General features: G+C 75.4%; 74 protein-coding genes and 3 tRNA genes. 35 read left to right on the forward strand and 42 right to left on the reverse strand.

Going from position 1 to position 91,509, the window contains the following annotated elements:
- The first annotated feature begins 8 nt into the window (after positions 1-8).
- Positions 9-1,160: a DUF418 domain-containing protein gene (locus ABZ249_RS23950; protein ID WP_355266808.1), complete on the forward strand. Its 1,152-nt coding sequence runs from the start codon at positions 9-11 to the stop codon at positions 1,158-1,160.
- Positions 1,161-1,253: 93 nt separating this feature from the next.
- Here the strand turns inward: ABZ249_RS23950 and ABZ249_RS23955 are convergent, their stop codons facing one another.
- From ABZ249_RS23955 to ABZ249_RS23970, 4 genes are read right to left on the reverse strand one after another with little or no spacing between them, the layout of a single operon-like run.
- On the reverse strand, positions 1,254-2,015 hold the full coding sequence (locus ABZ249_RS23955; RefSeq protein WP_355266811.1) for an ABC transporter permease: 762 nt from the start codon (positions 2,013-2,015) through the stop codon (positions 1,254-1,256).
- Between the two features lie 10 nt (positions 2,016-2,025).
- Positions 2,026-2,838: an ATP-binding cassette domain-containing protein gene (locus tag ABZ249_RS23960; protein WP_220560595.1), complete on the reverse strand. Its 813-nt coding sequence runs from the start codon at positions 2,836-2,838 to the stop codon at positions 2,026-2,028.
- Positions 2,838-3,224: a DUF1048 domain-containing protein gene (locus tag ABZ249_RS23965; protein WP_355266815.1), complete on the reverse strand. Its 387-nt coding sequence runs from the start codon at positions 3,222-3,224 to the stop codon at positions 2,838-2,840. Before ABZ249_RS23965 ends, ABZ249_RS23960 begins: the two co-directional genes overlap by 1 nt.
- 2 nt (positions 3,225-3,226) lie before the next feature.
- Positions 3,227-3,556, reverse strand: coding sequence for a PadR family transcriptional regulator (locus ABZ249_RS23970; RefSeq protein WP_355266818.1), 330 nt, complete (start codon positions 3,554-3,556; stop codon positions 3,227-3,229).
- A 199-nt stretch (positions 3,557-3,755) separates the two neighbouring features.
- Between ABZ249_RS23970 and ABZ249_RS23975 the strand changes: the two genes are divergently transcribed.
- From ABZ249_RS23975 to ABZ249_RS24025, 11 genes are all read left to right on the forward strand, one after another.
- Positions 3,756-5,039, forward strand: a complete 1,284-nt coding sequence (locus ABZ249_RS23975) for a hemolysin family protein (RefSeq protein WP_355267011.1) — start codon at positions 3,756-3,758, stop codon at positions 5,037-5,039.
- A gap of 344 nt (positions 5,040-5,383) precedes the next feature.
- Positions 5,384-6,397, forward strand: coding sequence for a ParB/RepB/Spo0J family partition protein (locus ABZ249_RS23980; RefSeq protein ID WP_355266821.1), 1,014 nt, complete (start codon positions 5,384-5,386; stop codon positions 6,395-6,397).
- Positions 6,394-7,488: a thiopeptide maturation pyridine synthase gene (locus ABZ249_RS23985; RefSeq protein ID WP_355266824.1), complete on the forward strand. Its 1,095-nt coding sequence runs from the start codon at positions 6,394-6,396 to the stop codon at positions 7,486-7,488. Before ABZ249_RS23980 ends, ABZ249_RS23985 begins: the two co-directional genes overlap by 4 nt.
- Positions 7,485-8,849, forward strand: coding sequence for a SagB family peptide dehydrogenase (locus tag ABZ249_RS23990; RefSeq protein ID WP_355266827.1), 1,365 nt, complete (start codon positions 7,485-7,487; stop codon positions 8,847-8,849). The genes ABZ249_RS23985 and ABZ249_RS23990 overlap by 4 nt, the downstream gene beginning before the upstream one ends.
- Positions 8,846-10,711, forward strand: coding sequence for a hypothetical protein (locus ABZ249_RS23995; RefSeq protein ID WP_355266830.1), 1,866 nt, complete (start codon positions 8,846-8,848; stop codon positions 10,709-10,711). The genes ABZ249_RS23990 and ABZ249_RS23995 overlap by 4 nt, the downstream gene beginning before the upstream one ends.
- Positions 10,708-12,627, forward strand: coding sequence for a TOMM precursor leader peptide-binding protein (locus tag ABZ249_RS24000; protein ID WP_355266833.1), 1,920 nt, complete (start codon positions 10,708-10,710; stop codon positions 12,625-12,627). The genes ABZ249_RS23995 and ABZ249_RS24000 overlap by 4 nt, the downstream gene beginning before the upstream one ends.
- Positions 12,628-12,642: 15 nt before the next feature.
- Entirely contained in the window at positions 12,643-14,382 is a 1,740-nt protein-coding gene (locus ABZ249_RS24005) for an ABC transporter ATP-binding protein (protein WP_355266836.1), read from the forward strand.
- Between the two features lie 168 nt (positions 14,383-14,550).
- On the forward strand, positions 14,551-14,793 hold the full coding sequence (locus tag ABZ249_RS24010) for a thiomuracin/GE37468 family thiazolyl RiPP peptide (RefSeq protein WP_220560607.1): 243 nt from the start codon (positions 14,551-14,553) through the stop codon (positions 14,791-14,793).
- A gap of 40 nt (positions 14,794-14,833) precedes the next feature.
- Entirely contained in the window at positions 14,834-17,533 is a 2,700-nt protein-coding gene (locus ABZ249_RS24015; protein WP_355266840.1) for a lantibiotic dehydratase, read from the forward strand.
- Positions 17,530-18,492, forward strand: a complete 963-nt coding sequence (locus ABZ249_RS24020) for a lantibiotic dehydratase C-terminal domain-containing protein (RefSeq protein ID WP_355266843.1) — start codon at positions 17,530-17,532, stop codon at positions 18,490-18,492. Before ABZ249_RS24015 ends, ABZ249_RS24020 begins: the two co-directional genes overlap by 4 nt.
- 159 nt (positions 18,493-18,651) lie before the next feature.
- Entirely contained in the window at positions 18,652-19,440 is a 789-nt protein-coding gene (locus ABZ249_RS24025) for a fumarylacetoacetate hydrolase family protein (protein ID WP_355266846.1), read from the forward strand.
- Positions 19,441-19,539: 99 nt separating this feature from the next.
- Here ABZ249_RS24025 and ABZ249_RS24030 read toward each other — a convergent pair whose 3' ends face one another.
- Positions 19,540-20,208, reverse strand: coding sequence for a TetR/AcrR family transcriptional regulator (locus ABZ249_RS24030; protein ID WP_355266849.1), 669 nt, complete (start codon positions 20,206-20,208; stop codon positions 19,540-19,542).
- Between the two features lie 106 nt (positions 20,209-20,314).
- Here ABZ249_RS24030 and ABZ249_RS24035 point away from each other — a divergent pair, with 106 nt between their 5' ends.
- The gene (locus ABZ249_RS24035; RefSeq protein ID WP_355266852.1) at positions 20,315-20,773 is read left to right on the forward strand and encodes a nitroreductase/quinone reductase family protein; all 459 of its coding nucleotides are present in this window, start codon (positions 20,315-20,317) and stop codon (positions 20,771-20,773) included.
- A gap of 79 nt (positions 20,774-20,852) precedes the next feature.
- On the opposite strand, the gene ABZ249_RS24040 is transcribed toward ABZ249_RS24035, so the two are convergent.
- The 6 genes from ABZ249_RS24040 to ABZ249_RS24065 all read right to left on the reverse strand — a co-directional run bounded on the left by ABZ249_RS24040 (position 20,853) and on the right by ABZ249_RS24065 (position 26,163).
- On the reverse strand, positions 20,853-22,019 hold the full coding sequence (locus ABZ249_RS24040; RefSeq protein ID WP_355266855.1) for a thiolase family protein: 1,167 nt from the start codon (positions 22,017-22,019) through the stop codon (positions 20,853-20,855).
- Between the two features lie 375 nt (positions 22,020-22,394).
- On the reverse strand, positions 22,395-23,402 hold the full coding sequence (locus tag ABZ249_RS24045; RefSeq protein ID WP_355266858.1) for a phosphatidylinositol-specific phospholipase C: 1,008 nt from the start codon (positions 23,400-23,402) through the stop codon (positions 22,395-22,397).
- 172 nt (positions 23,403-23,574) lie between these two features.
- Positions 23,575-25,884, reverse strand: a complete 2,310-nt coding sequence (locus ABZ249_RS24050; RefSeq protein ID WP_355266861.1) for a transcriptional regulator — start codon at positions 25,882-25,884, stop codon at positions 23,575-23,577.
- Position 25,885: 1 nt separating this feature from the next.
- Positions 25,886-25,958 (reverse strand) — tRNA-Glu (locus ABZ249_RS24055).
- A 40-nt stretch (positions 25,959-25,998) separates the two neighbouring features.
- A tRNA-Ser gene (locus ABZ249_RS24060) sits at positions 25,999-26,071 on the reverse strand.
- Between the two features lie 19 nt (positions 26,072-26,090).
- A tRNA-Met gene (locus ABZ249_RS24065) sits at positions 26,091-26,163 on the reverse strand.
- A 222-nt stretch (positions 26,164-26,385) separates the two neighbouring features.
- Between ABZ249_RS24065 and ABZ249_RS24070 the strand changes: the two genes are divergently transcribed.
- Positions 26,386-28,227, forward strand: coding sequence for a BTAD domain-containing putative transcriptional regulator (locus tag ABZ249_RS24070; RefSeq protein ID WP_355266864.1), 1,842 nt, complete (start codon positions 26,386-26,388; stop codon positions 28,225-28,227).
- 125 nt (positions 28,228-28,352) lie between these two features.
- On the opposite strand, the gene ABZ249_RS24075 is transcribed toward ABZ249_RS24070, so the two are convergent.
- The 7 genes from ABZ249_RS24075 to ABZ249_RS24105 all read right to left on the reverse strand — a co-directional run bounded on the left by ABZ249_RS24075 (position 28,353) and on the right by ABZ249_RS24105 (position 33,338).
- Positions 28,353-28,823: a S26 family signal peptidase gene (locus ABZ249_RS24075; RefSeq protein WP_355266867.1), complete on the reverse strand. Its 471-nt coding sequence runs from the start codon at positions 28,821-28,823 to the stop codon at positions 28,353-28,355.
- Entirely contained in the window at positions 28,820-30,745 is a 1,926-nt protein-coding gene (locus ABZ249_RS24080; protein ID WP_355266870.1) for an ABC transporter ATP-binding protein, read from the reverse strand. Before ABZ249_RS24080 ends, ABZ249_RS24075 begins: the two co-directional genes overlap by 4 nt.
- Positions 30,735-31,283: a TlpA disulfide reductase family protein gene (locus tag ABZ249_RS24085; RefSeq protein WP_355266873.1), complete on the reverse strand. Its 549-nt coding sequence runs from the start codon at positions 31,281-31,283 to the stop codon at positions 30,735-30,737. The genes ABZ249_RS24080 and ABZ249_RS24085 overlap by 11 nt, the downstream gene beginning before the upstream one ends.
- The gene (locus ABZ249_RS24090; protein WP_355266876.1) at positions 31,280-31,855 is read right to left on the reverse strand and encodes a MauE/DoxX family redox-associated membrane protein; all 576 of its coding nucleotides are present in this window, start codon (positions 31,853-31,855) and stop codon (positions 31,280-31,282) included. Before ABZ249_RS24090 ends, ABZ249_RS24085 begins: the two co-directional genes overlap by 4 nt.
- A gap of 15 nt (positions 31,856-31,870) precedes the next feature.
- Complete coding sequence (locus ABZ249_RS24095; RefSeq protein WP_220560623.1) at positions 31,871-32,056, reverse strand: hypothetical protein; 186 nt, start codon at positions 32,054-32,056, stop codon at positions 31,871-31,873.
- Positions 32,057-32,238: 182 nt separating this feature from the next.
- Positions 32,239-32,433: a hypothetical protein gene (locus tag ABZ249_RS24100; protein WP_355266879.1), complete on the reverse strand. Its 195-nt coding sequence runs from the start codon at positions 32,431-32,433 to the stop codon at positions 32,239-32,241.
- A 152-nt stretch (positions 32,434-32,585) separates the two neighbouring features.
- Positions 32,586-33,338 (reverse strand): hypothetical protein, encoded by a 753-nt coding sequence (locus ABZ249_RS24105; protein WP_355266882.1) that lies wholly within the window; start codon positions 33,336-33,338, stop codon positions 32,586-32,588.
- A gap of 228 nt (positions 33,339-33,566) precedes the next feature.
- Here ABZ249_RS24105 and ABZ249_RS24110 point away from each other — a divergent pair, with 228 nt between their 5' ends.
- Positions 33,567-34,421: a Ran-binding zinc finger domain-containing protein gene (locus ABZ249_RS24110; RefSeq protein ID WP_355266885.1), complete on the forward strand. Its 855-nt coding sequence runs from the start codon at positions 33,567-33,569 to the stop codon at positions 34,419-34,421.
- Positions 34,422-34,672: 251 nt separating this feature from the next.
- Here the strand turns inward: ABZ249_RS24110 and ABZ249_RS24115 are convergent, their stop codons facing one another.
- Positions 34,673-35,446, reverse strand: coding sequence for a nucleotidyltransferase domain-containing protein (locus tag ABZ249_RS24115; RefSeq protein ID WP_355266888.1), 774 nt, complete (start codon positions 35,444-35,446; stop codon positions 34,673-34,675).
- A 230-nt stretch (positions 35,447-35,676) separates the two neighbouring features.
- Between ABZ249_RS24115 and ABZ249_RS24120 the strand changes: the two genes are divergently transcribed.
- On the forward strand, positions 35,677-36,477 hold the full coding sequence (locus ABZ249_RS24120) for an SAM-dependent methyltransferase (protein WP_355266891.1): 801 nt from the start codon (positions 35,677-35,679) through the stop codon (positions 36,475-36,477).
- A gap of 147 nt (positions 36,478-36,624) precedes the next feature.
- Positions 36,625-37,089 carry an SRPBCC family protein gene (locus ABZ249_RS24125; RefSeq protein ID WP_355266894.1) on the forward strand — a complete coding sequence of 155 codons (465 nt, stop codon included), beginning with the start codon at positions 36,625-36,627 and terminating at the stop codon, positions 37,087-37,089.
- A 28-nt stretch (positions 37,090-37,117) separates the two neighbouring features.
- On the opposite strand, the gene ABZ249_RS24130 is transcribed toward ABZ249_RS24125, so the two are convergent.
- Complete coding sequence (locus tag ABZ249_RS24130; RefSeq protein ID WP_355266897.1) at positions 37,118-38,038, reverse strand: AraC family transcriptional regulator; 921 nt, start codon at positions 38,036-38,038, stop codon at positions 37,118-37,120.
- Between the two features lie 177 nt (positions 38,039-38,215).
- Between ABZ249_RS24130 and ABZ249_RS24135 the strand changes: the two genes are divergently transcribed.
- Both ABZ249_RS24135 and ABZ249_RS24140 read left to right on the forward strand, forming a co-directional pair.
- The gene (locus ABZ249_RS24135) at positions 38,216-39,673 is read left to right on the forward strand and encodes an aldehyde dehydrogenase family protein (protein WP_355266900.1); all 1,458 of its coding nucleotides are present in this window, start codon (positions 38,216-38,218) and stop codon (positions 39,671-39,673) included.
- Positions 39,674-39,766: 93 nt separating this feature from the next.
- Positions 39,767-41,710 carry a primary-amine oxidase gene (locus ABZ249_RS24140; RefSeq protein ID WP_355266903.1) on the forward strand — a complete coding sequence of 648 codons (1,944 nt, stop codon included), beginning with the start codon at positions 39,767-39,769 and terminating at the stop codon, positions 41,708-41,710.
- A gap of 13 nt (positions 41,711-41,723) precedes the next feature.
- On the opposite strand, the gene ABZ249_RS24145 is transcribed toward ABZ249_RS24140, so the two are convergent.
- On the reverse strand, positions 41,724-42,134 hold the full coding sequence (locus ABZ249_RS24145) for an arsenate reductase ArsC (RefSeq protein ID WP_355266906.1): 411 nt from the start codon (positions 42,132-42,134) through the stop codon (positions 41,724-41,726).
- A 93-nt stretch (positions 42,135-42,227) separates the two neighbouring features.
- Here ABZ249_RS24145 and ABZ249_RS24150 point away from each other — a divergent pair, with 93 nt between their 5' ends.
- The 3 genes from ABZ249_RS24150 to ABZ249_RS24160 are packed head-to-tail and all read left to right on the forward strand — an operon-like array spanning position 42,228 to position 44,655.
- Complete coding sequence (locus ABZ249_RS24150) at positions 42,228-42,539, forward strand: metalloregulator ArsR/SmtB family transcription factor (protein WP_220560635.1); 312 nt, start codon at positions 42,228-42,230, stop codon at positions 42,537-42,539.
- Positions 42,539-43,618 (forward strand): ACR3 family arsenite efflux transporter, encoded by a 1,080-nt coding sequence (arsB, locus tag ABZ249_RS24155; protein ID WP_220560636.1) that lies wholly within the window; start codon positions 42,539-42,541, stop codon positions 43,616-43,618. The genes ABZ249_RS24150 and arsB overlap by 1 nt, the downstream gene beginning before the upstream one ends.
- A complete protein-coding gene (locus ABZ249_RS24160; protein WP_355266910.1) occupies positions 43,615-44,655 on the forward strand; it encodes an ArsO family NAD(P)H-dependent flavin-containing monooxygenase in 1,041 nt (346 codons plus the stop codon). Before arsB ends, ABZ249_RS24160 begins: the two co-directional genes overlap by 4 nt.
- Before the next feature lie 28 nt (positions 44,656-44,683).
- On the opposite strand, the gene ABZ249_RS24165 is transcribed toward ABZ249_RS24160, so the two are convergent.
- Both ABZ249_RS24165 and ABZ249_RS24170 read right to left on the reverse strand, forming a co-directional pair.
- Entirely contained in the window at positions 44,684-45,754 is a 1,071-nt protein-coding gene (locus ABZ249_RS24165) for an NAD(P)-binding domain-containing protein (protein WP_355266913.1), read from the reverse strand.
- On the reverse strand, positions 45,751-47,214 hold the full coding sequence (locus tag ABZ249_RS24170; RefSeq protein WP_355266916.1) for an FAD-dependent oxidoreductase: 1,464 nt from the start codon (positions 47,212-47,214) through the stop codon (positions 45,751-45,753). Before ABZ249_RS24170 ends, ABZ249_RS24165 begins: the two co-directional genes overlap by 4 nt.
- A 93-nt stretch (positions 47,215-47,307) precedes the next feature.
- On the opposite strand from ABZ249_RS24170, the gene ABZ249_RS24175 reads away from it, so the two are divergent.
- Positions 47,308-48,165, forward strand: a complete 858-nt coding sequence (locus tag ABZ249_RS24175) for a metalloregulator ArsR/SmtB family transcription factor (RefSeq protein WP_355266919.1) — start codon at positions 47,308-47,310, stop codon at positions 48,163-48,165.
- Positions 48,166-48,180: 15 nt separating this feature from the next.
- On the opposite strand, the gene ABZ249_RS24180 is transcribed toward ABZ249_RS24175, so the two are convergent.
- Positions 48,181-49,332: a helix-turn-helix domain-containing protein gene (locus ABZ249_RS24180; RefSeq protein WP_355266922.1), complete on the reverse strand. Its 1,152-nt coding sequence runs from the start codon at positions 49,330-49,332 to the stop codon at positions 48,181-48,183.
- Between the two features lie 215 nt (positions 49,333-49,547).
- Here ABZ249_RS24180 and ABZ249_RS24185 point away from each other — a divergent pair, with 215 nt between their 5' ends.
- Positions 49,548-50,834: a M20 family metallo-hydrolase gene (locus ABZ249_RS24185; protein ID WP_355266925.1), complete on the forward strand. Its 1,287-nt coding sequence runs from the start codon at positions 49,548-49,550 to the stop codon at positions 50,832-50,834.
- A 266-nt stretch (positions 50,835-51,100) separates the two neighbouring features.
- On the opposite strand, the gene ABZ249_RS24190 is transcribed toward ABZ249_RS24185, so the two are convergent.
- Both ABZ249_RS24190 and ABZ249_RS24195 read right to left on the reverse strand, forming a co-directional pair.
- The gene (locus ABZ249_RS24190; RefSeq protein WP_355266928.1) at positions 51,101-52,435 is read right to left on the reverse strand and encodes an MFS transporter; all 1,335 of its coding nucleotides are present in this window, start codon (positions 52,433-52,435) and stop codon (positions 51,101-51,103) included.
- Positions 52,436-52,506: 71 nt separating this feature from the next.
- Positions 52,507-54,165, reverse strand: coding sequence for an amidohydrolase (locus ABZ249_RS24195; protein WP_355266931.1), 1,659 nt, complete (start codon positions 54,163-54,165; stop codon positions 52,507-52,509).
- 271 nt (positions 54,166-54,436) lie between these two features.
- Between ABZ249_RS24195 and ABZ249_RS24200 the strand changes: the two genes are divergently transcribed.
- Entirely contained in the window at positions 54,437-55,768 is a 1,332-nt protein-coding gene (locus tag ABZ249_RS24200; protein WP_355266934.1) for an SLC13 family permease, read from the forward strand.
- A 71-nt stretch (positions 55,769-55,839) separates the two neighbouring features.
- Here ABZ249_RS24200 and ABZ249_RS24205 read toward each other — a convergent pair whose 3' ends face one another.
- Complete coding sequence (locus tag ABZ249_RS24205; protein ID WP_260697219.1) at positions 55,840-56,547, reverse strand: FCD domain-containing protein; 708 nt, start codon at positions 56,545-56,547, stop codon at positions 55,840-55,842.
- Positions 56,548-56,794: 247 nt separating this feature from the next.
- Between ABZ249_RS24205 and ABZ249_RS24210 the strand changes: the two genes are divergently transcribed.
- Together ABZ249_RS24210 and ABZ249_RS24215 are read left to right on the forward strand one after the other, a co-directional pair.
- The gene (locus ABZ249_RS24210) at positions 56,795-58,285 is read left to right on the forward strand and encodes a carboxyl transferase domain-containing protein (protein WP_355266938.1); all 1,491 of its coding nucleotides are present in this window, start codon (positions 56,795-56,797) and stop codon (positions 58,283-58,285) included.
- 46 nt (positions 58,286-58,331) lie between these two features.
- Positions 58,332-59,537 carry a CoA transferase gene (locus ABZ249_RS24215; RefSeq protein ID WP_355266941.1) on the forward strand — a complete coding sequence of 402 codons (1,206 nt, stop codon included), beginning with the start codon at positions 58,332-58,334 and terminating at the stop codon, positions 59,535-59,537.
- A 45-nt stretch (positions 59,538-59,582) separates the two neighbouring features.
- Here ABZ249_RS24215 and ABZ249_RS24220 read toward each other — a convergent pair whose 3' ends face one another.
- The 8 genes from ABZ249_RS24220 to ABZ249_RS24255 form a co-directional block, all read right to left on the reverse strand.
- Positions 59,583-60,986 (reverse strand): lyase family protein, encoded by a 1,404-nt coding sequence (locus ABZ249_RS24220; RefSeq protein ID WP_355266944.1) that lies wholly within the window; start codon positions 60,984-60,986, stop codon positions 59,583-59,585.
- Positions 60,983-62,971, reverse strand: coding sequence for an FAD/NAD(P)-binding protein (locus ABZ249_RS24225; RefSeq protein ID WP_355266947.1), 1,989 nt, complete (start codon positions 62,969-62,971; stop codon positions 60,983-60,985). Before ABZ249_RS24225 ends, ABZ249_RS24220 begins: the two co-directional genes overlap by 4 nt.
- 83 nt (positions 62,972-63,054) lie before the next feature.
- Positions 63,055-64,626, reverse strand: coding sequence for a class I adenylate-forming enzyme family protein (locus tag ABZ249_RS24230; RefSeq protein WP_355266950.1), 1,572 nt, complete (start codon positions 64,624-64,626; stop codon positions 63,055-63,057).
- A gap of 28 nt (positions 64,627-64,654) precedes the next feature.
- Positions 64,655-65,203: an SRPBCC family protein gene (locus ABZ249_RS24235; RefSeq protein WP_355266953.1), complete on the reverse strand. Its 549-nt coding sequence runs from the start codon at positions 65,201-65,203 to the stop codon at positions 64,655-64,657.
- 55 nt (positions 65,204-65,258) lie between these two features.
- Entirely contained in the window at positions 65,259-66,254 is a 996-nt protein-coding gene (locus ABZ249_RS24240; RefSeq protein ID WP_355266956.1) for a zinc-binding dehydrogenase, read from the reverse strand.
- A 55-nt stretch (positions 66,255-66,309) separates the two neighbouring features.
- Positions 66,310-67,668 carry an FAD-dependent oxidoreductase gene (locus tag ABZ249_RS24245; RefSeq protein WP_355266959.1) on the reverse strand — a complete coding sequence of 453 codons (1,359 nt, stop codon included), beginning with the start codon at positions 67,666-67,668 and terminating at the stop codon, positions 66,310-66,312.
- A 222-nt stretch (positions 67,669-67,890) separates the two neighbouring features.
- A complete protein-coding gene (locus tag ABZ249_RS24250; RefSeq protein ID WP_220560655.1) occupies positions 67,891-68,688 on the reverse strand; it encodes a phytanoyl-CoA dioxygenase family protein in 798 nt (265 codons plus the stop codon).
- A gap of 44 nt (positions 68,689-68,732) precedes the next feature.
- Positions 68,733-69,959: a cytochrome P450 gene (locus ABZ249_RS24255; RefSeq protein ID WP_355266963.1), complete on the reverse strand. Its 1,227-nt coding sequence runs from the start codon at positions 69,957-69,959 to the stop codon at positions 68,733-68,735.
- 368 nt (positions 69,960-70,327) lie between these two features.
- Here ABZ249_RS24255 and ABZ249_RS24260 point away from each other — a divergent pair, with 368 nt between their 5' ends.
- Complete coding sequence (locus ABZ249_RS24260) at positions 70,328-70,984, forward strand: NAD(P)H-dependent oxidoreductase (RefSeq protein WP_220560657.1); 657 nt, start codon at positions 70,328-70,330, stop codon at positions 70,982-70,984.
- Positions 70,984-72,621 carry an MFS transporter gene (locus ABZ249_RS24265; protein WP_355266966.1) on the forward strand — a complete coding sequence of 546 codons (1,638 nt, stop codon included), beginning with the start codon at positions 70,984-70,986 and terminating at the stop codon, positions 72,619-72,621. The genes ABZ249_RS24260 and ABZ249_RS24265 overlap by 1 nt, the downstream gene beginning before the upstream one ends.
- 71 nt (positions 72,622-72,692) lie before the next feature.
- Here the strand turns inward: ABZ249_RS24265 and ABZ249_RS24270 are convergent, their stop codons facing one another.
- Together ABZ249_RS24270 and ABZ249_RS24275 are read right to left on the reverse strand one after the other, a co-directional pair.
- Positions 72,693-73,796 (reverse strand): nucleotide disphospho-sugar-binding domain-containing protein, encoded by a 1,104-nt coding sequence (locus ABZ249_RS24270; protein WP_355266969.1) that lies wholly within the window; start codon positions 73,794-73,796, stop codon positions 72,693-72,695.
- A 116-nt stretch (positions 73,797-73,912) separates the two neighbouring features.
- Positions 73,913-75,313 carry an alpha-L-fucosidase gene (locus ABZ249_RS24275; RefSeq protein ID WP_355266972.1) on the reverse strand — a complete coding sequence of 467 codons (1,401 nt, stop codon included), beginning with the start codon at positions 75,311-75,313 and terminating at the stop codon, positions 73,913-73,915.
- 204 nt (positions 75,314-75,517) lie between these two features.
- Here ABZ249_RS24275 and ABZ249_RS24280 point away from each other — a divergent pair, with 204 nt between their 5' ends.
- The 3 genes from ABZ249_RS24280 to ABZ249_RS24290 all read left to right on the forward strand — a co-directional run bounded on the left by ABZ249_RS24280 (position 75,518) and on the right by ABZ249_RS24290 (position 81,222).
- Positions 75,518-78,772: a BTAD domain-containing putative transcriptional regulator gene (locus ABZ249_RS24280; RefSeq protein WP_355266975.1), complete on the forward strand. Its 3,255-nt coding sequence runs from the start codon at positions 75,518-75,520 to the stop codon at positions 78,770-78,772.
- A gap of 117 nt (positions 78,773-78,889) precedes the next feature.
- Positions 78,890-79,816, forward strand: a complete 927-nt coding sequence (gene rfbA / locus ABZ249_RS24285) for a glucose-1-phosphate thymidylyltransferase RfbA (RefSeq protein ID WP_355266978.1) — start codon at positions 78,890-78,892, stop codon at positions 79,814-79,816.
- Positions 79,813-81,222 (forward strand): NDP-hexose 2,3-dehydratase family protein, encoded by a 1,410-nt coding sequence (locus ABZ249_RS24290; RefSeq protein ID WP_355266981.1) that lies wholly within the window; start codon positions 79,813-79,815, stop codon positions 81,220-81,222. Before rfbA ends, ABZ249_RS24290 begins: the two co-directional genes overlap by 4 nt.
- Positions 81,223-81,249: 27 nt before the next feature.
- On the opposite strand, the gene ABZ249_RS24295 is transcribed toward ABZ249_RS24290, so the two are convergent.
- From ABZ249_RS24295 to ABZ249_RS24315, 5 genes are all read right to left on the reverse strand, one after another.
- The gene (locus ABZ249_RS24295) at positions 81,250-83,136 is read right to left on the reverse strand and encodes an anthranilate synthase family protein (RefSeq protein ID WP_355266984.1); all 1,887 of its coding nucleotides are present in this window, start codon (positions 83,134-83,136) and stop codon (positions 81,250-81,252) included.
- Positions 83,133-83,804, reverse strand: coding sequence for an isochorismatase family protein (locus ABZ249_RS24300; protein ID WP_355266987.1), 672 nt, complete (start codon positions 83,802-83,804; stop codon positions 83,133-83,135). Before ABZ249_RS24300 ends, ABZ249_RS24295 begins: the two co-directional genes overlap by 4 nt.
- Before the next feature lie 67 nt (positions 83,805-83,871).
- Positions 83,872-84,654 (reverse strand): 2,3-dihydro-2,3-dihydroxybenzoate dehydrogenase, encoded by a 783-nt coding sequence (locus ABZ249_RS24305; RefSeq protein ID WP_220560667.1) that lies wholly within the window; start codon positions 84,652-84,654, stop codon positions 83,872-83,874.
- A 25-nt stretch (positions 84,655-84,679) separates the two neighbouring features.
- A complete protein-coding gene (locus tag ABZ249_RS24310; RefSeq protein ID WP_355266990.1) occupies positions 84,680-85,855 on the reverse strand; it encodes a 3-deoxy-7-phosphoheptulonate synthase in 1,176 nt (391 codons plus the stop codon).
- Between the two features lie 59 nt (positions 85,856-85,914).
- Positions 85,915-87,054, reverse strand: coding sequence for a transposase (locus ABZ249_RS24315; RefSeq protein ID WP_355266993.1), 1,140 nt, complete (start codon positions 87,052-87,054; stop codon positions 85,915-85,917).
- A gap of 430 nt (positions 87,055-87,484) precedes the next feature.
- Here ABZ249_RS24315 and ispH point away from each other — a divergent pair, with 430 nt between their 5' ends.
- From ispH to ABZ249_RS24330, 3 genes are read left to right on the forward strand one after another with little or no spacing between them, the layout of a single operon-like run.
- The gene (ispH, locus tag ABZ249_RS24320) at positions 87,485-88,435 is read left to right on the forward strand and encodes a 4-hydroxy-3-methylbut-2-enyl diphosphate reductase (RefSeq protein ID WP_355266996.1); all 951 of its coding nucleotides are present in this window, start codon (positions 87,485-87,487) and stop codon (positions 88,433-88,435) included.
- A gap of 28 nt (positions 88,436-88,463) precedes the next feature.
- Positions 88,464-89,510, forward strand: a complete 1,047-nt coding sequence (locus ABZ249_RS24325; protein ID WP_355266999.1) for a polyprenyl synthetase family protein — start codon at positions 88,464-88,466, stop codon at positions 89,508-89,510.
- A gap of 49 nt (positions 89,511-89,559) precedes the next feature.
- Positions 89,560-91,416: a 1-deoxy-D-xylulose-5-phosphate synthase gene (locus ABZ249_RS24330; RefSeq protein ID WP_355267002.1), complete on the forward strand. Its 1,857-nt coding sequence runs from the start codon at positions 89,560-89,562 to the stop codon at positions 91,414-91,416.
- The last annotated feature ends 93 nt before the right edge of the window (positions 91,417-91,509 follow it).

Below are 91,509 nucleotides of genomic sequence, written 5' to 3' on the forward strand. Positions count from 1 at the left end.
ACACCGACATGCCCCCCGGCCGACCCGGGACGGAGGTCCCCGCCGGGACCCGCTCCCCGGCCCCCGACCTGGCCCGCGGCGTCATGCTCCTGGCCATCGCCGTCGCGCACGTCCCCGCCCTCCTCGCGCACTGGGGCACGGGAGCCCCCGACCGGGCGGCCCTGTTCGCGGGGACGCTGCTGGCCGAGGACCAGGCCCGCCTGATGTTCGTGCTCCTCTTCGGCTACGGCGTGGGCCAGATCCTGCGCCGCGAGACCGGGCGGGGCGCGGACTGGCCGGACGTCCGGTCCCTGCTGCGCCGCCGCGGCCTGGTGCTGCTGCTCATCGGCTTCGTCCACACCCTGCTGCTCCCGCTCGACATCGTCGCCGTCTACGGTGCCGCCCTGCTCCTGGCGGCCCCCCTGGCCCGGGCGCGCACCGCCACCCTGGCGTGGGTCGGGGCGGTGGCCCTCGTTCCGGGCGTCCTGCTGGTCTCGGCCCCGGCCGTGGCCCTCGCGCAGGCGGGCGTCCCGCCCACGATCGCCCACCTCATGGCCGACGGCCCGGTCGCGCACGTGGCCGCCAACCTCCAGTGGACGTGGCCGCTGGAGACGCTGGTCTCGGTGGTGTCGGTGCTCCCCGCCATGGTCCTGGGCATCGGGGCCTCCCGCCTGCGCGTCCTGGAGGAACCGGCCCGCCACCGGACCCTGCTGGTCCGTGCCGCCGTACTGCTGACGGCGGTCTCCCTGGCCGGGCGGCTGCCCCACACGCTGGTGGTCACCGGGGTCTGGCCCGTCGACGCGTCCGCGCCCCTGCACGCCTTCTCCGCGCTGCACGTCCTGGCGGGGCACGCGGGCGGCGTCGCGGCGGCGGCGCTGGTCGGCCTGTGGGCCCTGCGGCCGATGGACGGCCCGTTCGCCACGGCCGTCATCGCCCTGGGCCGCCGGTCGCTGACCTTCTACCTGTTCCAGTCGGTGGTGTTCGTGGCGCTCTTCTACCCGTTCACGCTGGGCCTGGCCGACGACCTCGGCGCCGCCGCGGGGCTGGGCGTCTCCGCCGCGCTCTGGGCGGTGTCCCTGCTCCTGGCCGAGTGGATGCGCCGCACCGGCCGCCGGGGCCCGGCCGAGACCCTCCTGCGCCGCCTCACCGCGCGCCCCTGGCGCCTTCCCGCCGCGAGGTGACCCGCGCCGCCGCGTCGTCCGTCCGGGCGACGGGTGCCTGAGACGCGGACGGGCGGCGGCCCCCGGGTGGGGGCCGCCGCCGGGGGGCGGTGGTCAGGAGGTCTTCCTGCGGTAGGTGGCCATCGCGAAGGCGTAGGCGACGACGAGGATGCCCGTGCACCAGGCCAGGGCGGTCCAGGCGTCGTCACCGGCCGGCCGCCCGGACAGCAGGTCGCGGATGGTGTTGACGATGGAGGTCACCGGCTGGTGCTCGGCGAACCAGCGCACCGGGCCGGGCATGGTCTCGGTGGGGACGAACGCCGAGCTCAGGAACGGGAGGAAGATGAGCGGGTAGGAGAACGCGCTCGCGCCCTCCACGGAGGTCGCCGTCAGGCCCGGGACCACGGCTATCCAGGTCAGCGCGAGCGTGAACAGCAGCAGGATCCCGGCGACGGCCAGCCAGGCCGCCGGTCCGGCGTCCGAGCGGAAGCCCATGAGCAGGGCCACGCCCACGACCACCGCCAGCGAGATGACGTTGGCGACGAGCGAGGTCAGCACGTGCGCCCACAGCACGCCCGACCGGGCGATGGGCATGGACTGGAACCGCTCGAAGATCCCGCCCTGCATGTCCGTGAAGAGCCGGAACGCCGTGTAGGCGATGCCCGAGGCGATCGTGATGAGCAGGATGCCCGGCAGCATGTAGTTCACGTACGGGCCCGAGCCGACGTCGATGGCGCCGCCGAACACGTACACGAACATCAGCATCATGGCGATGGGCATGACCGCGGTCGTGATGATCGTGTCCGGGCTGCGGGTGACGTGGCGCATGGTGCGCCCGGTCAGGGCGGCGGTGTCGCCGAGGAAGTGTGTCGCCATGGTCCGTTCCCTACTTCTTCTCGCTCGGTGCGGTCCGGCGGTCCCCGCCGTTCCCGCCGGAGCCGCCGGTGACCGCGAAGAAGATCTCCTCCAGGGTCGGCTGCTTCTCGACGTACTCGATCTCGGAGGGCGGCAGCAGCTTCTTGAGCTCCTCCAGGGTGCCGTTCACGATGATCCGCCCCTGGTGCAGGATCGCGATCCGGTCGGCCAGCTGCTCGGCCTCCTCCAGGTACTGCGTGGTGAGCAGCACCGTCGTGCCGCTGTCGGCGAGGCCCTTGACGGCCTCCCAGACCTCGACGCGCGCCTGCGGGTCGAGCCCGGTCGTCGGCTCGTCCAGGAAGACGACCGGCGGGTTCCCGATGAGGCTCATCGCGATGTCCAGGCGCCGGCGCATCCCGCCGGAGTAGGTCGACACCCGCCGCCCGCCCGCCTCGGTGAGGGAGAAGCGGGCGAGCAGGTCGTCGGCGATCGCGCCGGGGTCGCCGAGGTGGCGCAGCCGGGCGACGAGCACGAGGTTCTCCCGCCCGCTGAGGATCTCGTCCACCGCCGCGAACTGGCCGGTGAGGCTGATGGACTCCCGTACCCGCGCGGGCTGCGCGGCGACGTCGAAGCCGTTGACGGCGGCCGTCCCGCCGTCGGCCCTGAGCAGGGTGGACAGGATCCTCACGAGCGTGGTCTTGCCCGCCCCGTTGGAGCCGAGCAGTGCGAAGATGCCGCCGCGCTCCACGTCGAAGTCCACCCCGCGCAGCACCTTCAGGTCCTTGTAGGACTTCTCCAGGCCCCGCAGGCGGATCGCCGGTACCGGCCGTGTCTTCGTCTCCATCAGAGGGATTCCCCGTCCTTTTCGCCGTCTTCTCCGGCCGCGCGGTCGATGGCCTCGACCAGCCGGTCCCGTTCCTTTTTGATCCACCGGCCCTCGGAGTAATTCGCCAGGAACGCCTCGGCGAATTCGACGGGGTCCTCCCCGACGACCTGGCGGACCGGCGTCCCGTTCGCCGCGCTCTGCTCGAACAGGTCGATGAGGTCGTCCAGCATCGTCTGGAGGATGTCCCCCCTGGTGATGGCCCCGAAGTACATCAGGTACCGGTCGAGCGCCTCGACGGCCGTGCGGTGGTTCTCGGGCAGTTCCCTGACGCGTGCCTTGTACCGCTTGTAGCGCTTCTTGTCCTCGAACGATCCCGTGACCTTCTCGATCCATTCAGCCGCCATGGCTACCGGCCCCCTTCTCGGAGCTGTTCGATCTTTTCCGCGAGGAAGCCCCAGTTCCCCCAGAACTCTTCGAGGTATTCCCGCCCTCGGGAACCGAGCGAGTACACCTTGCGCGGCGGGCCCTTCCCGGACGGGACCCGCCGCGCGTCGACGAGGCCGCGCTGCTCGAACCTGACGAGCAGGGCGTAGACGGTGCCCTCGGCGATGTCGGTGAAGCCCTGGTCCCGCAGCCACGCCGTGATCTCGTAGCCGTGCGCGGGCCGGCCGGACAGGGCCGCGAGGACGATGCCCTCCAGGGTCCCCTTGAGCATCTCCGTCGCCTGCCTTCCCATGGGTGCCTCCCTTCACTACTCGTTGCCGCTGAGTACCACTGCATAGTAGTACTGACTACCGGTACATAGCAACACCGAATACCGGGCGGGATGCGGCGTGTGCGTCCGGACGCCGGGAGGCCGCCGTGTGAAAGGGTGAGTCGGCACGGAAACGGCCCCAGGGCCACCACCACCATCCGCATCGGAGATGACCGCAGTCATGGAGAGTTACGGGGTGCAGATCGGCCTCGTCCTGGTCCTCGTCCTGGTCAACGCACTGTTCGCGGGCAGCGAGATCGCCCTGATCACCCTGCGCGAAGGCCAGATCAGACAACTGGAGGAGAGGGGGCCCGGCGGCAGGGCGGTCGCCCGCCTGGCCCGCGACCCCAACCGCTTCCTCGCCACCATCCAGATCGGCATCACCCTCGCCGGCTTCCTCGCCTCCGCCACCGCCGCGGTGGCGCTCGCCCAGCCGCTCGTCGAGCCGCTGGGCTTCCTCGGCTCCGCCGCGGGGCCCGTGTCCGTCATCCTGGTCACCGTCGTCCTGACCTTCGTGACCCTGGTGTTCGGCGAACTGGCCCCCAAGCGCATCGCCATGCAGCGCGCCGAGGGCTGGGCCCTCATGGTCGCCCGCCCGCTCAACCTGCTCGCCACCCTGTCCCGCCCGGTCGTGTGGCTGCTGAGCGTGTCCACCGACCTGGTCGTCCGCCTCACCGGCGGGGACCCCTCCGCCGCGCGCGAGGAGGTCGGCGAGGAGGAGCTGCGCGACATGCTCACCGCCCAGCGCGGCATGACCCGCGAGCAGCGCACCATCATCAGCGGCGCCTTCGAGATCGACGACCGCAGGCTGCGCCAGGTCGTCGTCCCCCGCGGCGAGGTCTTCACCATCCCCGCGGCCACCCCCACCGCCGAGGCCACGCGCATGCTCGCCGAGCACGGCCACTCGCGCGCCCCGGTCGTGGCCGACGACGACCTCGACGACGTCCTGGGCATCGTCCACTGGTCCGACCTGGTCCGCGGCACCGGCACCGCCCGGGACGTGGCCCGCGAGGCGATGCTGCTGCCCGACTCGCTGGTCGTCTCGCTGGCGCTGCGGCAGATGACGGCCGAGCACCAGCAGCTGGCCGTGATCGTCAACGAGATGGGCGGCATCGACGGCATCGTCAGCCTGGAGGACCTGCTGGAGGAGATCGTCGGCGAGATCTACGACGAGACGGACTCCGACATCCGCACCGTGGTCTCCAACGACGACGGGACCCTGACGCTCCCGGGCACCTACCCGGTGCACGACCTGTCCGACATCGACCTGTCCCTGACCGACCCGCCCGAGGGCGACTACGTCACCGTCGCGGGCCTGGTCATCGCCGTCCTGGGCCACATCCCGCGGGAGCCCGGCGAGACGGTCGACTTCGGCGGGTGGACCGCGGAGGTCGCCCGGACCAGCGGCCGCACCATCACCGAGGTCAGGGTGCGGCGCATGGAGGAGGCCCGGCCCGAGGAGTGAGCGCGGGACCGGGCCCTGTCCGACGGCCGCACCGCTTTCGGCGGTGCGGCCGCCGGCGTCCTCCGGGAGGCGCGGCCCGGAGGACGCCGGGCGCCGGCCGGGCGACCGGGCCCGTCCCGCGGCGCGCGCACCGCGGTTCAAGGTCGCCGCAAGGTCCGTTCAAGGTCGGGCCGGGAGGATCCTGCCACCGAACGCGAGCCCGTCCACGGCGGCGGGCGTGGCCGGTCGGCCCCCTCACCCCTCGGAGAACGCATGCCCAGCGCTTTCGATCGGACCGCCGACCCCGGAACCCGGAACGCCCCCGGCGGCCGGCCTACGGCGCGGGAGCGGGCGTGGCGACGGGGATGAGCACCCGGGAACGGCGGTCCGCGGCCCCGGATCCCGTGCTCGCCCGCCTCCCCGTCGAGACCGCCCGGGTCGCCCTGCTGAGGGACGCCCGCTCCCCGCGGCTCGACGGCACCGACCCAGCCCGGGTCGCGCGGCTCGCCGAGATCGTCGACGAGCTGCCGCCCATCGTCGTGCAGCGCCCGGCCATGCGCGTGGTGGACGGCATGCACCGCCTCCAGGCCGCCCGGAGCCGGGGGCGCGCCTCGATACGGGTGCGGTACTTCGACGGGTCGGACGAGGACGCGTACATCCTGGCCGTCCGCCTCAACGTCTCCCACGGCCTGCCCCTGCCCATGCGGGACCGGCTGGCGGCCCTGGCCCGTGTCCTACAGGCGTTCCCCCACTGGTCGGACCGGCGTATCGCGGCGGCCTGCGGGGTGTCGCCGGGCACGGTCGCCGCCCGACGCCGCCGTTCAGGTGACGAAAGACTGCACGTGAACACGCGGATCGGCAGCGACGGGCGCCGCCAGCCCCGGTCGGCGGCCGCGGGCCGGCAGGCGGCGGCCGAGTTCATGCGCCGCAACCCCGAGGCCAGCCTGCGGGTCGTGGCCCGCCACGCCGGGATCTCCGTGGGCACGGCACTGGACGTCCGCCGCAAGGCCGCGCACGGCCCGACCGGCCCGGACCCGGGAGGCGACCGGCCCGAGCCGGACGCCGCGGCCGCCGTGCTGCGCGACGCCGCGGCCCGGGTCGAGCAGCTCGCCCGCGACCCCTCCCTGTGGGGCTCCGAACACGGCCGGGCGGTACTGCGCCTGGCCTCGGCCACCCTGGGCCTGACGAAGCGGTCCGAAGAACTGGCCGACGGCATGCCCGACCACGCCCGGCGGGCGCTGCACGACGTCGCGCGGGCCTGTGCCCTGGTCTGGAACCGGTGCGGCGACCGGGTCGGCGGCGCCGGAGCGGCCGCGCCGCCCCCCGGCGCCCCGGACCGGCCCCACCGCCCGCCGGAAGAGGAGAACGGAGAACCATGATGGACGCCCGGTCGTGGCACAGCATCCACGTCCACCACCACGGCGAGGCCACGTCACGGCTGGTGGCCGAGGCCCTGTGGCCGGTCTCCCGCGAGCTGGAGCGCCGCGGACTGCGGAACTGGTTCGTGCGGCACTGGCGGCGCGGGCCGCACCTGCGCCTCAACATCGAGGCGGGGAGCGGGGAGTTCCGCGCGGCCCTGCCGATGGTGGCCCAGGTACTGGACCCCTACCTCGCCGCGCTGCCCGCCACAGAGACCGACGTCGGCGCCCTCCTGCCGCTGCACCGCCGCACGGCCGAACAGGAGCAGGAACCGGGCCCGCTGACCCCGTGGTTCCCCGACAACTCCTGGCACGTCGACGACTACGACGACCGGATGGCGGTGCACCGGACGCCGGAGGCGGCGGCCCTGGTCGCGGACTTCCTGCGGGACGCCAACGAGCACGCCTTCGAGGTCACCGCTGAGGTCGCGGCCGGGGCGAGCCTGCCCGCCGTCGTCTTCGACACCATGGCCGTCCTGGCCGACCGGCTGGTCGACGGCGGCATCGCCGTCGGCTACCTCAGCTACCGGTCCCACGCCGAGGCGTACCTGTCCTACCTGCCCGAACGCGCCCCCTGGCGCCGTGAGTGGGACGACCGCTACCGGTCCCACGCCCGTGCGCTCGCGGACCGGATCGACCGGCTCGTCGGTCCGGACTCCCCGGGGGACCCCCGGGCGTCGGAGTTCGCGGACCTCATCGCGCGGTACCGGTCGGCCGGGGCGGAACTCTACGAGCGGGGGCTGCTCCCGGCGCTGCGGATCGACCCCCTGGACGGCCAGCGGGACGACCCGCGGGCCGCGGACAGCCCGTTCCACCACGCCCTGCTGTCCAGCGGGCACTGGACGACGCGGGTCGGGCCCTCGGCCGACTTCGCGGTGTACCGGCTCGCACTCAACCTGATGTACCTCCAGTTCACCCGGCTCGGGATCACGCCGCACCACCGGCTGTTCCTCTGCCACCTGCTGGCGGAGGCGGTGGAGCGGCGCACGGGGCGGTCGTGGGCCGACCTGATCCGCTCCTGGGACGCCCCCGCCGCCGGAGCGGTGACATGACCCCGCCGGACACGGGACCGTACGAGACCGTGCGGCTGCGCGGCGGGGTCGAGAGCATGCGCCACCCGCGCGGGACGTCGCTGGTCGACCTCCCCGACCAGGAACCGGTCACACCCGAGGAGGAGGCGGTCGTCCGAACGCTGGTCGACGGATCGCACCGGATGACGGTCCGGGACGACGGCACCGGCGCGCTGCTGGACCGGCTGCGCAGCGGGGGATGGCTGGCGGTCACCGTCCACGACGCGGACGGCCCCGTCTTCACCGTCGAACCCCACCGCTCGCCCGCCGCGCGGCCCGTCCCGCCGCCTCCCGGGCGGCCGCGCCTGTCCCGTTTCACCGCCGTCCGGGCGTCGGCCGACGGCCTGCTGTGGGTCTCCTCGCCGCGCGCCTGGGCGGCCGTGGTCGTGCACCGGCCCGAGGCCGCCGTGGTCCTGGCCGATCCCGGCGGGGAGCGGCGGGTTCCCGGCCTGGACGAGGCGGTGGCCGCCCGGCTGCGCCACGACCTGCTGTGGGCCGGGCTGGCGGTGGTCGGCGACGAGGACGAGGAGTTCCGGGTACGGCAGTGGTCGTGGGCCGACCTGGAGTTCCACCAGAGCAGCCGGGGGTATACACCGGGGTTCAGGCTCGGGCGGACCGGCTGGGGAGCGGAGTACGCCCCGGCGCCTCCCCCCAGGCCCGAGCCCTCCGGGCCGGCGGTCGAGCTGCGCCGCCCGGACCTGGAACGGCTGCGCGGGACCGACCCGCCGTTCACCTCCGTCCTGGAGAGCCGGCGCTCCCTGCGCCGGCACGACCCGCGGAACCCGCTCACCTGCGACCGGCTCGCCGAGTTCCTGTACCGCACCGCGCGCACCGTGCACCGCCGGCCGGGTGACGGGATGGAACTCCAGTACCGCCCCTACCCCTCCGGCGGCGCGGCGCACGAGCTGGAGGTCTACGTCGTCGCCGCCCGGGTGGCCGGGCTCGAACCCGGCACCTACCACTACGACGGCCACGACCACCGGCTCGAACTCGTCCGCCCGATGGACGGCCCGGGGCGACTGCTCGTGGACGGCGTCGGGAGCGCCACCTCGCAGACCGGCGCCCCCCAGGCGCTGCTGCTGATCAGCGCCCGGTTCGAGCGGTTGATGTGGGCCTACGAGGGGCTCGCCTACGCGCTGATCCTCAAACACGTGGGGGCGCTGATGCAGACGATGAACCTGGTGGCCACCGCCATGGGCCTGGCCGGCTGCGCCCTCGGCACCAGCACCCGGCACGCGTTCGGCCGCCTGACCGGGCTCGACCCGCTGGAGGAGGACCTCGTCGGCGAGTTCCTCCTCGGCGTCCCCGCCGAACCGGAGCAAGAAGAAGGAGGCCGCCGGTGAAGCTGCGCCTGCACGACGACGCCTACCTGGCACCCGTCGACGACGGCACCTACATCATCGCACCGCGGGAGCGGACCTGGGTGGGCGGCACGTCGTTCGCCCGCTGGGTGGAGGCGCTGTCGCCGTGGCTGGACGGCCGGTTCACGGCCGCCGAACTCGGCGCGCGGTTCCCGGACACGCACACGCCCGCGCTGGAGGCCGTGCTCGGGCGCCTGCGCGACGCGGGCGCCGTGGTGGAGGAGCCGACGGGGCCGCCACCGCTCGACGCCCCGGTCCGCGAGCGGTTCGCGCCCGAGCTCTCCTACCTGGCGGCGCACCACGGCGACGCCGCCGCGGCGTTCGGCCGGTTCCGGGACCTCTCCGTGGCCGTGCTGGCCGAGGCCGCGTGGGCGGCGCCGATCCGGGAGCACCTGCGCTCCGCCGGCGTGCTCCGCGTCGACACCCTCCCCCTCGGGGCGGACGGCGTCCGAGCCGAGGCCGTCACCGGTCGCGACCTCGTCGTCGCCGTCGTCGCGGACCCGGCGCGGCTGCTGCGGCTTGACGCGCGCTGCGCCGGGTCGGGGGCCGCGCTGGCGGCCGTGCTGCCCGACGGGGCCGACCTCTGGCTGCCGCCGGTCGCGGACCCCCGCGCCGACCCGGGCGACCCGCTCGCGCCGGCGCGCCCCGGCTCGGTACTCGACCGGTCACCCGGCCCGCGGCCGCCGGTGGAGCCGACCGCGGCCCACCGGGAGGTGGTGGCCGCCGCCGTGGCGCGGTCGGCGTTCCACTGGGCGACCGGTACCGGCACCCCCCGGTGGGAGCGAGATGTCATCCGGATCGGGCCCGATCTCGCCGCGCACCGCCACCACTGCCTCCGGCACCCCCGCCGGCTGCCGGTGCCCCCGGGCGGCGGCGAGGGGGTCCGGGACCGGGTCGCGTCGCTACGCGACCGCCCGGCGGCGGCCGACGCCGAGTTCGCGCGGACGGCGGTCCGCGCCGCCGACGACGTCTTCGGCCTGTTCCGGTACCTGCCCGACGACGGCGCCGCGCAGAGCCCGGTGCACGTCGCCGAGGCGCAGATCCGAGACCCCCTCTCCGACACGGGCTGGGAGGGGGCCGCGGTCGTGCGCGCCGTCGCGTTCGACTACGCGACCGCCCGGATCGAGGCCGCCCGGTCGGCGCTCACCTGGTACGCGGAACGGTTCGTCGACCCGCGCCGATTGGTGGACGCGCCGGACGGCCCCCACGGCCTCGTCGCCGGATACGACCCGGTCGCCGACCGCGTCGTACGGGTCCCCGCCGCCGCCGTCTTCCCCCGGCTCAGCGGCCCGGCCGCCGGCACCGCGGCGGCCGCCGCGGGGGAGTCCTGGGACGCGGCGCTGGACCGGGCCCTGGCCGGGCTCTGGTGGAGCGACCCGCAACTGGTCGGCGACACCGCCGGACGGCCGGTCCGGGTGGACCCGGCGACGCTCGACGAGGCGGGGCGGCGCTGCGCCCTGATCCTCGCCGAACTCGGCGAACTGCCGCAGGTGTACGACCACGGCGGCCGCCACGGTGTCACGGCCCTGTCGTTCCGGCGCGGCGACCTCGTCCTGGAGCGCACCGCGGGCCCGGCCGGACGGGCCTGGACCGACGGCCTGCTCAGGACCCTTTTCACCGTCCAACGGTGGATCCACGGCGACCTGCGGCGGCCGCCGCAGGCGACCGCGCCCCGGGCCCCCGCGACCGGGGAGGAGGTCCGGGCGGACCCCGCCGCGCCGGACCCCGGCACGGTCCTCGCCGCGCTGGCCGCGGCGGGCCGCACGGCCGTCGTCGTCCCGCTCGACCACGACCCGGCCGCGGCCGCGCTCCTTCCCCACACACTCAAGGTGGTGCTGCTGTGACCGACCCGCTGCCCGGACCGGCCGTCGTCGGACGGGGCCTGATCGCCGACGCGGTCGCCGAACGCCTGGGGGTGTCCGTCCACCCGGCGTCCGGCGACGCCCCCACCGGTGGTCCGACCGTGTTCGCCGCGGACGGCTGGGCGGACCCCGTGCCCGAGGGGGCACGGGCCCGCGGCCCGTTGCTGCCGGTGCGCACCGAGATCGACCGGCTGGTCATCGGCCCCTGGGAGGTCCCCGGGGAACGGGGGTGCGCGCGCTGCGCGCAGACCCGGTACCGGAGGATGGGTCACTCCGGCGAACAGGCCGCCCGACGGCTCCACAGCGGCCGGCTGGACCGCGCCCCGGCACTGCTCACCGGTCAGGCCGCCCGGCTGGCCGCGGCGCTCGTCGAGGACGACGTCCGCTCCGCCGCACGCGGAACCGCCCCCCGCACCCGCCACGCCGTGCTCTGCGTCGACCTGCGGGACCTCACGGTCACGACGCACCGGGTCCTGCCCGATCCGGCCTGCGAGACCTGCGCGTCCCCGCGGCCGGACGCCCCCGACGACACCCTCGGCCGACCGGTGCCGCGCCCCGCCCACCGTCCCGGGGCGGCCCGCGGCCGTGATCTCCCCGTGGAACTGGAGAGCCTGACCGCGCGCTACGTCGACGCCCGTACGGGCGTCCTACGGCGCCTGCACGACCGCACCGAGGGCGCGCAGATCGTCACCACCGCCGAACAGGCCGGACCGCACCACGGCATGGCCGGGTACGGCCGTTCGCCGCAGCGGCGGACCAGCCGCACCACGGCGATCCTCGAAGGGCTCGAACGGTTCGCCGCCACACCGGCGGCGGGCCGACAGGTCACCGTCGGCTCCCACCGGGAGCTCGCCGACCGGGCGCTGGACCCGCGTACCCTCGGGCTGCACCCGCCGCGGGAGTACGACCGGCCGGGCTTCCCCTACGCGCCGTTCGACCCCGACCGGTCCTACCGCTGGGTGTGGGGGTGGTCCTTCCTGAGGGGCGCCCCGATCCTGGTGCCCGAACCCCTGGCCTACTACGGCCTCGGACCGCACGGGGGCGGCTTCGTCTACGAGATCTCCAACGGCTGCGCCCTGGGCGGCAGCCTCCAGGAGGCCGTCCTCTACGGGGTGCTGGAGGTCGCCGAACGCGACGCGTTCCTGATGACCTGGTACGCGCGCCTGCCCGGCCCGGAGATCGACCCGGCCACCCTGGACGAGGCGGACCGGCTGCAGGCGGCCGTGCTGCGGGCGGAGACCGGCTACGACATCAGGTTCTTCGACATCACGACCGAGCAGGGGATCCCCGCCGTGTGGGCGATGGCCACCGCCCCGGCCGGCTCGACCGGCGCCGCCCTGCGCTGCGCGGCGGGCGCCCACCTCACCGGCGCGCGTGCGGTCCGCGGCGCGCTGTCCGAGCTCGGCGCCGGCCTGTCCTACGCGATCGAGCACTTCGCGCACCCGGAAGTCGCCGCACGGGCGGCCCGGATGGCCGACGACCCGGAGGCGGTGCGCGATATGGAGGACCACCCGCTCCTCTACTGCGAGCCGCGCACCGCCGAACGGCTGGGCTTCCTCACCGGCCTCGCCCCCACACGCCCGGTCGGCGACGTCGGCGTCCGAACCGGGGAGTTCGCCGACGACGACATCGACACCGTGATGCGCGCCGTCGTCGGACGGTACCTCCGCGACGGCCTCGACGTCGTGGTGGTCGACCAGACCCCCGACGAACTGCGGGAGGCGGACCTGCACTGCGCCAAGGTGCTCGTCCCCGGAACGCTGTCCATGACCTTCGGCCACCGCAACCGCCGCACCACGGGCCTGCCGCGGCTGCTGGAGGCGCGCCGGCGCCGCGGGCTCGCCGACCGCCCGATGCGCGAGGACGAGGTCAACCCCCACCCGCACCCGTTCCCCTGACTCCGAGGAGCCCACGTGACGACGTCCACCGGCGCCGCCCCGCGACCCGCCTGGCGGGCCGTCCTGGGCCGACTGCGCCCCTATCGCGGCGGGGCGGCCGTCGGCATCCTGCTCTCCCTGGCGGCCTCCGCCGGCGGACTGGTGCTGCCGCTGCTGACCCGACGGCTCATCGACCGGGTGGCCGACGGCGGAGACGTGACCGCCCCGGTACTGATGACCGTCGGCCTCCTGGCCGGCGGGGCCGTGGCGGGCGCCTTCGGCTGGTTCCTCCTGGACCGGATCGCGATCACCCTGGTGCGGGACGCCCGGCGGTCCCTGCTGTCCCGGCTGCTGCGCGTGGACGCGCGCACCGTCGACCGGCTCCAACCCGGCGACCTGCTGGCCCGCCTGACCACCGACGCCGCGGCACTGCACATGCTCGCCGTCGAGGTGCTGGCCGGAGTCGGCACCAACCTGCCCGTGATCGCCGTGGCGATCACGCTGATGGCCTACCTCGATCCGGTCCTGCTGGCCGTCACACTGGCCGTCTCGGTCGCGGCGGGGGTGATCATGCACGTGCTGTCACCGCGTGTCCAGCGGTCGAGCCTGGCCGCGCAGGAGGCGGTCGGCGCCATGACCGCGGCGATCGAACGCGCGATCGGCGCGATCCGCACGATCCGGGCGAACGGCGCCGAGGCCGCCGAGGAGGCCCACCTCCACGCCGCCGTCGGGCTGGCGTGCACGGAGGCGGTCCGGACCTCGGCCTGGAGCACCGTCGCCGCGAGGGCCACCGGCATGACGTTCCAGTTGGCGTTCGTGGCCGTGCTCGCGGTGGGCGGGGCCCGGGTCGCGACCGAGCAGCTGACGGTCGGCGCCCTGGTCGCGTTCCTGCTCTACGTCTTCTACCTCGTCATGCCGATGCAGAACCTGGTCGGCGCGGTCGCCGCGTACCGGGTCGGGATCGCGAGCGTGACCCGGATGGGCGAGGTGCTGGAGTACCCGGCGGAACCGGTCCACCCCGCGCCCGGCACGGTCCGCGGCGGGGCGCCGCTGGACGTGCGGTTCGCGTCCGTCCGCTTCGCCTACCGGCCCGGGGAGGAGGTGCTGCGGGCCCTGTCGTTCACCGCTCCGGCCGGCGCGGTGACGGCGATCGTCGGCCGCTCCGGAGCCGGCAAGTCCACCGTGCTCGACCTGATCGAACGCTTCTACGACCACTCCGCCGGGGAGATCCTCCTCGGCGGCCGCGACGTGCGCGACTGGCCGGTCGCCGAGCTGCGGCACGCGATCGGCTATGTGGAGCAGGACAGTCCGGTCCTCGCGGGCACGCTGCGCGACAACCTCCTGCTCGGCGCCCTGAATGCGGGCGAGGCCGAGATCCGCGAGGTCCTCGGACGGGCCCGGCTCACCGACCTCGTGGCGGGGCTCCCCGAAGGGCTGGACACCGTCGTCGGGCACCGGGGGAGCACGCTGTCCGGCGGGGAGCGGCAGCGTGTGGCGATCGCCCGGGCCCTGCTGCGCAGGCCCAGACTGCTGCTGCTCGACGAGGCGACCTCGCACCTGGACGCGGAGAACGAGGCGGCGCTGCTGGAGTCGATCCGCGACATCGCCGGTACGGCGACGGTGGTCGTCGTAGCGCACCGCTCGTCCACCGTCCGGCTCGCCGACCGGATCGTCGTCCTGGACGGCGGTGCCGCGCGCGCGACCGGAGACCACGAGGAACTCGCGGCCGGAGACGCGCTCTACGCCGAGCTGGTCGCGACGCGGCTCACTCCGTAGCGCTCGCCACCCTGCCCGCACGGCCTCCCCGCCGCCGTTCCACCGGCGCGGGGAGGCTTCGTGCTGCCCGCCCGTCGCCTGGTTGAACACGATTGACCGGGACCGGCGGCCTGGGGATCCTTCCTTGCAGCAAGCCCGACCGCGGGCTTGGCAAGGAAAGGAGGAACCATGGCGACCCAGCGGAACGCGGCGCGATTCGACATCGACGATCTTCCCGTCGACGTGTTCGACCTTGTGGCCGACGGCACCGTGGGCGAGTCGCTCGCCGCCGGCCACGGCATGACCGAGTACGACGCCTCGCGCGCCTACATCACCTGCAACTGCTACGCGAGCTGCACCTGCGGAGGCAGCTGCGGCAGTGGCGGCGGTGGCTGCGGCGGCGGCAGTGCCGCGCCGGACAGGCCCCTCTGATCGATCGGTCCCGTGTCGCTGCGGAAAGGAAGGTTGCAGGGTGGAGCCTCCACCGACGATGTACACGCACGGTGATGCCGCAGCGGCCGTGACGGATCCGGTGCGGCCCGGCCCGGCGGTGTTCCGCCGGGCCGGGCTGCCCAGCGGGGTCCTGGACACCCTCCGTTTCCCCTCCACCGGCCGGGCCGTCGACGAGATCCTCGCGCGGCGGTCCGCCGTGGCCGAGCGGGGCCGGTCCGCGGCGGACGCCCTGCACCCGGTCATCGGCGCCCTGCCCGAGCGGGAGCCCCTGCGGCCGCGGCTCGTCGGACTCCGCCGGGCGCTGTACCGGGGACGCCGGCCCACGGCCAAGGAATGGGCGCCCGACCTCGCCGACCGGTTGCCTGCCGGGCCGGCCCGCGACATCCGGCGCTGGCTGGCGGACCTGGACGGCCTCCGGTCGGCCGAGGCGTCGCTGGAGCGCGTCCTCGACGCCGAGGCGGCCGAACGCCGGGACCTGCTGGTCGGGACCGCCGCCGACCCGGCGTTCCGGATCGGCCTGGACGTCTCCAGCCCCGCGCTCGCCGCGGAGCTCGACAAGTGGCTCGGGGATCCGGCGCGCTCGCCCCGGCCGCGCACCGTGTCCACACTCGCCCGCTACGTGGCCCGGGCCGCGGCCAAGACGAGTCCGCTGAGCGCCTTCCTGACCAGCGGGCCGGTCGAATGGGCGGCCGACGGCCCTGCGGTGGCGGTCCACCCCCGGCAGGCCCTCGGCGTCCACGAGCCGGCCGAGCACGGGCTCAGGGAGAGGATCGCGGAGCTGGCCGCCTCGCGGCCCGATCTCCGCGATGAGGCGGTGCTCAGGCTCAACCCGACCGCCGAGCGGGACGGCGGGACGATCGGCTACATCGGCCCCACGGCCTCCCAGGCCCCCTGCTCGATCCCCGCCCGCCCGGCGGTGCTCGACGTCGTCGCACTGCTCGGGGCCGAGGCGGCCGGACTGTCCCGCCGGGAGCTGCGCCGGCGCCTGTGCGGCGGTGGCGCCGAACCGGCCGAGCGGGTGGACGCCTTCATCGACCACCTCCTCAAGGCCGGGCTGCTCGTCCGCGTCGTCCCCGTGTCCCGGTTCGAGACGATGCTCGGCGACTGCGCGGCGTGGCTGGACGACCGCCACCCGGCCGACCCCGGAGCCCGAGCACTCGCCGACGACCTGCGGGAGCTGGACCGGACCCTCTCGACGCGGGTGCCGCCGGACCGGGTCGAGCCCTACCGGGAGCACCGGCGGAGGGTGATCGGACAGGTGCGGGGACTCGCCGCCCACGCACCGGCCTCCGACCCGCTGGGGGCGTACCTCGCCACCAGGACGATCAACGGCCTGCGGGACAGCGCCGTGACCCCTGGACCGCTGGCGTCCTGCTCGGTCCCCGCCTGGGAACCGGTCCTGGACGACCTCGACGCGCTGCGGCGGTGGCTGGCGCCCTTCGCACTGTGGCTGCCCGCCCGGCTCGTGCTGACCGAGCTGTTGGGCGAGGCCGTCGCGGCACGCGGGACGATGCCGCTGGTCCGCTTCTACCGGGAGCTGCAGAAGGCCCGGAAGGCGACCGGCGACATCTACCGGGAGCTGAACGCGTGGCTGGCGTCGCCCACCGCCATGTCGGCCCGGGAGAGCGCGTGGGAATCCGTGCGCCGGCTGGCGGGCGTGTGCGATGCGGCCACCGCCGCCATCGCCCCCTACCCGGTCTCGGGCCCGGTGCCCGCGCCCACGGGCGCCCCGGCCTGGCCGGAACCGGTCGTGATCGGAACGGAGCGGCTGCGCACCGCCGCGGCGGGTTTTCCCGCGTGGGTCCCGCCGGTGCGCTCCCTCGACGCCGCCGTTCAAGTCGTGCCCGGCGACGGGCCCGGGCCGGCCGTCGTGGTCAACACGGTCATGCCCGGATTCGGGGCCGTACGGGCCCGGATCGACCACCTCACCGACCCCGGCCGGCTCCAGGCGCCCCCTCGCTTCCCGGACCTCCCGGGAGGCCCGGTCTACGCCTGTTTCAGCGACCGGTTCGGCCTGTCGCTCAACGACCACCGGCAGGTGCTGCCCTACACGCTCGGCGACGCCCCGATGCGAGTGCCGGGCGACCGCGACACGACCCTGGCGGTCGAGGACCTGCTGGTGCGCGTCGAGGAGGAGACCGGGCTGCTGGCCCTGTGGTCGCGCCGCCACCGGCGGCCCGTGCGGGTGGTCCACACCGGCATGATGGTGTCCCTGTGGCAGTACCCCTTCTCCCACCTGCTGTCGATCCTCTCCGGTGAGGTGCTCACACCCGCACCGGCTCCGCCCGTCACCGCCGCGGCCGGCCTGCGCCGCGACCGGCCGCGGCTGACCGCGGGAGGGCTCACCCTCGTCCGGGGCGCCCGGCGCTTCCCGGTGTCCGAGGTCCCCGTGATCCGTCCCGGGGAGCGGAGCGGACAGTACCTCCTCCGGCTGGAGGAGTGGCGCCGAACGGAGCGGCTCCCGCAGCGGTGCTTCCTCACGCTGTGGCGGACCTCCGAGGAGGGTCCGAGGCCGGCGTCGACGAAGTGGCGCAAGCCGATGTACCTCGACTTCGGGAGCTGGTTCCTGGTCCAGGGCCTGGTCGGCGTGCTCCAGCGGCCGGACGCGGGGGCGGTCGTGTTCACCGAGGCGCTCCCCGACCCCCTGGCGCCGGGATCCGGCCCGGACCCGCACGTCGCGGAACTCGTCCTGGGCGTGAGCGGGGACGGACGGCCGTGACACGACCGCACCGCGCAGGCGGGGGGAGTCCGGCGCCGGCCCCGGAGCCCCGTTCGTGGCTGGGCGTCCACGTCTTCTACGACGGGGACCTGGACGCGGTGGCCGGCGACCTCCTCGGCGACATCACGGCCCGGCTGGCCGCCGAGGAGGCGGCCGAGGGCCTGTTCTTCCTCCGGCACTGGGAGGCCGGGCCGCACGTGCGGATCCGTGTCCTGCCCGGACCGCGCCGGACCGGCGACGCCCGGCGCATCGTCACCGGCGCGGCGGAGGCGTTCCTGGCCCGGCGTCCGGCGCCGTCCCTGGTGGGACAGGCCGAGTACGAACGGTACGCGCCGGCCTTCGCGGCGGCCGAGGAGGCGGCCGGGTACGAACGCCGCCGACGGCCGAACAACTCCCTCGCCGAGATCCCCTACCGGCCGGAGACCGGCAAGTACGGCACGGGCGCCGCCCTGCACGCCGTCGAGGACCACTTCGTCCGGTGCAGCGCGGTGGTGCGGGAAGTCATCAGCGCCGACCCGCAGGGCGGGCGGCGCGCCGCGACGGCCTTCGCCCTGCTGGCGCTGGCCTGGTGGACGGCGCCGTCGTCGGGTGACGCCCCATCCGCACCGGTCTCCCCGCCGCGCGGGGTCCCCGAACCCGCCGCGGCCCCGGCCGACCTGTACCACCGGCGGCGCGACGCGCTCCTGGACACCCTGGCCAGGACGCGGGACCTCGCCGCGGCGGCGCGCGGTCGCCCGGCGGGCACCCTGGGCATGTGGGCGTGGTCGGTCGCGGCGGCCGTCGACGGTCTCCGCGACCCCGCGCGGGCACGGCGGGTCCTGGACCAGTGCGCCCACCTGGCGTGCAACCGCCTCGGGCTGGACGCGTCCCGGGAGCTCACCCTGCGCCGCCTCCTCCACCTCGCGGCCGCCGACCACTTGTCGGCCGGCCGGTCCGGCGGCCCCGCGTCCGCGACATGACCCGGCCGGGTGCCCGCCCGGAACCCCGGCGGGCAGGGCGTTCCGGGCGGAGCGGCCGCCACGGTACGGTGAGGCGACCCGGCCGAGGAGCCCCGGGGCGGGGGACGCCCTCCGGGGCCGCGAGACCGGCCGTGCCCGCGTCGCGGAGAAGGAGACAGAGTGACCCTGGACGAGAAGACACGGCGCGAGGCCGCCCGGGCGCTGCGCGAGGCGGACCTCTCCGTCCGCCCGGTGGAGCCCCCGAGCCGGACCCACCCCGGCCTGGACGTCGCCGACGCCTACGACATCCAGCTGCGCAACATCGCCGCCCGGGTCGGGGAGGGCGCCCGCACGGTCGGCTACAAGGTGGGCCTGACCTCCCGCGTCGTCCAGGAACTGCTGGGCGTCGACGAACCCGACTTCGGCCACCTGCTCGACGACATGGTCGTCGAGGACGGCGCGACCGTGGACGCCTCCCGGTACTGCGCCCCGCGGGCGGAGCCGGAGATCTGCTTCCGCCTCGCCCGGGGCCTGCGGGGCCCGGGCGTGACCGCCGCGGACGTGCTGGCCGCGACCGACGCGGTCGCCCCCGCGCTGGAGATCGCGGACAGCCGGGTCCGGGACTGGGAGATCACCCTCGTCGACACCGTCGCCGACAACGCCAGCGCCGGCGCCCTGGTGCACGGCCCCTGGACCCCCCTGTCCGAGGTGCCCGACCTCGCCGCGCTCACCGCCGAGCTGTACATCGACGGCGAGAGCGTCGCCCGGGGCGAGGGGAAGGCCGTGCTCGGCCATCCCGCCGAGGCCGTGGCCTGGCTGGCCGACGGCCTGGCCGGTATCGGGGCCGCCCTGGAGCCCGGGCAGGTGGTCCTGTCCGGCTCCATCACCACCGCCCCCTTCGTCACGGCGGGCCACCGCGTCGAGGCGCGCTTCGACGCCCTCGGTGCGGTCTCGGTGTCCTTCTCCTGAGACGCCCCGTGAGCGGACGCCCGGCCGCGGCCGCGAGGGGCCGCGGCCCGGGCGCTCTCCCGGCCCGCGCGGTCCGGGCCGCGCCGCGGGGCGGGAGACCTACCGTCCGGCGGCGCGGCGGCGTTCCAGGCCCTCGAGGATGAGGTCGAGCGAGAACACGAACTCCGCGTCGTCGTCGCAGCCGCCCAGGGCGCCCTCGTGGGTGGACCCGGTGATCATCTCCGCCACCCAGGGCATCTCCGGCGCCAGCGCCGCGGCCTGGGCGGCGGCGACCTCGGGCGGGGTGTCGGCGCCGTCGTCGAACAGGTCCTGGCTGAACCCCAGGATGCGGCTGCCCAGGGCGTGCAGGGCGTGGTGTGTCAGCTCCAGGCTCAGGCCCCCGCCGCGCAGGATGCCCAGGACGGTGTCGACGTAGCGCAGGGCGGCCGGGGTCGGGGCGGGCCGGGCCTTGATGACCTCGGCGGTCCAGGGGTGGCGGAGCATGGTGCGGCGCGCGGCCAGCATCTGCTCGCGGGCGGTCTCCACCCAGGTCGCCCCCGGTCCGACCCGTTCGATCCCGGCGACGACGGTGTCGGTCATGAGGTCGAGCAGGCCGTCCTTGGCGCCGATGTGGCGGTACAGGGACATCGGGTCGACCCCGAGCTCCTGCGCGATCCGCCGCATGCTGACCGCCGCCGGGCCGTCGGCGTCGGCGACGCGGATCGCGACGCCGACGATGCCCTCCCTGGTGAGCCCCGCCGGGGCCGTCCTCGATCGTCGCGTCGTCACCCGCCCCAGTCTAGGCACCCCATTCCGTTGACCGCGCGCAGGCGGCGGTCTACTCTGTAGGTCTACGGCGTAGGTCTACGCCGTAGACGACCCGAGGAGGGTGACGATGACGGATCGTGAGAAGACCCCCGCCCCGCCGCCGCGCTGGTTCGTCCGCAGTGTCTGGACCGGCCACCGGCTGCTCTTCCGCACCACCGGCCGCGGGCTGTCGCGCCCCCGGCCGGGCGACCGGATGGGAATGCTGCGGCTGCGCGTGCAGGGCCGCCGCACCGGCCGCGAGCGCGCCGTGATCCTCGGCTACCACCTGGACGGGGACTCCTACGTCACGCTCGCGATGAACGGCTGGGCCGAGGCCGACCCGGCCTGGTGGCTGAACCTCCGGGCGCACCCGCGGGCCGAGGTCGACACCCTCGACGGCACGTTCGGCGTGGTCGGCCGCGAGGCGGCGGGCGAGGAGCGCGAACGCCTCTGGCGCAGGTTCGACGACTACCGGGGCTGGGGCGACATCGACGCCTTCTCCGCCCGCCGCCCGCACACCCCCGTCGTCGTCCTCGACCGCCGCTGACCCGCACCCGGACCGGGCCGCCCGGACCCCCGGCGGCCCGCCGGGCGTTCACGGAGGCGGAGCCCGGTCCTTCCGGGACTCAGAGGCGCTCGAAGACCGTGGCGTTGGCGAGGCCGCCCGCCTCGCACATCACCTGGAGCCCGTAGCGGCCGCCCGTCTGCTCCAGCACGCTGAGCAGTGTGGCGGTCAGCCGGGCGCCGGAGGCGCCCAGCGGGTGGCCGATGGCCGTCGCGCCGCCGTTGACGTTGACCTTCGCGGGGTCGGCGCCGGTCTCCTTCTGCCAGGCGAGCACCACCGGGGCGAAGGCCTCGTTGACCTCGAAGGCGTCGATGTCGTCCAGGCGCAGCCCGGCCCGGGCGAGCACCTTCTCCGTGGCCGGGATGATCCCGGTGAGCATGTACAGCGGGTCGTCGCCCACGACCGCGAAGGAGTGGACGCGGGCGCGGGGCCGCAGGCCCAGGCGGCGGGCCGCCTCCTCGCCGGCCACGAGCACGGCGGCCGCGCCGTCGTTGATGGGGGAGCTGTTGCCAGCGGTGATCCTCCACTCCAGGCCGGGGAAGCGCCGCTTCCAGTGGTCGTCCTCGAAGGCGGTGCGCAGCCCGGCGAGGATCTCCGGGGTGGTGTCCGGGCGGATGCTCTCGTCGGTGCGCAGGTCGTTGACGGGGCTCACCTCGGCGTCGAACCGGCCCTGCGCCCAGGCGTCGGCGGCCCGCCGGTGCGAGGTCGCGGAGAACTCGTCCAGGACCCCGCGGTCCAGGCCCCAGCGCTGCGCGATGAGCTCGGCGCTCACCCCCTGGGGGACCAGGCCCTCGGGGTAGCGCTCCCCGACGCCGGGGCCGGTGAAGTCGCGGCCCAGGGACTGCGAGCCGATGGGCACGCGGCTCATGGACTCCACACCGGAGGCGATGGCGAGGTCGTAGGCGCCGGCGATGACGCCCTGGGCGGCGAAGTGCAGGGCCTGCTGGCTCGACCCGCACTGGCGGTCGACGGTCACGGCGGGGACCGATTCGGGGAACCCGGCGGCCAGGGCGGCCCACCGCGCGGTGTTCCCCGACTGCTCGCCGACCTGGCCGACGGCGCCGCCGATGACGTCGTCGATCCGGGCGGGGTCGATCCCGGTGCGCTCCACCAGCGCGCGCAGGACGTGCGCGTGCAGGTCCACGGGGTGGACGTCGGCGTACGCGCCCCCCGGCCTGCCCTTGGCGATCGGGGTGCGGACGGCGTCCACGATGACGGCGGCGGTCATGGCGACTCCCTTGTTGCGCGGCCTGTGCGGTCACCCTAACCGAGAGGGTTTGATTTTCAAACCCTCGGGGTGTCTTCGGGGCCGCCGAAGGAGCCGTACCGGGAAGTGCCGGGACCGTCACCGTCGATAACGGACAGTGCGAGACAAGGGCCACAGCAGCCCCTCATGTCCCACGGGTTTTCCAAAAGCGTTCACGTTCACTCCCTCGTATTCCGTAAGGTGTTATTCGGGACCCGGAGGTCCGGAGCGGGACGGTGTGGACGGACGCCCCGCCCGGGCCCCGGATCCCACCGGTCCCGCCGGTGCCGGCCGTGCCCTAGGGCGGACGGCGGTCGGCCCCGGCGGGCCGGACCCCGGGGGGCGCGCCCCCCGGGCTCACCCCGTGTTGCGGGCCAGGACCAGGTCGATCAGCTCCCGGTCGGGGAAGTCCATCACCACGATCCCGGTCCGTTCCAGGGGCGCCTGCCGCAGGTGGGCGACCGCGTAGGTGTTGACCCCCCGCGAGCCGAGGAAGCCCCAGGCCACCTCGCGCGGATTCGCGAACGGGGCGCCGCTCCCGCTCAGGTGGTTGACGTACAGCGTCCCGGGCGACCCCGCCGCCGCCTTCTCCAGGTGCGCGCGCACCTTGTCCCACTTGGCCGGGATGTCGAACAGGGTGGGCACCTGGTAGGCGTCCTGGATGTCCGTCGCCGGGCCGTTCCACCCGATCCCGTAGTCGCGCGAGGCCGCGAAGTCCTGCACGATGACGATCCGCCCGCGCACCTCGCCCAGGTCCGGCACGTACGCCCCGCCCTGTACCGGCGGCCGCCACAGGCGCTCGCCCAGGATCCCCCGGGTGCCGGGGTCCTCCTCGATGTAGTGGTCCAGGGTCTCCTGGTAGCTGCGGGTGTTCTCCTCCTCGGTGTGCTCCTTCTTCATCCGGATCAGCACCGTCTCGGTGGGGTTGCGGTCCAGGAACGCGTCGATCGCCACGACCACGTCGGTGAAGTTCAGGTGCAGGTACTCGGCGCCGTGGTGGATGGGGAAGGAGTCCCGGTAGTGGCGGGTGCGCACGTCCAGGAAGCGTACGCCGGCGTCGAGCTGCTCGGCGATGGTCAGGTCCTGGGTGCGCGACCACACCGTGCCGCGCCAGGCGCCGCTGTCGTGGGTGCCGGGGATGGACAGCTCCGCCAGGCCCGTGCCGTCGGGCAGGGAGCCCATCCATCCGGCGGGTTCGGCGGCGGCCACGGTCTCGGCGGCGGCCGGGGCGGGGGCCATGAGGCCCGGCAGGACGACCAGGGTGACCAGGGCCGACCACACCAGGGACAGGGGCGAGGGGCGCGGGACGGCCGGGGCGGGGGCCGGGAGGGCAGGGGAGGGGGAGGGGGCGGACGCGGGGAGCATGGGGTTCCTCCGTTCGCGGGGGCGGGCGCGGGGGAGCGCCCGGTCCCGTCCACACTGCCACGCGGAGGGTGCCCCCCACATCCCCCTATCGCGCCGGGGGCCGCGCGCCGTTCCCGCCCGCCCGCCCCGGAGGGCGGCGCACCGGGGACGGACGGCGCCCCCGGGCCGGTCCTCAGAAGCGGTGGCGGTTCCGGAGGAGCGCCTCGGGGGCGATGTCCAGCATCCAGTGCCGCCCCACCGTCCACCCCAGGAAGCGCCGGGCCTCCCCGTCGCCGCGGGCCGGGAGGGTGTGCCCCTCCACCGCCGCGCGCAGCCCGGCCAGCGCCGGGGCCAGCCGCTCGCGCACGTGGTAGGGCGGGCCGGCCTCCTCCATCCAGGCCAGCACCGCGCGCTGCTCCCGCGGCGTGCACCGGGACAGCAGGAACACGGTCTGCCGCCAGGCGAACGCCGCGTTCTTGACGTGCGCGAGCGCGTCGTGGACCCGGGGCAGCGCGCCCAGCAGCCGCACCGTCATCCGGTGCGCCCGCCGTGCCGCCGCCTCCCAGCCGTCCCGCGGCCGGGACCCGGCCGCGACCAGCGCCGCCAGGTTGTGGGTGGTGAGGATCTGCGCCTGCTCGATCACCGTGCCGTTGCCCGGCACCGTCCGGGGCGGGTCCCCGGCGCGCTCCCGGCACAGCCCGGCGAAGGTCTGCTCCCCGCCGGAGCGCTTCTCCTCCAGCGCGAACACCCCGGCGCAGTCGATCCCGTAGTACCGGGCGTACAGGGTCCCCTCGACCACCTCGGCGGCCCGCCGGGCGGCCCGGGTGAACTTGGCCGAGAAGGCGCCCATGAAGATGTCCGAGGCCAGCTCCTCCACGAACGGGAAGTCCACCTGCGACGGCGGCACCCGCCCCTCGGCGGTGCGGGCCAGCCCGTTCAGCTCGCTCACCAGCGGGTTCGGCGTGATGGTCCCGGGGAAGCAGGTCAGCGCGGTGTCGCCCACCCGGACGATCACGCTGCGGGCGGCCTCCCGGCGCGCCTCGGCGGACCCGTGGTGGCGCTCCAGTTCCCGCACCCAGGGCAGCTCCTCCTGCCGCACCTGGGAGGCCAGGTGGAGCAGCAGCAGGGACCGCCGCCGCGCGAACGCCTCGTGGTTCGCGGCGACCAGCCGGGCCGCCGCCGGGTCGCCGACCGCCGACGCCTGCGCCTCGGCGGCCAGGGCGGGCACCAGGGCGGCCAGCACCTCGGCCGAGGGGACCACGCCCAGCTCCACCAGGTCCTCCGGCGGGGCGATGACGGCCTTCTCCACCCGGGCGCGCAGCGGCCCCGGGATCGCGGACCCGGCGGCGGCGCCGGAGTCCCGCGCCTCCGCGGCGGAGACGGGGGCCAGGGCGGCGTCCGGGTCGGGCACCCCGGAGTTCTCCGGCAGGGCGGACAGGCGCTCGGCGAGCAGCGCGGCCAGCACGTCGTAGGTGGGCAGCGCCGCCTGGCCGGCCTGCCGGGCGCGCAGTTCGGCGTGCCCGGCGGAACCGGGGACGCCGCGCTTGGCGGTCATCGCGGCCACGGCGCACCGCAGCAGGCCGCGCCGCCGTGCCCCGAGCACGCCGGACCCGGCCGGGTCCACGGCCTCGCGCAGTGCGGCCAGCAGGATCGCGAGGTTCTCCTTGGGCCTGCGGTGCTTGGTGCACAGCGTGTGCTCGGCGGCCAGCCGCTCGTACTCGTCGAGCAGGGCGGCGCCGCGCGCGGCCCACCCGTCGGGGCGGTGCGCGTCCACCCCGGTCCCGCCGTCCGCGGCGGTCTCCAGCCAGTGGGCCAGGACCCGGTCGGCGAACGGGTTCCACACCGCCAGCGCCTCCTGCTGGACGCCGGGCGCCCCGGAGCCCCGGGCGGCCACCGAGGTCAGGGTGTCGCGCACCTCGCGGACGGAGTAGCGGAACACCGCGCCCGGCGACAGGTCCCGCACGGGGGCCGGGCGCGGGGTGAGGCACAGGGTCGCGGCGAAGGGGTCCAGCTCGGCCAGCAGCCGCAGCGCGGCGGCGGTGTCGCCCGCGCGCAGCAGCCACACCACGGTGAGCAGGGCCGCCTGCTCGGGCTGGTCCACGGCGTAGCCGCCACTGTCCAGCAGCGCGCCCAGGTGCTCCAGGCCCGCCTCGGTGAGGTGGTGGGCGTACAAGGCGGCGCGGTCCTCCCGCAGGCCGTGCCGGCGGACGAGGTCCAGCTCGTGCGGGCGCAGCGGCCCTCCGGCGGCGGCCTCACCGGTGGCGAACCCCCCGTGCGCGACCTCGGGGGTGACCCAGGCGGGCAGGCCCCTGACCGGGGTGCGCGAGCCGACGGACAGCAGCCCGGAGGCCATGCCCGCCGCGACCCGGCGCCAGGTGGCGGCGCGCCGCTCGGCGGCCCTGCGCACGGCGGGGTCGTCGTGGGCCGCGGCGGTGGCCAGCTCCTTGAGCAGGCGGCTCGCCGGGTACCCGGGGTTCGCGTGTACGGGGGTGGTGTCGTCCATGCCGGTGCGGTGGGTTCCGCCCCCACGCCCTCCCGGTTGAGAGCCGGGCGCTCTGCTGGCTGAGCTACACACCGTGTGGGCCGACGCGCGCGGTCGGGAGCGCGCGTCGGCCGGCCGGTACGGCGGGTCCCGCCCCCGCTCCCTCCCGGACTCAAGCCGGGCGCTCTCCTGGTTGAGCTACGTACCGCCGCCCCTGGCGGGGCCCGTCGACGTGGCGGGCCCTGCCCCCGCGACCTCCCGGTTATGAGCCGGACGCTCTCCTGACTGAGCTACACGTCGTCGATGGGGGAACCGTAGCGCGCGGGGCGCGGTGCGGGGAAACGCTTTTCCGGACCCGGCTCCGCCCCTCGCGGCCGATGCTCCGCGTAGCCGGGGTGTCGCGCGGAGAAAGCCCTGTTGACGGCGCATTGGACGAGAGGTAACGTGTTTGGGAGCGCTCCCAAAGTTGGTCGTCCTGCCCCCGGGCCACCGCTCCCCGCCTCCCTCCCCCCTGGAGGACCCATGGGACTGCGATTCGGGCTGCTGGGCCCCACCCAGGTGTTCGCCGGAGCCCGAGAGCTCGACCTCGGCACCACCAAGCAGCGGACCCTGCTGGCCGCCCTGCTCCTACGGCCCAACCACGTGGTGCCGCTGGACGAACTGGTCACCGCCCTGTGGGACGGGGAGCCGCCGCGCTCGGCCGTGGCCAACCTGCGCACCTACGCGGCCCGGCTCCGGCGGCGGATCGGCGACCCGGGGCGCATCCTCACCCGCCACCCCGGCTACCTGCTGCGCGTCGAGGGCGGCGAACTGGACGTCACCGCCTTCACCGAGCACGCCCGCGCGGGCCGCAGCGCCCTGGACGGCGGGGACCTGGCCCGGGCGGAGGAAGAACTGGCGGCCGCCGTGGGCCTGTGGCGCGGCGGCGCGGCCGAGGACGTCCCCCGTACCCTCGACCTGGCCCCGCGCCTGCAAGCGCTGGAGGAACTGCGGCGCGGCGCCGCCGAGGACCTGGCCAGGACCCGGATCCTGCGCGGCGCGGGGGCCGGGCTGGTCGGCGAGCTGCGGGCCGGCGTCGCGGCCGACCCCCTGCGCGAGCGGCAGTGGGCCAACCTCATCCTCGCCCTCCACCACGCCGGGGACACCGCCGGGGCGCTGGACGCCTTCCGCTCCGCCCGCGCGGCGCTCCGCGACCACCTGGGCCTGGACCCGGGGGAGGAGCTGACCCGGCTGCACCGCTCCCTCCTCGACCGGACGTCCCCGCCGGTCCCGCGGCAGGTCGCCGCGACCCGGCCGGTCCCCCGGGTCGACGTCCTGGTGGGCCGGGACACGGAGCTGTCCGCCCTGGCCGAACTGCTCGCCCCGGGGCCCGCGCCGGTGCTGGCCGCCGTGCACGGCCCGGTGGGCAGCGGGAAGTCGGCCCTGGCCGCGCGGGCGGCCGACGAGGCGGAGCGGTGGTACCCGGACGGGCGGCTGTGGGCCGACCTGGAGGCCTCCGGCCACGGGGGGAGGCCGCGGACGCCCGCGGACGTCCTGGCCGAACTGCTGCACGGGCTGGGGGTGGACCCGGCCCGCGTCCCCCGGGGGGTGGACGGGCGCGTGCGCCTGCTGCGCGAGCGCGGCGCGGGGCGGCGCCTGCTGCTCGTGCTGGACAACGCGGTCGACGAGGCGCAGGTCCGGCCCCTGGTGGCCACCTGGCCGGGGGCGGGGACACTGGTCACGAGCCGCCGGCACCTCAGCGCGCTGGACGGGGCGGGCCACGTCGGGGTCGGCGCGCTGCGGCCCGGCGACGCGGTCGCCCTCCTGGCCCGCATGTGCGGGGCCGCGCGCGTGGGGGCCGATCCCGGGTCGGCGGCGCGGATCGCCGCCTTCTGCGACCACCTGCCGCTCCCGCTGTGGATCGCGGGCCGCCGGCTGCAGGCGCGCCGGGAGTGGCCGCTGCGCGCGTTCGCCGACCTGCTCGACGACGAGCGCCACCGGCTGGACGCCCTGGTCTGCGCGGACCGGTCGGTGCGCGCCGCGTTCGCGAGCGCCGTCGCCCCGCTGCGCTGCGCCGCCCGCGCCACCGAGCGGTTGGCGGCCGACCTCTTCGAGCGCCTGGCCGTCCGTCCGGACGGCGCCTTCGGGCCCGGGGAGGCGGCGGAACTGGCGGACTGCGACACCGTCACCGCGACCGCGGCCCTGGGATACCTGGCCGACGCCCGCCTGATCGAGCCCGCGGGCGACAACCGCTACCGCGTCACCGGGCTGCTCCGCCTCTACGCCTCCGAGCAGGGCGCGCGGCTCCGGAGGGGGCCCGGCGTGGCGCTGCCCCACCGGGGGGCGCGCCCGGTCCTGGCGGCCTCCGACGGCCCGGCGGTCTGACGGCGGGCCGCCCGGGCCGCTCCGGGGTCGGGGGAGCGGTTCCGGGCGGCCCTCGCGGGCACCGGGGAGCGGCCCCGATCGGGGCCGCGTGCGGGGCCGGTGCCCGGCCTGTGGGCGCGCGGTGCTCAGGCGGAGGGTGTGCGCGGGCGCGCCATGCGGCGCCGGACCACGCCCAGGAGGCGCCGGGCGGGGACGTACCCCCACACCCGGGAGTCGGCGCTCAGGGCGGCGTTGTCGCCGAGCACCACCATGCGGCCCGGCGGGACGGGCGCGCCCGGGGCCACGCCCGCCGCCCGAGCGCACACGGCCGGGGTCGGGTCTCCGGGCAGCGCCGCCACCCTCTTGACCATCCAGCGGTGGCCGGGGTCCGCGTCGGCGGGCCACGGCCCGGCCCCCCGCGGCACCTCCAGCACCACCACGTCGCCGACGCGCAGGTCGGCCGTCCGGCGGCGGCGGACCAGCACGCGGTCGCCGTCGGCCAGGGTCGGCGCCATGCTCGGACCGGACACGTCCACGGCCACCAGCGTGCGGCGCAGCCACCACAGCACGCACCCCGCGGCCGCCACCGCCGCCGCGACCGACAGCAGGGCGGTCACCGCGCGCTCCCCGCCGGGTCGGCGGGCCGCCCGTCCGCGGTCCATTCGTCGGCGGCCTGACCGTCCGCGACCGGGTCCTCGCGGTAGCCGCGGGCCTGGAGGCCGAACATACGGGCGTAGACGCCCCCGGCGGCCACCAGCTCGGCGTGCGTGCCCGACTCGGCCACCCGGCCCCCCTCCAGGACGACCAGCAGGTCGGCGTCGCGCACCGCCCCCAGCCGGTGGGAGACCAGCAGGCTCGTCCTGCCGCGGCGGTGCTCGCGCAGGCCGGTGTGCACGGCGTACTCGGCCTCGGCGTCCAGCCCCGAACTGGGCTCGTCCAGGATCAGCAGGTCGCGCCGCCCGCGCAGGTAGGCGCGGGCCAGGGCCAGCCGCTGCCACTGGCCGCCCGAGAGCGGTACCCCCGGCTCGTCGCCGGCGTCCGCGCCGCCGTCGAAGAACAGCCGGGAGAGCAGGGTGTCGTACCCGCGCGGCAGCCCGGCGACCATCCCGTGCGCGCCCGCCCGCTCGGCGGCCTCCCGCAGAGGGGCCCGGTCCCCGGACTCCAGCACCCCGACGTCCCCGAGGCCGATGTTCTCCCCGGCGGTCAGGTCGTACTCCATGAAGTCCTGGAACACCGCGCCGATCCGGTCGCGCAGGGAGGCCGGGTCCAGGTCGCGCAGGTCCACGCCGTCCCACAGGATCGCCCCGCGCTCGGGGTCGTACATCCGGCACAGCAGTTTCACCAAGGTGCTCTTGCCCGCCCCGTTGCCGCCGATGAGCCCCACCGAGCGCCCGTGCCCGACGGTGAAGTCGACGCCGCGCAGCACCCACGGGTGGTCCGGGGAGTAGCGGAACCACACGTCGCGGAACTCGATGCCCCGGCGCAGGGCGGGGGCCGGGCGCGCGGCGGCGCGCACCGGCAGGTCCGGCCGGCCGTCGACGACCGCCAGGTAGTGGCCGAACATCAGGAGCTCGTGGTGGGCCATGGTGATGTCCCGGATCACGCCGGCCATCGCGGCCTGCACCCCGGCGACCGCGGCGACGAACAGCGAGACGTCGCCGACCGAGACGCGCCCGTCGGCCGCCGCCGACACCGCCCACACCAGCCCGGCCCCCGCGATCACCGCCGACAGCGCGCCCAGGCCGCCCTGGGCGCCCAGCACCCGGCGGTCCATGCGGCGGTGCTCGGCGTTGGCGGTCCGCCGCTCCCGCGCCATCCGGTCCCGCAGGAACCCGGCCGTGCCGAACAGGCGCAGCTCCTTGGCGGCCCGGACGTCGGACAGCAGGCCGCGGAAGAAGATCTCGCGGCGCTCCACCGGCCCGATCCGCCACATCATCGCCGCCCGGCCGCGGGACAGGCGCAGCTCCACGGCCAGGGCGGGGACCGCCGACAGCAGCACGGCCGCCGCCATCCACGGGCTGACCACCAGCAGGGAGCCGAGGAAGCCGAGGATGGTGACGGCGCCGCCGGCGATCGTGAACACGCTGTTCACGACCACCCCCGGCGTGCGGCCGCCGGACTGCTGGGCCAGCCGCAGCCGGTCCAGGAAGGCGGGGTCCTCGAAGCGGGCCAGCCCCGTGAGGCGTTCGGCGGCGGCGAAGAGGCGGTCCTGGGACACCAGGGCCACCCGCCGCTCGACCTCCATCGTCAGGTAGTGCGCCGCGTGCGGGGCCAGCGTGACGACCACCCCGGCCGCGGCCAGGCCCATCGCCACCGCCGCGAGCCGCCCGTCCGTGGCGCCGGGGGCGACGATCATGTCCAGGGCCAGCTTGGTCAGCCACGCCGTGGCGACCGGCACCCCGGCCTGGACCAGGACCAGCAGCCCGTACCCGGCGGTCAGGTGCGGCCCCGCCCGCCAGGCCAGCGCGAACGCCGAGCCGACGGTGCGGGCGGCGGCCCGGGGGCCGGAGGGCCCCTCCGGCCCCGCGTCAGACCGCAACGGACTCGTCCAGGTCGGCGGCCAGGTAGCCGCTGGCGAGCACCCGTCCGGTGGAGTCCAGGCGCAGGAAGGCGGGGAAGGCGCGCACCCCCAGGGCCTCGGCCACGGGGCCGGCGGCCCCCTCGACGACCACGCGGGCGACGGGGGCGAGCCGCCGGGCCTCCTCCTCCACCTCCCCGGGGGACCCGGCGAGGACGGCCAGGACGTCGCCGCGGCCGCCGGGGAAGGCGGCGGCGCGGTCGACGAAGAGGGGCAGCTGTTCGGCGCAGGCCCCGCAGCCGGGGGAGAAGACCGCGACCAGGGTGGGGTCGGCCAGGGAGTCGGTGCCCACCGTCCCGCCGTCCTCGGCGGTGGCGGTGAAGGGCGCCGAGCGCTCCCCGGGGGCGAGCACCGTCCGGTCGGGCATCCCGGCGGTGGACAGGTTCCGGATGAGCTCGGTGTGCTCCTTGAGTCTGCGGATGACACCGACGGTCAGGAGGAGGTCGAGCAGGCACAGCGCGACGGCCAGGACGGCGGCGGCGAGGGCGGCGACGGTCATGGTGAGGTCCGATTCCCGGGTCTGAGAGGGGTGAACAGGTCGAGGAGGTCGTCCAGCAGCAGGAACGGCAGGGCCGCGGCCGCCCCGGCGGCGGCGGCGACCGCCGCGGCGGCGGCCCCGGCGGGCTGCGGGTCCAGGGCGGCCGCCGCCAGGCCGGCGGCACCGGCGCCGGCCAGGAGGAGGTTGCGGACCACGTGGGCCGGGCGGATCGGGTGCCCCGCGGCGCCGAAGCAGGCGCAGGGGGCGCGGTCCCCCCGCCGCAGCGCCCCGACCAGGGCGGCCGTGAAGGCGGAGAGCAGCACGAGCGCGCACAGGAGGCCGACGGCGGGCGCCGACACCAGCAGCGCGACCGTCGCCGCCTCGGCGGCCAGGACGCCGGCCGCCGCGGCGCGGGCCCCCGCCCGGCGGGGGCCGCCGGGCGGGGTCAGCGCCCTGACGGCCCGGGCGGGGGCCAGGCGCTCCACGGCGGACACGAAGTCCCGCCGTGCGGAGCGGCCGCGCAGCTTGCCCAGGACGGAGGCGGCCAGGACCACGGCCAGCAGCGTCCGGGCGGCGACCAGGAGGGAGAACACGGGTGTCCCGTCCGGTCAGCAGGCGCTGTACCCCGTGCAGTAGGAGCCTCCGGGGATACCGCTGCCGGTGCAGCAGTACCGGCGGTAGCAGGGGCTGCTGATCGGGAGGTACTCGTACCAGCAGACCACGGCCGACGCCCGGGCCCGGGGGACGAGGCGGGACAGCAGCCGGTCGCTCACGGAGGCGAGTCGTTCGAGCATGGGGGGCTCCTCGGGATGCGGTGGGACCGTCGTCCGCCGCCCCGCCCGGCCACAGGGCCGGACGGGGCGGCGACGGCTGCGCGCCACGCTAGGCACGGGGCCGATAAACCGGATACATCCCCGATACATCGGCTGGCCGCGCCACGCGCGGGCCGGGAGCGGGTGCGGCCGACGGGTCCGGGTCAGCAGGGGCGGTAGGGCGAGCAGACGGTGGCGCCGTTGGTGCCTCCGCTGCCAGGGACGTTGCAGCAGGAGCGGCGGATGCACGGGCTGCTGATGGGGGCGTACTGCCACCAGCAGTAGCTCGCCGACGCGGTGGCGCGCGGGACGAGGCGGGCCAGCAGCCGGTCGCCGGCGGTTCCGAGGGTTCGGAGCACGGTGATGCCTTTCCGGGAAGGTGCGCGGTCGGGGACGCCCCCTCGGGCCGGATGCGGACCGAGGAGTGGTGCGCAACGCTACGAGCGGCGGCGATAAACCGGATACACGCCGGATACACGTCCTGGAAGGGCGGTCGGGAGGGCCGGGCCGCTCAGGCGCTGGACTCCAGCCCGTAGGGGGTGGAGAACCGGGTCGCCAGCGCGAACACCGCCGTCGGGTCCGGCAGCGGTCCCCGGTCCAGCAGCGCGGCCAGGGCCGGGCACCAGCGGGCCCGGCCCTGCACGGCGCAGGCCAGCACGCCCAGCAGCCGCAGGGACAGGGCCAGGTCGGCCAGGTGCGGTGCGGGGCGCTCGACGGCGGCCCCGGGGGCGAAGGCGCGCAGGCCCAGCTGCTCCTGTTTGGCCCGGGCCAGGGCGCGGGCGACGCGGTGCTCGGGGGTGGGCCGCAGGTCGGCGAAACCGTCCTCGGCGATACGGGGGAGGGCGCCGGCGGCGACGGCGGCCGGGGACTCGCAGGCCCGGGCCAGGGCCTCCAGGGTCGGGCAGTCGGCGCGGTGCGACGGAGAGCAGACGCGGTGCCGGCACGGGGCCGGGAGCAGGGAGGCGAAGCAGTCCAGGGCGGCGCGGGCGCGCGGGGTGAGCCAGCGGCGCACGCGCTCGGCGTTGCCGGGGGAGTCCGCGGCGGACGGCCAGGCGGTGGGGAGCAGGGCGCTCAGCCGGGGGCCGTTGCGGCGCGGCGCGCGCAGGGGGGCCGGGCGGCGCGCCCACGGCCCCGGGGAGCTCCGGCGGGCCAGGGCGTGCGGGGTGTGGTCGGAGCAGGGCGGGACCAGGCGGGGACGGCGGCAGCGGCCGCCGCGGAGGGTGGGACCGTCGCAGGGGCGGGCGCGAACAGGGTTCCGGGCCATGCCTTCGAGGATGTCCGGCCTGCGCGGACGCGTCCATGTCCCCGGCGGTGAGGTTCCCGGGACGGACGGTAAGGGGTGCGGGGCGGCCGGGACCGGCCGCGGTGACGGGGGTTTCGGGAGGGTTCCCCGTGTTCTGCGGGGGTACCTCCCGAGCGCGCGGATTCCGGGAACACGGCACGCTCCGGGGTCCGGCGGCGTACGGTGGGGCCGAGCGGGGGGAGGGCACCCTTGGCGGAAGGTGACTGGCGGTGCGGCGTCTGCGCCGCTCCCAACGAGGCGGCGGTCCGGGCCTGCCTGGTGTGCGACACCGTCCGCACGGCGGCCCGTCCCGCGGGCCCGGCGGACCTGCTGGCCGAACCCGTGGGGGCCGACGCGTTCCACGCCCCGGTCCCGCCGCCGCTCGCGGCGCAGGACCCGCCCCCGGTCCGTGTGGTGGAACCCCCCGGCCTGCCGCTCCGGAGCCCGGCTCCGGGGCCCGGCCCGGCCGGACCCCTCCCGGCGGCGCCCGCCGTGCCGGTTCCCGCCGTGCCCGCGCCCACCGTTTCCGTGCCCGCCGAGGCCGGCGGTGCGTCCGACCCCGGCGGAGGGGGCCGGGAGCCGGTGACCGAGCCGCTGCCCGTGGTGGGCGGGCGCTCGCGCGACCGGCCGCGGGTACCGCCCGGAACGGTGCGGGCGCTCGCGCTCGGAGCCCTGGGGCTGGCCGCCGTCGCGCTCTGGTGGTGGCCCGACGGTGAAGAGCCCGACAGGGCCCCGTCCGGCCCCGCGGCCCAGGTGCCCTGCCCCGACCGGGTGGCCGAGCTCATCCCCGGTTCGGGGGACGGGCCGCTGGTGGAGTCCTACGAGACCTCGCGGCACCGGATCGTCCTGTGCGCCGACGGCACGGGGGACCTGTACTACTTCGGGGAGTTCCTGGACGGCACCGGCGAGCCCATGGTGGTCCCCGCGCGGCGCGACGGGGACGGCTACACCGCACAGGCGGGGGAGACCCGCTACGAGATCTCCGGCGGCCGGGTCGCGGTCATCGGCGGCGACGGCACCGAGCTGGCCCGCCACGACCTCGTGGAGGTCGATCCCGGGCGGTGAGGCGGCGGGCGCACCCCGCGGGGCGCGCCCGGACGCACGCCCTAGCGGGTCTTGATCAGCGTGGCGATGAGACCGGAGACGATCATCATCGACAGGCTCACGCACATCAGCACGAAGGCGATGGTTCCGATCACGGTGGGGCTTCCTCACGTTCCTTGCCGGCACTCACCCGGCGTGTACCTCTACGGTGGGCCAGCCTATCCCGCCCCCGGCGGACCGCCGCGCCGGGGCGCCCGTCGCGACCTGTGCGTTCACCCCCGGTCCCAGGACCTCCGGTAGGCGTCCACCAGCCAGGCGTCGGCCCAGGCGGTGTCGGGCTCCTCGGGCAGGTCGGAGCTCTCGCACAGGGCGGCAAGCCGCTCCTCCAGCTCGCCGGCGCGCGCCAGCGCCTCGGCCCTGGTGTGCTCGCCGCGGCGCAGGGCGAGCAGCCACTCCCGGTCGTCCGCGGGCATGGGCAGGGTGATGCGGCCGGTCTCCATCAGTTCCACGCCCTGGAGGCCCAGCCGGACCATGTGGTAGGCGAACTTGGTGTCGAACCCGTGTTGCTCGACGAGCTCGGGCCGGTTGGTGTGCTTGCCGCCGCGGGTGCCCTCCAACCGGTCGCGCTGGGCGCGCAGGTAGCCCAGGAACCGCCGCCCGGCGTGGCGGGACACGATGCGGTCGGCCCGGGAGCGCAGGTCGCGTCCGGTGTCGGTGATCCCGACGATCTCGTCCTCGGGCACGAACAGCGGCAGCAGGACGGTGGGGTTGCCGTCCAGGGCCAGGCGCATCCACTTGCGCAGCGAGTACACGGTGAGGTCGAGGTCGCCGGGCCCGGAGCGGACGTGGTCGTCCTGGGAGCGGTACATGTACTGCTCGAACCCGCGCAGGCCGATGACGTACTCGGGCGGCTCGACGCAGATCCCCATCTCGTCGCGGTCGTTCTGGCCGGGGAGGCCGAGTCCGTGGACGCCGGAGCCCACCTGGCAGCGCAGGACGGTGTGCTTCGCGGCGATCTCGGCGAACTCGGGTGACGCGTGCTTCACGGGCGGCTCCAGTGGTGGGGTCATCGGAAAACTACCGGCCGGGCGGCGGGGCCGCCCGTGATTTTCGCACCGGGTATCCCGACAGAGGGCGCATGTCCTTAATGCGAAATATTTGAAGAATGTGGGTCGAGGGATCGTCGGTACTTGCCCGCGGGGCTCCGGAACCGTTTACTGGGCGGCATATCGCGCGAACGGCGTCCCGGCGCCGCTCCCGGACAGGAAGAAGGAACGTGACCTCCGATACTCCCCCCAAGATCGACACCACCATCCCCCACAACGCCCGCATCTGGAACTACTGGCTGGGCGGCAAGGACAACTACCCGGTCGACCGCGAGATGGGCGAGCAGATCCGCTCGTTCTTCCCCGAGATCGTGGACAACGCGGTCGCCGACCGGGCCTTCCTGGTCCGCGCCGTCACCCACCTCGCCGAGGAGGAGGGGATCCGCCAGTTCCTCGACATCGGCACCGGCCTGCCCACCCACAACAACACCCACGAGGTGGCCCAGGGCATCGCCCCGGACGCGCGCGTGGTCTACGTGGACAACGACCCGCTGGTGCTCGCCCACGCCCGCGCCCTGCTCACCGGGACCGACGAGGGCGTCACCGACTACATCGACGCCGACCTGCGCGACCCCGCGGGCATCCTCGCCAAGGCGGCCCTGACCCTGGACCTGTCGCGGCCGGTCGCGCTGATGCTGCTCGGCGTGGTGAACTTCATCGACGACGACGCCGAGGTCCGGAACGTCCTGGACACCCTGCTGGAGGCCCTGGCCCCGGGCAGCTTCCTGGTGGTCTCCCACCCCGTGGACGACATCGACCGCGAGCGCGCCCACCAGGTCGCCGCCGCCTGGAACGAGAAGGGCACGCCCAAGCTCACCGTCCGCACCGCCAAGGACGTCGAGGCGCTGTTCGACGGCCTGGAGCTGCTGGAGCCGGGCGTGGTCTCCTGCTCGCTGTGGCGCCCCCTGGAGACGGAGATCGGCGAGATCCGCCCGGTCGCCGAGTACGCCGGCGTCGGCCGCAAGAAGTGACCTGCTGCGGTCCCGCCCGCCGGACGGGACCGCGCACCCGGCCGGGGTCCGGGGTGCCCCCGGCGAGGCGGGCCGTCCCCCGCCGGGGCCCGGAACCGTCGGCGGGGCGTGGGAGGGTGGCGGGGCACGCACGAACGGGGGAGTGCCATGACCGGGAAGCGCGTCGACCGCGGGGAGCGGCGCATCGCCGCCCCGCCCGGGGACGTCTACCGCGCCCTGCTGGACCCCGCCGCGCTGGAGCGGTGGCTGCCCCCCGAGGGGATGACCGGCCGGATGGATCACTTCGACCCGCGCCCGGGCGGCGGCTTCCGGCTGACCCTCACCTACCGGGAGCCGGGCCGCGGCAAGACCGACGCGGACACCGACGTCGTCGAGGTGGGCTTCGCCGACCTCGTCCCCGGCGAGCGGGTCGTCCAGAAGGCGGTGTTCGACTCCGACGACCCCGCCTTCGCCGGGACCATGACGATGACCTGGGCGCTCGCCCCCGACGGCGGCGGCACCGTGGTGACCGTCACCGCCGAGGACGTCCCGCCGGGCATCTCCGCCGAGGACCACGCGACCGGGATCGCCTCCTCCCTGGCCCAGCTGGCCGCCTTCGTCGAACCCCGCTGACACCCGGACCCGGGACGCCCCCGGGGGCTCAGGACCGGGCGCGGGCGCGGATCTCGGGGACGGTCTCGCCGAACTCCGCGCGCAGCATCCGCCCCAGGTGGGCGGCGTCCAGCACGCCCCAGCGGGCCGCGATCGCCGCCGCGCCGCGGTCGGCCAGCGCCGGGTCGGCCAGGTCGCGGCGGATGCGGGCCAGCCGCTCGCCGCGGATCCACCGGCCCGGGGCGAACCCGCGCTCGGCGCACAGCTTGTACAGGTAGCGGGTCGAGATCCCGTGCGCCCGGGCGACCGACTCCGCCGACAGCCCCGGGTCGGACAGGTTCGCCAGGCAGTACGCCCGGATCCGCTCCCAGGGGTCCTCGTCCTGCGCCGCGGCGGCGGCGTCGGCGAACGCCGCGCACACCAGTGACACCAGCGCCGCCGCCAGGTGGTGGCGGCCGCCCGCGCCCAGGTCGGCCGCGGCCCCGCCGGACACCCCCTGGAACAGCGCGCCCACCACCCCGCCCAGCCCGCGGCCCGCCCGCACCGGGACGGCCGTCCGCCGGCGCAGCACCGCGGCGTGCGCCCCGAACAGGCGCGGCGGCACCCCCATCACGACGGTGTCGTAGGGCTCCCAGAACGGCAGCTCGTAGGGGCGTCCGGTCTCGTAGACCACCAGGTCGCCGGGGGACAGCAGGCACTCGCGCCCGTTCTGCGCCACCCCGGCCCGCCCCGACACGTGCCAGGCGACCTTGAACAGCTCCGGGTCGGTGGAGCTCATGGACGACGGCTCGCGCCGCACCAGCACCGGCGCGGCCGTGATCCGGGTGAGTACCACGTCGTCCACGCGGGTGCTCGCGAACGAGCCCCGGAACGGCCGCTCGTCCGCCCGGCGCATGCGCAGGGGGGCGAACGCCCGGGACGCCTCCGCCTCGAAGCGGTCGAGCCGGTCGGTGGCCTGCGCTCCCTCCACGCCCTGCTCCCTCCCCGCGTCCTGACCGGATGTTAGCCCGGTCACGGAAACCCGGACAAGCACAGGCCGGGCGGAGCGGGCGCCGTGCACGGAACGGCGACCGCCCGTGCGCAGAACGGAGACCCGCCCGCCACCACTGTGCCTAGGCTCACGCCCCAACCGACGAAGGGACGCCCCATGGCCGAGCACCGCCACACCGACCTGCACACCGACATGCTCATCGACGGCGCCCCGGTCCCCGCCGCCGGGCGCGCCGTCCGCGCCACCGTCGACCCCGCCACCGGCGGCGTCATCGCCGAGGTTCCCGAGGCCACCGCCGCCGACGTGGACGCCGCCGTCGCGGCCGCCGCCCGCGCCTTCGGCTCCGACGCCTGGGGCGGCCTGCTCCCGGCGGCCCGCGCCCGCCTGCTGCTGCGCCTGGCCGACCTGCTGGAGGCCGACGCCGAGGCGTTCGCCGCCCTGGAGACCACCGACCAGGGCCAGCCGCTGGCGGTCAGCGCGGGCTTCTCGGTGCCCAACGCCGTGGAGCACCTGCGCTACTACGCCGGCTGGGTCACCAAGATCACCGGCGTCACCGCCCCGCTGTCGGTCCCCGACGTGGACTACCGCACCCGCCGCGAACCCCTGGGCGTGTGCGCGCTCATCACGCCGTGGAACTTCCCGCTCATGATCCTGGTGTGGAAGCTGGCCCCCGCCCTGGCCGCCGGCAACACCGTGGTCGTCAAGCCCGCCGAGCAGACCCCGCTCACGACCCTGCGCCTGGCCGCCCTGGTCCGCGAGGCCGGGTTCCCCGACGGCGTCGTCAACGTCGTCACCGGCGGCCCCGAGGTGGGCCGCGCCCTGGTCGCCCACCCCGACGTCGCCAAGGTGTCCTTCACCGGCTCCACCGAGGTCGGGCGGGAGATCGCCGCCGGGGCCGGGCGCGACCTCAAGCACGTGTCCCTGGAGCTGGGCGGCAAGGCGCCGTCCATCATCACCGCCGACGCCGACATCGACGCCGCAGTGGCGGGCAACCTCATGGGCGGCCTGCTCAACTCCGGGCAGGTGTGCGCCGCCTACACCCGGTTCTACGTGGACGCCGCCCGCCACGACGAGTTCGCCGAGAAGCTCGCCGCCGGGGCGGCCTCGATGAAGCTCGGCCACGGCCTGGACGGTGCCACCCGGCTGGGGCCTCTGGTCTCCGCCGAGCAGCGCGACCGCGCCGAGGAGTACGTCCGGATCGGCCGGGAGGAGGGCGCCCACCTGCACGACCGCGCACCTCTGGAGGACGGGGACGGGTACTTCGTGCGCCCGGCCGTGTTCTCCGGGGTCACCGACGGGATGCGCATCGCCCGCGAGGAGATCTTCGGCCCGGTCCTGTCGGTGCTGCCCTACGACGACCCCGACGAGCTGGTCGCCCGCGCCAACGACAGCCGGTACGGGCTGGCGGCGGTGATCTGGTCCCGCGACATCGGCGCCGCCAACCGGCTGGCCGCCCGGGTCAGGGCCGGGACCGTGTGGATCAACATGCCCCCGATGCTCGACGCCGCCGCGGCCTGGGGAGGGATGAAGGACTCGGGGCTGGGCCGCGAGATGGGCTGGTCCGCCATCGAGGCGTTCACCCAGGTCAAGAGCATCTGGACCAGCCTCGCCTGAGACCCGCCGCAGAGCCGCCGCCGGGGCCGGACGCCCCGCCCCCGCGCCCCGACGCCGTTCCGTTCCCCTCACCTGGAAGGACCCAGGACCGCCATGAGCGACCACCACCCCCTCGACGCCCTCACCGCGGAGGAGATCACCGCGGCCCGGGACCTGCTGGCCGGTGCCGGGCACCTGGCCGACACCACCCGGTTCGTGTACACCGGGCTGGCCGAACCCGCCAAGGAGGTCCTGCTCGCGTACACCCCGGGCGACCCGGTGGAGCGCCGGGTGCGCGTCCTGCTGCTGGACGTGGGCACCGGCACCGCCCGCGACCTCGTCGTCTCCCTCACCCGCGGCCGGGTCGACTCCGAACGGGTCCTGGACCCGGTCGCAGACGGGCAGCCGCCCGTGCTGGACGAGGAGTTCGAGCTGGTCGAGCGGGTCCTGTCCGCCGACGAACGCTGGCTGGCGGCCCTGCGCGACCGCGGCCTGGACCCCGCCACCGTGCGCGTGGCCCCCCTGTCCGCGGGCGTCTACGACGACGAGTACCCCGAGGAGAGGGGCCGCCGCATCCTGCGCGGGCTCGCCTTCGTGCAGGAGCACGCGGCCGACCACGCCTGGGCGCACCCCGTCGACGGCCTGGTCGCCTACGTGGACGTGCTGGCGGGGAGGGTCGACCGGGTGCTGGACTTCGGCCCCGTCCCGGTGCCGTCGGTGTCGGGGAACTACACCGACCCGGCGGTGACCGGACCGCACCGCACCACCCAGCGCCCCATCGAGATCACCCAGCCGCAGGGGCCGAGCTTCACCCTGGAGGGCAACCTGCTCACCTGGGAGAACTGGTCGCTGCGCATCGGGTTCGACGCCCGGGAGGGCCTCGTCCTGCACCGGGTGTCGTTCCACGACCGGGACAGGGGCCGCGACCGGCCGGTCGTGCACCGGGCGTCCATCGCCGAGATGGTCGTCCCCTACGGCGACCCGTCCCCGGTGCGGTCCTGGCAGAACTACTTCGACACCGGCGAGTACATGGTGGGGCGCTACGCCAACGCGCTCCGGCTGGGCTGCGACTGCCTGGGCGAGATCACCTACATGGACGCGGTCATCGCCGACGAGTCCGGCGCGCCCCGGACCCTGCCCAACGCGGTGTGCCTGCACGAGGAGGACTTCGGGGTGCTGTGGAAGCACACCGACCTGTGGGCGGGCTCCTCCGAGACCCGGCGCCAGCGCCGGATGGTGGTCTCGTTCTTCACCACCGTCGGCAACTACGACTACGGCTTCTTCTGGTACCTGTACCTGGACGGCACCATCGAGTTCGAGGCCAAGGCCACCGGCATCGTGTTCACCAGCGCGTACCCGGGCGGGGACTACCCCTACGCCTCCGAGGTCGCCCCGGGGCTGGGCGCGCCGCTGCACCAGCACCTGTTCTGCGCGCGGCTGGACATGAACGTGGACGGGACGACGCACCGGGTGGAGGAGGTCGACGCCGTCCGCGTCCCGGTCGGGCCGGACAACCCGCGCGGCAACGCCTTCGCCCAGAAGCGCACGGTGCTCGCCACCGAACTGGAGGCGCGGCGCACGGCCGACGCGTCGGTGGACCGGGTCTGGCACATCTCCAACCCGCAGGTGCGCAACCACCTGGGCCGGCCGGTCGCCTACGCCCTGCACCCGGAGGGGAAGCCGGTGCTGCTGGCGGACCCGTCGTCGTCGGTGGCGGCCCGGGCGGCCTTCGCCACCCGCCACCTGTGGGTGACCGCGCACGACGAGGACGAGCGCTACCCGGCGGGCGACCTGGTCAACCGGCACCCGGGCGGGGCGGGTCTGCCCGCGTTCACGGCCGACGACCGGGCCATCGACGGGCGGGACGTCGTGGTGTGGCACACCTTCGGGCTGACCCACGCGCCGCGGCCGGAGGACTGGCCGATCATGCCGGTGGACCGCACCGGGTTCCGGCTGCGGCCGGTCGGGTTCTTCGACCGCAACCCCACGCTGGACGTCCCGCCGAGCGCCTCCGCGCACTGCGCCGCACAGGACCCGGACGAGGGCCGCTGCCACTGACGCCGGGAGGCGCTCAGCGGGGCAGGAGCTCCCCGATGAGCGCCTCCACGCGCTCGCGGATCTCGTCGCGGATGGGGCGCACCGCGTCCACGCCCCGCCCGGCGGGGTCGGGCAGCTCCCAGTCGAGGTAGCGCTTGCCGGGGAAGAAGGGGCAGGTGTCGCCGCAGCCCATGGTGACGCACACGTCGGAGGCCTCGACGGCGTCGGCGGTGAGGAGCTTGGGACGCCGGCCGGTGATGTCGATGCCGACCTCGGCCATGGCCTCGACCACGGCGGGGTTGAGGGCGTCGGCCGGCGCGGACCCGGCCGAGCGGACCTCGATCCGGCCCTCGGACAGGTGGGCCAGCCAGGCGGCGGCCATCTGGGAGCGGCCCGCGTTGTGCACGCACACGAACAGCACGGACGGCCTGTCGTCGGAGGTCATGGTGGGACTTCCCGTTTCGTCTCGGTGGAGGTCGGCCGGGCCGCCCCCGGGTGTCCGGGGCGGGCGCGTCCGGTGCCGGGATAATATCAGTGCATGCTGATATCAGTCGACGCTGACCTGTTGAAGGCGCTCGCCGACCCCCTGCGGACGCGGATCCTCTCCCTGCTGTCCCGCGAGACCCTGTGCACCACCCACCTCATGGAGGAGACCGGGGCCCGCCAGACCAACCTGTCCAACCACCTGCGCGTCCTGCGCGAGGCGGGCCTGGTGGAGACCGAGCCCTGCGGCCGCTTCACCTACTACCGGTTGGTCCCCGAACGCCTGGAGGCCCTCTCCGCCGACCTGGCGCGGGTGGCCGCCACCGCGCGCGCCACGGGCGCGGCCGACCGGAAGCGGGCCTGTTGATGACACGCCTGGACGGAACCCCGCAGGCCGGGCCGGCCGTCGTCGCGAAGCTCCCCTTCCTTGACCGGTTCCTGGCCGTGTGGATCCTGCTCGCCATGGCCGCCGGGCTGGGGCTGGGCCGCTTGGTCCCCGGCCTGGACGAGGCGCTGGCCGCACTGGAGGTCGGCGGGATCTCGCTGCCCATCGCCCTGGGCCTGCTCGTCATGATGTACCCGGTGCTGGCCAAGGTCCGCTACGACCGCCTCGGCACCGTCACCCGGGACAGGCGCCTGCTCCTCTCGTCCCTGGTGGTCAACTGGGTCGTCGGCCCCGCGGTGATGTTCGCCCTGGCCTGGATCTTCCTGGCGGACCTGCCCGAGTACCGCACCGGGCTGATCATCGTCGGCCTGGCCCGCTGCATCGCCATGGTGATCATCTGGAACGACCTCGCCTGCGGGAACCGGGAGGCCGCCGCCGTCCTGGTCGCGCTGAACTCGGTCTTCCAGGTGCTGGCCTTCGGCCTGCTGGGCTGGTTCTACCTGGACCTGCTGCCCGGGTGGCTGGGCCTGGACACCGGCGGGCTCGACGCCTCCCCGTGGCTGATCGCGCTCAACGTGGTGATCTTCCTCGGCGTCCCGCTGGCGGCCGGGTTCCTCACCCGCCGCGTCGGCGAGAAGCGCATGGGGCGGGAGCGCTACGAGTCGGCGTTCCTGCCGCGGATCGGCCCGTGGGCCCTGTACGGGCTGCTGTTCACCATCGTGCTGCTGTTCGCCCTCCAGGGCGACCGGATCATCGAACGGCCGCTGGACGTGGCGCGCATCGCCCTGCCGCTGCTCGCCTACTTCGTCCTCATGTGGTTCGGCACCTTCGCCCTGGGCAGGGCGCTGGGCATGGACTACGGGCGCACCACCACGCTGGCGTTCACCGCCGCGGGCAACAACTTCGAGCTGGCCATCGCGGTGGCCGTGGCGACCTTCGGCGTGGCCTCCGGGCAGGCGCTGGCGGGTGTGGTGGGGCCGCTGATCGAGGTGCCCGTGCTGGTCGGCCTGGTGTACGTGTCCCTCGCCCTGCGCGGGCGCTTCGCCCCGGGGCCCCGATGAGCGCCGCGGACGTGGTGGTCATCGGCGGCGGCCAGGCCGGGCTGGCCGCGGGGTACTTCCTGCGCCGGGCGAAGGCGGACTTCGTGATCCTGGACGCCGCCGGGCGCCCCGGCGGCTCCTGGCCCGAGTACTGGGACTCGCTGAGGCTGTTCTCCCCGGCGGGGCACAGCATGCTGCCCGGCTGGTGGATGCCCGAGGAGCCCGGCCGGGAGTACCCCTCGGCCGCGCACGTCGCGTGGTACCTGTCCGAGTACGAGCGCCGCTACGACCTGCCCGTGCGCCGGCCGGTCCGGGCGGGCGCGGTCGAGCGCGCCGACGGCGCCCTGCGGGTGCGCACCGACCACGGCGACTGGACCGCCCGCCACGTCGTCAGCGCCACCGGCACCTGGCGCGCCCCGTACGTCCCCGACGTGCCCGGCCGGGACGCCTTCGCGGGCCAGCAGCTGCACACGGTGGACTACCGCCGCCCCGAGGCGCTCGCCGGGCGCCGGGTCGCCGTGGTGGGCGGCGGCAACTCGGCGGCGCAGATCCTCGCCGAGCTGTCCCGGGTCGCGGACACCACGTGGGTCACCGCCCGGCCGCCCCGCCTCATGCCCGACGGCCTGGACGGGCGCGCCCTGTTCGCCGGGGCCACCCGCCGGGTGCTCGACGGGACGGCCGAGCGGCCGCCCGGGGACATCGTCATGGTGCCGAGCGTGCGGGAGGCCCGCGACCGAGGAGTCCTCAAGGCCGAGCCGATGTTCGAGCGGCTGACCCGCACCGGCGCGGTCTGGGCGGACGGGACCGCAGCCGACTTCGACGCGGTCCTGTGGTGCACGGGCTTCCGCCCGGTGCTGGACCACCTGGCCCCGCTGGGGGTGCTCGACGACCGGGGCCGGGTCGGGGTCCGGGGCAACCGCTCCCGTGCCGAGCCGCGGCTGCACCTGCTGGGCTACGGCGACTGGACGGGCCCGGTCTCGGCGACGCTCATCGGTGCGGGCCGCACCGCCAAGACCGCCGTCGCCGAGATCGTCCGCTCCCTGGAGCAGGGCCCCTGACCGGGGGCGGCGCACCGCCGCCCCCGGGTCACGGAAGCAGCCGCCGGACGACGTGCCGGGCGTCGCGGCCGACTCCGCGCAGGGTCGCGGAGGCGAAGGTGCGCTGGAACTCCAGCCCCACGTACCCCAGCCCGGGGACGGCGGTGGAGACCCCGCCGCGGTGCAGCGGGCGCCCTTCGCGGTCCAGCGCCCCGGTCGGGGCGAGGTGGTCCAGGGCGGGCCGGTAGCCGGTGGCGAGCAGGACGGCGTCCACCCTCTCCACGCTGCCGTCGGCCCAGGTGACCTCGTCCCCCTCCAAGCGGGTGAACATCTCCCGGCGGTCCGGGGCGCCGGCGGCGACCGCTGCCCGGTACCGGCCGTCGTCGTTCACCAGGACCGGGGCCCTCGCCCAGAGCCGTCCCAGGGGTGCGGCGTCCAGGCCGCTGCGCACGAACCACCAGTGGATGTCACGGCCCAGGGGACGCTGCTCCGCCCAGGCCACCGGGGAGCGGGTGGCCAGGGTGACACGTGCAGTCCCCGCCAGTTCCGCGGCGATCTGCACCCCGGAGTTGCCGCCGCCGACCACCACGACCCGCAGGCCGGCGAAGGGCTCGGGGGAGCGGTACTCGGCCGCGTGCAGCACGGCCCCGGTGAAGTCCGCCAGGCCGGGCGGCTCCGGCCGGTGGGGGCGGGCGAAGCCGCCGGTGGCGGAGACGACCGCCCGGGAGCGGATCCGGGAGCCGTCGGCGAGGGTGAGGAGGAACCCGTCCCCGTCGCGCACCACGCGCTCCACCCGGTGCCCGCAGCGCAGGTCGGCGTCCAGGCGGGCGGCGTAGTCCCGCAGGTAGGACACCACCTCGTCGCGGCGTGGGTAGCGGTCGGGGTCGCCGGGCATCGGCCGGCCGGGCAGGCCGGAGAACCGGGCGGGGGAGAACAGGGTCAGGCTGTCGTAGTAGTGCGGCCAGGAGCCGCCGGGGTGTCCGGCGGCCTCCAGCACCAGGGCCCGCACACCGCGCCGGGAGGAGGCGTGCGCCGCGGCCAGCCCCGCCTGCCCCGCCCCGATCACGGTGAGGAGGGCGTCCTCCGCGGAGTCCGCTCCCCCGCCGGATCCCGGCGTCACGGCAGCGGGTCCGGGTCGGCGGCCCGGGCCGGGCGCGGGGAGTCCCCGCCGCCGCAGCACCCGCCGCCCGCGGAGGCGGTCGGAGCGGCCGTGAGCAGCGGCAGCGGCGAAACGGTCAGCAGGCCGGCGCCGGCCGTCGCCGGGGACGGCCGCTCCGCCTCGGGGGCGGGACCGCAGCAGCCGTCCGCGCCGGCCTTGGTGGCACCGGGGTCGTCGAACAGGCCGGCGCCGCCGCAGACACCGGTCTCGGGCAGGGTCAGCTCCACGCGGGCGGCGGCCTCGCGGTCCCCGGCCAGGTGGGCGGCGATACTGCGGACCTGCTCGAACCCGGTCAGGGCCAGGAAGGTGGGGGCGCGCCCGTAGGACTTCATCCCCGCCAGGAAGAACCCCTCCTCCGGGTGGGACAGCTCGGTGGCCCCGTGCGGGTACACCGTCCCGCAGGAGTGCACGTTGGGGTCGATGAGCGGGGCCAGTTCCACCGGCGCCTGGAGGGCGGCGTCCAGGCCGAGTCGGATCTCGGACAGGAAGGACAGGTCGGGGCGGAACCCGGTCAGGGCCACCACCTCGTCGACCGGCTCCAGGGCCCGGCCGCCGTCGTCCACCAGGACGAGGCGGTCCCCGTCCGGGCGCACCTCGGCGGTGCGGAACCCGGTGACCACCTCGATGTGCCCGGCCTCCACCGCGGCCCTGGCGCGCAGGCCCAGGGCGCCGCGCCCGGCGAGCCGGTCGGCGGACCCGCCGCCGAAGGCGTCGCCCACGGCTCCGCGCCGCAGCACCCACACCGCGCGGGTGCCCGGGACCTCCTCGGCGAGGGAGGCGAGGGCCACCAGAGCCGTCAGCGCCGAGTGCCCCCTGCCGACCACCGCCGTGGTCCGCCCCGCGTGGCGGGCCCGCCCGGCCGGGTCGGCGGTGTCGGGGACGCGGTAGGAGACGCGCCCGGCCGCGTCGGCCTCGCCCAGGGCGGGCAGGCCGTCGCCGCCCGCCGGGTTGGGGGAGCCCCAGGTGCCGGAGGCGTCCACGACCGCGCGGGCGAGCAGCCGCTCCTCGCCGCCGGACGTGCGCACCCGGACGGTGAACGGCCGTCCGGCGCGCCCGGAGTCCACGACCCGGTCGCGGCCCAGGCGGCTCACCCCGGTCACCTCGGCGCCGAAGCGCACCCGCCCGCCCAGGGCGGCGGCCAGCGGGGCCAGGTAGGAGCCGACCCACTCGGCGCCGGTCGGGTAGCCGCCGTCGGCGGGGCGGGTCCAGCCGGCGGCGGTGAGCAGCTTCTCCGCCGCGGGGGCCACCAGGTCGCGCCACATCGAGAACAGGCGCACGTGCCCCCACTCGGACACGGCGGCCCCGGCCCGGTCGCCGCGCTCCAGCACCACGACCGGCAGGCCGCGCCCCACCAGTTCGGCGGCCGCGGCCAGCCCCACCGGCCCGGCTCCGATCACCACGACGGGAAGACCCTCGTCCATGACACACCCTTTCATCGATCGGTGTCTATGGAGCGAAACTTTATAGATGTATGTCGATGGACGCAACCATAGATCGTGGTCGATAATGAGCGCATGACCGTGACGACCCCGGACTCCCTGTCCGCCCTCGACGCCGAGACCTACGCCGCCTGGTTCGCCTGCCTGGCCGAACCCATGCGCGTCCGGCTGCTCCACGCCATCGCCACGACCCCGGGGTCGGTCGGTGTCGGGGAACTGGCCGAGATGGTGGACCTGCGCCAGCCCACCGTCTCCCACCACCTGCGCAAGCTCGCCGACGTCGGGTTCGTGACCCTCACCCGGGTGGGCACCTCCACCCGGGTCGCCGTCAACCCCGCCTGCTGCGTCGGCCTGCCGCACGCCGCCGACGCCGTCATGGGCCTGCTGGCCGCCCGCCCCTGCTGCCCCACCGACCTGCCCGGGGACGTCGCCACCCGCCCGATGGCCGACGCCGACCTGGAACGCGTCCGCGAGATCTACGCCGAGGGCATCGCCACCGGCGACGCCACCTTCGAGACCGAGGCGCCCCCGGTCGACGCCCTGAAGGACAAGTGGCTCCCCGGCCACCGCTGGGTCGCCGAACTCGACGGCGCCGTGGCCGGCTGGGCCGCCGCCGCCCCGGTCTCGGCCCGCGAGGCCTACACGGGGGTCGCCGAGACCTCGGTGTACGTCGCCGGAGCCGCGCGCGGCCGGGGCGTGGGCAAGGCGCTGCTGTACCGGCAGGTCACCGAGGCCGACACCGGGGGGCTGTGGACGCTGCAGACCTCGGTCTTCCCCGAGAACCGCGCCTCGCTGGCCCTGCACCACCAGGCCGGGTTCCGCACCGTCGGGGTGCGCGAGCGCATCGCCCGCCACCACGGCCGCTGGCGCGACACCGTCCTGCTCGAACGCCGCCGCGAGACCGGGGCCGAGCCTCCGGCCTGCGCCTGCTGAGCGCCGCCCGCCGCCTCACCCCCACCCGTCGCCCGGGCGCCGGTCGGAGAACAGCACCAGCGCCCGGGCCGCCTCCACCGGGACGGTCAGGTCCAGCCCCGTCACCTCGCGGAACGCCTGGAGCCGGTTCACCACCGTGTTCCGGTGGCAGTACAGCGACTCCGCGGTCGCCTTGACCGACCCCGTCGCCGTGTAGTGCTCCAGGGTCTCCAGCAGCCGCGCCCGGGCGTCGGGCTCCAGCGCCGCCACCCGCTCCACCGCCTCCCGGCCGAACCCGGGCAGCACCTCCAGCAGCCGGTCCCGGGCCAGCGCGGGCCACACCCCCTCCGCCCGGACGAAACCCCCGCCGGGGCGGGCGTACCCGGCCAGCCTCCGGGCCGCCGCGATCGCCGCGGGCACCTCGGCCAGCCCCCGCACCCCGGGGACCGCGCCCCCCGTCATCCCCTCCAGCGGCAGCGGCCACCGGGCCCGGCCCTCCCGCACCAGCGCCACCCCGTCGTCGAACTCCCACACCAGGCAGCCGTCGCGGGCCGGCCCGCCCGGTTCCGAGCGCCGCCCCGGCCCGGCCCCCGGCCCCGGCGCCGCGAACAGCACCTCGAACACCCCGTCCACGGCCACCCCCAGCACCGGGGCGACCTGCGCCGCCACCTCCGCGGCCCGGTCGCCCGACCCCAGCAGCCGGGACAGCGCCTGGGCCGCCTCGGCCCGCGAGTCCCGCTCCAGCGCCGCCCGCTCCTCCAGGAACGCCGCCTGCACGTCGCTGATGTACTGCTCGACGGTGCCGAGGATCTCCTCCACGTGCAGCACCAGGATCTGCGCCGAGTCCGCGCCGCCCGCGCGCACCAGCCCCGCCCACAGCACCCGGAAGTCCAGCCGCACCGCCTCCAGCAGGTCCTCGCGCGCCACCCCCTGCCGGGCCCGCCGCACCCCCAGCCGGGTCGGCAGGTCGCTCAGGTGCCCGGGCAGCGGCAGCCCGGCCAGGCGCCGGGTGAGCATGTCGAAGGTGTCGGTCGCGGTCTGGCGCAGGTCCTCGTCGGGGATCAGCCCGTCGCTGTAGCGCCCCAGCGCCGACAGCCGCCCCAGGAAGTCGGCGACCAGCCCGTCGCGGTCCCGGGCCAGCAGCTCCAGCATCCTCGGCCACGGCTGCGGTCCGTCCGGGTCCACCATGGTCTGCCTCCTCACGGCGTCCTTGGGCGAATACACCGGGAACGATCGTGCCACGGATCGCCCGGTGCCCCCCACCTGCCCCGACGCGGGCCGGGGCGGTTCCACCGTGGTCATGTGCACAGCCGAGCCCGGAAATCTTGGGTGAATGCCGATTGAGCGCGGCCGACCCGCACGCCGAGTATGGGAGCGTCACCACCGGACCCGAGAGGAACCACATGACCGCCCCCGGACGCACCGCCGCCGACACCCGCTTCCTGGAGGACTTCCGCGCCATGAGCGCCTTCGGCGCCACCCCCTCCGGAGGGGTCGACCGGCAGGCCGCCACCGAGCCCGACAACGCCCAGCGCCGCTGGCTGGCCGGGCTGCTGGAGGAGGCCGGCCTGCGGGTGGTGTACGACCGCATCGGCAACCAGTTCGGCCTGCTGGAGCGGGTGCCCGGCGCCCCCTACGTGGTCGTCGGCTCCCACATGGACTCCCAGCCCACGGCCGGCCGCTACGACGGCGCCTACGGCGTGCTGGCCGCGGCCCACGCGGTGCTGCGCGCCGCCGAGCGCGACGCGGCCGAGGGCGCGGAGCCGCCCTACAACCTCGCCGTCGTCAACTGGTTCAACGAGGAGGGCTCGCGGTTCACCCCCTCCATGATGGGCAGCGCCGTGTACACCGGCCGCCTGCCGCTGGAGACCGCGCTGGCCTCCCGCGACCGGGCCGGGACCACGGTCGCGCAGGCACTGGCCCCCACCGGGTTCCTCGGCGACACCGACGGCCCCGAGGCGGTCTTCTGCGCCGAGATCCACGTGGAGCAGGGCCGGGTCCTGGAGAACACCGGCACCACGATCGGCCTGGTCGAGGCCTGCTGGGCGGCCCGCAAGTACCGGGTGACGGTCCGCGGCGACCAGGCGCACTCGGGCGCCACGGTCATGGAGGACCGCCGCGACGCCCTGCTGGGCGCCTCCCTGCTGGTGGTCGCCGCCCGCGAGCTGGCCGACCGCTTCCCCGGCCTGCTGCACACCGCGGTGGGCAGCATGGACGTCTACCCCAACTCCCCGGTCACGGTGGCCTCCCGCGCCGAGCTGCTGCTGGACCTGCGCTCCCACGACGAGGCGGTGCTGGCCGAGGCCGACCGGCTGCTCGCGCAGGAGGTCGCCCGCATCGAGGGCACCGCCCGGGTGGAGATCGACCTCGACCTCTCCCACGCCTGGGGCATCGACCGCTACCAGCCCGAGGGCGTGGAGCTGGCCCGGGGCGCCGCCGAGCGCCTGGGGCTGAGCCACCGCGGCATCCTCACCGTCGCCGGGCACGACTCGATCAACATGAAGGAGCGCGTCCCCACCGTCATGCTCTTCGTGCCCTCCGTCGAGGGCGTCTCGCACAACGAGGGCGAGTACACCCAGGACGACGACATGCTGGCCGGGCTGGACCTGCTCACCGACGTGGTCCGCGGCCTGGGCTCCGGGGCGCTGCCGAGCACCGGGGTCCACGACCCGGCCGCCGTCCGCGCCTGACCCCGTCCCCGCGCACCTGAAGGCCCCGCCCGGGAATCCCGGGCGGGGCCTTCACACGCGGACGTCCCGTCCGCACCGGTCCAGGGCGTGTTCGGTGGATGCTCTCGAGCGTTTCGGCGCTCGCGCCGAACGCCGGGAGAGGCCGCGAGGCGATCTCTCGCAGGACGACCGGCGCGGGTCGGCCCGGAGTTCGGCCGTCCGAGCACGGGCGGCGCGGCGAGAGGCGGCCCCGCGGCCGCGACCCGGAATGATCCGCCGAACGCGCCCTAGCGGACCACGACCTCGTCGCGGACCCGCAGGCGCTCGCCGACCAGGCCGCCGACCGCGGTGATCAGCGCGATCCCCGCCAGCAGCAGCGAGGCCACCCACGAGCCGCCGTTCGAGACGTCCAGCAGGGCGGTGGCGGCGAACGGCAGGAAGCCGCTCAGCGCACCGGCCAGGTTGTACGCCAGCGCCACGCCGCTGTAGCGCAGGTGCGCCGGGAACAGCTCGGTGAGCAGCGCGCCCGACACCGCGTAGGCGATCGACAGGATCGCCACGCCCGCGGCCACCGCCAGCACCACGAGCACCGGGGAGCGCGTGTCGATCATCCAGAACACCGGGAAGGCGATGGCCGCAGTGGCCACACCGCCCCACAGCGTCACCCGGCCCGGGCCGATCCGCTCGGCCAGGCGGCCGAACACCAGGATGACCCCGATCTGGGCCACCGCCGCCACCAGGGTGGCGTTGACCATCAGCCCCCGCTCCAGCCCCAGGGTGCCGGTGCCGTAGCTGATCGCGAACGTGGTCATGACGTAGAAGCCGCCCACGCCCAGCAGCGCCGAGGCGATCGCGACCAGCAGCCGCCCCCAGGCCTTGCGGAACACGTCCACGGCCGGGACCTTGGACCGCGCCTCCTGGCGCTCCATCTCCTCGAAGACCGGCGACTCCTCGACCTTGCGGCGGATGTACACGGCCACCAGCAGCAGCGGGAACGCCGCCAGGAACGGCAGGCGCCAGCCCCAGGAGTCGAACTGCTCCGGCGGCAGCGTCAGCACCAGCGCGAACGCGCCCGAGGACAGCAGGGTGCCGACCGGGGAGCCGATCTGCGGCAGCGCCGCGTAACGCCCGCGCTTCTCGGGCGGGGCGTGCTCGACGGCGATGGTCACCGCGCCGCCCCACTCGCCGCCCACCGCGATGCCCTGCACCAGGCGCAGCAGCGCCAGCAGCAGCGGGGCCGCCACGCCGATGGCCGCGAAGTCGGGCAGCACGCCGATGAGGCCGGTCGCCACACCGATGGCGACCACCGTGATCAGCAGCGCGGGACGCCGTCCGATCCGGTCGCCCATCCACCCGAACAGGACGGCGCCCAGCGGGCGGGCCACGAAGCCCACGCCGAAGGTCGCGAACGCGGCCAGGGTGGCCGCCGTCGGGTTCAGCGTCGTGAAGTACAGCCGGTTGAACACCAGGGCGGCCGCGGTGCCGAAGAGGAAGTAGTCGTACCACTCCAGTGCGGTGCCGACGAACGCGGCGAAGGCGATGCGACCGGCCTCCTTGCCGCTCACCACCGGGGCCTTCCCGCCCGGCGGGGCCTCGGGGCCCGTGCGGTCGAGGTCGTTCATGGGGAATTCTCTCCTCTTCGGTGTCCGCGCCGCACCGGCGCGGGGTCTGTCAGGGGATGGGAGGGGGCGGGTCAGGCGCCGGCGCCGGAGGCCGTCGCGGCCAGTCCGGCGAAGGCGTCCGCGCCGTGGACGGCCTCGCCGCCCACGACGGTCGCCAGCACCTCGACGGTGTCGATGCCCTGGTCCGCCGTGTCGACCGGGTCGCGGTCCAGGATGACCAGGTCGGCGAGCCCGCCGGGGGACAGCGTGCCCCTGTCGTGCTCATCGTGGCTCGCCCAGGCCGCGTCGACGGTGTAGGCGCGCAGGGCCTGCTCGGCGGTGACCCGCTCGTCGGGGGCGAGGACGGCGCCCCCGCTGCTGAGCCGTTCCACCATCGAGGCCATGCCCGCCAGCGGCGCGCCGGGCGCGACCGGGCGGTCGGAGCTGCCCGGCACCCGGATCCCGTGCTCCAGGAACGACCGGTGCCGGTACAGCCAGCCCACCCGCTCCGGGCCCAGGGACGCCGCCATGGCGTCGCCCACGGTGTACAGGAACCGGGGCTGGGGGACCGGGACCACGCCCAGTTCGGCGAACCGGGCCAGCTGGTCGGGGCGGACCACCCCGGCGTGCTCGATCCGGTGGCGCACGTCCGGGCGCGGCAGCTCCCTGTGCGCCCGCTCGAAGGCGTCCAGCGCCAGGTCCACGGCCTCGTCGCCGATGGCGTGCGCGGCCACCCGCCACCCGGCGCGGTGGGCGGCCACCACCAGATCGCGCATCTCCTCGGGCGGGTTCTGGAACACGCCGTGCCCGTGCCCGCACAGGGGCTCGGTCACGGCCGCGGTACGGCCGATGAGCGAGCCGTCCAGCCAGATCTTCATGGGGCCCAGGCGCAGCCGGTCGTCGCCGAAGCCGGTGCGCAGCCCCAGGTCGATGCCGACGTCGATGCCGTCGTCGGCGTGCCCGTCCAGCGGGTGCAGGTTGTCGGCGGCCACCATCAGCTCCACGCGGGTGCGCAGGTCGCCGCGCTCGCGGGCCAGCTGGTAGGCGGCGGCCTCCACCGGGGTGCGGCCGATCAGCCCGCGCCCGATCCCGGCCTCGACGACGTGGGCGAGGCCCTCGGAGGCGTACACGCGCGAGGCCCGGCCGATCGCGTCGGCCAGGTCGGCGACGGGGTAGGGCATGACCAGGGCGGTGACCAGCTCCTGGGCGCGCTCCTGGAGCAGGCCGGTGGGCGTCCCGTCGCCGTCGCGGACGATCACCCCGCCCTCGGGGTCGCCCACCGCGGCGGAGTCGGCGCCGACCCGGCGCAGCACCGCGCTGCTCACGGTGCACATGTGCCCGGAGCGGTGCTTGAGCCACACCGGGCGGCCGCCCCCGGCCCGGTCCAGGCCGTGCCGGTCGGGGTGCGCGCCCATGGCGGTGTCGTCGTAGCCGGATCCGATGATCCAGGCGTCGGCGGGCAGGTCGGCGGCCCGGCGGGCCACCGCGTCGTAGAGCCCGTCCAGGGTGGTGACGTCCTCCAGGCCCAGCTCGCCCAGGGACTGGCCGAACCACGCCATGTGGTTGTGCGCGTCCCCGAAGCCGGGGACGACCGCGGCGCCGCCGCAGTCGACCACGGCCCGGGCGGGCAGGTCGGCGACGTCCCCGTCGAACCCGAGGACGCGACCGGCGGCGATGCCCACGGCGGTGGCCGCGGGCCGGTCGTCGTCGAGGGTGCGCACGCGCGCGTTGGTGAGCAGGAGGTCGAGCATGCCGGCGGTGTTCTTCCTGGAAGGGAGGGGTGTGACGGATTCCCTCCAGGGTGCCGGGTGGGTGCGCGGGGCCTCAATGACGATCCGCAGCGGATCATCCGCCCCCGGGTGGGCATGTGCACAATCCGGGGCGGGGGGCCGCGGCGCCGCGGGCCGGGCGGGTGGCGGGGGTGTTTCCGGGGCTTGACAATTGGCCCATTGGCATATTGGCTAGGCCAGTCGCTCCTATGAGCTGAGTCACACCCCTCCACCGAAGCTCGAATGGCCGGTCATGACACCCCAGCTGCTCACCATTCTCGTGCTCGCGGCGATGTTCGTCGTCGCGACCGTCTTCCCCATCAACATCGGCGCACTCGCCTTCGTCGCCGCCTTCCTCGTCGGCACCCTCGCCCTGTCCATGGAGGCGGGGGAGATCCTCGGCGGCTTCCCGGCCGACCTGTTCCTCACCCTGGTCGGTGTCACCTACCTGTTCGCCATCGCCAAGAACAACGGGACCGTCGACCTGATGGTCCGGGCGGCCACCCGCCTGGTCGGCGGCCGGGTGGTGGCCATCCCCTGGGTGATGTTCGGCATCACCGCCCTGCTCACCGCCGTGGGCGCGCTCAGCCCCGCGGCCGTGGCCATCGTCGCGCCCATCGCCCTGGGCTTCGCCGCCAAGTACCGGATCGACCCCCTGATGATGGGCATGATGGTGATCCACGGGGCGCAGGGCGGGGGCTTCTCCCCGGCCAGCGTCTACGGGGTCACGGTCAACACCATCGTGGCGGACAACGGGCTCGACGTACACCCCGTGACCCTGTTCCTGGGCAGCCTGGTCTTCAACCTCGCCATCGCGTTCGTGCTGTTCATCGCCCTGGGCGGCCACCGGCTCGTCGGGGTCAGGGCGGAGCGGTCCGAGAGGGAGGCCGTCGCCGCGGGCGGCGGGGGAGCGGGCGGGGGCGGCGGCACCGCCGTGGCCACCGGCGGCTCCGGCGCTGGAGCCGGGGAGTCCGGGGCCGCACCGGCGGTCCGGTTCGACCAGATCGCCACCCTGCTGGGCATCCTCACCCTGGGCGTGCTGGCCCTGGGCTTCGGCCTCAACGTCGGGTTCGTCGCCATGACCGTCACGGTCGTCCTGGCGCTCATCTCGCCCCAGGCGCAGAAGAACGCGATCTCCCAGATCAGCTGGCCCACGGTACTGCTCATCACCGGCATGCTGACCTTCGTCGGCGTCATGGAGAGCGCCGGGACCATCGAGTACGTCGGCCTGGCCGCGGCCGGGCTGGGCGCGGCCCTGCTGGTCGCCCTGGTGCTGTGCTACATCGGCGGCATCGTCTCGGCCTTCGCCTCCTCCACCGCCATCCTGGGCGCCACCATCCCGCTGGCGGTCCCGTTCCTGCTCATGGGGGAGGTGAGCGCGACCGGCGTCATCGTCGCGCTGGCCGTGGCCTCCACGATCGTGGACGTCAGCCCCTTCTCCACCAACGGCGCCCTGGTCCTGGCCAACGCCACCGGGGTGGAGCCGGAGAAGTTCTACCGGCGGATCCTGGTCTACAGCGCCATAGTGGTGGTCCTGGGGCCGCTCGTGGCCTGGGGCGTCCTGGTCGTGCCCGGACTGCTGTGACGCCCGCGGCTCCGGCCGAGCGGTGACGGCCCGGCGCGGGGACCCCGCGCCGGGCCGCCCGCGTCCGGGGCTCAGTTCGCGGCGCGCTCGGGCACGTCGCCCACCTGCGACACCAGCCGCAGGTGGCGGCGCATGGCCTCGGCAGCCATGTCCGGGTCGCCCAGCCGGATCGCCGAGGCGATCTTCTCGTGCCCGGCCAGCGAGTCCTGCGGCCGCCCCGGCTGGGACAGCGACTCCAGGCGGGTCTCGCGGATCATCGGGGCGAGCTCGTTCATCATCCGGGTGAGCAGCCGCGAGCGCGCCGCCTCGGTGATCGCGGCGTGGAACCGCTCGTCGCCCTCCACCCCGCGCCCGCCCGCGCGCAGCTCGGCGCGCATGAGGTCCAGGGCGGCGTCGACGGCGGCGAGGTCGTGCTCGGTGCGGCGCTCGGCGGCCAGCTCGGCGAGCTTGACCTCCAGGGCCTGGCGGGCCTCGATGATCTCCGCCCGCCGGTTGGCGCGGTCGCGCAGCAGGGCCAGCACGCCCTCCTCGGAGGTGGTGCGGCGGATGATCGCGCCGTCGCCGTGGCGCACGTCGATGATCCCCTGCACCTCCAGCGCCACCAGGGCCTGGCTGAGCGAGGCGCGGCTCACGCCCAGGGAGGCGGCCAGTTCCCGCTCGGCGGGCAGGCGGTCGCCGGGGGTCAGGCCGGCCTCGCGCATGTACTCCACCAGCCGTTCCACCAGCTGCTCGTAGAGACGAGGCCGTGCCGGTGGCCGGGGGGTGGGCTTGGTGGGCACGCGGGCGGGCTCCTTCCGGCTCGGGCTGGGCGGACCTCCAGAGTAGTCCGGGAGCGTCGGTGCGGTCGACCGGGCCCGCGGGGGGATCCCCCCGCGGGAAGGGGATGTCGGCCTTCACAAAGCCGGGGGCGTGTGCCATGCTGACGAAGAGACCCAGTGGCCTAGCCACTGAGCCAATGAGGTGGCCGCTGAACCGACACGGCAGGCCACCGAGCCACTGGGTCGCCGAACCGATAAGGAGATGCCGATGGCCACCCGGTACGGCGCCCGCGACCTCCTCGACCGGATCCTGGACCCCGGGAGCTTCCGCTCCTGGGACACCACGCCCGTCGACGTGCGCCCCGACCCCTCCTACGCCGCCGATCTCGCCCGGGCCCGCGCCGCCTCCGGCTGCGACGAGGCGATCCTGACCGGCGAGGGCCTGCTGCGCGGCCGGCGCGTCGCCGTCGCCGCCGGCGAGTTCGCCTTCCTCGCCGGGTCCGTCGGCGTGGCCGCCGCAGAACGCCTGGTCACCGCCGTCGAACGCGCCACCGCCGCCCGGCTGCCGCTGCTCGTCTCCCCGGCCTCCGGCGGCACCCGCATGCAGGAGGGCACCGTCGCCTTCCTGGCGATGGTCAAGATCGCCGCCGCCATCGCCGCCCACAAGGCCGCCGGGCTGCCCTACCTCGTCTACCTGCGCGACCCCACCACCGGCGGGGTCCTCGCCTCCTGGGGGTCCCTGGGCCACGTCACCGTCGCCGAGCCCGGCGCCCTCGTCGGCTTCCTGGGCCCGCGCGTGTACAGCGCCCTGTACGGGGCCGACTTCCCCGAGGGCGTCCAGCGGGCGGAGAACCTCCTCGACCACGGCCTCATCGACGCCGTCCTGCCGCCCGAGGACCTGCCCGCCATCGCCGACCGCGCCCTCACCGTCCTGCTCGCCCGCGACACCGGCGACGCCCCGCCGCCGCCCGCCGAGCCGGCCGCGGCCACCCCCGCCTGGACCGCCGTCACACGCTCCCGCCGGCCCGGCCGGCCCGGGGTGCGCGCCCTGCTCCGCCACGCCGCCACCGACGTCGTCCGCCTGCGCGGCAGCGGCGAGGGCGAGTCCGACCCCGGCCTGCTGCTGGCACTGGCCCGGTTCGGCGGATCCCCCTGCGTCCTGCTGGGCCAGGACCGCGACCGCCAGACCCCCGAGCACCCCATGGGCCCGGCCGCCCTGCGCGCCGCCCGCCGCGGCATGCGCCTGGCAGACGAACTGGGCCTGCCCCTGGTCACGGTCATCGACACCCCCGGCGCCGCCCTGTCCAAGGAGGCCGAGGAACAGGGCATGGCCGGGCAGATCGCCCGCTGCCTCACCGAGATGGCCACCCTGGCCGCGCCCACCCTCGCCCTCCTCCTGGGCCAGGGCACCGGCGGCGGCGCGCTCGCCCTCATCCCCGCCGACCGGGTGCTGTGCGCCCAGAACGCCTGGCTGTCCCCCCTGCCCCCCGAGGGCGCCAGCGCCATCGTGCACCGCACCACGGAGAAGGCCGCCGACCTGGCCCGCGACCAGGGCATCGGCTCCACCGACCTGCGCGCCCACGGCATCGTCGACCGGATCGTCCCCGAGTACGACGACGCCGCCGACGAGCCCGAGGAGTTCTGCCGCCGCGCGGGCCTGGCCCTGCGCCACGAGCTCGCCGCCCTCACCCGCGCCCCGGGCGCCGCCCGGCGCGCCGCCCGGGCCGCCCGCTACCGCCGCCTGGGCCTGCCCTCCTGACGGGCCCGCCTCCCCGCCTCCCGCACACCACCACCGAAGGAGCCACATGGACCGCGAACGAGGACCGCTGCAGGGCACCGTCGTCGTCGACCTGTCCCGCGCCCTGGCCGGGCCGCACGCCGCCATGCTGCTGGGCGACCTGGGCGCCCGCGTCATCAAGGTCGAGCAGCCCGGCACCGGCGACGAGACCCGGGGCTGGGGTCCGCCCTTCGTCGGCCCCGAGGACGAGCGGATCAGCACCTACTTCCTGTCCTGCAACCGCAACAAGGAGTCCATCGAGCTGGACCTGAAGTCCCCCGACGGGGTCGAGCAGCTCACCCGCCTGGTCCGCGCCGCCGACGTGCTCGTGGAGAACTTCCGCCCCGGCGTCCTGGACCGGCTGGGCTTCTCCGCCGAACGCCTGGGCGAGCTCAACCCCCGCCTGGTGGTGTGCTCCATCAGCGGGTTCGGCCACGACGGCCCCGAGGGCGGTCGTGCGGGGTACGACCAGATCGCCCAGGGCGAGGCGGGCCTGATGAGCCTGACCGGCCCCTCCCCGGACGAGCCCACCAAGGTCGGGGTGCCCATCGGCGACCTCCTCGCCGGGATGAACGGCGCCCAGGGGGTGCTGGCCGCGCTCGTGCAGCGCGAGCGCACCGGCACCGGCGCGGTGGTGCGCACCTCGCTGCTGTCCTCGATCGTCGGCGTGCACGCCTTCCAGGGCACCCGCTGGACGGTGGCGGGCGAGGTGCCCCGCGCGATGGGCAACCACCACCCCTCCATCGCGCCCTACGGCGCCTTCGCCTGCGCCGACGGGGTCCTCCAGGTCGCCATCGGCGGCGAGTCGCAGTGGTCCAAGTTCGCGGGCCTGCTGGGCCTGGACGCCCAGGACCCCCGGTTCTGCGACAACGCCGCCCGCGTCGTCCACCGGGACGACCTGATCGCCGAGGTCGAGGCGGTGCTGGGCACCGCGCCCCGGGACGAGTGGCTGCGCCGCATCGGGGACATCGGCGTCCCCTGCGGGGCGGTGCGCACCATCGACCAGGTCTACGAGTGGGAGCAGACCCGCTCCCAGGGCCTGGTCCTGGACGTGGAGCACCCCGTCCTGGGGCGGGTGGAGCTGCCCGGCTCCGCGCTGCGCTTCGCCCCCCACCGCGGGGACGGGGGCGCGCCGCCCGCCGCGGAGGGGCACCTGCCGCCGCCGCTGCTGGGCGAGCACAACGAGCGGATCCGCGCCTGGCTGGACTCCCTGGAGGAGAGCCGGGCCGCCTGACCGCGGCCGCGGGCCCCCGCTCACAGACGGCCCGCGGCCGCGGGGTCAGCCCGCCTCCCGCGGCCGGCGGTCCAGGGCGCGGTCGACCAGGCGGGCGGCCGCGCCGGTGTACCGCACCGGGTCGCAGAGGGCGGCGAGGGCGTCCGGACCGGCGGCGCCCTCGAGAGCGGGGTGTTCAGCCAGGACGTCGGCCAGCGGCCGCCCGGACGCGGCCGCCTCGGCCGAGCAGGCGTCGAGGACCGCGCGGGCCCGGGGCCGTCCCAGGCGGGGGGTCAGGGCGGCGGCCACCCGTTCGCTGGTGGCGGCGCCCCCCGTCAGGGCGAGGTTCGCGCGCATGCGGACGGGGTCGGCCGCCAGCCCCCGGGCCAGCTCGACCATGGTGTGCGCCGCGCCGCCGGTGAGCCGCAGGCATTCGCGCAGCGGCTGCCACTCCGCGTGCCACGCCCCGGGGGAGCGCTCGTCCTCGGCGGACAGGCACTGGAGGACGCCCGCCGTCAGGACGGGCACCTGGAGCGCGGCCGTGCGCACCATCGTGGCCAGCACGGGGTTGCGCTTGTGCGGCATGGCCGAGGACGCCCCGCGTCCGGCGGGCGAGGGCTCGGCGACCTCGCCCACCTCGGTGCGCGACAGCGTGAGCACGTCCACCGCGACCTTGCCCAGGGCCGCGGCGGCGAACCCGAGCACGGACGCCACGTCCGCCACGGGGGTGCGCAGCGCGTGCCAGGGGAGCCGCTGCGGGGCCAGCCCCGTCTCGCGGGCGAACCCCCGCACCAGGGCGTCGCAGAACGCGCCCGGGTCCTCCTGATGCTCGGGCGCGGCGTAGGCCAGGTACCCGCCCAGCGTCCCCGCCGACCCGCCGAGCGAGACCGGCAGCCCGCCGTCGAGCACCCGGTCGATCCGCTCCACGGCGTCCAGCACCAGCGACCGCCACCCCGCGACCCGCAGCCCGAACGTCGTGGGCACCGCGTGCAGCGCCAGCGTGCGCGCCGCCGCCGGGGTGTCCCGATGGGCCCGGGCCGTCACCGCGAACGCCTCCGCGGCGGCCGCGAGGTCGGCCCGGACGGCCTCCAGGGCGCGCCGGCAGACCAGCATGGCGCCGGTGTCGAAGATGTCCTGGCTGGTGGACCCGCGGTGCACGTGTTCGGCGGCCGCGGGGTCGCGCGCGGCGACGCGCCGGGTCAGCTCCGACACCAGGGAGACGACCGGGTTGGCGTGCTCGCGCGAGGCCACCGCGATGACACGGGGGTCGGGCGCCCCCTCGCGCACGACCTCGGTGATGAGGTCGGCCGCCGCGCGGGGCAGCACCCCCAGGCCGGCCTGGGCGCGCGCCAGCGCGGCCTCCGCGTCCGCCATCGCCTGGAGCCAGGCCGCGTCGTCGACCAGGCGTTCCACGGGGGTGCCCGCCCGGACGGGGGAGAGCAGGCCGGTGTCCGCGGCCGGGGCGTTCATACGATGACCCCCGTCGACTCGATGCCGGTGGCGGTGTGCGGGACCGCGGGCACGTGGGCGACCGGCGGCAGGGCGAGCACGGCCCGGGCGATGGCGTCGGCGTCCTTCAGCGTGACCGAGTCGGACTCCGGCCGCACCCCGGCGGCGGTGACCCAGTGGACGGACTCGGTGGGCACCCCGTACGCGAAGCGCCGGGGGTGGGCCTGCCCCCGCCCGTCGACGACCCGGTACGGCCGCTCGGTGACCGTCAGCCCGCCGGTCTCGTACGGCTCGCCCCCGCTGGCGGCGATCCGGTAGGGCGTCGCCTGGTCGCTGTCGAGCAGGTGCCGCAGCAGGGGGTCGTCGGTGCGCAGCAGATCGGGCACGGGCAGCCGCGCCTCGATGAGGACCCGGGACCGCACCGGCGGACCGGGGACCAGCGGTGAGGAGGCGGTGAAGACCGCGGGCCCCGTCTCCAGGCGCACCTGGGTGCCCGGTCCCAGCACCTCCACCACACCGGCCTCGACGAGCGCGATCAGTTCCCGGATCCGGGAGGCGGGCGGGCCGATGGACAGGTACGCGTTGAGCGGCGTGTACTCGCCGTCGAGGTCGTCCCGGTGCGAGTGGCCGTCCAGCCCGCCGTGGTCCACCAGTTCCCGGATCTCGTTGCGCAGGTCGCGCAGCACGTCCAGGGCGCTCTTGAGCGGGCCGTCCACGTTGCCCCGCTCGGCCTCGCGGACGTCGCGGCGCAGGTGGTCGAGCAGCCAGGAGCGGAACGCCGCCCGGTCGGAGAAGCGCTTCCCCGCGCAGGGGCGGGCGACGCGCTCCCAGTCCCACCGGTCCGCGGTGCGGATCCCGTACTCGTCCGGCAGCAGCGCCGCCCCGGAGGGCGAAGCGGCGACGTAGCGGTCGGCGAACTCCAGCGCCTCCCGAGGCCGCCCCTGGGAGCGCAGCAGGGCCGTGTAGTAGACCGCCTCCACCTCCCGGGAGACGAGCGGCCACAGGTCCCGGGCGAAGTTCAGGGTGTCGCCGGACTCCGCCCGGAGCCGGCCGATGGCCTCCGGGGTGAGCAGCCGGGGCCGGTGCCGTCCGGCCACGCCCTTCTGGTTGCGCCCCCGCGCGTGGTAGGGCACCCCGCGGCGGGAGAACGCGTACAGGCGGGGTTCGCGGCCGGAGGGGAGGTACACGAGTCCCCCGTCGCGCTCGGCGTACCGCCCGCCGCGCTCCTCGGTGAACAGGGCCGTGTAGTCGAAGAAGTTCAGGCCGAGCCCGCGCAGCAGCACGGCGGCGCCGGGCTCGATGCCGTCCAGGTCCGCGTCGGCCGGGTTGACCGGGGTGATGTAGGTGAGGTGGTGGATCCGGGCCAGGCTCGCGGTGCGCGCCTCCTGTGCGGTCGACCGGACGGGCAGGTGGCCCTGGGCGAGGACGATGGCGTCCAGGTGGTTGAGCCGCGTCCGGTCCTGGAGCCGCAGCCCCTGGGGGCCGCCGGGCACGCCGTAGGTGTCGGCGATGGCCACGGCGCGGGAGCGGTGCGTCCGGACCTCGACGTGGCCGGGCGCGGCGTCGACGACCCGCGCGAAGCAGGCCCGCAGGTACCGGCCGTAGAAGACGCGCGTGGGGTAGGAGTCCGGCCCCAGGGAGCGGGCCTCCTCCAGGATGTGCTCGTCGTGGTCGCCGTCCCCGCCGAACAGGGCCGTGTCCCGGGCCCACTCGTACAGGTTGGGGCCGGGCTCGATCGGTCCCTCGATCACCACGCTGTGATCGGTGAAGGCGGTGATCTGCGAGGCGACGGTGTTCATCAGCAGCCTGCGCGACTGACCCTCCCGCCACACCGCGCCCGGCCCCGGTTCGTGCGGGTCGATGACGTGCACGGTCAGGTGCGCGCACGAGGGGCGCGCCCGCTCGTTGGCGCAGATCCGTTCCAGCAGGGCGAGGCCGCGGGGCCCCGCCCCGACGACGGCGATCTCGGTTCGGCCACCGCCGTGGTGGGCGTGGATCCCGGACACGTTCTGTCACTCCCTTGTGCGACGGACGAGAGGGGGCGGGGACGCGCGGAGCGCCCCGCCCCGGGTGGGGCGCGGGGCCCGGGTCATTCGGCGCGGTCGGCGGCGACCAGGCGGGCCGCCAGCTCCAGCCGCTTGATCTTGGTGGTGGCGGTCTGGGGAAGCTCCTCCAGCCGCCGGTGCACGGGCGGCTCCAGCGGGGGCAGGTCCGCGGTCGCCGCCTCCCAGGCGGCGGGGTCCAGCGGCCGGTCGTCGCGGGTGCACACCACGGGGACGGGGGAGCCCTGGGCGGAGGGGACGATGACCACCTCGACGAGGTCGGGCAGCCGGGTGAACAGCTTGTCCTCGATCTCCAGGGTGCTGTCGATGCCGTCGATCTCGTCGACCTCCCGGTCGAGCAGGTGCAGGCACCCCCACTTGCTCCGGTAGCCGACGTCGCCCATCCGCCACCAGCCGCCGTTGACCTGCTTGCGCCAGCGCGCGTGCTCGCCCATGTAGGTGATGATGCGGCCGTCGCTGCGGACCTCGATGTACCCCGGGGAGGACTTGGAGGGGGTCCTCCCGTCGCGGGGGACCACCCGGACGTCGGTCATGCCGGGGAACGGGAAGCCCACGCAGCGGCCGTCGGCGTCCGGCGAGCGGTCGCGCGAGTAGGTGCGCGCCGCGATCGGGCCGACCTCGCTCTGCCCGTAGGCCTGGGCGAACAGCGGGACGCTGCGCCGGGAGGCGCGCAGCATGGTGTGCACGGTCCGGGGGTGGATGGCGTCGAAGGTGCTGCTGAAGTACTTGACGTTGGCCAGCGGCTCGCGGGGGTCGTCCGCCAGCACCTCCCAGCGCAGGAACGTGTTGGGGTGCGCCTCGATGAACCCCGGCCGCACCCGGGAGAAGAGCTCGGCGACGTGCTCGGGGGCGTCGTCGCGCAGGATGACCAGCGGGTGCCCCTGGAGGATCGAGATGGGCATCGCCGTGTACATGCGCGAGTGGACGAAGGACACGTGGACCGCGATGGGCTCGCTGCGGCCCACGGCGGCGGCGACGACGGCGGCCTGGGGCCGGTAGCGCGACTGGAAGGTGAACCCGGTGTGCACGGCCAGCTTGGGCAGGCCGGTGGTCCCCGACGTGTGGGTGACCATCGTGGGGTGGTCGGGCGGCATGATGACCGGGCGCACCCGGGGGGTCCCGGCCAGGGAGGCCAGGGACACGGCGCCCTCGTACTCCCCGGAGGCCAGGATGACCCGCTCGCTGAGGTCGAACACCTCGGCGGGGAGCTCCTTCTCCAGCTTGGCCTGGTCGGTGAGCAGGTAGGGGCGGTCGACCCGGCGCAGGAGCGCGGCGACGGTGTCCCCGTCCAGCTTCGCCGACAGCATGACGGGGACGGCGCCCACGCGGTTGACCGCGCAGGCCATCAGGGAGATGTCGAAGCCGTCGGACTTGTGCACGACCACGTGCTCTCCCGGGCGGACCTTCAGCGCCCACAGCCGGGAGGCGAAGTCGTCCACCAGGTCGGCCGCCTCGGTCAGGGTCAGGCGGCGCCCGCGCTCGGGCGCGATGTCGAGGTCGTGGTCGAGGATCAGCGGACTCGCCGGGTGCCGGGCCGCGGCCCGGTCGAACAGGCTGCCCAACCGGATGCCCTGGTTGGCGATGCGTTGGAGGAACATGGCTTCGGTGTCCTTCGGGTTCGGGGGGTCAGGCCTTCTCGATCACGGCCTTGATCCGGGCCAGTGTCATCGCCAGGTCGTCCTCGAGCTTGGCGGTCCAGTCGGTGATGAAGCGCTCGCGGTCGGGCTCGCTCAGATCGGCGGTGATCTTGTGGATGCCTGCGGTCGCCCGGCCCATGCGGAAGTGGTGTTCGAGGTAGGAGTCGGGGCCGTCGGCGCCGGTGTCGAAGCCCCAGATGCTCTCCTGGTCCTCGCCGGCGTGGGACAGCATCATCCAGCGGAAGGTCCGCCCCGGCTCGGCGGCCACCACACGGCACTCGGTGTGCCAGGTGCCGCGGATCAGGGGCGCCCAGCCCACGACGTCCCGGGGCCGGTGGTTCTCCCCCCGGAAGACCGAGCCCACCTGCGCGGGCTCTCCGTGGATCCATTCCCCGCCGCGGCACTCGGGGCTCCACTCGGCGCTGCGGGGCAGGTCGGAGACCACCGTGTAGATCTCGTCGGGGGAGGCCGCGACGGTGATCCGGGCCCGGAGGTCGAAGAGGGGGCTGCGGTCGATGACGGAGACGGGTGCGTTCATGGGGAGAGGATCGCAGCGGGGCGGATCCGGTGGCCAAGCATCGGGTCAGGGTTGGTCAAGTCCTCCCGGCGCCCTCCCCGACCCGCAGCACGAACCGCCGCCCCCGGGCGCGGCCGGTCTCGACGGCGCGGTGCGCCTCGGCGGCCGCCTCCAGCGGCAGGACCTCCACCTCCCGCGGGCGCAGGCGCCCGTCGGCGATCAGGGGACCCAGGTCCGCGACCGCGCGGGCGAGCTCCCCGGTCGACGCCTGGGAGATGGCGAACCCCGTGACGGTGCGGTCCAGCAGGTAGAGGTCGCCCACCGGGATGACGGCCCGGGTGCGCATGCCGGCCAGGAGGACGATCCTCCCCCGCCGGGCCAGGACGCCCAGGGCGTGGTCGACCTCGTTGCGGCCCGCGGCGTCGACGTACACGTCGACCCCGTCGGGGCACTGGCGGGCCAGGCGGCGGTGGACGTCGGGGGCGGCGCGGTCCACGACCGCGTCGGCGCCCAGCTTCGCGCAGTAGTCCGCGTCGTGGGCCGAGGCCACGGCCACGACCCGGGCCCCGGCGTCCACGGCCAGGGCCACCGCGGCCCCGCCGACGTTCCCGCCGGCGCCGACCACGGCGACCGTCTCGCCGGCGCGCAGCCGGCCGCAGCGGAACAGGGCGGCGTGCGCCGTCGCGGCGGGGTGGGCCAGCGCCACCGCGTCGACGGGGTCGGCCCCCGCGGGCAGGTGGTGGAGGTGGTCGGCGGGGACGGCGACCCGTTCGGCCGCCGCTCCCGGGCGCCCGGCGTATCCCATGCTCAGCGACCAGACCCGGTCCCCGGGGGCGAAGCCGGACACCCGCTCGCCGGTGGCGGCGACGGTGCCGACCAGGTCCCGGCCGATGACGAACGGGAACGTCAGAGGGGTGCGCCAGGCACCCGAGCGCACGAAGGTGTCGACGTGGTTGACGGCGGTGGCGGTCACCTCGACCAGCACGTCCGCCGGTCCGGGGAGCGGGTCCGGCAGGCGCCCGTGGCGGATCTCGTCGGCCGGGCCCAGACGGTCTATGTATGCGGCGTCCATGTCCATGGAGTGTGGCCGCCCGCGGCCCGGCGCGGGCGGGTTCGCACGGAGTGTGTCACCTGGGTCCGCGGCTGCGCCCGAGGCCGTCCAGCAGGGTCTCGGCGGCCCGCTCCCCGGACAGCAGGGCCGCCTCGGTGGTCGGCGAGTTGAAGTAGTCGCCGCAGAAGACCACCGGGGGCCGCTGAGACCGGATGACCGCGGCGGAGGCGCGGTAGCGTCCCGGGGCCGGGATCGGGAAGCCGTAGGGGCGTTCGGCGATGTGGAAGGGCTCGACGTTCTCGGGCATGTCGGGCCACAGCGTGGGCAGCAGCGGGGTGACCTCGGCGAACTGCTCCTCGGCGGGGCGGCCGATCAGCCTGCGGGTGACCGCGCGGCCCGGGTAGGTGAACAGCAGGAGCGTTTCCCTGCGCCCCCCGTCCGGGTCGATCCGGGTCCGCGTGTAGGTGATCATGTTCCGCAGCGGCGGGTCCTGGCGCCCGCCGGCCACGATGTGGGCCTGTTCGGGGAGCGTGCCGCGGGGGACGAGGTAGGACACCGAGAGCGCCGGCTCGTACCGCTGGGTGGTCAGGAACGCGCGGGTGGCGTCCGGGACTGCCTCGGCCGACAGCTTCGCCGTGATCCGGTCGGCGACGGGCGCGGGCGTCGCCACCACGACCGCGTCGAACTCCTCCTCGCCCGGGGCGCCCGTGGCGTCGGTGAAGCGGACCAGCACGCCCGATCCGGTCTCGGCCGTCTCGGTCACCTCGTGCCGCAGGCGCACCTCGCTCCCGGCCGCGTTGCGCTCGGCGATGACCTCCATCCCGTCGCGCAGCACGTGGAAGCCCGCCCCGCCCAGCCATGCCACCAGGGCGCGGGCGTGCACCGCCGAGACCTCCTCGCTGGCGAAGTTCCAGAAGCCCTCGATCTGGGGGCGCAGCAGGTAGTCGAAGCCCTCGGGGGAGATGACCCGCGCCCCGTACCCGGCGGCGGTCTCGCCGTTGTCGAGGTGGGCCGTCTTGAGCGGGTCGAAGAGGTCGAGCTCGGACTTCTTGGACACCTCCCGCAGGGAGGCGATGAGGAAGGCGAACCGGTCCCGCAGCGACGCGTGCGGGTAGCGCAGCAGGTTGACCGGCGAGTCCGAGGACAGTCCCACGGCCCGGCCGTTCTTGGTGATGTGTACGTCGGTGGAGAGCTCGACCAGGTCGTTCTCCAGGCCGTACTCCCGGATGAGCGCGCCCATCCGCTCGTAGAAGCTCACGAACATGAGGTTGATGCCGACATCCGGCTCCAGTTCGGGCCGGTGCCAGGAGCGGGCCCGGCCGCCGAGGCCGTCCGCCCCCTCGAAGAGGACCGTCTCGGCGCCGTCGCCGGCCAGTTTCTTCGCGGCCGCGGTTCCGGCCATTCCGCCACCGACGATCGCGATCCTGCGGGGCATGGTGAACTCACTTCCGTCTTCGGTCGGGCGTGGGGGGTGACCGGGTCCGGGCCGCTCCGGGGGCGGAGCGGCCCGGACACCCCGCCCGCGGCGTGCGCGGGCGGGACGGGCGGCGGGGGCGGCGCATTCACCCCGCCGCCCAGGCGGGTACGGGCCCGCCTGGCGGGTGGGGCGGCCGCCGGTCCGGAGGAGGTCCCGGCGGCCGCACGGAGGGCGGGCCGGTCAGGCGCCGGAGCGGGCGAGCGGGAACCGCTCGCCGCGGACCGGCTGGCCGGGCTCCAGACCGCCCAGGTCGTCGCCCGGGAACAGGTAGCTGTAGACGGGGTTGGGGCGGTACACGGCGTCGGCGTCCATGTACACCGTGCCCAGCGAGATCCGGGTCGTGTCGGTGTTGTTGGCCCCGGCGGAGTGGATGACCCGGCCGTGGTGGAAGTGGACGTCGCCCGCGCGCAGCGGGACGGTCACACGCTCCTCCCAGGCGAAGTGCGGCCACCGGTCCAGCGGGGACATGCCGTCGTCGCCCTCCTTGGGGGTGACCTCCTTGTGCGAGCCGGGGATGAACGACATGCAGCCGCGCTCCTCGGGGACGTCGACCAGGGCGGTCCAGGCGGTCAGGGTGACCGGTCGGCCCTCGAAGGGGTGGGAGGGCGAGTCGTAGTGGATCGGGGTGGGCGCCGACAGCCCGCCGGCGGGCTTGCGGAACAGCTCGCTCTTGAAGAGCCGCAGCGGGGTCCCGGCCAGCTTCTCGGCGGCGGCGGTGACCTTGGGGTGCAGCGCGAGGCGGCGGGTCACCTCACTGCGCAGGCCGGCGTCGGCCACCCAGTCCATGGCCAGCCCGTCCTCCTCCTCCCACAGTTCGGTCTCGCGCTCGGCGAACTGGCGCTCGGCGTCGGCGAACTGCTCGGCGACCTCCTCGGGGGTCAGGAGCGCCGGCACGTTCACGAAACCGCGCTCCCGGTAGAGCGCCACGAGCTCGTCCGTGACGATCGAGTCGATGTCCGATTCCTTCGCCACCGTCATGGTGAGGGTCCTTTCCGTTCTGGGATGGGTGGGGCGCGGCGTGGTCAGGCGCAGGACGCGGGCGTGATCCGCACGGGCAGGGAGCAGACCCCGCCCAGGAACGCCGACCCCTTGAAGACGGCCTCGCCCGCGGGCTCGATCGCCTTGGTGCGGTCCAGCAGCTCGGTCAGGAACAGCCGGATCTCCATGCGGCTCAGCGGGGCGCCGATGCAGTGGTGGGGGCCGTACCCGCCGAAGGCGAGGTGCCGGTCGGCGTCGGTCCGGGTGACGTCGAACCGCTCGGAGTCGGCGAAGACCTCCTCGTCGCGGTTGGCCGCGGGGTAGGACAGCATCACCCGCTCGCCCTTGCGGATCTCCACCCCGCGGACCTCGGTGTCCTCCTGGGCGGTGCGCAGGAAGTGCCGCACCGGGGAGGTCCAGCGCAGGATCTCCTCCACCGCGTTGGGGATCAGCTCCGGCTCGGCCCGCAGCAGGGCCAGCTGGTCGGGGTGGCGCATGAGCTCGTACAGGCCCCCCGCCAGGGAGAACGCCGTGGTCTCGTACCCGGCGTCGGCGATGAGCATGTAGTAGGTCGTCAGGTCCGGCTCCACGAGCAGCTCGCCGTTCACCCGCCCGTTGGCGATGGCCGACGCCAGGTCGGAGGTGGGCTCGGCCCGGCGGGACTCGGTGATCCGGGCGAACATGGCCAGGGTCGCCTGCCAGTTGGCCTGGGCGCCCTCCGGGTCCTTCTCCCAGGCCATGGTCTGGGTCGACCGGTACATCCGCTCGAAGCTCTCGTCGGGCAGACCCAGCAGGGCCATGACCGTGCGCAGCGGGAAGCGGGCTGCGACGGTCTCGACGAAGTCGCACTCGGGGCCCTGCTCCAGCAGCTCGTCCACCGACTGCCGGGCGAGCTCGGCCACGTGCTTCTCGATCTCGCTGATGGCCTTGTACCTGAACCAGTTCTGCGCGATGGCCCGGTGGGCCCGGTGGTCCTCGCCGTCGCGGTGGGGGAGGGGCTTGAGGTCCTCCTCCGCGGTCTCCTCCGGGGGCTCGGTGTACTCCAGCAGCGGTCCGGGCCGGTTCGTGAACAGCTCCGGGCGGCGCTCGATCGACGTGATGTCCGCGTGCCGGGTCACCAGCCAGAACGAGCGGAAGTCGGGGCTCTCCGCCAGGGCCACCGGCCGTTCCCGGCGGTAGCTCCCCAGGATCGCGAACATCTCCTCGGGGCGGCGCCACCGGGAGTCGTCGGCGAGCACCGCCAACGGCGTCAAGCTCTGGGTGTTCGTCACGGTCAACCTCGCCTTGTCAGGGGAGTGGTGCGGGCGGGCCCGTCGGCCCCGCGCCCTGCCGGGGGCGCCGGGGCGGGCGCCGCCGGGGGCGTCGACGGCTCAGACTCTGGCACCGGCGCCGCGGGCCGACCAGGGCGGTGCGCCGAATGTGTCAGGTCAGCCGCCCCGTTCGGCGCGACCATAACCGGAGCCGAACGTCTCCCGAACGGTTCCGATGGAGACTGCGTGCCAGGGCGTGTTCCGCGTGCACCGTCCGCCGCGGGGAGAAGGACCGCGCCGTGTGCGTCCGTCCGATGCGGTGGCGGGCGACGGACGGGAGAAGGGCCCGCGGAACACGCCCACTGGGGCACCGTGCGTGAGGAGTCGGGATGGGCAGTGCATCGCGGTTGGTGATCATCATCGGCAGCACACGCAAGGGGCGTGTGGGGCCGGTGGTCGCCGAGTGGTTCGCCGAGCGGGCCCGCCACCACGGGTTCTTCGACGTCGACGTGATCGACCTCGCCCAGGCGTGGCTGCCCGACATCCTGATCACGGACCGGGCGGAGGAGCCCCCGCAGGCCGTGCGCGACCTCAAGGGGTGGCTGCGCGCCGCGGACGCCTTCGCGATCGTCACACCCGAGCACAACAACGGGTACCCGGCCGCCCTGAAGAACGCCATCGACTGGTGCGTCGTGGAGTGGCGGACCAAACCGGTCGGCTACGTCTCCTACGGCGGCGCCGCCGGCGGCCTGCGCGCGGTCCAGGCCCTGCAACCGGTCCTCACGGAACTGGGGGCGGTGAACGTCCGCGAGACGGTCAGCCTGCCCCACTACCCGGAGCGCTACGACGGCGGGCCGGTCTTCACGGTGCTGCCGGAGCACGACGCGCACTCCCTGGCCCTGCTCGACTGCCTCGCCTGGTGGGCCCGCACCCTCCAGGACGGCAGGGAGCGCGCACCCTACCCCGGCGAGCCGGGGTCCCCCGGTCCGAGCGCGGAGGACCCCGCGCCCCCGGACCGACCGCACCACGAGGAACGGAGAAAGTGATGTCCCCAGCGGAACCCGGCGCGCCCGTACGCGCCACCCCGAGGCAATGGGCGGGCCTGATCGTCCTGGCCCTGCCCACCATGCTGCTCTCGCTGGATCTCACCGTGCTCTACATGGCGATCCCGCACCTGGGGGCCGACCTGGGGGCGAGCACCACCGAGCTGCTGTGGATCATGGACATCTACGGGTTCATGGTCGCCGGCTTCCTCATCACCATGGGGACCTTCGGCGACCGCATCGGCCGGCGGCGCCTGCTGCTGATCGGCGCGGTGGCCTTCGGCGCGGCCTCGGTGATCGCGGCGTTCTCCAACAGCACGGAGATGCTCATCGCCGCCCGCGTGCTCCTGGGGATCGCCGGAGCGATGCTCATGCCGCCGACACTGGCCCTGATCACGGTCATGTTCAAGGACCCCAAGCAGAGGTCGATGGCGGTGGCCGTCTGGCTCATGTCCTTCACGGTGGGAGGCGTCCTCGGCCCGGCCGTGGGCGGCCTCCTCCTGGAGTTCTTCTGGTGGGGGTCGGTGTTCCTGCTGGCCGTCCCGGTCATGGCCGTCCTCCTGGTCGCGGGCCCGTTCCTGCTGCCGGAGTACCGGGACTCCTCGGCCGGGCGCATGGACCTGGTGAGCGTGGCCCTCTCGCTGGCGGCCATCCTGCCCGTCGTCTACGGCATGAAGGAGATCGCCGCCGACGCGGCGGTGCGGGCGGTGCCGCTCCTCGCCCTGGCCGTGGGCCTGGCCGCGGGCGTGCTCTTCGTGTACCGCCAGCGCAGGATCGCCCACCCGCTGCTGGACCTGAGCCTCTTCTCCAGCCGCACGTTCACCGGCGCCCTCCTGGCGCTGCTGCTCGGCCAGGTGGTGTTCTACTCCTTCACCTACCACTTCACCCAGTTCATGCAGCTGGTCCAGGGGCTGTCGCCGTTCGCGGCGGGCCTGTGGTTCATCCCCCTGGGCATCGCCAGCGTCGTCGGCGCGACCGCCGCCCCGATCCTCGCGGCGAAGTACCCGCCGGCCACGGTCATCGGCGCGGGGCTGGCGCTGTGCGCGCTGGGGTTCGGCGCGATGGCCTTCGTCGGCCCGGCCTCCGGCCTGGTCCTGTTCATGACCGGCGCGGTCGTCGGGATCCTGGGCGCCCAGCCGCTGCTGGCGCTGAGCACCGACATGGTGGTCAGCTCCGCGCCCCCGGAACGGACCGGCACGGCGTCGGGCATGTCGGAGACCGGCGCGGAGTTCGGCGCGGCCATGGGCATCGCCACGTTCGGCTCGCTGGGCGCCGCCATCTACGCCTCGCGCGTGGGCGGCCTGCTGCCGGAGGGCCTGTCGGCCGAGGAGGCCGAGAGCGCCCAGGGGAGCTTCGCCGGCCTGATCGGCGTCGTCGAGGGCCTGTCCGGCCCGCTCGCCGACCAGGTGCTGGCCGCGGGCCGCGAGGCGTTCATGAGCGGCATGAACGCCGTGATGCTCGTCAGCGCGCTGCTCATGCTGGGCACCGCCGGCATGGTGGTGGTCCTGCTGCGCCACCTGCCCCCGATCGGACACGAGGACGGCGCCGCGGAGGAGGACTCCGGCGAGGGCGGTGCCGCCGGGGACGCGGCGGCCGCGGAGCCGGACCGCCGCGGTGACGACGTCCCGACCCAGGGCTGACGGCAGGCCCCGTGCCGGGGGCGGTGCGGGGACCGGGACACGACCCCCGGTCCCCGCGCCGCCCCGAGCGGTCAGCCGACCAGGCGCTCCAGCCGCTCCACCATGGCCGCCGGGCCCGGCTGCGCGGCGTTCTCCGCGGCCAGCTCCCGTGCCCGGGCGCGGTAGGAGGGGGACTCCAGCAGCGTCGAGCACGCCCGGGCGATGTCCTCCACCTCCTGGCGGTCCGGGTCGAGCATGATCGCCGCACCGGCGTCGGCGATGCGGCGCATCTCCACCGCCGACACGTCCTGGATGACGATGAGCTGGGGGACGCCGCAGGCCATCGAGGTCATGTCGGTGGCGCCGCCGCCGTGGTGGACGATGACGTCGCAGGTCGGGGCGAGCACGTCCAGGGGGACCCAGCCCGCGCGCACCTGCGGATCGCTCTCGCGCACCTGCTCGGCCACCGGCTCGGGGGCCGCGACCACCACCTCCACCCCCAGCGCGCCGATGGCGCGCGCCGTCCGCGCCAGCCGGTCGCCCTGGAACACCCGGCTGCCGCCGGTGATCGCGACCCGCGGGCGGTCGGCCCGGGTGTACATCCACGGTTCGAGGTGCCGCTGCGGGTTCGCCGGGACGAAGCGCATCGTCACCGACTCCGGCGCGCCCTCCGGGCGCAGGCTCGGCGGGCAGACGTCGATGTGCAGGTCGGGCCCGGGGAGCCGGTCCAGGCCCAGCCCGTCCAGGACCGGGCGCAGCACCTCCATCGCCCCGGGGTGGTAGATGGAGGCGTCGCCGCGGTCCCACTCCAGCATCACCCAGGGGACCGAGAGCCGCTGGGCCAGGAGCGCGGCCCCGTAGTACATCGGGCTGCCGACCACGAGGTCCGGCCGCCAGTGCTCGGCCATCTTCACCAGGGGGTCCAGGGATTCGACGCCGATCTCGGCGTACACCCGCCCGGCGGCCCGCGCCGCCCCCTCGGGGTCGGCGGGCATGCCGGCCATGAACGCCATGACGTCGTCCAGGTCGATCGGGGAGGTGCGCACCGCGGGCAGGCCCACGGACACGATGTCCGGGATCACCCACTGGATGCCGGCCATGAACACCTCGTGCCCCGCGTTGCGCACGGCCGTGGCCAGGGCCGCGTGGGTGTAGACGGTCGCCGGACTGTTGCCGGGGATGAACAGCGCCTTCATCGGTTCTGCCTTTCTCGTGGAACCAAGGGGCGGACCCGGTCCCGGGGTCCGCGGAATCGAAGGGGAGGCGGCCGCCGTCGTGCCCGCCCGGGACCGGGTCCGCCCGGTCGCGGGGGTCACACCGGGGAGACCCCGTCCACGGGGCCGATCCGCACGGCGATGGCGGGCTGCTCGGGCGGGGCCTCGCGCAGCCGGACGGTCGTCCCGTGTGGCGAGGGCCGCCAGTCCAGGGGCCCGGAGCCGTCCAGGGCGGTCACCTCGGAGCCGGGTTCCAGGAGCAGGTCCAGCCCCAGGTCGGCGGTGCGCGGCGTGCCCAGGACGATCGCGTTGAGGTGCCGGCCGGTGCGGGTGTACCGCACCTGGAGCCCCTCGTCGGTCGTCCCGTGCACCCTGGTCCAGGGGCGGGTGCCGCGGACGGCCTCCCCGTACACGTCCATCCAGGCGCCCAGCTCCAGCAGCCGCCGGGACTGGGACCAGGGGACGGCGCCCGCCCCGGTGGGGCCGACGTTGACGAGCAGGGAGCCGCCCCGGGCGACGACGTCGGCCAGCACGTGGACGAGGTGCACGGGGTCGATGTGGTCGGAGTCGCGCTCCTCGGCGTTGTAGAAGTAGCTGCCGCTCAGCGGCCGCACCGCCTGCCAGCGGCCCCGCTCCGGGGGCGCGACCCCGGGTTCGCACGTCGCGTACCCGGCGTGGAGGTCGCCCCGGCCCTGGGCGGCGATGTCGAACCTGTCGTTGACCAGGCCGTGGGGGACCCTGTCGTGGTACCACTCGAACAGGGCCGGCAGGTCGAGGCCGGGAGGGGAGACCCCGTAGTCGTTCCACAGGGTGCACGGGCGGTACCGGCGGACCAGCTCCTTCCAGTGCCCGAGGAACAGGTCGCGGTAGTCCTCCCCCCGGGGCAGGGCGGCCAGGGCCGACGCGAGGTCGGAGACGGGCGCCTGGGAGAAGGAGAAGTCCCAGGCGCTGTAGTAGACGCCGAACTCCATGCCGCGGCCGCGCACCTCCTCCGCCAGCTCTCCCACGACGTCGCGCGGCGACGACCAGGCCGTGCCCCGCGGGTGGGGGTGCTCGCTGGGCCACATCAGGAAGCCGTCCTCGGCCTTGGCGCTGAACACCACGTACCCGGCGCCCGAGCGCTCGAACAGCTCGCCCCACGGGCGCGGGTCCCAGCGGGGGACGACCTCGTCGCGCAGGCGCTCCACGAAGACGGAGTAGGGCAGGTCGCCGTACCGCTCCCGGTGGTGGCGCCCGACGGCGCTCCCCGGGAGCGCCAGGGCGTTCTGGTACATGCCCGCGTCCCCGTCGGTCCGCCACCACGCGGGGACGTCCGCGCGCTCGACCACGCCCATGTCCGCCACCGGGTCGGGGAGCAGGGACCGCCGTACCGGGGCGTAGGCCGGGATCGAGGCCGCCCCCCAGTGGACGAGGATCCCGAGTTTGGCCTCGTCGAACCAGGAGGGGTGCCGCAGGGCGTCACCCCGTCCCGTCGTGCCGGTGTCCGCGGATTCGTGCATGGACGGCCTCCCGAAGTCTCACCGGGGGAGTGTAGGGTTCCCCGGCCCCCCGGAACCGGCGCGGTTCCAGGGGTTTGTCACCTCCGCCGCCGTCGCTCCCCGGCTATATAGTGAGCCCCGTTCCGCGGACCCCCGCGGACCGGCGGGGACCGCGCACCGGCCGGGCACCGGGGGCGGAGAAGGGGAAGGGGACGGGGGACGACGATGCGATTCCGCCTTCTCGGGCCGCTGGCCGTGGAGACGACGGACGGCCGCCCCGTCCAGGTGCCCGAACTCAAGGTCCGCAGGCTCCTGGCCGTACTGCTCACCGGTGAGGGGCGGGCGATCCCCGCCGACCGGCTCATCGACGAACTGTGGGGGGACACCCCGCCCGCCCGGCCGCTCCCGGCCCTGCGGGCCAAGGTGTCCCAGCTCCGCCGGGCCTTCGACGAGGCCGAGCCCGGCGGCCGGGACCTCGTCGTGTCCATGGCCTCCGGCTACCGGCTCGCCGTCGGACCCGACGACACCGACACCGACCGGTTCCGCCAGCTCATGGAGCGGGCCCGCGCCACCGGCGAGCCCCGCATGCGGTCCGTCCTGCTCTCCGACGCCCTCGCCCTGTGGCGGGGCCCGGCGCTCGCCGACTTCGCCGACGAGCCCTTCGCCCGGCCGGTGGTCGCCAACCTGGAGGAGCAGCGCCTGTCGGCGCTGGAGGAGCACGCGCAGACCCGCCTGGACCTGGGCGAGCACCACCGGCTCATCGGGGACCTGGCCGCGCTCGTGGACGAGCACCCCCTGCGCGAGCGCGCCCGCGCCCTCCACATGCTCGCCCTGTACCGGTCCGGCCGGGGCTCCGAGGCGCTGGAGAGCTATGCCGACGTGGACCGCCTCCTGCGCGAGGAACTGGGGCTGGACCCGGGGGTCGAACTCGTCACCCTGCACCAGAGGATCCTCACCCAGGACCCCGCCCTCCTGCCGTCGGACGCCCGTTCCGACACCCCCCGGCGCAGGTCCAACCTGACGGCACCGGTCAGCGACCTGATCGGACGCGCGGACCTGATCGAGCGCCTGCGCGAGGTGGTCCGTGCCGAGCGCCTGGTCACCCTCACCGGCCCCGGGGGGATCGGCAAGTCCCGCCTCGCGCTCGAACTCGCGCGGAGCATGGTCGACGTCTTCCCCGCCGGGGTCTGGTCGGTGGAGGCCGAGGCGGGCCGGTCCGCGAACCCCGGCGGGGAGTCCCCCGCCGCCCGGGTCGTCCAGGCCATCGCCGACTCCCTCGAACTGCGCGACCCGCTCCCGGCCGGTGCGGGCGAGGACCTGTTCCACCGGGTGGCCGACGCCCTGCGCCCGTCCCGCGCCCTGCTGGTCCTGGACGGCTGCGAGCGCGTCCTGGACGGGGTCGCCGACCTGGTCGAGCGCCTGTTGGGCGAGGTCCCCGAACTGCACGTCCTCACCACCAGCCAGGAGCCCCTGGGCATCGTCGGCGAGTGGCTGCACGTCGTCCCCCCGCTGGAGGTGCCCGACCCCGGCACGGACGCGGCGGCCGCGCGCACCGCCGGGGCGGTCGAGCTGTTCGTCCGCCGCGCCGCCGCCTCCTCGCCCGGGTTCGAGCTGACCGACGACAACGTCGGCCCGGTGACCGCCATCTGCCACCGCCTCGACGGGGTCCCCCTGGCCCTGGAACTGGCCGCCACGCGCGTACGCGGCCTGGGGGTGCACATGGTCGCCGAACGGCTGGACGACCGCTTCCGGCTGCTCACCGGAAGCCCCCGCCGCACCCCGGCCCGGCAGCGCACCCTGCGCGCCACCATGGACTGGAGCTGGGACCTGCTCTCGGCCGCCGAGCGCCGGGTGCTGCGCCGCCTGGCCGTGCACGCCGACGGGTGCGCGCTGGCCGGCGCCGAGGCCGTCTGCGCGGGCCCGGACGTGCCGGCGGACGAGGTCGTGGACGTCCTGGGACGGCTGATCTCCCGCTCCCTGGTCGTCATGACGGAGGAGGAGACCGGGCCGCGGTACCGCCTCCTGGAGTCGGTCGCCCTCTACTGCGACGAGCGCCTGGCCGAGGCCGGGGAGGACGGGGAGGTCGCCGCCCGGCACGCCCGGTACTACACCGAGCTGGCCGAACGCGCCTCCTCCTTCCTGTACGGACCCGAGCAGCGCACCTGGCTGCGCCGCCTGGACACCGAGACCGCGAACCTGAGGCTCGCCCTGGACACGGCCCGGCTCACCGGCGAGGGCGACCTGCTCCTGCGCCTGGTCCGGGCCCAGCTCTGGTACTGGTACCTGCGCGGCCGGATCCAGGAGTGCCGCAGGGCCCTGGACGCCGTCCTGTCCGGGCCGGGGTCGCTGCCGCCGGGCGTGCGGGAGCGCATGTCGGTGTGGGCGGACGGCCTGGCGGTGCTCTCCGGCGCCGGACCCGAACCGGCCGCGCTCGTCCACGAGAGCCTCGCGGCGTGCGAACGGGTCTCCGGCCCCGTGGACGCGGCCCGGGCCCGCTGGTTCGTCTCCATCGTGCTGTTCACGGTGGGCGAGAACGGACTGGGCGCCGAACTGGTGGAGCCTGCGCTGGTCGACTTCCGCGCGCACGGCGACCGCTGGGGCGCCGCGGCCGTCCTGGCCCAGCGCACCTGGTTCTCCCTGGTGGCCGGGGACTACACAGCGGCCGCCCGCGACGGCGAGCAGAGCATGGCGCTGTTCACGGAGCTGGGCGACCGCTGGGGGCAGGTCCAGGCGGGCGACGCCCTGGCGACCCTGGCCGAGGCCCTGGGCGACCACGCCTCGGCCGAGCGCCGCCACCGCGAGGGGCTGCGCGTGGCGGAGGAGCTGGGGCTGTGGCACGACGTCTCGTGGAAGCTCTCCGGGCTGGGGCGGGCCGCCCTGCTCACCGGGGACCACGCCGCGGCGCGCGAGTACCACCTGCGCGCGGTGCGCGTCGCGGAGGAGCACTCGGACCGGGCCGGGCTGATCTACGCGGAGATCGGACTGGCCCTGGGCGCCCGCCGGGAGGGGGCGCTGGACGAGGCGGAGCACCGCCTGAGCGGACTCCACCGGCGGCTGGACGGCCAGGGCGGGGTCGTGCTCGCGCAGGTCCTGAGCGAATGGGGCTTCGTCGCCGAGGCGCGCGGCGACGCCGGCACCGCGCTGCGCCGCCACCGGGAGGGCTGGGCGGTGGCCCGCCGGGAGGGGGACCCCCGGGCGATGGCGTCCGCGCTGGAGGGGATGGCCGCCGCCTGCGCCCTCGCGGGCCGGCACGCGCACACCGCCCGGCTGCTCGGCGCGGCCCGGGCCCTCCGCGAGGGGCTGGGCGTCGCGCCGCCCGCCGCCGAGCGCGCCGACGCCGACCGGGCCGGACAGGCCGCGGTCGCCGCCCTGGGGGCGGACGCCGTGGAGCGGGAGATGGGCGCGGGCGCGGAGTCCGACCCCGAGGACCTGGTCGCGCGGTCCGTGTCCTCCGGGGCCCCGGGGGACGCCGCGCGCTGAGCGGGGCCCGCGAGGTGACATACCCGGCCCGGCGCGTTGGCCGCCCCGCGCCCCGGTGCACCACGATCGGTTCCGTCCGGGTCCCCGGGGCCCACGTCGAGCACTCGGAGGTCGTCGGTGAAGGGGATCATCCTCGCGGGCGGCAGCGGAACACGGCTGCACCCGATCACCAAGGGAGTCTCCAAGCAGCTCCTGCCGGTGTACGACAAACCGATGATCTACTACCCGCTGTCGGTGCTGATGCTGACCGGCCTGCGGGAGATCCTGATCATCTCCACCCCCGAGGACCTGCCGGGGTTCCGGCGCCTCCTGGGAGACGGCTCCGACCTGGGACTGAGCCTGGACTACGCGGAGCAGAAGCACCCGCGCGGGCTGCCCGACGCCTTCCTCATCGGGGCGCGGCACGTGGGGGCGGACCGGGTCGCGCTCATCCTCGGCGACAACATCTTCCACGGCTGGGGCCTCTCCGACCTGCTGGTGGAGCAGGCGGCGGCGGTGGACGGCTGCACGCTGTTCGGCTACCGCGTCTCCGACCCCGAACGCTACGGGGTCGGGGAGACCGACGCCTCGGGGCGGCTGGTCTCCCTGGAGGAGAAGCCGAGCCGCCCGCGGTCCAACCGGGCGATCACCGGCCTGTACTTCTACGACAACGACGTGCTGGAGATCGCTCGCGACCTGCGGCCCTCGGCGCGCGGGGAGCTGGAGATCACCGACGTCAACCGCGCCTACCTGGAGCAGGGGCGCGCCCGCCTGGTCGAGCTCGGCCGCGGGTTCGCCTGGCTGGACACCGGCACCCACGACGCCCTCCTCCAGGCGGGCGAGTTCGTGCGCATCCTGGAACAGCGCCAGGGCGTCCGGATCGCCTGCGTGGAGGAGGTCGCCCTGCGGATGGGGCTGATCGACGCCGGGAGCTGCCGCCGCCTGGGCGAGGCGCAGGCGACGACCGGCTACGGGCGCTACATCATGGACGTCGCCGACGAGTACGAGGCGAGCGCCCTGCCGGACGCCGAACCCGGCGCCGTGACCTGGGCGGGTGTCCGATGACGCCGCCCGGTACCGCGCCCGCCGCCCCGCGCCCGGTGGCGCCGAGGTGGCGTTCGGACCGCTCCGCCGCCGCGCGCCTGCGCCGCTCCGCGGCCGTCGTGTCGACCCCCGGGCACCCCGACGGGGTCGCCGGGGTCCTGGACTGGATCGCCGAGCGGGCCCGCTCCGGCGGCTTCGGCGTGGACCGGATCCCGTTCGACGCGATGGGGGAGTGGGGGTTCGACCCGGCGACGGGCGACCTCGTCCACCGCACCGGGCGCTTCTTCGCCGTACGCGGTCTGCGCGTGTGCTCCGGCTCCGGCCCCGCGGACGTGCGGCACCAGCCCGTCATCGACCAGCCCGAGGTCGGGGTGCTGGGCATCCTCGCCCAGGAGATCGACGGCGTCTTGCACCTCCTGATGCAGGCCAAGATGGAGCCGGGCAACCCCGACCCCGTCCAGCTGTCCCCCACCGTCCAGGCCACCCGCAGCAACCTCTCCCGGGCCCACGGCGGCCGCACGGTCCGTTACCTGGAGTACTTCCTGGACCCCGGCGAGGGCCGGGTCCTGGCCGACGTCCTGCAGTCCGAGCACGGCGACTGGTTCCTGCGCAAGAGCAACCGCAACATGATCGTGGAGGTCCCCGCCGGCCACCCGGTCCCCGAGCACCCGGACTTCCGGTGGATGAGCCTGGGCGCCCTGGGGCGGCTGCTGCGCCTGGACGGCGTCGTCAACATGGACGCCCGCAGCGTGCTGGCCTGCGCCCCCGCCCATGCCGGCGCCCCCGACGCCCTGCACACCGACACGGACCTGCGGTCGTGGTTCGTCGGCGAGCGCTCGCTGACGCCGCTGCGCGCCGACCCGGTGCCCCTGGCCGGGCTGCCCGGCTGGCAGCGCGGCGCCGACCGGATCCACCGAGAGGACGGCCTCGGCTTCGAGGTCGTCGCGGTCGGGGTCCGGGCGGGCTCGCGGGAGGTCGCCCGGTGGAGCCAGCCCCTGCTGCGCCCGGTGGGGGAGCGGGTGGCGGCCTTCCTCACCCGGCGGTTCGGGGGCGTGCCGCACCTGCTGGTGCGCGCCCGCCCCGAGGGCGGCCTGCCGGGCGGGGTCGAGCTCGGCCCGACGGTCCAGGGCGCGCCCGGGGACCCCGACCCCTTCGAGGGGCGCTCCCCCTTCCTGGACGCCGTCCTGTCCGCACGCGGCGACGCGGTGCTCTACCGGGCCGTGCACACCGAGGAGGGCGGCCGGTTCCTCGACTCCCACGGCGTCTACACGGTGGTGCGCGACGACACCGCCCCGGCGGACCCGCCGCCGGGGCACCGGTGGGCCACCCCCGCCCAGCTCGGGGAGCTGCTCCGGCACGGCCACTACGTGAACGTGCAGGCGCGCACCCTGCTGTCCTGCGTCGTCACCGGCGCGGTGCGGCTGTGAGCCGGGGCCGGCGCGGCCGGCCCCGGCTCACCCCTCCAGCGCGTCCCCCACCACCCGGGAGAGGATCGCGACGCCGTCCTGCGTGAGCAGGGACTCGGCGTGGAACTGCAACGAGCCGAACCACGGCCCCCGCAGGGCGTGGACCTCCCCGGTCTCCGCGTCCCGGCTGACCTCCACGGCGCCGATGCCCGCGCACGCGACCTTGTCCTCCGCGCAGCGGGCGGCGAACGTGTTGTAGAAACCGACCCGCTCCCGCCGGCCGAACAGGTCGATCACGTGCTGGGCGCCCTGGTTGGGGACGGCCCTGGGCGCCACCTCCAGGCCCAGCTCCAGGCACAGGACCTGATGGCTCAGGCACACGGCGAGGAACGGGCGGCGGGACTCCAGCAGGGTCCGCGTCGCCGCGCGCAGGCGGGCGATCTTGGGGTGGGAGGCGTCGCGCGGATCGCCCGGCCCCGGCCCCAGCACCACGAGGTCGTACCCGCCGAGGTCGACGTCCTCCGCGAACGGCCGCACGGCCACCGACGGCCCGATGGACTCCAGCTGGTGCGCCAGCATCGCGGTGAAGGTGTCCTCGGCGTCCACGACCAGGACCGACAGCCCCTCCCAGGAGCGCACGGGGGGCCGCCCCGCGCCCAGCCAGAAGTCGGACACCCGCGTGTTGCGCGCCCGGAGGGCCTCCCGGACCCGGGGGTCCTCGTTCATGCTCCGCGGCCGCCCGCCCTTGAGCGCCCCGAGCACCCCGGCCACCTTGGCGTGGGTCTCGGCGACCTCGGAGGCGGGATCGGAATGGCGCACCAGGGTCGCGCCCACGGAGACGCGGGTGCCGCCGCAGGGCGAGATCTCCGCGGTGCGGATCATGATCGCCGAGTCCAGCGTGGTCCGGCCGTGCCGGTCGCGGCCGATGAGCGCGAGCGCGCCGCTGTAGTGCCCCCGGCCCCGCCCCTCGTAGCGGGCGATGACCCGGCAGGCGTTCTCCAGCGGACTGCCGGTGACGGTCGGCGCGAACGCGGTCTCGCGCAGCACCTCCCGCGGATCCCGGTCGCACCGCCCCTCGATGAGGTACTCGGTGTGGGCGAGCCGCGCCATCTCCTTCAGGCGGGGGCCGTGCACCCGCACCCCCGCGTCGCAGATCCGGGCCATCATCTTCAGTTCCTCGTCCACCACCATGTACAGCTCGTCGGTCTCCTTGCCGTCGTCGAGGAAGCCGAGCACGCCCTCCAGGCTCGGGCCGGAGGGCGGGTAGCGGTAGGTCCCGCTGATGGGGTTCATGGTCGCCGTGCCGTCCCGCACGCTCACGTGCCGCTCGGGGGTGGCGCCGACGAAGGTGCCCTCGGGCGTGTACAGGACGAACGTCCAGTACGTGCCGGACTCGTGCTCCAGCAGCCGCCGGAACAGGGCGAGCGCGCGGGTGCGGTCGAAGCCGTCGATCCGGGTGGTGAAGGACCGCTTCAGGACGAAGTTGGCGCCCTCGCCCCGTCCGATCTCGTCGGTGACGACCCGGCGCACGGCCTCGGCGTAGGCGTCGTCGTCCACGTCGAAGGCGCCGCCCGACAGGGTGATCCCCGGGTCGGGGACGCGCTCGCACACCTCCGCCAGCGGCATCCTCCCCTGTCCGGTGACCCGGAGCGCGACCAGGGGGGCGCCGTCGTCGATGTGGTCGAAGCCGCGCTCGCGGATCTGCCGGTAGGGGACGGCCACCAGCAGGTCGTGCCGCTCCCCGCCCCCGCCGTCCGCGCGGGCCCCCTCCAGCGGCAGGTCGGCCAGGGTGTCGTGGACGGCGGTCTCGCCCGTGAGCACCTCGACCTCGCCCGGCGAGGTCTCGGGCCGGTACAGCAGTGCGAAGGCGGGCGCGTCGCCGGACAGGACCGCGGCGAACGGGTCGTGGCCGCCGTACGGCCGGGTGCCGCTCATCCGCCCACCCCCGCGCCCGCCCCGCCCGCCGGTGCCAGCGCGTCGAGCAGGCGGTCGGTCAGGGTGACCCTCCCGCAGCGCAGGGCGGTGTACTCCAGGGCCCACCGGTGGCGTTCGGCGTCGAAGTCCGCGACCGCGTCGGCCGGCAGGAACACCCGGATGTCGTTGCTGTAGGCGTCCACGGCGGTCATCAGGACGCCGACGTGCGCGTACACGCCGCACACGATGAGCTGGTCCCGTCCCAGGGCGCGCATCCTGCCCAGCAGGTCGGAGCGGTGGAAGGCGCTGTAGCGCCACTTGGTGAACATCCAGTCCTCCGGGCCCGGAGCCAGGGGCGCGGCGACCTCGCGGTCCTCGGGGGAACCGGTCATCCCCGGCCCCCAGAAGTCCATCAGCAGACCGCGCTCCGGCGGGGTCATCCGGCCGGGCTGGGCGGTGTAGGCGACGGGGATCCCCAGGGAGGCGCAGCGCTCGCGCAGCCGGGTGCACTGCTCGACGAGCGTCTTGCGCAGGTCGGGGGCGTCGTCGAAGGGGCGGAGGAAGAACTTCTGCATGTCGTGGACGAGCAGGACGGCCCGGTCCGCTCGCGGCTCCCAGTCCACGAGGGGGGCCGGAAGGTCGTCGGGCCCCGGCAGAGGGTAGGAGCGGATCGGTGGGATGGTCGGCATGGTCGTCCTTCCGGTGTCGGTCGGGTGTCCTTCTCCGGCGGGCGCGCCGCCGCGCCCGGGCGGCGGTTCAGGTGCCCAGGGTGGCTCCGCCGTCGACGGTCAGGGTGTGCATGGTGATGTGCGCCGCCCGGTCGGACAGCAGGAAGAGCACCGAGTCGGCGATGTCGTCGGGGGAGGCGATCCGCCGCAGCGGGATGCCCACCCGGTACGCCTCCGGGGTGCCGTCGAGCGTGCCCCGGGGGTCGGCGCCCGAGGCCCGCCACAGGGCGCGCAGCATGGGGGTGTCGGTGGACCCCGGCGCCACGACGTTGCAGCGGACGCCGTGCCCGGCCACCTCCAGCCCCAGGCACTTGGTGAACATCTCGGCCGCGGCCTTGGACGCGGCATAGGCCGCCATCCCGGCGCGGGCGGTGCCGGCGGCGTTGGAGGCCACCGTGACGATGGAGCCGCGTGAGCGGGCGACCATGTCCCCCACGACGGCCCGGGACATGACGAACACGCCCTTGGCGTTGACGTCCAGGCTCTCGTCCCAGTCGGCCTCGGACAGGTCCCGGGCGGGGCCCGGGCGCATGATCCCGGCCGCGTTCACCAGGTGGTCCGGCGGCCCCCACCGGTCACGCACGGCCTCCACCGCCCGCCGGGCGTCGTCGGGCGAGCGCACGTCGCCCGCGACCGCGGCGACGTCCAGGCCCGCGTCGGCCAGGCTCCCGGCGACCGAGTCCAGGGCCGCGGGGTCGCGGTCGAAGACCGCCACCGCGGCCCCCCGCTCCGCTGCGCCCCGTGCCACGGCCGCGCCGATGCCGCTCGCGGCGCCGGTCACCAGCACCACTTCGTCCTTCATGTCCTGCATCGCCGTCTCCTCGCTCGGGGGGCGTTCATCGGGCGGACCAGGCCGAGGCGACGGCGACGGCCTGGTCCGGGTTGAGCCTGGGGTCGCACAGGCTGGTGTACTTGTCGGCCACGCGCTCGTCGTGGCGCCGGTCGGGCACGCACTCGGTGACCGCGTCGGGGGTCGTCTCCAGGTGCAGGCCGCCGGCGGTCCCGCCGGCGGACCGGACCGCCGCCCCGAACCCCCGGACCTCGCGGACGATCGCCTCCAGGTAGCGCGTCTTGAGCCCCGACGGCGTCTTGACGGTGTTGCCGTGCATGGGGTCGGACATCCAGATGACCGGGTGGCCCGCGCCGCGCACCGCCGCGACCAGCGGCGGGAGCAGGGACCCGACGGCGTCGGCGCCCATACGGGCGATGAGCGTGAGGCGGCCCGGGGTGCGGTCCGGGTCGAGGCGTTCGCACACCCGCAGCAGCTCGCCGGGGTCCGCGGACGGGCCGACCTTGCAGGCGACGGGGTTGGCCACCCGGGCCAGCAGGTCGACGTGCGCCCCGCGCGGGTCCCGGGTGCGGTCCCCGATCCACGGCCAGTGGGTGGACGACAGGAAGAGCCGGCCGTCCGCAGCCCGGCGCAGCAGGGGGGCCTCGTAGTCGAGGAGGAGGGCCTCGTGCGCCGTCCACACCGGTGCCGCCGGCCGCGGGCGGCCCGCCCCCGGGGACCAGCCCAGGTGCCCCATCAGGGTGCGGGCGGCGTCGTACCCCGCCAGTAGGCGCGTCGGGTCCGGGGCGCGCAGCTCCGCCACGGGTTCGGGCGCGTTGACCAGGTGTCCCCGGTACACGGGCAGGAGCAGGCCGCCCACCCGCTCGAAGGGTTCGGAGCGCGGTTTGGCGAACTGGCCCGCGATGCGCGCCAGCCGGACGACCGGCCTGCCGGTGTTCTCCTCCACCACGTCCGCCAGGGCCCCGACCAGTGCCGCCTTGGCCGCGGCGTCGGGGGCCGTGCACTCGGCGGGGTCCTCGGCGCAGTCGCCGGCCACCACCATGAGGTCCTCGCCCGCCGCGACCCGCGCGAGGCGGGCGCGCAGCCGGTCGGCGTCCTCGATGCGGACCAGCGGCGGACGCCCGGCGAGTATCCGCCGGGCGGCCGGCAGCCGGGGGTCCGCGGACCAGTCGGGCTGCTGCGGGGCGGAGGGGGCGGGAGGATCCTGCTGCGGGGTGTACACGGAGCGCTCCACGTGGCGGGGACGGGGGTCTGCCGGGCCGGGGGGCGGGTGTTCGCTTCTCACGGTCGGTGCGGTGCCCCCGCGCTCCCGGCCAGTTCGGCGACGGCGTAGGCGGCCGACGCCAGGGTGATGTGCCGGTGCCAGCCGTTGAAGGAACGGCCCGCGTAGTCGCGCACGCCCACGCGGTCCCCGACCGAGGCCAGGGAGCGGCCGACGCGGTCGACCAGGTCGGCGGAGCGGGGGATCGCCATCGCCGCCCGGTCCGCCGGGTAGGTGGTCAGCCACAGCTCACCGGGCCAGTCGGGGCCGCCGGGGCCCAGGCCGACCAGGGTCAGGCCCCCGCCGGGGGCGGTGCCCGCGGGGTCCGCGGACCCCGGAACCGGGCGGCCGACCCGCACCGTGGCCATCAGCGGCGGCCTGCGCACCGGGCGCGGTCCGCCGCCCGTGCCCCGGATGACCGGGCGGCGCAGTTCGCGGGAGGCGCGCATGATGCTCCCCGCGGGCAGGGTCCGGCCGTGGTGCCCGGTCAGCGCGGGCTCCTCCACCCGCAACTCCACGTCCTCGGGCACCCGCGCCACCGCGCGCAGGCCGGCGGCGCGCAGCCGTTCGAGCGCGGGGAGGGGGTCGGCCCCGTCCAGGTCCAGGACCGCCGGCCGGACGGGCGCCCCCCAGGAGGCCACGGCCAGGCACGCCTGGGCGGCGTGCTCCGCCAGCAGGCCCGGGTCGGGCCGAGCCGGGATCCGGACGCCGCCGCAGTCCAACGCGGACCGCGGGGGCTCGGAGAGGTGGAGCCGCCACTCGACCGGCACGCTGACGCGGTCGGACGCCATCCACACGCCGATCGCCCGCTGGGCGGTGATCATCTGGCCCTCGGCGGAGGAGAAGTAGCGGCCCACCCCCACCGAGTGCCGCCCCACCTTGGGGATGGTGAGCGGGCGCACCACCCACGCGACCGGCGGCGCCGTCCGCAGCAGGTGGGCGGCCAGCGCCCGGCGGACGGGGGTCCAGTCCCAGGTGGAGTTGCAGATGAAGTGGTGCAGGCCCTGGCCGGTGGCCGAATCGCCGATCAGGGACGCCATGTTGCGGATCGACTTGCGCCCGGGGGTGGACAGCAGGCCGCGCAGGTAGTCCGACCCCTTCCTGCGCTGGTCGCTGCGGGCCAGCGAGACGAACAGCTTCTCGGTCAGGGCGCCGAGCACCCCTTCCTCGTCGGGCGGTGCGCCGGCCGGCCCCGCGGGGACGCCCGGAAGGGCCGCCGGTCGGACGCGGTGCGCCGGCCGGGGCGCCGGGACCTTGCTCTTCGGGTGTTCGATCGCTGTGTTCACACGGATTCTCCGGTCCGTTCGAGCCGGCTGTGCCTGCTTTATTCGGCGAATGGTCATCGGGTCGACGTGCTCGGACCAAAGCTAGGAGTCGGTTCCTGACATGTGAATGGCAAACAGGCGGCAATAACGTGTGGGACAGCATCTAGCCATGCATGGCTATTTCTTGCCGGTACGCCCTTCCCGGGGTTGACGGTCCCGGCGGGCGTCAGCAGAGTGAGGAACGCTGACCGTCGGGATCGGATCCGCTTCCCCGTCGGGCCCGGGTGCGAGCGGCCTCCCGCCACCGGAATCGGAAGAGGGCCAGATGTCCCAGAAAAAGAAGGTAATTCTTGCCGAGCCGCGCGGTTTCTGCGCCGGGGTCAGGCGGGCGATATCCATCATCGAACTCGCCCTGGAGCAGTACGGGGCGCCGGTGTACGTGCGTAAGGAAATCGTGCACAACCATTACGTCGTTCGCGTGCTGAAACAGCGGGGAGCGGTTTTCGTCGATTCGGAGACGGAGGTCCCCGAGGGCGCCGTCTGCGTCTTCTCCGCCCACGGCGTGTCCCCCGAGGTGCGCCGCCGCGCCGACCAGCGGAGCCTGGACGTCCTGGACGCCACCTGCCCCCTGGTCTCGAAGGTCCACCAGGAGGCCGTACGGTTCGCCCGCGACGAACGCACCCTCCTGCTCATCGGCCACGCCGACCACGAGGAGGTCGAGGGCACCTACGGGCACGCGCCCGACCGCACGATCATCGTCGAGACGGTCCAGGACGCCGAACGGCTGGACCTGCCCGCCGACACCCCGCTGGCCTACCTCACCCAGACCACGCTGTCCGTGGACGAGACACGGGACATCATCGGCGTGCTCAAGGACCGCTTCACCGACCTGCGCGGGCCGGGCACCAGCGACATCTGCTACGCCAGCCAGAACCGGCAGGACGGGATCAAGGCGATCGCCCCGCGCAGCGACCTGGTGATGGTGGTCGGGTCCCGCAACTCCAGCAACTCGGTCCGCATGGTCGAGGTCGCCCGCGGCATGGGCGTCGACGCCCACCTGGTGCCCGACGTGGGCGAGTTCTCGTCCGACTGGCTGGAGGGCGTGAGCACCGTGGGGATCAGCGCGGGCGCCAGCGCCCCCGACATCCTGGTCGACCAGCTGCTGGAGGAGCTGGCCGGCCACGGCTTCGAACACGTGGAACTGGAGAGCGTCGCCCGGGAGGACGTCGTCTTCTCCCCGCCGGCCAAGCTCGCCCGCTCCGCGCCCACGGCGTGACCCGGCATCGAGAAGTGGAGGAATCCCCATGACGGTCCCCGCGGTCCGCACCGCCCCCCGGGCCCTGCGCACCCGGCTCCTGGCCCTGGTCGAAGAACGCCTGGACGGCCTCCTGGCCGAGGAGCACCGAAGGTGGTCGCGCGTCGACACGCGGGGCGCGGTCCCCGTCGCCGACGTCGCCGCCCTGGTCCGCGCGGGCGGCAAGCGCCTGCGCCCCTCCTTCTGCCTCACCGGCTACCTGGCCGCGGGCGGCGACCCCGGGGCCGGCACCGTCGTCGACTGCGCCGCCGCCCTGGAGCTCGTCCACGTCGGCGCGCTCATCCACGACGACGTCCTGGACGCGGCGGACACCCGCCGCGGAGCGCCCGCCGTGCACGCCCGCCGCGCCGCCGACCACGCCGCGCGCGGCTGGCACGGGGAGGCCCGCCGCTACGGGGAGGGCGTGGCGATCCTGGCCGGGGACCTCGCCGACATCCTGGCCGACCGCCTGACCGCGGACCTGCCCCCGCACTGCCGCCCCCTGTGGAACGAGCTGCTGACCGAGATCGTCATCGGCCAGCACCTGGACGTCGCCGTCGCCGCCGAGGCGGTGGTCGACCCCGACCTCTCCCGCTGGATCGCCGTGTGCAAGTCCGGCCGCTACAGCATCCACCGCCCCCTGGCCCTGGGCGCCGCACTGGCGGGCCGCCCCGACCTCGCACCCGTGTTCGAGGGCTACGGGGAGGCGCTGGGGGAGGCCTTCCAGCTCCGGGACGACATGATCGACGCCTTCGGCGACGGGGCGGTCGCCGGCAAGCCGGTCGGCCTGGACCTGGAACAGCACAAGATGACCCTGCTCCTGGCCCTGGCGGTGCGCGCCGACGACCGGGTGCGCGCCCTCGTGGAGCGCCCGGTCTGGGACGTCCCGGCCCTGCGCGACCGCCTCGACGAGATCGGGGTCGGCCACGAGATGGAGGAGCGCATCGGCACGCTCGTCGCCCGCGCGCTCGAAGCGCTGGAGGACTCCGGACTGCCCGCCCCCTGGCAGGAGGAGCTCACCGCCATGGCCTACGAGGTCGCCTACCGCGGCAGGTGACCCGCACCCTTCCACCACCACGGCCGTGCCAGCGGCCCGAGGAGAGCACATGACCTTGCTGGAACGAGTGGACGGACCCGCGCGGCTGCGCGGGTTCACCACCGACGAACTCCGCGAACTCGCCGGAGAGATCCGCGGATTCCTGATCGACCGGGTCTCCAGGTCGGGCGGCCACCTGGGCCCCAACCTCGGTGTGGTCGAGCTGACGATCGCTCTGCACACGGTCTTCGATTCCCCGCACGACCGCCTGCTGTGGGACACCGGCCACCAGGCGTACGTGCACAAGATCCTCACCGGCCGCCGCGACGGCTTCGACCGGCTGCGCCGTTCCGGCGGGCTGTCCGGCTACCCCTCCCGCACCGAGTCCGACCACGACCTGGTGGAGAACTCCCACGCCTCCACGGCACTGTCCTACGCCGACGGGCTGGCCCGCGCCGACGCCCACAACGGGGTCACCGACCGCTCCGTGGTCGCGATCATCGGCGACGGCGCCATGACGGGCGGCATGGCCTGGGAGGCCGTCAACAACATCTCCGGCGGCCCCGACCGGCCGCTCGTCATCGTCCTCAACGACAACGGGCGCTCCTACGCCCCCACCGAGGGCGGTCTGGCCGAGCACTTCAGGGAGCTGCGCGCGGGGGCCGACGGGCGCAACGTGTTCGAGCAGTTCGGGCTGGCCTACATCGGCCCCGTGGACGGCCACGACATCCCCGCCCTGCGGGAGGCCCTGACCCGGGCCAAGGGGGAGCCCGGACCGGTCCTGGTCCACGTCGTCACCGAGAAGGGGAAGGGGTTCGTCCACACCGAGACGGACGACCTCGACCGCGGGCACGCGATCAAGCCCATGGACCCGGAGACCGGCCTGCCCCTCGCGTCCCCCTCCGGTCCCTCGTTCACCTCGGTGTTCGGCCGGGAGATGGTCGGGATCGCGCAGGAGCGCCCGGACGTCGTGGCGATCACCGCCGCGATGCTGGAGCCCACGGGCCTGCTCCCGCTGTACGAGCGGCTGCCCGAGCGCGTCATCGACGTGGGGATCGCCGAACAGCACGCCGTCACCATGGCGGCGGGGCTGGCGATGGGCGGCGTCCACCCGGTGGTGGCCGTCTACTCCACCTTCGTCAACCGCGCCTTCGACCAGCTCCTCATGGACGTCGCCCTGCACCGCCGGGCGGTCACCTTCGTGCTCGACAGGTCCGGGGTCACCGGCGACGACGGGCCCAGCCACAACGGCATGTGGGACATGTCGGTGCTCCAGGTGGTCCCGGGGCTGCGCATCGCGGCCCCCCGGGACGCCACCCGGCTGCGCGAGCTCCTGAGGGAGGCGGTCGCCTGGAAGGACGGGCCCACCCTGGTGCGCTTCCCCAAGGGGGCGGCCGGCCGCGACATCCCCACCGAGGCCCGCTTCACCGGTATGGACGTCCTGCACCGGTCCGGCTCCCTGGACGTCCTCATCGTCTCCATCGGCGCGCTGGCCGGGGTGTCCCTGAGCGTGGCCGAGGGCATCCGGGAGCAGGGGATCGGCGTCACCGTGGTCGACCCCCGCTGGGTCTCCCCGGTCAACCCCGGGCTGGCCGACATCGCCCGCAGGCACCGGACCGTCATCAGCATCGAGGACAACAGCCGGGTGGGCGGCATCGGGTCCACCATCGCCCAGGCCCTGCGCGACGCCCGGGTCCCCACCCCGTTCCGGGAGTTCGGCATCCCGCGCAGGTTCCTGGAGCACGGGAACCGGGCCGAGGTGCTGTCCGGCTGCGGGCTGGACGTCCGCGACATCACCCTGGCCGCGGTCGAGGCGCTGGCCGAGTCCGACGCCCTCACCGGACCGCGGCCGGCCCCGGACCCCATCGACGAGGGCCTGTACCGCCTGGCGCACGACGCGCGCCCCAACGGAGGGACGGACTCGTGACCGTCGATCTCGGCATTCCCGCCACCCCGCCGCGCCCGCTGGCGACCCGGCGCAAGACCCGGCAGATCATGGTCGGCAACGTCCCCGTGGGCG

It is taken from the genome of Nocardiopsis sp. NPDC006139, assembly GCF_040614155.1.
GTDB lineage: Bacteria > Actinomycetota > Actinomycetes > Streptosporangiales > Streptosporangiaceae > Nocardiopsis > Nocardiopsis changdeensis.

Excerpts from the sequence above, each read along its gene's own strand:
- ABZ249_RS24180 (WP_355266922.1), bottom strand. The coding sequence starts at position 49,332 with ATGGTGGACCCGGACGGACCGCAGCCGTGGCCGAGGATGCTGGAGCTG.
- ABZ249_RS23970 (WP_355266818.1), bottom strand. The coding sequence starts at position 3,556 with ATGGGAAGGCAGGCGACGGAGATGCTCAAGGGGACCCTGGAGGGCATC.
- ABZ249_RS24215 (WP_355266941.1), top strand. The coding sequence starts at position 58,332 with ATGGACCGCGAACGAGGACCGCTGCAGGGCACCGTCGTCGTCGACCTG.
- ABZ249_RS24170 (WP_355266916.1), bottom strand. The coding sequence starts at position 47,214 with ATGGACGAGGGTCTTCCCGTCGTGGTGATCGGAGCCGGGCCGGTGGGG.
- ABZ249_RS24035 (WP_355266852.1), top strand. The coding sequence starts at position 20,315 with ATGACGGATCGTGAGAAGACCCCCGCCCCGCCGCCGCGCTGGTTCGTC.
- ABZ249_RS24105 (WP_355266882.1), bottom strand. The coding sequence starts at position 33,338 with ATGGCCCGGAACCCTGTTCGCGCCCGCCCCTGCGACGGTCCCACCCTC.
- ispH (WP_355266996.1), top strand. The coding sequence starts at position 87,485 with ATGTCCCAGAAAAAGAAGGTAATTCTTGCCGAGCCGCGCGGTTTCTGC.
- ABZ249_RS24045 (WP_355266858.1), bottom strand. The coding sequence starts at position 23,402 with ATGCTCCCCGCGTCCGCCCCCTCCCCCTCCCCTGCCCTCCCGGCCCCC.
- ABZ249_RS24235 (WP_355266953.1), bottom strand. The coding sequence starts at position 65,203 with ATGAACGCACCCGTCTCCGTCATCGACCGCAGCCCCCTCTTCGACCTC.
- ABZ249_RS24175 (WP_355266919.1), top strand. The coding sequence starts at position 47,308 with ATGACCGTGACGACCCCGGACTCCCTGTCCGCCCTCGACGCCGAGACC.
- ABZ249_RS24040 (WP_355266855.1), bottom strand. The coding sequence starts at position 22,019 with ATGACCGCCGCCGTCATCGTGGACGCCGTCCGCACCCCGATCGCCAAG.
- ABZ249_RS24260 (WP_220560657.1), top strand. The coding sequence starts at position 70,328 with ATGGGCAGTGCATCGCGGTTGGTGATCATCATCGGCAGCACACGCAAG.
- ABZ249_RS24300 (WP_355266987.1), bottom strand. The coding sequence starts at position 83,804 with ATGCCGACCATCCCACCGATCCGCTCCTACCCTCTGCCGGGGCCCGAC.
- ABZ249_RS24240 (WP_355266956.1), bottom strand. The coding sequence starts at position 66,254 with ATGGACGCCGCATACATAGACCGTCTGGGCCCGGCCGACGAGATCCGC.
- ABZ249_RS23980 (WP_355266821.1), top strand. The coding sequence starts at position 5,384 with ATGAGCACCCGGGAACGGCGGTCCGCGGCCCCGGATCCCGTGCTCGCC.
- ABZ249_RS24230 (WP_355266950.1), bottom strand. The coding sequence starts at position 64,626 with ATGTTCCTCCAACGCATCGCCAACCAGGGCATCCGGTTGGGCAGCCTG.
- arsB (WP_220560636.1), top strand. The coding sequence starts at position 42,539 with ATGACACGCCTGGACGGAACCCCGCAGGCCGGGCCGGCCGTCGTCGCG.
- ABZ249_RS24275 (WP_355266972.1), bottom strand. The coding sequence starts at position 75,313 with ATGCACGAATCCGCGGACACCGGCACGACGGGACGGGGTGACGCCCTG.
- ABZ249_RS24085 (WP_355266873.1), bottom strand. The coding sequence starts at position 31,283 with ATGACCGTCGCCGCCCTCGCCGCCGCCGTCCTGGCCGTCGCGCTGTGC.
- ABZ249_RS24250 (WP_220560655.1), bottom strand. The coding sequence starts at position 68,688 with ATGACGGTGGCGAAGGAATCGGACATCGACTCGATCGTCACGGACGAG.
- ABZ249_RS24290 (WP_355266981.1), top strand. The coding sequence starts at position 79,813 with ATGACGCCGCCCGGTACCGCGCCCGCCGCCCCGCGCCCGGTGGCGCCG.
- ABZ249_RS24010 (WP_220560607.1), top strand. The coding sequence starts at position 14,551 with ATGGCGACCCAGCGGAACGCGGCGCGATTCGACATCGACGATCTTCCC.
- ABZ249_RS24280 (WP_355266975.1), top strand. The coding sequence starts at position 75,518 with ATGCGATTCCGCCTTCTCGGGCCGCTGGCCGTGGAGACGACGGACGGC.
- ABZ249_RS24145 (WP_355266906.1), bottom strand. The coding sequence starts at position 42,134 with ATGACCTCCGACGACAGGCCGTCCGTGCTGTTCGTGTGCGTGCACAAC.
- ABZ249_RS24150 (WP_220560635.1), top strand. The coding sequence starts at position 42,228 with ATGCTGATATCAGTCGACGCTGACCTGTTGAAGGCGCTCGCCGACCCC.
- ABZ249_RS23990 (WP_355266827.1), top strand. The coding sequence starts at position 7,485 with ATGACCCCGCCGGACACGGGACCGTACGAGACCGTGCGGCTGCGCGGC.
- ABZ249_RS24270 (WP_355266969.1), bottom strand. The coding sequence starts at position 73,796 with ATGAAGGCGCTGTTCATCCCCGGCAACAGTCCGGCGACCGTCTACACC.
- ABZ249_RS24200 (WP_355266934.1), top strand. The coding sequence starts at position 54,437 with ATGACACCCCAGCTGCTCACCATTCTCGTGCTCGCGGCGATGTTCGTC.
- ABZ249_RS23950 (WP_355266808.1), top strand. The coding sequence starts at position 9 with ATGCCCCCCGGCCGACCCGGGACGGAGGTCCCCGCCGGGACCCGCTCC.
- ABZ249_RS24095 (WP_220560623.1), bottom strand. The coding sequence starts at position 32,056 with ATGCTCGAACGACTCGCCTCCGTGAGCGACCGGCTGCTGTCCCGCCTC.
- ABZ249_RS24195 (WP_355266931.1), bottom strand. The coding sequence starts at position 54,165 with ATGCTCGACCTCCTGCTCACCAACGCGCGCGTGCGCACCCTCGACGAC.
- ABZ249_RS23960 (WP_220560595.1), bottom strand. The coding sequence starts at position 2,838 with ATGGAGACGAAGACACGGCCGGTACCGGCGATCCGCCTGCGGGGCCTG.
- ABZ249_RS24140 (WP_355266903.1), top strand. The coding sequence starts at position 39,767 with ATGAGCGACCACCACCCCCTCGACGCCCTCACCGCGGAGGAGATCACC.
- ABZ249_RS24135 (WP_355266900.1), top strand. The coding sequence starts at position 38,216 with ATGGCCGAGCACCGCCACACCGACCTGCACACCGACATGCTCATCGAC.
- ABZ249_RS24160 (WP_355266910.1), top strand. The coding sequence starts at position 43,615 with ATGAGCGCCGCGGACGTGGTGGTCATCGGCGGCGGCCAGGCCGGGCTG.
- ABZ249_RS24265 (WP_355266966.1), top strand. The coding sequence starts at position 70,984 with ATGTCCCCAGCGGAACCCGGCGCGCCCGTACGCGCCACCCCGAGGCAA.
- ABZ249_RS24050 (WP_355266861.1), bottom strand. The coding sequence starts at position 25,884 with ATGGACGACACCACCCCCGTACACGCGAACCCCGGGTACCCGGCGAGC.
- ABZ249_RS23975 (WP_355267011.1), top strand. The coding sequence starts at position 3,756 with ATGGAGAGTTACGGGGTGCAGATCGGCCTCGTCCTGGTCCTCGTCCTG.
- ABZ249_RS24305 (WP_220560667.1), bottom strand. The coding sequence starts at position 84,654 with ATGCAGGACATGAAGGACGAAGTGGTGCTGGTGACCGGCGCCGCGAGC.
- ABZ249_RS24210 (WP_355266938.1), top strand. The coding sequence starts at position 56,795 with ATGGCCACCCGGTACGGCGCCCGCGACCTCCTCGACCGGATCCTGGAC.
- ABZ249_RS24070 (WP_355266864.1), top strand. The coding sequence starts at position 26,386 with ATGGGACTGCGATTCGGGCTGCTGGGCCCCACCCAGGTGTTCGCCGGA.
- ABZ249_RS24185 (WP_355266925.1), top strand. The coding sequence starts at position 49,548 with ATGACCGCCCCCGGACGCACCGCCGCCGACACCCGCTTCCTGGAGGAC.
- ABZ249_RS24295 (WP_355266984.1), bottom strand. The coding sequence starts at position 83,136 with ATGAGCGGCACCCGGCCGTACGGCGGCCACGACCCGTTCGCCGCGGTC.
- ABZ249_RS23955 (WP_355266811.1), bottom strand. The coding sequence starts at position 2,015 with ATGGCGACACACTTCCTCGGCGACACCGCCGCCCTGACCGGGCGCACC.
- ABZ249_RS24190 (WP_355266928.1), bottom strand. The coding sequence starts at position 52,435 with ATGAACGACCTCGACCGCACGGGCCCCGAGGCCCCGCCGGGCGGGAAG.
- ABZ249_RS23965 (WP_355266815.1), bottom strand. The coding sequence starts at position 3,224 with ATGGCGGCTGAATGGATCGAGAAGGTCACGGGATCGTTCGAGGACAAG.
- ABZ249_RS24220 (WP_355266944.1), bottom strand. The coding sequence starts at position 60,986 with ATGAACGCCCCGGCCGCGGACACCGGCCTGCTCTCCCCCGTCCGGGCG.
- ABZ249_RS24125 (WP_355266894.1), top strand. The coding sequence starts at position 36,625 with ATGACCGGGAAGCGCGTCGACCGCGGGGAGCGGCGCATCGCCGCCCCG.
- ABZ249_RS24325 (WP_355266999.1), top strand. The coding sequence starts at position 88,464 with ATGACGGTCCCCGCGGTCCGCACCGCCCCCCGGGCCCTGCGCACCCGG.
- ABZ249_RS23985 (WP_355266824.1), top strand. The coding sequence starts at position 6,394 with ATGATGGACGCCCGGTCGTGGCACAGCATCCACGTCCACCACCACGGC.
- ABZ249_RS24245 (WP_355266959.1), bottom strand. The coding sequence starts at position 67,668 with ATGCCCCGCAGGATCGCGATCGTCGGTGGCGGAATGGCCGGAACCGCG.
- ABZ249_RS24330 (WP_355267002.1), top strand. The coding sequence starts at position 89,560 with ATGACCTTGCTGGAACGAGTGGACGGACCCGCGCGGCTGCGCGGGTTC.